Consider the following 109,530-nt stretch of genomic DNA (forward strand, 5'->3'; position numbering starts at 1 on the left):
GTCACGCTCGCACTCGATGGGAAACTCTAGGTATGTAGAGTCGACTTTCTGAACCCTCTAGTCAAATAGAAGATTTACTTAACCACGTATCCTCCATATGATAGGTTGACCACAGTGAGTGTGGTCGTGAACTCAGACACCCCCCACGGTGGTGATTGTCGTTACCCCCACTCAACGACGCCGGACAACCCCCCAACGATTTGTCCGGCCACCATCACACTTGCGTTCATACTACGATTCAAACACTACCAAACAAGAGCATGACCGAATCCAAATACACGATTCTGATTGTCGATGACGAGAGCGACATCGTCGAGCTGTTCTCGATGTGGTTGTCCCCGGACTATACGCTCCGGGTGGCCACGGACGGGAACGACGCGCTCGAAATCCTCGATGAATCCATCGACCTGGTCTTGCTCGACCGACACATGCCGCGGCTTACGGGTGATGCGGTACTCGAAACAATCCGTGAACGCGGCCTTAGCTGTCGGGTGGCAATGGTGACGGCAGTCGAACCCGACCTCGATATTACCGAGATGTCGTTCGACGCCTACCTCTGTAAACCCATCACCAAATCGGCGCTGCGTAGCTTGGTCGAAACCCTGCTCGCACGCGACCGCTACGACACCGAAATCCAAGAACTCGCGATCCTAATGACCAAACGTAGTCTGCTCGAACAACAGCTTACACACAAAGAAATCGAGCAGAGCGAACAGTACGCCGCGTTAGTCAGCCGAATCGATTCGATGACCCGACCGTAATCCGGTCGACGCTTTCTGTACACCACTTCTTTTTGAGCCGTGGCTGTCCCCACAGCGACCATCCAAGCCGAATCCGTTAACCGCCCGAGTGAAAAAGCAGGCGTATGCGCGAGCTTCCGACCGTTGGTCTTGGCACGTACCTGAACGACGACCACGACCAGTGTGCAAAAAGCGTCGAAACCGCTCTGGAACTGGGCTATCGACACGTAGACACCGCCCAAGAGTACGGCAACGAAGCCGCCGTCGGCGAAGGACTTGCAGCGGCCTCCGTCCCCCGCGAGGACGTGTTTCTCGCCTCCAAAGTCGAGACGACGAACCTCGCCTATGAGGACGTGCGTTCGACCACCGAACAGAGCCTCGACCGCCTCGGTGTGGACACCCTTGACCTGCTCTACGTCCACTGGCCACTCGGTGCGTACGACCCAGCAGAGACCCTCCGTGCGTTCGATGAACTCTACGACGAGGGGACGATTCGCCACGTCGGACTGTCGAATTTCACACCGGAGTTACTCGAAGAGGCACTCGACCATCTCGATGCGCCGCTCTATGCCCACCAAGTCGAGATGAATCCCCTGTGGCAGCAACCTGAACTCCGCGAGATTGCACAGCGGGAGGGCCACCACTTCGTCGCCTACTCGCCGCTCGCCCAAGGCGCGGTGTTCGAGATTCCAGAACTGCAAGAAATCGCCGCCGCACACGACGTGAGCGAAGCACAGGTCTCCCTCGCGTGGCTCCGCGAAAAAGGGGCAAAGGTAATTCCGAAAGCGACCAGTCGCGCACACATCGCAGACAATTTCGCCGCGACAGACCTGACGCTCACTCCCGAGGAAATTACGAAAATAGACGCCGTAGACCGCGCAGCGCGCACCGTCGAGTTCGACGCCGCGCCGTGGAATCAGTAGGTCAGGCTTCGTCTTCGAAGGTGAGGCAAATCGAGTTTATGCAGAAGCGTTTCCCCGTCGGATTCGGGCCGTCGTCGAACACGTGTCCGAGGTGACTGCCGCAGTTCGCACAGTGGACTTCGGTGCGAACCATGCCGTGACTCGTGTCGCGTTCGAACTCGACTGCGCCCTCGATGGCGTCGTAGAAACTCGGCCACCCCGACGAGGTGAACTTCGTGTCGGAGGTGAACAGTTTCTGGCCACAGCCCTTGCAGGTGTAGGTTCCCGGGTCGTCCTTGTCGATGAACTCGCCAGTGTACTTCGGTTCGGTTCCCTGCTCGCGGAGCACTTTGTACTCCTCGTCGCTGAGTCGTTCGCGCCACTCGTCATCTGTTTTCGGCATTTCACTGGTGGCTGACTTTTCGCTCATACCGGCCTAGACGGCCGCGAGGCTCTTTTGGTTTTGCCCGCTTCGAAAAACGAAAGAAGTCGGTTATTCGATGACGATGAGCACGTCGCCCATGTTGACGCTCTCGCCTTCGGAGACGCCGACGTGCGTGACCGTGCCGGAGGCGCTTGCGACCACGTCGTTTTCCATCTTCATCGCTTCGAGCACACAGACCACGTCGCCCGAGTTGACCTCGTCGCCTTCTGCGACGTTGACTGCGAGGATGGTCCCCTGCATCTCGGCTGCGACCTGCTCGCCGTCGGTTGGGGCGGCCCCGCCACTGTCGTCAGAGTCGCTCTTCGATGGGCGTGGCGCAGACGGCTTCTTGTTGCCACCAGTTGCAGCGACGGCGGGCGCGCCGTGTTCTTCTAAGTTGACTTCGAAGCGCTTGCCGTTGACCTCAACGACGAACTCGCGTTCGACGGTCTCCTCGTCGCCCGCGGCTCCATCGCTTTCGGTGCCCCACTTTTCTTGGGCATCTTCGATGCGCGAAACGTCGAGTTCTTCGTCCAGATACTTCGTCGTGTGCGTTCCGGCGACGAAGTGGTCGTCGGTGAGCATCAGACGGTGGAACGGGATAACCGTCACGACGCCCTCGATGGCGAACTCCTTGAGCGCGCGCTTCGAGCGGGCGATACACTCATCGCGGTCTTTGCCGTGGACGATGAGTTTGCCAATCATCGAGTCGTAGTCGCCGCCGATTGTGTCACCCTGTCGAAGGGCGTCGTCCATCCGGACGCCAATGCCGCCCGGCGGAGCGTACGTTTCGAGCGTCCCCGTGGCAGGAGCGAACTGCTTTGCGGCGTTCTCGGCATTGATGCGGAACTCCATCGCGTGACCCTCGATTTCCACGTCGTCCTGTGCGAAGTCGAGTGCTTCGCCCATGGCGACCCGAAGCTGCCACTTCACGATGTCGATGCCCGTGATCTCCTCGGTAACACAGTGTTCGACCTGAATCCGCGTGTTCACTTCGAGGAAATAGAAGTTGCCGTCCTCGACGAGGAACTCGACGGTGCCTGCGTTCACGTAATCGGAGGCTTTCACACCCTGGCGGGCGGCCTCGCCGATTTCTGCGCGCAGTTCGTCTGAGAGTGCCGGGCTTGGGCCTTCTTCGATGACCTTCTGGTGGCGGCGCTGGAGCGAACAGTCGCGTTCTCCGAGGTGACGGACGTTGCCGTGTTTGTCAGCGATAATCTGCACCTCGATGTGGCGCGGTGATTCGAGGTACTTTTCGACGTACACAGACGGGTTGTCGAAGTAGGCTTCACCCTCGCGCTGGGCCGACTCGAACTGGTCTTGTGCTTCGTCTGCCGACTCGACGACCTTCATCCCGCGGCCGCCACCGCCACCCTCTGCCTTGATGGCGACGGGGTAGCCGTACTCGTCACCGAACGCTTTGACTTCGTCGCCGGAGTTTACCGGGTCGGTCGTCCCGGGGACGATCGGGACGCCTGCGGCGTCCATCACCTTGCGGGCTTTCGTCTTCTCACCGAGCTGTTCCATCGACTCGGCGTTCGGGCCAATCCACGTGATGCCAGCGTCTGCGACTTTACCCGCGAATTCGGCGTTCTCTGCGAGGAAGCCGTAGCCGGGGTGGATGGCGTCTGCCTCTGCCTTCTCTGCGGCTTCGATGACCGCTTCGTGGTCGAGATAGGACTCTGCAGCGCGCGCCGGGCCGATGTTGTACGCTTCGTCTGCATAGCGGACGTGACCGGCGTTTTTGTCTGCATCGCTGTACACTGCAACGGTGCCAATTCCTAGCTCTTCGCAGGCACGCATGACACGCACTGCGATTTCACCTCGATTGGCGACGAGAACTTTATTGAACATTTGTGAATAAGGGTGTATAATCAGTCGCGTTATCTCATTCTATCGGTTCTACCTGCGGCCGCCCACGCGTCCGTGGGCGCACGCTCTGGAACCCGAACGATGCGTTGCTGGAGGCTGTCCATCCGTCCAGCGAACGTCCAGCGTTTGCCGTCCCACGTTTCTTGCCCGCCTTCTGCGGCGGCGGCGACGGCGAGGTCTTGGAGGTGTGCGCCGATGGCAGCGGCGATGGCGGCGGCTTCGTCTGCATCCGCGTCGTCAATGTCGAGCGCCGCAAGTAGCTCTTCTACGTCCATCTCAGAGCGGGATGTTGCCGTGTTTGCGGTCTGGCTGACTCTTGCGCTTCGTCCGGAGCATCTTGAGGTCGTTGATGAGCCGTGGGCGCGTTTCCTGTGGCTCAATCACGTCGTCAACGTAGCCCTTCTCTGCGGCCTCGTATGGGTTGGCGAAGGCGTCGCGGTACTCATCGATGAGTTCTTGGCGCTTTTCTTCGACGTTCTCTGCGTTTGCGAGTTCCTTGCGGTAGAGGATGTTCACCGCGCCCTGTGGCCCCATCACGGCGAGTTCGGCGGTTGGCCAGGCGTAGTTCACGTCCGCGCCGAGGTGCTTCGAGGCCATCACGTCGTACGCGCCGCCGTAGGCTTTGCGCGTGATGACGGTCAAGAGCGGGACGGTGGCTTCCGAATAGGCGTAGAGGAGTTTCGCACCGTGTTTGATGATGCCGCCGTGTTCTTGGTCGGTTCCCGGCATGAATCCGGGCACGTCCACGAAGGTGACGAGTGGGATGTTGAAGGCGTCACAAAAGCGCACGAATCGGGAGCCTTTGAGGCTGGATTCGATGTCCAACGTCCCGGCGTTGATTTTCGGCTGGTTGGCGACGACGCCGACGGCGTGGCCGTCGAGTCGGGCGAAGCCGATGACGATGTTGCGGGCGTACTTCTCTGCGACCTCGAAAAAGGAGCCCTCGTCCATCACCCGGTCGATGACGTTCACGATGTCGTAGGGCTTCTGTGGCTGGTCGGGAACGACCTCTTTGAGCTCGTCGTCGCGGCGCTCTGGGTCGTCCCACGGCTCGACGCGCGGTGGGTCTTCGACGTTGTTCGACGGCATGTACGAAAGCAGGCGACAGATGTCGTCGAGGGCTTCTTCCTCATCGGCCGTCGAGAACTGGGCGACGCCACTTTTCGTGTTGTGGGTTTTCGCGCCACCGAGTTCCTCCATGGTGATGTCCTCGCCCGTGACGGTCTTGATGACCTCGGGGCCGGTAATCATCATGTGGCTCGTGTCTTCGACCATCAGGATGAAGTCCGTGATAGCAGGGGAGTACACCGCACCGCCCGCACACGGCCCCATGATTGCCGAAATCTGCGGGATGACACCGGAGGCTTGCTGGTTGCGGTGGAAGATGTCCGCGTAGCCCGCGAGCGAGACGACGCCTTCCTGAATCCGGGCGCCTGCGGAGTCGTTCAAGCCGATGATGGGCGCGCCGACTTCCATGGCTTTGTCCATCACTTTCACGACTTTCTCTGCGAACACTTCACCGAGCGAGCCGCCGAAGACGGTGAAGTCGTGGGCGAACACGAAGACGGTGCGTCCGTCGACCTCGCCGTAGCCCGTCACGACGCCGTCGCCGGGAATCTGCTCTTCTTCCATCCCGAAGTTGTGCGACCGGTGGGTGCGAAGCTGGTCAAACTCGGTGAAGGTGTCCTCATCGAGGAAGTAGTCGATGCGCTCGCGCGCCGTCATCTTCCCCTTCTCGTGTTGGGCTTCGATTCGGTCTTCGCCGCCGCCGAGGAGCGCTTCCTCGTGTTTCTCGCGTAACTCAGAGATCTTCTCGTCCATCGTCATGGGGACTCACTCCATACCGCATTCATGCTACATCGATACAGAAGCGCCCCAAAAAGGATTCCGTAAAGAGGCAATTGTCTGTTCGACAGCTGTCGAATCTTACAGCACCGAGGTCGGTCTGCGCAGGCCAACGAAGGCCACGAGACCGATGACGACGCTGAGAAGGAGGGTCATCCACGTCTCGACGGAGCCGGTGAGACTGAGTGCCCCGAAGATGCCGGTCAGGAGCGTGAACACCAAGAACAGCGGCAACACGACGCCTGCGGCGAACAGCCACGGCGTGGCGAGCGATTTGCCGAAGTCGGACGCACCCTTTGCGAACTCGGTTGCGGCGTCGCGCCCGAGCACCCAGCCAACGAACAGCAAGAACGCGAGAATCCCGGCGGTGAGCATCAGGTCAACGAGCGTTCCGGCGATGAAGCCGAACACAGCGGGTCGAAGTGCGTTGACGGCCATGATGGCCGACACGAATACGAGCAGGCCGCCGGTTGCGGTAGAGCGTTCGACACCGAACTCGTCAACGAGGAACGAGACGGGGATTTCGAGCATGCTGATGGAACTCGACAGCGCCGCGAGCGCGACGACGCCGAAAAAGAGCGTCGCAACGAGCGCGCCAATCTCGAAGCCAGCGACTGGCGGGAGGTTGGCGAACGCACCGGCGATGCCGATGAACAGCGCGCCGGGGCCGCTTTGTGCTGCCATTTCAGGGGCGAAGCTGAACAGGAGCGGGAAGACGACGAGGCCAGCGAGAACGCCGACAAAGGTGTTGAGCACCGCAATCGCGGAGCCATCGAACGGGAGCGAGCGGTCTTCACCGAGGTACGAAGCGTAGGTGATCATCGTCCCCGCGCCCACGGAGAGGGTGAACAGCGCCTGTCCGGCGGCGGCGGGGAGAATGCTGAGGAAGTTTTCGCTGAGGTACGTCCAGTCAGCGCCGAGGTAGAAGTCGTAGCCTTCTGCGGCGTTTGGCTGGAAGAACGCCCAGATGGCGAAGGCGATGAGCAGGATGACGATGGCGGGCATCATCACCTTCGTCGCCATTTCGATGCCCTTGCGGATGCCCGCGAAGACGATGAGTGCCGTCAAGACGAGAAACAGCAGGCCAAAGCCGACGGCTCCGGTCGTCCCGAAGGAGATGGACTCGTAGAACGCGCCGGGTGCACCGAAGTACGCGCCGGTCGGACTCGCGACGAGGTAGCGGAGAATCCACCCGCCGACCACGCTGTAAAACGAAAGGAGGACGACGGCGGTGATGACGCTGAAGCCGCCGACAAACTCCCACGCCCGTGAGCCGGAGAGCTCTCGCATTGCGCCAACGGGGTTGCGTTTTGCGCGCCGACCGATGACGAACTCCCCAAGCAGGCCGGGGACGCCCACGGCGAAGACGATACCGAGATAGACGATGAGGAATGCACTGCCGCCGTTTTCCGCGGTTATCCACGGAAATCGCCAGATGTTACCGAGTCCAACGGCGCTGCCGACGGCCGCGAGAATGAACCCAATTTGGGTTGCCCAGGTTTCTCGTGTCATTGCAGCGCACTCACCAAGGCGTACCTAAGTGACTTTCGAGTTTCAATCCGGCAATAAAAGAACAGTACAGCCGCTCAGTCGGCCGATTTGGGCGGAACGTTTGTGAGGGTTCGGGCGGTTAGAGCGGCGGCATGATACCCTCTTCCATCAGCGTCTGGATACCGAAACCGAGGGTCACGATGACGCCGAGGAGAACAACCGTTCGAACCGTCCACAGCCAGGTCGTGCTGAACGTCGTCCGATTTTGCATGCCCTTGAGGAGCTCTCGACTTGCGTCGCCACCGAGAACCCAGCCCACGAAGAACAGGAGCAAGAGGACGCCGAACGGCAGGAGGAACTTGTAGGCAAGCGTGTCGAACCAGCCGAGCCACGCGATGTCGAGCGCGGACGGGATGCCGAGGGCGAAGATGATGCCACCGACGCTGAGCGCGGCAGGCTTGCGGCCAACGTCGTAGTGGTCAACAATGTACGCGACGACCACTTCGAGGAGGCTGATAGCCGAGGAGAGCGCGGCGATGAGCACGACGCCGAAGAAGATGACGCCGACGATTCGGCCGAGTCCACCGAGGTCTGCAAAGGCGCTCGCCACGGCGACGAACAGCGCGCCGGGACCGCTCGTGTTCGGGTCGATACCCTGTGCGAACAGGAGCGGGAACACGACGAGGCCGGCGAGAATACCAACGAGCGAGTTCAAGAAGACAATCATGAGCCCGTCTTTGGCGAGGTTGTCGTCGTTGCCGAGGTACGAGGCATAGGTGATCATTGCGCCCATGCCGAGCGAGAGCGAGAAGAACGCCTGCCCGACGGCGAACGGCACGATTTCCGTGAAGTTGGCGCGGACGACGCTCAAATCCGGGTTGAGGAAGTAGCCGTAAGCGTCCATCGCGGCGCTCGGGTTGTTGACGTACGCGAAGCCAGCGAGGCCGACGAGGATGAGCGCAATCGAGGGAACCATCAGCTTCGTGGCTTTCTCGATACCGCCCTCGATACCGAAGGCGACGATGCCGATGGTGATGGCCATGAACACGGCGTGGAGCGCGAGCGCTTCAGGCCCAGCAGAGATGGCTCCGAAGTACTCACCGGGTGCACCGAAGTACGCGCCCGTGGCGCTGCCGCCGATGTATCGAAGCACCCAGCCGCCGACGACGGAGTAGTATGAAAGAATCCAGAAGCCAGTGAAGAGGCCGAGCGCACCGACGATACGCCAATTTTTGAAGCCGAGTTTCTTGAACGCGCTAATCGTGTTGAGGTTGGTTCGTCGGCCGATGACGAACTCCGCGAGCATCGCCGGGAAGCCGATGGCGATGGCCGCGCCGATGTAGACGACGAGGAACGCAGCCCCGCCGTTGGTCGCCGTCTTGAACGGGAACTGCCAGAGGTTCCCGAGGCCGACGGCACTGCCGACGGCCGCGAGGATAAATCCCATCCGCGTTGCCCATGTCTCTCTGTCACTCATGTGTGAAACCCCCTATCAGGATGGCTCAAATAAATGTCCCGATTTGTCGTGACTTACCAAACACCTGACTGGTATGTTTATCGTGCGGACATATGAGAAATGCACACACGACGCGAGTGTTATAGAATAACAAGAGCCAGCACGTAGGGAAGATGTCTGAGATATTATATAGAAAAATCACCGCATGTGAATCTAGTCGGACACAAATTGGCAGATTGCAAATATTGCACGAACAGGAATATGGCTTCGGATTCGTCTGGGTCGATGCCGAGGCGAGCGTAACATTCACGGAGACTATTTCTGGAAAAATGAAGACGTGTTCGGCGAACCGGGACAGTTGGATTGCGGATTACGACGAAAACGGTGTGCGTCAGGCCTCGCCGTACACCGGCACCGCCGCCCCGCTCGTCACGTCCGCGGCGTCGCTACAGAGGAACATGATGACGCGCGCGATCTCGGCTGGTTTGACCCACGTGTCGTGGTCGGAGTCTGGCATCGCCTCGCGGTTTTGCGGCGTGTCGATGACGCTTGGCATGATGGCGTTTGCTCGCACCACTCCGTTGTTTTCCTCGGCAATCGTCTCGGTGAGCAGGCGAACGCCGGCTTTCGCGGCGCGGTAGGGACCGTCGCCTTTCCCACCTTCAAGCGAGGCGCGGGCGCTCGTGGAGACGATTGCGCCTTTCGTCTCTTTGAGGTGGGGAATGGCGTGCTTGCTCGCGAGGAACATCGTTTTCAGGTTGACGTTGAACAGCATGTCGAAGGTGCCCACCTCGGTTTCGTCGATGGGTGTCCCGCCTTTCCACGTCCCCGCGATGTTCACGAGCGCGTCGAGTTGCCCGTGGTCTGCGACGATTTTCTCGAACGTGGATTCGACTTCTGCTTCGTCCGTGAAATCACCCTCGTAGAAGTGGACGCCCGCGGTGAGCGTGCCAGACTCCGGTTCCACCACGTCCGCCGCGCAGACAGTGGCTCCGGCTTTGGCGAACTCGTTTGCGACGGTGCTTCCGAGCGCGCCGCTCGCGCCAGTCACGACAACCACCTTCCCCGAGAAATCGAACTCGACACTCATGGCTACTGGTTGGCGTGGAAACAGGATAAAGGTGGGGCGAGTAGGTCAGGGCGTGACCACGAGTTTGCCGAGGAAACTCTCTGCGAGAACGGCGTCATGGGCGGCTGCCACCTCATCAAGCGCGTAGGTCTCGTGGACGAGCGGCGTGAGTGCCCCGTCGTCCATCAGCGTGCCGAGTCGTGCGAGGACGGCCCCGATGTCGGGCGTATTGAACATCGAGACGTGGTGTACGGAGAGTGCTTTCGCGCGGGCGGCGGGCACGCTCGGGAAGGTGGCTTCCGGGTCCTCGTTCCCGATGGCGACGATGCGAGCGCCTTTCGCCGCCACCTCACAATCGAGCGGCAGGTACTCATCGAGGCGGTGGTCGAGAATCACGTCTGGTCTGCCTGCGCCTTCGATTGCGTCTTGTAAGTCGTCGCGCGCGTAGTCGAGCACCACGTCCGCGCCCAGTTCCTCGAGCGTGCCGTGGTACTTCGGGGAGGCTGTGGTGACCACCCGTGCGCCCGTGGCGCTGGCGATTTGGACGGCCATGTGGCCAACACCGCCGCTGCCGCCGTGGATGAGCACCGTCTCTGCGGGTTCTAAGCTCGCGGTTGCGATGAGCGACTGCCACGCGGTGACGCCGACGAGCGCGGCCCCGGCGGCTTCCTCGAACGAGACGGATTCGGGGAGCGGTGCGGCCAGCTCGGTGGGCACGGCGACGTACTCGGCACAGGTGCCTTGCACCCAATTGCCGAGGGCGGTGGCGTAGATTTCGTCGCCTGCACTATATTCGGTGACGCCGTCACCGACTGCGGTGACGACGCCCGCCACGTCAGAGCCGGGAACCCACGGGAGCGAGCCGGGCTTGTACGCCCCCTCGCGGAAGTAGGTGTCCACCGGGTTGATGCCGGCGGCGTGGACGGCGACGAGCAGTTCTCCTTTGTCGGGTTCGGGGCGCATGACTTCCTCTGTCTGGAGCACATCCGACCCACCGTGTTCGTGGTAACGTACAGCGCGCATAGGAGAGCGAACGTGAGCGCCGTGGAAAAGCGTGACCCATCAGGAGAATCACCCGGTGTGTTCACTCGACCATGTGGCCTGCACACAGTTCGCGCAGATATTGCCACGCGGCGACGGTAGCGGCAATTCCCGACGGTCGGAATGAAAGGGATTTAAGCGACGTGTTCACACGCTAGTATACGTATGAAGCTGCACGAGTATCAAGCGAAGGATATCTTCGCAAACGCGGGGATTCCAACGCCAGACTCGGCGCTCGCAACCACCGTAGACGAGGTTGTCGAGGCTGCTGAGTCGCTTGGTTATCCCGTAGCGGTGAAGGCCCAAGTTCACGTCGGTGGTCGTGGCAAGGCCGGAGGCATCAAACTCGTTTCCGACGAAGACGAGGCGCGAGAGGCAGCCGACGCAATTCTCGGCATGGACCTCAAAGGCTACACCGTCGAGAGCGTTCTCGTCGAGGAAGCCGTCGACTTCGTCGATGAACTCTACGTCGGCGTGACGATGGACCGCGGCGAGGGCAAGCCCGTGGCCATGGTCTCGACGAAAGGTGGGGTCAACATCGAAGAGGTCGCAGAGGAAACCCCCGAGGCAATTGCCCGGGAACACATCGACCCGGCATTCGGCATGCACCCATACCAGGCCCGTCGCGCCGTCTACGGCGCTGGTGTGGACGCAGACGTCGCCCGTCAGGTCTCCTCGATTCTCCAGACGCTGTTCCAGCTCTGGGACGACAAGGACGCGAGCGACATCGAGGTCAACCCGCTGATGGTCACTTCAGACAACGAGGTCGTCGCGGCAGACGCCGTCATGAACATCGACGACGACGCGCTGTTCCGCCAGCCAGACCTCGCGGAACTCGAAGAGGAAGCCTACGAGGACGACTTAGAGCGCAAAGCCGGCGAGTACGGCTTCGACTACGTCCGTCTCAAGGGCAACGTCGGCATCATCGGCAACGGCGCAGGGCTCGTCATGACGACGCTCGACCTCGTCGACTACTACGGTGGCAAGCCAGCCAACTTCCTCGACATCGGTGGCGGCGCAAAGGCCTCCCGCGTGGCGAACGCGCTGGACATGGTCTTCTCCGACCCGAACGTCGACTCTGTTGTCTTCAACATCTTTGGCGGCATCACCCGCGGTGACGAGGTGGCGAAGGGTATCAACGAAGCGCTCGAAAGCTTCGACGAGATTCCAAAGCCCGTCATCGTCCGTCTCGCAGGGACGAACGCCAAAGAGGGCATGGAGATTCTGAACACCGACCTCGTGCAGGTCGAAGGCACGCTTGAATCGGCCGTTCAAGCGGCTGTTGCACGCGCAGAGGAGGTTCAATAATGAGTGTATTTGTCGATAAGGACACCCGCGTCGTCGTCCAAGGGATTACGGGCGGCGAAGGGAAGTTCCACACCGAACAGATGATGGAGTACGGGACGAACGTCGTCGCCGGTGCCGTTCCGGGCAAGGGCGGTCAAGAAGTGAAGGGCGTCCCCGTCTACGACACCGTCAGTGAAGCCGTCGAGGAAGAGGACGCGGACGCATCCGTTGTCTTCGTCCCACCAGCGTTCGCCGCAGACGCCATCTTCGAGGCACTCGACTCCGACCTTGACCTCGTCGTGGCCATCACCGAAGGCGTCCCAACGCAGGACATGGCGAAGGTGTACAAGCGCCTCTCCGAGGTCGACACCCGCCTCATCGGTCCGAACTGCCCCGGCCTCATCACGCCGGGTGAAGCCAAACTCGGCATCCTGCCGGGCAACATCTTCTCCGACGGCAACGTCGGGCTTGTCTCCCGGTCGGGGACGCTCACCTACCAAGTCGTGGACAGCCTGACTCAGCGCGGGATTGGCCAGACCACGGCAATCGGTATCGGTGGCGACCCAATCATCGGCACGTCGTTCGTCGACGCGCTCGAAGCGTTCGAGAACGACCCAGAGACCGAAGCCGTCGTCATGTGCGGTGAAATCGGTGGCGAGGACGAAGAGGAAGCCGCCGCGTTCATCGCAGAGCACATGGACACGCCGGTCGCTGGCTTCATCGCTGGCCGCACGGCTCCACCAGGAAAGCGCATGGGCCACGCGGGCGCAATCGTCTCCGGCTCGGGGACGGGCACCGCAGAGTCCAAAATCAACGCGCTCAACGACGCGGGCGCACCAGTCGGCGACACCCCAGAGGAAGTCGCAGACTACATCGAAGAGTTCCTCTAAGCAGCCCCGCTGTCACTTTTTATTGCGCTTCGCTCCGTAGCAACTGCTCACAGCGTACGGTCGTCGAAAAAAGCGGTCTTATGCGGGCTTTTCTGCCATCGGTTTCTCGGCGCGTGCGGAGTAGAGCTGGTACGCGAAGTACAGCTCGTAGACGCCCGCGAGGCCAACGAGGAGATAGATGAGGTTCTCAAGCGTCGGAATCGAGCCGAAGATGAGATTCACTACGTTCCAGTTGGCATTGATAAAGCCCCCAATCCCGACGAGACCCCAGTTAAGCGCACCCACGATAACGAGGATGAGCGATGCCCAGTCGAGAACGCTTGCTCTAATTCTGCCTTCATACTGCATGGTTTAACACCGAATTAAAGAACGCACGCTGAGGAGAAAAAGATGTCTCGTAATCATACAAGATTATCCAGTATTATCGTATACACGAGTGTAATGGAATTAATCTAGGTGTGAGGCAGTCACACGACCACTGTCGGTCGGTTTCAGCAGTCATTAACGCGTCAATTTTCAGTATACTCACGGGATGGTGAACAGGAGAAAGTATATCACATAGCAAACCACGAACTCGTGGTTAGTGTGTCAGAATTGAGAACAGTTTGAGCGAATGTGGCAGTTCATGAAAAATAGACTGGCGCTGGCGGACGCCAGTCAGGGTGGCTAACCCATAGTACAGCTTGCACGACCATGTTGGTCTGGTGGTAATCGTTCCGCAGCGGTTCGTTCCTACCGACCACCCCCACCGCAGTTGGAGTTCGTTTCACGCATTACAGCCCAATCGATGTCGATGAGGGTGATAAAGCTTTGCTATAAGGACAATAATAGGTCGTTTTAGTATCGAAGGGACCTAGTAAAATCGGAAAAACACAAACGTCCGTCTAAAAATATCGTCTAAAGAATATTGTGACGTGGTTTTCGAAAGTGTGGTGCTTGCAAACGCTACACTTGAGTGATTTTCACCGTGGGGCAGGCGTTTCGCAGGTCACCAGTCTATCGAATGAGCTAAAATTGGCTAGCTGGCCATTCACTGTGGCGCATGGGTGCTGAAGAGCAAGCACGAGGGTCACCGCCAGCGACGTGGGGTTACCATCCTCGGCATCATCAACGCCATCCGTCGCTTCGCCGAGGAAGACTACCTTGTCTCCCACCGGCGTGAAAGTCGAGCGTCGTCCACGGAAACGAAGAGAGGTGACAGCCAGGTGAACTCCTCAGTGAGCGAATCACACAATCAATCACGGCGGGACGGTAGAACGCGCACACACCCGCCGGGTGGTTTTTAGTCGGTGACGCATTGTCTTGGTGATGAAATCAGAGACGTCCCTCTTCGACAAACTCACTCTCGGGTCGCTCACACTCGACAACCGCGTCGGTCTCGCACCAATGACGAGAACGAGCGCGACCGAGGACGGAACTGCAACCGCGGAGATGGCTCGCTACTACGCGAAGTTCGCCCGTGGCGGCTTTTCGTTCCTCATCACCGAGGGCACCTACACCGACAAAACCCACAGTCAGGGGTATCACAACCAGCCCGGCCTCGCAACCGATGAGCAGGCCGCCTCGTGGGAACGCGTCGTGGACGCGGTACACGACGAAGACAGCGCCATCTTCGCTCAACTGATGCACGCTGGGTCACAGGCACAGGGCAACCGCTTCACGGACGAGACCATCGCGCCCGCCGCCGTCCAGCCAAAAGGCGAACAGAGTCCCCTCTACGGCGGCGAAGGCGAGTTCCCCGTCCCGCGCAAGATGACACACGAAGACATCTCCTCGGTCATTGAGGGCTTCGCCGCCTCCGCAAAACGCGCCGAAGACGCTGGTTTCGACGGCGTGGAGATTCACAGCGCGAACGGGTACCTGCTCCACACGTTCCTCTCTGCTGAGTACAACACGCGCGACGACGAGTACGGTGGCACAGCCGAAAATCGTGTTCGCTTCACCCGCGACATTGTCGAAGCCATCCAAGAAGCCACCGCAGACGACTTCGGCGTCGGCGTCCGCATCTCACAGGCGATGGTGAGCGACGAAGAACACAAATGGGATGGCGGCGAAGACGACGCCGCCGTCTTCTTCGACGCCCTGAGCGAGGCTGGTGCAGACTACATCCACACGACCGACGGCGACGCAACCGCCCCAACGTTCGGTGACGACGGGCCGACGCTCGCCGAAGCCGCCGTTGAACACGGCGACGTCCCCGTCATCGCAAACGGTGGCCTCGGCGACCCCGAGGCGGCTCGTGAGGTCATCGACTCCGGCGCAACGCTGTTCACGCTCGGAACGAGTGCGCTCGCAAACCCGGACTGGCCAACGAAGGTCGCAAACAACGAGGCACTCTCCGACTTCGACTTCGAAAAGACGCTGTTGCCAAAAGCCACCATCAGCGACTTCGAAGTTCCGGCCCCCGCTGACGACTGAACCTACCCTGCGTTCATGTTCCCGTTTCGGAACGGCAATGGCCCGACCAGTGAGCGGCTGCGATGGTCGATTCGACAGTCGCTACTCATGGCTCTCACTGACAGCGATATCGGTGCCGCGTATCTGTGCTGCGCGCGCCCGGAGACGGCCCGGCGAGTGAGACACAGTCTCCGCTCGAAATCGGGTGCAGCAATCGACTTCGTCGACTAACGTCGCGTCGTGGTGAAAAGTGTCCGAATCACCCCAGTCCTACCACGGCGCGAAATCTGAGTCGATGAGTCGGTTTTCTACGTCGAGACCGTCAAGGCGCTCTTTGTCCGCGGTCGTCAGTTCAATGAACTGGCTCTCAAAATTCGCGCGAAGATGCTGCTCGTTGCTCGACTTCGGAATTGCGGTAATCCCGTTCGCCCGGAGCCACGCCAGGCTAATCTGGGCCGGTGTCGCGTCGTAGTTCTCGGCGACGGCTTCGATGTCGGAATTGTTAGCCACCTCGTTTCGCGCAATCGGTGAGTAGGCGACGAGTTCGATGTCGTGGCCTGCGCCGTAGATGCGCAGATTTTGCTGCTGAAGGAGTGGGTGGCATTCGACTTGATGCGCGAAAATCGGCGCGTCGAGGTGCTCTCGCGCCTCGTCGAGCAAGTCAGTCGTGAAATTCGAGACGCCGACGTGTTCGATGCTGCCAGCTTCGTACAACTCGTCGAACGCAGCGAGCGTGGCTTCAGGGTCGTACTCGCCCGCTGGCCAATGAACGTAGAGCAGGTCGAGGGAGTCGAGGCTGAGGCGGTCGAGACTCTCCTGTGCCCCTGAGAGGACGTCGTCGTAGCCGAGCTTGTCTGGCCAGAGTTTCGTCGCGACGAACAGCTCGTCTCGTGGGACAGCCGACTGTGCGATTCCCGCGCCGACGGCGTCCTCGTTATCGTAGTGTTGGGCCGTGTCGATGTGCCGATAGCCAATGTCGAGTGCCGTCTCGACCGCTTGTGTCGCCTCGTCGCCTTTCATCCCGTACGTCCCGAGGCCGAGTCGAGGCATCTCAGGCTGCTGCTCTTCCATGGGTGAAACGGAGTGACGGCGAGCAAAGAGAATTGGGACTGGGTGTGAAACGGCGAGTTCGGCCTAGAAGCCGAGGTCGTCGCGGACGAGCACGAGCGTCGTGCGCCCTTCGGTCGTCTCGTGGCGGTAGATGAGTTGCTTCGCAATCACACTACCAACGCCGTAGGCGTCCTGCGCGCGGGCGTCTTCAAGCGGATACGCGACGTCTTCGAGGCGGTCGAGCGCCGCGGACAAGTCCTCGACAATTTTGTTCGTCCCGGCGACGAGCAGGAGATTCTTCGCCGCGAACGGATACGCCCCGATACGACTCCCGGAGGCGTCTGCGGCCACCAACTCGCCAGATTTCGCGATGGCGTTGACGCTCCCGAGGAAGTAGTCGGCCGTCTGCGCCTCACGCCGGGCGTCGAATCGCGCCTCGTCGTCCTCGATGGCAACGACCTCTGCGTGGAGGTTCTCCCAGTCGTGGTCGCCCTCGTTCAGATAGTCCATGAACCCGATTTCTTCGAGCGTCGTGGAGTGGCCGTCCATCACCGACGCACCGGCTGGAATCTGGCCAATGAGTTCCTCGTTCGCTTCCTCCGCAGAATCAACAACTACGACGTTGAAACCACGAGCCTCTAGGTTCTCGACCGCCGCGTCGAGTTCCGCCTCGCTCGGGCGTTCGTCAAGTGCTTCGTCGTACGATACCTCGTCCTCGTAATCGGCCTTTGTCTGTGACATTGTTGTATGGGCGTGCGCCAGCGCCTTCGCTCAGGGACTGACACACCAGAGTTCCGTACCTTCATTTTGGACTGGGCACACAAAAGCGCTCGCGGACATCGGTGTCAGCAGGTGACGCGAGTGTTAGTGGGGTGAGTTGGCTACAACACTGAAGGCACATCGCCACCGTCACCAACGCATGGGAATCTGTCCATACTGCGAGAACAGCGTCTCAGCCGTCGAAGAAGTCATCCAAGAAGGTCAGGTCCTCGTTTCCCAATGGGTGTGTCCGAGCTGTAATTACATCCTTGGCGTGGCCGCGAGTGAAGGTGGAAGGTAGGTCGGGGTACATGGACAACGCGGACGGGACGTTGTAAGAGGTTCCACGTAGCTCGATATTGTACATGCTACTTCCTTCTGACACGGCCTGACCTGCCAAAGGTTCATCACATCATACCGGGTGTGATAGGTATGGTTGATATTCAATCACTATGGGGGTCAATAAAGGGGGACGTGGTCAGGTTTTTCGATAGCTGGAATATATTGGGTGGAATAGGAGTCGTAATAATAGGCGCAGTTTCGTGGGTCGTAGGCGAATTTTCAACCGAAAGCGTACTGGTCACGGTTACAGGGCTATACGCCTATATCGCTTTTAATCAAATGCGTGAGTCAAGATTGAACCAGCCTGCCAGTCGTCTTGCAGTACGCCCTCACTTTCGTCAACTCGATGATTCGGGAACCTACGACTTCGGACTCAAGAATTTCGGTGACAGTCCAGCACTCAATCTTCGGCTTAAAGCGATTCTTAGAGAAGGAGACGATTCTGTAGACACTCTAATGGTCTCTACAAAGGATTGGCACTTTCACTTGGAAGAAAACCAGTTCATATCATTGACCACAAAGCCATCAGCTAAAGAGTCATTCGGCGACTTAACAGACGCTGATAACCCGGTTTTTGATAACTACGAGCAAAAGTCTATCGAGCTCTACTACACGTTCGAATCGAACAACGGCATCCAGTACCCCCGCGATTGGAACAAACCTTTGGAGATGGAGATCGACGATGTCGTGGAAAAATCGAACAAACCACGAATGGTCGAGTTGGCCGAAATCCGTAAGAAGTGTATTAGCTCCTGAACGGTCTGCTAACCATTTCATCATGGCTCATCGGTCGAATTGGGCGGGAAGCGCGCCAGTCTAAGATATTCACACAGCTCTCGTCGGCAAATTCATCTGTAGGAAGGGAGGATGGGGCGGATTTGAACCTCGCTCCGCTTCGTTCCCTGCTTCAAATCCTACGTGACCATTTCGACGACACGGACGACTCGCTGCGCTCGTCGGTTTTGCGCTGAGATAAGTAGTGGGTCGGGGCGGATTTGAACCCCAGTCGCTCCACTTCGTTTCGCTCCTTGATTCAAACCGCCCGCTCGTCACAACAGCAGTCGCTCGCGGAGTTGCTCGCGACAGAAGTAGTGGGTCGGGGCGGATTTGAACCGCCGACTTCCTCCGTGTGAAGGAGGTATCATAACCAGCCTAGATCACCAACCCTCTGCAGTACCTCGTTTCCGACGGCTGAACTTAAGGGTTACTTTCGGCAGCCGAAAAAAGGCTTAGTCGGACGCTTCTTCGCGGCTCGACCGGTAATCATCGAGGCGTCCGCGGGCGCTGGCGATTGCCTCGCGGGTCTCACCCTCGGCTCGCTCCTGCAGCTTCTTCAGTTCATCTCGCACCTCGTCAACGCGAGAGGGCTCTGGCTCCTCGTCTTCGCGGCCAGTGAGCGTGCGGAACTTCTCCTGGATTGGCGCGAGTTCGTCTGAAACGCCGCGTTTTGCCGTCTCGCCGGCGCGCTTCAGGTAGTACTGCGTATCTTCAAAGTGCTTGTTCATACGTATTATAATACGGCAACACTGAATAAAACCCTTATGCCCACGACAGTACGTGCGTGCTGGATTTTCATCGAGCGAAGCTGATGAAAAAATCTGCGTCGGCATCGATACCACAACACTTTTGGTTGTTTTAGGTAGACCTAAACCTGCAGGCGGTGCACAGTGAATGACCATCCGTCGCAGTCGGCGTCTGTCCCAAAGCCGACGCATGGTTGAGTGCGACGTGGCCGTTTCAGACCGTGGGCATCACCCGGTCGTTTGCACCCGTCCACTCTTTCGACCGTCACAAATTGTTTAGCACAGCGTGTGGAAGTCGTGGCTATGTTCACACGGTTTTCTATCCCGACGCCGTTTCGTGTCGGCGCGGTCAACGCCTACCTCTCCGGCCGAACCGTCGTTGACCCCGGCCCCGACAGCGAGGAGGCGTGGGCCGCCCTCTTAGACGGCTTCGACGAACACGGCATGACGCCTGACGAAGTCGAACAGGTTGTCGTCACCCACCCGCACCCAGACCACTTCGGCCTCGCCGCCCGGCTCCAAGCCGAAGGCGCAACCGTCATCGCCAGCCCCGAAGCCGCCCGCATCATGGCCGACTTCCCCGGCGAACTCGAACACGAACAGACCTTCTTCGCCGACTTCTTCGAGCGCAACGGCATGTCGAACGCGACCGCAAACGCCGTCGTCAACCTCCCCGAGTCGTTCCTCTCCTACGCGCCAAGCGTCGAGACCGACCACGAAGTCAGCGAGGGCGACAAAATCGAAATCAACGGCGAGCCGCTGGTCGCCCACCGCGTCACCGGTCACGCCATTGGCGAACTCATCTTCGAATTCACCGAGGGCGACGAACGCCACGCCATCATCGGCGACAACGTCCTCAACGAGATTACGCCAAACCCGCTGCTTCAGCCTCCAGAACCCGGCGAAGACGAGCGCCCGCGCCCGCTCCCGGCGTTCAACGACTCACTCCGCGCGCTCAAAGCCGAGCACTACGACCGATTCCTCCCCGGTCACCGAACCATCATCGAGAACCCGAGCCAGCGCATCCAAGAGATGCTCGACGCACACGACGACCGAACGGAGACGGTGTACGGTCTCGTAGACGGCCCGACGACGGCCGTCGAAATCATGCACGAACTGTTCGGCGACCTCCCCGTCACCGAGTTCTTCCCCGGCATGAGCGAAGCCGTTGGCCACTTAGACGTCCTCGAAGCCCGCGGCAAGGTGCGCCAACACGAGAACGGCGGCGTCATCGTCTACGAGCGAACATGACTCGCCTCCAAGCCGTTGCTCTTGGAGACGCACCCGCAGACCTCGTTGTCCGCGGCGCACGAGTGCTGTTTCCTGAGACAGGAGCGAAGAAGAAGCGAGCCATCGCCGTCGTGGACGACCAAATCGCGGCGCTCCCCGAAGACCCCGAGCCAATCATCGGCCCCGACACGACCGTCATCGACGCAACCGGGCTCGTCGCCATCCCCGGGCTCATCGACGCCCACACCCACATCGAAGCCCAACACGCCTTCGAATACGCCTACCCACACGTCCTCGAAGCGGGCACCACGAGCGTCATAAGCGAGTCGAACTGCCTCGGCTCGCTCTACGGCGCGACCGCTGTCGAACAGCTGCTGCGCGCAACCGCCCCGCTCGCAGTGAACGTGTTTTTCACCGTCCCTCCACAGCCACTCGTCTCCACATTCACGCCCGCGTGGGGCGATAAAACGGAGAAAGACGCGCTCTGTGACCTCCTCACCCACCCGCGCGTCGTCGGGGTTGGCGAGGTTGACTGGATACACGTCGTCGGGCGCGACCCACCGCTGTTCGACCTCTACGACGAAGCACGAACCCTCGGCACGCCAATCAGCGGCCACGGCGCGGGCTGTAAGGGCGCGAACCTGCAGGCGTTTGCAAGCGTCGTGGACAACGACCACGAAGCCATCACGGGCGAGGAAATGATTTCCCGCCTCGAAAACGGCATCCACGCCATCGGGCGGTCGGGAACGGTCCGCGACGACACACAAGCCGTCGTAGACGCCTACCACGAAGTCGGCCCGGCAGACCTCTCGCTTTCGACCGACAGCGTCTGGCCCGGTGACGTGCGCGAGGGGATCTACATGAACCGCGTCGTCCGCCGCGCAATCGACGCGGGTGTCACTCCCGAAGACGCGATTCGGATGGCGACGCTGAATCCAGCAAGACACTTTGGACTCACAGACCGCGGCACGCTCTCGCCGGGCGCTCGAGCCGACATCGTCCTCCTCTCCGACCTCGAAGCAGTCGAAGTCGAGACGGTCATTTCAGGCGGCGAAGTCGTGGTCGAAAACGGCACCGCGACCGTCGAGCCAGTCCCCTACGAATACCCAGACCACTTCTACGAGAGCGTCCACCTCCCCGAAACGCTCGACCTCACAGTGCCTGAGTCCGTCGCCCGCAACGGCACCGTCCGCGCCATCGAACACGTCACCGGCCTCTTCACCCAAGACACGCTCGCAGAGCCAGCGGTCGAAGCCGGGAATCTCGTTGCTGACCCCGACGCCGACGTGCTGAAAGTCGTCGTCATTGACCGCCATCCCGAAAGCGACGCCGACGCCTTCGTCGGCTTCGTCACCGGCCTCGGCCTCACCTCGGGAGCCGTGGCGACAACCACCGCGTGGGAGGCCGGACTGACCATCGCCGTGGGCGCAGACGACGAGGCAATCCATCGCGCCATCGACCACCTCCACGAGCTAGGCGGTGGCTGGACGGTCGTAGACGACAATGAACTCACCGCGTCACACCCGTGTCGCGTCGGCGGATTTTTGGCAGACATCCCAATCGACGAGGCCGCAGCAAACGTCGAAGCCGTCAGCGCAGCGCTCAGAAACCAAGGCGTCACCGCAGACCACCCCATGCTCGCGGTCGCGACGCTCACCTTCCTCGGCGTCCCGATTCTCAAACTCACCCCGCAGGGTTACGCGAACATCCTGACCAAAGAACTGGTCGGCCTCACGCCCGAATAACGACGAACTCAGTAGGTCGGACTTTCCTCGGGAACGCCCTCTCGCTTGTTGACCGCGCGCGCGAGGACGAACAGCGCATCGGACAACCGATTCAGGTACTTCACGGCCTCTGGATTGGCCTCTTCTTCGTTGATGAGCGCGACCGCCCGGCGCTCGGCGCGACGGCAGACCGCGCGGGCGTGGTGGAGTTTCGCGCCGGGTTCGCTCCCTGAAGGCAGGATGAAGTTTCGAAGCGGCTCCAGTTCTGCGTCGAGTTCGTCCATCCACCCTTCGAGCAGCGCAACGTGTTCTGCCCGAACGACGGGGTCGTCTGCGTCCGGATCGGGGTTCGCAAAGTCCGCCTGCACGATGTGGAGATGGTTTTGAATCGAGCGGAGTTTCTCGTCTATGTCTTCGTGGCCGGTCGGCCTGACGACACCGACGAGCGCGTTCACCTCGTCTACACTCCCGTAGGCTTCGATGCGGTGGCTCGCCTTCGAGACGCGAGACATGTTCGAGAGGTCGGTCTTGCCCTCGTCGCCGCGTTTGGTGTAAATCTTCATGCCCGTATCGAGGGTCGGGAGTAACTTATAGTCGGGCCAGTCAGACGGTGAACAGTTTTCAGGTGGCCCTACGAAGGCGAGGCATGGCCTTCAGTGACACCCTTTGTGAGGAGGGCCGCCCCATCCTCGAATCGATTCTCGACCACCCGATGGTCGTCGGCCTCGGCGACGGCACGCTCGATGAATCGCCGTTTCGCTACTGGGTGAAACAGGACTACGTATACCTCATAGACTACAGCCGGGTGTTCGCTCTCGGCGCGGCGTCCGCCCCCACGCTCACCCAACTCTCGACGTTCGCAACCCTGCTCGACGAGACGGTGAACACCGAAATGGAGCTTCACCGCGCCTACGCTGCCGAGTTCGGCATTAGCGAAGAGGCACTCGAAGCGACGAAGCCCTCGCCGACCACGCAAGCCTACACCGACTTCCTCGTCCGGACGGCAGCCACCGAGCCATTCTCTCACCTCGTCGCTGCCCTCCTGCCGTGCATGTGGGGGTTCAACCAGACTGCCCGCAACCTCGACGTGCGCGGGAAACCCGACCATGAGCAGTACGCAGAATGGATTGCGATGTACGCGAGCGACGAGTTCACCGAGCTCACCGAGTGGTGTCTCGACCTGCTCGACGAGGTCGCCGCCGAAGCAGGCCCCACCGCCCGTGAAGAGATGCGCGAGCGGTTTCTCACCTCGTTTCGCTACGAGTACCGCTTCTGGGACGCCGCGTGGCGCGAGGAACGGTGGACTGTCTGATGGTGGGTGGCGAGCCACGATTCACGGAGCGCCTGCGTTCCCATTCGGAACCGGCCTGGACGAACGCGACGAACCACCAGTTCACCCACGAACTCGCGGCGGGAACTCTCGCAGATGACGCGCTCCGACGCTACCTCATTCAGGATTACGCATTCGTAGAGACCCTCACCGGTCTCGTTGGGAGCGCGGTTGTGACCGCGCCATCCATGGCCGAAAAGCGCCGACTCACCGACTTCCTCGTGACGCTTACCGGCGCCGAGAACGACTACTTCGAACGGTCGTTCGCCGCGCTCTCAGTCGATGAAGCCGCCTGGAAAGATCCCCAGAAACTACCGGTCACACAGGCCCTTGAAGACCTGTTCGTTCGCGCCACCCATCAGGGTGGGTACGCGGAGTCGCTCGCCGTACTCGTGCCAGCCGAGTGGGTATACCTCTCGTGGGCCCGTCCTCACCGAGACGCCGCTCCAGAAAAGTTCTACCACGAGGAGTGGATTGCGATGCACGCGAGCGCCGAGTTCGAAGCGTTCGTTAGCTGGCTCAGAGCCCAGCTAGACGAACAGGGAGCCACGCTCTCCCCCCAGCGAACGGCACGCGTTCGCCGGTTGTTCAGCCGCACCGTGGAACTCGAAGTGGCGTTTTTCGATGCAGCATACGGAATATAAGCCAGTGGTATTACCAATGTTTAACTAGGCCCATAGCCGAATGTGATCCATGTACGAACACTGTGAGGTGGGACGATGGTAACGGCCAGCGTCGCCCTCGGACTGACTGTTCTCACGCTCGTCACCTTCGCGGGCCTCGGCACGTGGTACGCCCGCGGCCGCATCAACTCGGTGGAAGACTACATCACCGCCCGCAACTCGACGGGCAACGGGATGACCACCGCAACGCTCATCGCCTCCGGGATGGGCGCGTGGATTCTCTTTAGCCCGGCAGAGGCAGGCGCGGCATTCGGCGGCCTCACGGCCGTCCTCGGCTACGCAATCGGCAGCGCACTCCCACTGTTCGCGTTCATCGTGATTGGTCCGCGCATCCGGGAACTCATCCCCGAGGGCCACTCCATCACGGAGTACACCCTCGCGCGCTTCGGCCCGGTGATGTACGTCTACGTCCTGCTCGTGAGCATCACCTACATGTTCATCTTCCTCGCCGCGGAGATGACCGGCATCGCGGGCGCACTCTCGCTTGTCGCGGGCGTCCCGACGTGGCAAACCGCCGCACTCGTTGGCCTGTTCGTCCTCGCCTACACCGGCTACGGCGGGTTGAAGGCAAGCATCTTCACCGACACCGTCCAGACGCTCGTCATTCTCCCGATTCTCGCGATTGGCTTTGCGGGCGCACTGCTCGCCCTCGGCGGGACGGGCGAAATCTACCAGACCGTCGCAGAGACGAGTCCGAGCCTGCTTGACCCCGGCTTCCTCCCCGGCATCGAGTTCGGGGCCTACATCGCCGTCGCCGTCCTCGCCGCAGAGATGTTGAATCAGGCGTGGTGGCAGCGCATCTACGCCGCGAAAGACGAACGCACCCTCGCACGCTCCTTCACCATCGCCGCCATCACGGTGATTCCGATGGTGTTCTTGGCCGGACTGTTCGGCCTCGCCGCCTCCGGACTCGGTCTCGTCACGACAGACTTCACGGCGGGCTACAACGCCGATATTTCCTTCTTCCTCGTGCTCGACGCCGCGTTCCCCGAGTGGGTGACGCTCGTGGTCGTCATCCTCGCCATCTTACTCGTCATGAGCACCGCAGACACGCTGTTCAACGCGATTGCGAGCATCGTGACCGCAGACCTCCCGCTCGTCATGGACGACCCGGACCGCTCTACGCTCACGAACGCCGCGCGGGCGCTCACCGTCGTGGTCGCGCTCGCCGCCATCTTCGTCGGCGCACAGGGCTACAGCGTGCTCACCATCTTCCTCATCGCAGACCTGCTCGCGGCGGCGACGTTCATTCCACTGCTGTTCGGCCTCTATTCGACGGAAGCGACTGGATTCGGCGCGCTCGTCTCAAGCATTCTTGGACTGCTCGTCGGCCTCGCCTACTTCCCGACACTCCGCGCTCCGCTCGCCGCGCTTCCAGTCATCGGAGACCTCCTGCCAACGGCGTCGTACTTCAACTCGTTCGTCGGGGCGGCGGTCGTTTCGGGGCTCGCCATCCTGCTCATCTCGCGGGTGACACCCGGGTCGTTCGACCTCGGGTCGCTCTCTCGCACCATCCACCAACTCGATGAGGTACGCCCAGATGGGGGTGAAGAGCGATGAGCGCAATTGGCCAGACGCTGTTCTCCGCGCTGGCGTGGGGGTCGGTCGCGCTCGTCGTCGCCATCTTCGCCTACGAGATTTACGCCGTCGTCACCGATTGGCGCGGGTCGTAACTTTTCTGTCCTGCCTCCGTACGCTGGGCATGGCACTGTTCGCTGCCCTCGCAGAACTCCCGCTCTCGATTTCGTCCGTCTCGTACGAGCTGCACGAAGCAGAAACGTCGAGCGACTTCACCCGACTCTCGACCACGATTTCACTCGATGGTGACGGAGAAACCGGTCGTGGCGAGGACGTGACCTACGAACCAGCCGACCACCGCACGCTGATTGAGGCGGCTCCCACCTTCGACCTCGAAGGCGAATGGACGTTCGCAGAGTTCTCCTCCCGCCTCGCAGACATAGACCTGTTTCACGGCCGCGAGCCCGGCCGTCACGATTTCAGAAACTATCGCCGGTGGGGCTTCGAGAGCGCGGCGCTCGACCTTGCGCTGAAGCAAGCGGACACCAGCCTCGCGGCTCAGTTGGGACTGGAATACCACCCGGTCAGGTTCATCATCTCGACGCGCCTGCCCGACGCCTCCTTTAACCGCATCGAGACGTGGCTTTCCGTAGACGACGCCTACGAGTTCAAACTCGACCCGACGAGCGAGTGGGACGACGACCTCGTTGCAGCCCTCGCAGCCACTGGCGCGGTGCGCGTCTGTGACCTGAAAGGCCACTACGAGGGCACGGACATAGACCAAGCCCCAGATCCCGAGTTGTACAAGCGCATCATTGAGGGGCTTCCGGAGGTCGTCATCGAAGACCCTGCGCTCACCGAAGCGACCCGACCACTCTTTTCCGGCCACGAAGGGCGCGTGTCGTGGGACGCACCCATCCACAGCCTTGACGACATTAAAAATCTCCCGTGGGAACCCGACTGGCTGAACATCAAGCCGTCACGCTTTGGCAGCGTCCAGTCGCTCCTCGAAAGCATCGAATACGCACAGGCGGCGGGGATGCAGTTGTACGGCGGCGGTCAGTTCGAACTCGACGTCGGACGTGAACACATCCACGCGCTCGCTTCGCTGTTCTACCCAGACACTGCAAACGACGTGGCACCCGCCGAGTACAATCAGCCAGAACCCACTGCAGGACTGGCGAAAAGCCCACTGTCGCCACCTGACACACCGCGTGGATTCGAGTGGTAACACATAACATTCTCGGTAACTTTCGATTGGCGACCTGTCCACGCGGCGAGAATCGTCAGACTCCGGTCTGACAGGGCTTAAAGGTAGGCCGAAACAAGAGTATAGTATGGTAGGGCAATTAGGTGGGCGGCAGCAACGCCGCATGAATCAGGGGCGCTCGCCGCTTGCGTCCTCGGAACGGAGAAACAGAGCACAAGCAGAGGCGAAACTCGTCACGCTCAATCAGCTGATGGTGGCGGCTGGCATCTGGCTCCTTTCGGTAGGGATGTTCGTCGCACTGTTCTCACCAGCGCTGTGGCTCACCGGTATCTTCGGACTCACGCTTCCGGCATTGCCGTCTGCGACGCGGTGGGCGGTCACGAGAGCACGGGCACGAAACACGAACGACCGCGGCCGTCGAACGAAGTCATCGCTGCGGCTTCGCATCCACAAATGGCTCCGTGCACGTCTCACGAACTCCTCGGGCCGCGACCGGCTGTGAACTGAACACACGCCTATTTTTCGACACTGACTCTCAACGCTTCGCACGACTGGATATCCCCGTACTCCGCGTTTGTTACGGTATGTCGCTCAACTCCCTCGACTCGATGCGAGTGCGACTAGCTGATTTCCCGCATGTGAGAGCGCACCGTCACACCTATATGTAGTGTCAGCGACGTTTCGAGTGAACGATTGATGACGTACCGGCGTGCGTGTAATCCGGTGTTCAATCCGCTCTCGCCACCCGCTTCGCGGACGGCCCGATAGCCGCAGCACTCGGGTTCGTTTCGCTACAGTTCGTAGCCGTACTTTTTCGACCGAACACACACGCATATGCCGATATTCGCTGAGTTACCGGCACACAGCCGGGGCTTATCTGACCACGTATCGCCCCACAACCACCAGACGTATCGCTCGCATTCACACCAACCATTCGACTCACTTTCACGTTTCATTGGAGGGAGTCTGCGATGACCACAGCCGACGTACCCGAAGCCTCGTCGCTGTGGCGAAATCGGAATTTCCGACGATTTTTCGCTGGGCAGTTCGTGACGAATGCCGGGGACAGCCTCTACACCGTCGCCGTCTTGTGGCTCGTCTACGACCTCAGCGGCTCGACCGTCCTCACGGGACTCGCAAATTCGCTGTTGTTGCTCCCGTGGCTCTTGCAGATTCTCGCCGGGCCGATTGTAGACCGACTCCCACTCAGGCCCGTGCTCGTTGGCTCACAAGTCCTGCAAGGTGTCGTCGTTCTCACACTCCCGCTCGCCGCAGCGACCGGGCGGTTGAGCGTCGGCGTCTTGCTCGCGGTCGTCCCGATACTGACGCTCGCAACACTGGTGATGTCACCGATGCAGGCAACGCTCGTCCCGCGCATCGTCACTGAATCACGGCTTTCGCGGGCGAACTCCGCGCTCGCAACCGTCACGCTCGGCCTCGACATGGTGTTCGACGCGCTCGGTGGTCTGTTCATCGCGGTTTTCGGTGCGACGACACTGTTCCTGTTCGACTCGGTTACCTTCGCCGTTGCCGGCCTGCTGTTCGCCGGTATCGCCGTTCCACCGATGAACGCCGAACACAGAGAACCAGACGGCGGGAGAGAGCCCGTCTTCGACGCGTACCTCAACGACCTGCGGGACGGAATCGACGTGCTCCGGGGAACCGTGTTCGTTGAGTTGATACTCATGACGGCGGTGGCAAACTTCGCGACCGGCGTGACGCTCGCAATCCTCCCGGCGTTTGGCGACGCGCTCGGGGGCCCGGCCGTCTACGGTCTGTTGCTCGGAGCGCTCGGTATCGGTCGGCTCATCGGGTCGCTCCTCGCACCGTCTCTCGAACGTATTCCGTATGGTTGGCTGCTGCTCGTCGGCCACTCGCTTGGCGCGTGCTGCTGGCTCGCAGCGGTGTACGCGCCGTCACCTCTGCTCACCGTCGTCCTGTTTGGGCTCGCGTGGGTGCCCGCGGGTATCAGCGGCGTGCTCACGTCAACGCTGAACCAGACGCTGTTCCCGACGGAACTCCTTGGTCGCGTTTCGACCATCAAGGGAACCACATCGGGGGCCACGCTCCCGCTTGGCTCGCTCGTTGGCGGCCTCGTCGCCTCCGTGCTTGGGATACCGACGACGGTGGGGCTCGCCGCGTTTGGCTTCGGGTTTACGGGACTGTACGTCCTTTTACGCCCGCGGCTTCGACGACTCCCCGCGGTCGCTGACGCCGACCCAGCGGCGTTCGACGTGACGAGAGGACGCGACGGAGAGTGAACCGAATCAACCCCGCCAGTAAGAAGGCGTGAGGAGCACAAGCACGGGGATGATTTCGATTCGGCCGACCCACATGAGGAACGTCATGAGCAGTTTCGTGGTTTCGGGGAACGATTCGTAGCTCGCGAACGGGCCCGCGATGCCGAACGCCGGGCCGACGTTGAAGAAGGTAGATGCGGCGGCGCTCATCGCTTCGAACTCGGTTATCGGTGACGCCACGCGCGAGGAGTTGACGACGACGAAAACCGTCGCGATGATGAAGATGAGGAGACTCGCGAGTGTATAGGCGTAGATGTCGCGGATGGCCTCCTCTGTGACCACGCCCCCGCTCAGTCGAACCGGTCTGACGACGCGCGGATGAGAGGCGATGAACAGGTCGCGGCGAAACGCCTTCAGCACGACCAGCCAGCGCACCGCCTTTATCGAGCAGGTGGTACTCCCTGCCATCCCGCCGATAAACATACACACGAACAGGAGGTGTTTCGCCCCCGACGACCAGAGGTTGAAGTCGGTACTCGCGTAGCCCGTCGTCGTCACGATGGAGACCACCTGAAACAGCGAGTGGCGAACGATCTCTTCGAGGCCGGTGTGTGGGCCGCCGTCAGCGATGAGAATCCCGGCTACGCCGAGGGTGAACACTGCAAGGATGCTCAGGTAGAAGCGAAACTCGTCGCTCTGGCGCAGTCGGTCTGTGTTCCCGTGCACGACGAAGTAGATGAGGATGAAGCTCGTCGCACCGGTTGCCATAAACGGGATGGTCACCCACTGCACGGCCGGTGAAAATGCTGCCAGACTCTCAGCACGTGGGGAGAACCCGCTCGTCGAAATCGTTGTGAACGCGTGGGCGACCGCGTCGTAGAAGGTCATTTCGGAGGCCAATCCGACCACGTGGAGTCCGTAGAGGGTGGCGATGTTCAACCCCGTCAACCCGATATACAGTTGCCAGAGCAATCCCGCAGTCTCCGAGATACGAGGGGTGAGTTTGTTGATGTCTCGCGTTTGGGTTTCCGTCTCCATGAGCTGTGCACCACCAACCGCGAGCTGGGAGAGAACCGCTGTTGCGAGGACGAGAATACCAAGTCCGCCGAGCCACTGGAGGACGGCCCGCCACATGAGAACCGCCCGAGAGTGAATCTCGAAGTCCAAGATGACAGTTGCGCCGGTCGTCGTGATACCGCTCATCGCCTCGAACAGCGCGTTCACCGGCGCGGCGAGCGCACCTTCACTGGCGAGAACGAACGGCACCGCCCCGACGACTGCCATGCTCAACCAGGTCAACGAAACCATCAAGAACCCTTCTCTGGCTCCCAAGTCGCGCTGGTCGGTGAGCTGCTCGAGTCCGATACCGACGACCACAGTCCCGGCCATCGGGAGAACGAACGGAAACACCGTCGTGGCGTCGTAGAGCGCAACTCCGAGCGGGATGAGCAGCGGAACCCACAACCACTTGAGAATCGTTCCGACAAACCGAACGCTGACACGCCAATCGACACGGGGTTTCATGTGTCGGTCATGGCTGACTCAACGAATGCCTTCGAGTTGGCAGAACCCAACCCATCCATCGCGACGATTACAGCCATCGCCGATTCCTCGAATAGATACTCATGCTCAACTGATTGGCTGTGGGGTACTAAAAACCGGTACGCCGACATCGCTCTCGGTCGAATACCCGCCGACGCTTACAGGCAACGAATTAGTATATTCACATACCGTTTATAGAAGGGCAGAATGCCTGAATCAGCGGCAGCTGAGCGGCGTCCCTTCGGAGTCGACGGCGGTGTCTGAATGAGAGCAGGCGACCGACGCCACTCCATACCGCTCGTGGAGAGCACGGGTGGCTGCGAACCAGTACGTTCAATTGGGCGGGCGAGAGTATGAAATGCATGAGCCTTGAACTCGAACACGACTGCCCACACTGTGAGGAATCTAGAATCTTCTACAAGGCAGCCAGCATGACGGTTCACCTCGGAACCAAGACCAAGTGGCGCTGCCCAGAGTGTAACTACGCGTTCATCAAAATCAACGGCATCGACTCGAGCGCCTCCGCGTAAGCTCGAGCGCCTTTTCCAACACCCAGTTTCAGAGTGCCAACAGTGGGCGGCCAACCCCGGGGGTTCGGGCCGTGAAGAGTGGGTATCCCGTATGACTGACTCTGCACGCTCGAGTGCCATCGCTGTCGCGTTGCACGCAGCCACGACGAAAAATGGCGGGATTTGCCCGGAGATCGACCACAGGTGGCAATTTCGAACCGGAAGAGCTGCCCAGACAGCTAACGGATAAACCGTATAGTGAGATATTAAATTGTCGCGGTGCGATAGAGCCGAGGTGTTGAAGCGTATCGACGCCTAGCGGCCGGTGTGACCCGATTTCAGAACACGCGGCAACCAGATTGGGACTGGTGGGGCGAACTCTGGCCCGACCCAGTCGGGTTGTTGGAGAAAGTGGGTGTAGCCAAGCGAGATACGCTCGCAGACGTGGGCTGTGGCAACGGCTACTTTACCATTCCCGCGGCGACGATGCTCGAAGGACAGCTCTTCGCGATCGACCTCGACGAGTCACTCCTCTCACAGTTGCGTGCGGAACTCGACGAGCGAGCCATCGACAACGTCACCTGCGTCTGTTGTGATGCTCGTTCGCTCAGTGACCACATCCCACCCGTGGACGTGGCGTTCATGGCGAACACCTTCCACGGCGTTGAAGACCAGACCGAATTTGCTGCCGAAGTCCGACGAACCCTCACCAGCGAGGGACGGTTTATCGTCGTCAATTGGCACGACTTACCCCAAAGTGAAACCGTCGTCGCTGGGAAGACGCGTGGCCCACCCGAGACGCTTCGGCTGACGCCAGAAGCGACACGCGAACGAGTTGTTCCAGCTGGGTTCGAACTGGTGTCCGAACGCGAACTGCCGCCGTATCACTACGCGCTCGTGTTCGAGCGAACAGAAAAATCCTAGCGAAGCCGGTTCAAGACGGGCAGCTCCCACGGATCTTTCCGCAGGAACTCGAACACTTCGTAGTGGTGGCGAGCGATGTGGACGCTCCCGAGGCCGAGCATCGTTCCGGCGACAACGTCAGTGCCCCAGTGGATGCCGAGATACATCGTCGCCATTACGACGCTCGCGGCGAGGAAGATGCTCGTCGGAAGCCAGTAGGGGTACTCTTTGCGCGTAAACCACGCGAGATACGCCACCGACACCGACAGCGAGGTGTGAAGCGACGGGAAGACGTTCGTGTTCGAGTTGACCTCACCCGTGAGCAGTTGCGACTGCGGGTACATCGAGTACATGAGCGGGTCGACGAGGTCGGGAATCAGGTTTCGTGGCCCATACGAGACGAACAGGATGTAGAACACGAGGCCGAGTGAGTAGTTGAGCGCGAAGGCAACGGCTGTTTGTTTCAGGTGTTTCGTCTCCCGCATCGCGAACGTGAGCACGAACGGGAACACGAGCAAGAACACGTAGCCGTAGAGGTAGATGAAGGAGAAGTACACGGTGAGCTGGTCGGTGGCAATCGACTGGATGAACGCGACGAAATCACCCTCTATCTGGTAGATGTAGCTCGTGATGTTGAGGCCAACCACCCACGAGATTTCCGGGCCGACCTGCCTCGCTACCTTGTTGATGCCGAGGATACCGAGGAGCAAGCCAAGATACGGCCCTGCTTCACGCAAGCGCGTCTGCCACGATTCGCGCAGTAGCGAGAGTTTCGTGGGGCCAATGAGCGTGAGCGACCCAACGGCAATCATTACGCCAACGCCAGCCGCGAGATACGCGAGAATGTCGAGTAGTGCCATTTGCTTATCGCCTCAGAAGTTCGCCGGATTCGTTGTATCGGAAGCCAGCTTCGCGGAATGATTCTTTTGCGAGTTCCACGTCGAGCGTGCCGTCCTCACCCGGGAAGGGAAGTTCAGGGTCTGTATCCGCCCAGACCAGATTCGGTGCGATCTCGGGATACGGGGCAAGCGGCGAGGCAATCGGCTCTGCATAGCCACCGAACACCTCGCTTACGATGTACTGTTTGTCGAGCAGTTGCGCAACCGCCCGGCGAAAGCGCGGGTTGCTGAGCGGCGACTGACGGACGTTAAATCCGACGTGGTAGAACGACGACGGCTTCGAGACGTGCAGTCTGAGCGCATCGGACCGGCCAATCTCGGCGATGACATCAGCGCCGAGTGGCGAGGCCGTCGCATCGACTTCGTCTTCTTCTAACAGCGCAAGCGCCGCCCCATCGGAGGGCACGACGGTGAATTCGAGTGCCGAGGGCTCGAACCCACCTTGATACGGCGCGAGTGGCCCGTCGAACTCGCTCTGGCTGAGGAAGTGTGCCTCGAACGGCGCAAGCGTCAGCGACGCACCGCCTTCTGCGCTCACGAATTTAAGCGGTCCCGAGCCAACAGGCGTTTCGTTGCTCCAGATGAGCGCTTCGGTCACCCCGCCACCGGTGTCGAGACCGGCAATTGTGGCTTGGCCGGTTTTCGTCTCCCAGATGTGCTTTGGGAGCAGGGGAAGCGTGAACGCCGCCGTTGCCACTTCACGGCTGACGGCTTCAAACTCGATGCGGACGGTGCGGTCGCCCGTTTCAATTGCGTCGGCCACGAGCGTCGAGCGGTCCCGGAATCGCGGGGCTGGAACCGGACTTTCCAACTCTCCGACAGACGTGTCGGTTACGAAGTCGTAGGTGAACGATACGTCCTCGCCGGTGATGGGCGTGCCGTCGTGCCATTGGAGATCGTCGCGGAGGGTGAGTTCTGCGGTTGGCCCGGGTCCGGTCGACTCCACCCACTCCCACGAGCGGGCAAGCCACGGGACGAGCTCGCCGTCGATGCGGCGGGCAAGTGGGTCGTACAACAGGTCCGTGATGTCGCCGTCACCGCGAAACTCAACGGCAATCGGGTTGAGATTCCGCGTTGCACGAGCATCCGTAAGCGTCATCCGAAGCGGCGGCTGAGTCGGCTCTTGAGTGGTATCTGTCTCGTTCGCGGTTTGATTCGTCGGTGTCGTCGGTTCTGTTACGTCCACCGTCGAGCGAAGGCGGAGATACCCGAGCGGCGTGTGCATGTCGGCCGCAGACCAGCCAGCGAAGCGGTCGCCTTGGGTCGCCCGTATCTCGTCTGGAATGGCGACTGGCGCGAACGGCTGGTCGCGCGCGACGGCCACTTGGGTCTCGTGGAGGGTTTTGACGCGGGCGTTGCCCGCTTGGCGGCGTTGGCTGTCGAGCAGGTCGTCGACGCCGAGATTTGCGTACCCAAACGGGTTCTGCCAGCCGGGTTCTGCGTCGAATCGTGAGTGGAGCAGCGAGTAGAGGAACGTATCGCCATCGGTCGCCGGATGGCGCATCACGTAGATGTCGAACGACTGGTTCAACAACGTATCGCGTAGGAGTTCCTCCTCGGTCATCGGGACAATCGAGGTTTCGATGCCAACCTCGTTCAGATTCGACGAGAGTTGGCGCGCGATGTGCGTACACCGGGGGTCTGCATCTGCGGGGACGGTCTTTATCGACAGTGAAACCTGCTCTGGAGTATCGCGGTTTGCGAGCGAGCGGAGTTGGCGAATACACCCGCTGGTGGCGAGGAGACCGCCGCTCGCGAGACCCGCGAGCAGGTCGCGGCGACGAAGCGATAGCGAAGGGGCAGACGGAGAGGGAGGGTCAGGGGACATGGTGAAGGTGGCCGAAATGGAAGTCGGCGTCGTTCAATCGGAGTCAGACGCTTTCGTAGTGAAAGCGTTTACTACACAGTTACTACGAGGGGCCTAATGCAGTCTCGTTGACGTGTTCCGTCCTACTGCGTGAATCCTAAAAAAATTATAGATTTCTTACACCCAGCCGAGCAGTGGCCAGACGAGCGAGCACACCCAGAGGACGATGCCGCCGATAAAGTGGCGATTAATCCGTCCGTCGCCAGCCCCGTACCGCGCGCCGCCAGCTGCGATAATCCCAATGGCCACCGAGAGCACAATGCGGTGGAGCATGACGTTCACCGGAATCACCTCGATATCGATGTAGGCGTAGTCTGCGAGAATCCCAAAGCCAAGGCCGAACATGGCGAGGAAGAACGCATCGTCGCGCTCGAGCGGCTTGGCGAGGAGGTACGCCGTGAGCGGAATCCCGCCCGCGATCATCGGGTAGAAGAACGCCGCGATGAGCTTTGGCGACTCCGTGATGCCCCACGACTCGACGGCGACGGCACCGACTCTGACGGCCAGCATGATGGTGACCATCGAGCCGAACAAGAGCACGCTTCGAGGCGGGAGCGGCCATTGCGCACTGCGTTCGCGTACCTCGTCCAGCACGTCGTCCGTGCGCCGAGAGAGTGCGGGAACCAGCGCGAGTCCGAGCAGTGAGGCGAGCGACAGCGCAGTCGAATTCGTGTCGTCCAGTTCGACGCCGCTTCGATACCCTTCATCGAGGTCGATGATGGTTGTCCAGCCGTCCGCGTCGATGGTGCGGCGTGTCGCGTGATACTCTCTCGTGACGTCCGTCACGAACGGCGCGCCGATGAGGTCGCGTTCGACTTCTGTCCGGCCCTTTTCGAGGCTCCCGACGGTGTGACGGAGCCGGAACCAATCCCAGTGTTCGTGGTGGATTTGCATGGCCGTCCACGCAGACTCGCCCGAACCACCCGCGTAGAGGCGGATGTGCGTGCGCGTGCCGAGATACGTGCCGTCGTGAACCTGGTACGTTTCTGGAACCCAGATGCCACCCTGATTCGTGGGGTCTACCCCGGTCACGCCAGTCTGTCCGGCGGGATTGTGAATATAGACATAGCGGTCTGCACCGCGCGTACTCCCCCAGTTGATGCGCGGGCCGGGCTGTTGGCCGACGGGTTTCTCAGGTTGGGCAGGCACCCATTCGTCTCGCGTGACGTTCCACTCCGCGTCCGTCTGCTCCATCAAGATATACCGAACGCGCGTCGCGTTCCCTGTCACAATCATGTTGATAGGGAGCGTCCGCTCGCTGAACGAGTGCGACCGACTCGTGTACGGCCACAGTCTCGCCGTGCTGTTGGCGTCGGCTTCGACGAGATGGACGCCTTCGGGGGTTTGTTGGAGGGAAGAGATCCGAGAGGCGTCTTGAACCGTCGTCGGATTGGCGAAAACCAGCAGCGAAAGGACGACGATTACGGCGGCAGAGAGGATGAGTACTCGCCGTCGGTCGAGTTTGTCAAGCATCCATTTGGGGAGTATGGGCATGCGCTACTTTATTTATTTGGTGGCAAAACAATCGGAATTAACTGACTGTTGGTTATTCGTCAGCGTCGAGCGCGTGCCAGGAGAGCTGTGGGTTGCGGGCAGCCTGTACTTGGTCGATTCTGCGGGCGGCCGTCCGACTTGGTGCGGCTTCGAGTACCTCGGTGTCTTCGCCAACGACGTTGTTGAATGCGGTGGCGAGCTGGTCTAACGTCTCACGGTTCTCGATTTCCGTCGGTTCGGTCATGAGCGCCTGCGAGACGATGTCCGGCCACTTCGTCGTTGGCGGGTGGACGCCGAAGTCAAGCATGCGCTTTGCCACGTCGGCTGCGTCTTGGTCGCCTGCACTGGCGACGAACTCGTGGTGGAACGGGCCGTAAGGCACCTCGTAGTCAATCTGGCTTGCGAGATAGTTCGCATTAAGCACCGCTTTCGCGCTCGCATCCGAGAGGCCCGCGTCGCCAAGCCGGTCGATGTAGGCAAACGCCCGGACGAGGACGAGCCAGTTGCCGTGGAAGCCGTGGACCTTGCCAATCGACTGTTCGGGGTCTGCGAGTTTGTAGCCACCCTTGTGGCGCTTGATATGCGGGCGTGGGAGGAACTCTTTGAGGCGCTCTGTGACCCCGACCGGGCCAGCACCCGGCCCGCCCCCGCCGTGGGGCGTGGCGAACGTCTTGTGGACGTTGTAGTGCATGATGTCGAAGCCCATGTCGCCGGGGCGCGCCCGGCCGAGCAGCGCGTTCAGATTCGCGCCGTCGTAGTAGAGCAAGCCGCCAGCGTCGTGGACGAGTGTGGCGATTTGCTCGATGTCGCGCTCGAACAGGCCAAGCGTGTTCGGGTTCGTGAGCATGAGCGCCGCTGTCTTTTCAGACACCGCAGCTTCAAGGGCGTCTAAGTCAACGCGCCCGTCGTCGTTGCTCGGCAGGGAAACCACGTCGTAGCCCGCGAGCGCCGCAGTTGCGAAGTTGGTTCCGTGTGCCGAATCCGGGACAATGATTTCCGTGCGTTCGTCGTCGCCGTTCGCCTCGTGGAAGGCTTTGGCGATGAGGATGCCCGTGAACTCACCGGCCGCGCCCGCGGGTGGCTGGAGCGTGACGGCGTCCATGCCGCCGATGCGCCCGAGGTAGTCCTGCAGTTTGTAGAGCAGTTCGAGCGTCCCCTGAATCGTCTCGTCCGGGCGTTCGGGGTGGACGGCTCCCGCGGGAATCGTCGAGATATCGTCGGTAAACTTCGGGTTGTACTTCATCGTACAACTGCCAAGCGGGAACGGCCCCGACTCGATGCCATAGTTCATCTGGCTCAGCCGGGTGTAGTGGCGTGCAAGTTCGGGCTCTGAAAGGTCTGGGAGTTCGAGTGAGTCTCGCGTGAGCGAGGCCGGAAGCGGCGAGTTCTCGATTTTCACGTCTTTCGAACTCTTCTCAGAGAGGAGCGGTTCGTACACGTCGCCAGAGTCGTCCGTCCAGCGGGCTTGGTCGTAGAACATCTAGGCGACCTCCGTGAATGCCGCGACGAACTCATCGACGGCGACGGCGTTCGTTTCGGTGACGCACACTTGGACCTCGTGTTCACCGACTTGATGGACGGCGAAGCCTTTCTCTGCGAGGTCTGAAACGATCGCTGCCGCGGGTTGGTCGGTGTGGGCAACGAACTCACGGAAGTGATAGCGGTCGTGTACCGGCGCTTGGACGCCGCTGATGCTGTCAAGTCGTTCTGCGAGTTCTTCCGGGCGCGTCACACAATCTTTTGCGAGGTCAACGAGCCCGTCAGGGCCGAGCATCGAAATGTGCATCGCCGCACGGAGTGCGACCCACGCCTGATTCGAGCAGATGTTCGAGGTGGCGCGCTCGCGGCGGATGTGCTGTTCGCGCGTCTGGAGCGTGAGCGTGTACGCACGCATGCCAGCCGAATCCTCAGAGATGCCAACGAGGCGGCCAGGAACCTGCCGGAGGAACTTCTCGCGGCAGGCGAAGATGCCAAGCCCCATGCCGTAGCTCGTCGGGATGCCGAGCGTGGAGGCGTCGCCGACCACGACGTCCGCGCCAACGTCTGCGGGTTTTTCGAGCAGTGAGAGTGCGACGGGGTCACTGCCGAGGGTGAAAATCGCGTCGTGGTCGTGGGCGAGTTTGCCGAGTTTTGCGAGATTTTCTTCGATTGTCCCGCGGACGGTCGGGTTCTCTGCGTAAATCATGACCACGTCGTCATCGATGATTTCGGCGAGTGCGTCTACGTCCGCGTTGCCGTCACCCATGGGGAACGATTCGACGACCATCTCGGAGCCATCGACGTAGTTTTCGAGCACGTCGCGACGGCCCTCGGAGATGGACTTGGGGACGAGTACGCGGTGACCAGAGGTCTGACGCAGGCGGTGTGCGAGCGTCGCCGCCTCGCCGAGTGCGGTGGCCGCGTCGTACATCGAACAGTTGGCGACTTCGAGGCCTGTGAGTTCGACCAGCATCGACTGGTATTCGAACAGCACTTGCAGGAAGCCTTGGGCGACTTCGGGTTGGTACTGTGTGTATGAAGTCAGAAACTCAGAGCGAATCGAGAGGTTGTCCACGAGCGACGGAATGTAGTGGCTGTAGTGGCCTCGGCCGAGGAACTCGGTGAGCGAGGCGTTGCGATTCAACATCTTTTCTGCGCGTGCGCGGACGTCCTGTTCACTGCGCTGTTTGATGCCGAAGTTGCCGTCGAATTTGATGTCGTCTGGAATGTCGAACAGTTCCTCTTCGCTCGCGACGGAGAGTACGTCGAGCATCGCCTCCGTTTCTGCTGGCGTATGCGGAGCGAACGGACTGCCTGGTGTTGCTGAGTCACTCATAGTTTGCAAAGAAACGCTGTTGTCCGGTTTGTGGCCGCACGATGGTTGGGTGTTACAGACAATGGCATATGATTGCGTCGATTATCACGACGGTGTGTATCGACAGTACGTCAGCGCAGGCGCGATACATGTCTGTGCATTGGGTCACGACACCGGGACACATGAAAAAGAGTCGCGTCGTTACGCGATTTGGTCTGCGTACGCCTCGGGCGTGAGGAGGGAGTCGAGTTCGCTCTCGTCTGCGAGTTCGAGTTCGAGCATCCAACCCTCGCCGTACGGGTCGTCGTTTACGAGTTCTGGCGCGTCGAACACCTGTTCGTTGACCGCCGTGACCGTGCCCGAAACCGGCGCATAGAGGTCGGAGACGGCTTTGATGGATTCGACCACGCCGAACTCTGCGCCTTGACTCACGTCGTCGCCAACGGCGGGCAGTTCAACGAACACGATGTCGCCAAGTTCGTCCTGGGCAAAGTCGGTGATGCCGATTTTTGCGGTTCCGTCTGCCGAGCGTGCCCATTCGTGCGATTCCTGATATTTGCGGTCGTCTGGTATGTCGAATGTCATTGGTTGAAGGGGAGTGATTTGATGACTGCTTTCTTTGGTTTGCCGCGGACGAGGACGTGAATCGTCGTCTCCGGCTCTGCGTAGGAAACGGGAACGTACCCAAGCCCGATGGGTTCGCCCAGCGTTGGGCTCATCGTCCCGCTCGTCACTGTGCCGATATGCTCCTCATCCGTGTTAGTAATATCGTAGCCGTGCCGGGGGACGCCGCGCTCGACGAGTTGGAAGCCAACGAACTTCTCTGCGACGCCCTCTGCCTGTTGGGCTTCGAGCGCGTCGCGGCCGATGAAGTCCGTGTCGAGTTTTACGGTGAAACTGAGGCCCGTTTCGTACGGCGTCCGTGGGTTTTCTTCGGCGTTGAAATCCTGCCCGGAGAGCAGGAACCCCATCTCCATGCGGAGCGTGTCGCGCGCGCCAAGCCCACACGGCTGGGCGTCGAACAGCGACCACACCGCTTCGGCGTCGTCCCACGGTGCGAGGATTTCAAAGCCGTCTTCGCCCGTGTAGCCGGTGCGCGCGACGATGCACTGTGCGCCATCGAACGAAACGGTCGTTGCCGTGAATTTGCGCAGATTCTGGACAAGGGTTGGCTCGTCCGGCGTGTGGTCATCGACGGCCTCGATGAGCAGGTCTTCTGCCTCTGGGCCTTGGAGCGCGAACATCGCCCAATCGGCGGTGACGTTCTCGATTGTGGCGTCGAGGTCCCACTCGTCGCGGTGCTGTTTCCAGCGCCGTTCCATCTGTTCGTCGTGGCCCGCGTTCGGGATGAACAGATAGTCGCCGTCTACGTCCTCCGGCAGCCGGTAGACGACGGTGTCGTCTAAGATGACGCCGTCGTCGTTCGTAATCATCGAATACTGTGCGTCACCCGGAGAGAGCGCCGTCACATCGTTCGAAGTGAGCCGCTGCATGAGCGCCTCGGCGTCGGGGCCGGAGACGGTGATTTCGCCCATGTGACTCACGTCGAAGATACCGGCGGTCTCCCGAACGCTGTCGTGTTCGGTTCGGATTGAGTCGAACTCGACGGGCATATCCCAGCCGCCGAATTCGGTGAACTTCGCACCGCGGGCGTCGTGGACGCCGTGCAGTGGTGGTTGCAGAAGGCCCATATCTGTCCGGTCGCACCCCCGCCAAGTAACGTTTTGGAGTTGCGTGTGCGCACTCATGGCACGACAGCAAAGTGATAAAAATCGTGTACAGTTCACAATGCTGGTGTTTTGAACGGTTAAGCGGGCGATTTCGGCTCCCAGCGAAATTGTATGCGTGAGATGCGCACACACCATTATGCACGGGGTAAGCTTCCGATTTCACGGCCTTACTCGGCCTATAATAATGGGGGTCGTGTTTGTAAGGCGAAACTGACGATGACGAACCGAAACACAACCCGCCGACGCTTCATTCAAGTGTCCGGCGTGGCCGCCCTCGCTGGACTCGCTGGCTGTTCGAGCAGCGGCGATTCCGACTCGACGACAACTGAGGGCACGACCGAGAACGCGACCGGGAATGAAACAACGACCGCAGCGACCACCACCGAGCAGGCGAAGGTGACGGTCGAAACGGACGCCGATGGACGGCTCGCGTTCGACGGTCCGACCAACGAGATGGAGCTTCCAGAAGACTCCAACCCAGAAGATGGCTACCCGCCAGCGTTCGAAATGCAGCTCGAAGACGTCGAAATCGACGACTCTCGCTGGGAGTCAAAGACCATCGACGGAACCGAGATTACGCTCGTCCCGTTCGACGTTGCGTACTACTGGTACGTCCGCGGTGAAGCGCGCTTCCTCGACGCGCGCAGCCAGTCTGAGTACAACGTCTCGCACATCTACGGTGCGGTCGTCAGCCCCGCAAAGAGCGAGATGGAAAACGACCCCGTCGCAAGCTGGCCAAAAGAAGACAAAATCGTCGCCTACTGTGACTGCCCACACCACCTCTCCTCGATTCGCGCTGCGGCGCTGAAAGCAGAGGGATACGAAGAGGTGTACGTCGTCTACGAAGGCTACGGCGCATGGCGCTCTGCGGGCTACCCAATGAAAGGGAGCAGCCCAAAAGAGGCCCCAAAAACGTGGACGGTCAACGGCAACGTAGACGCCGAGTACGCTGGTGAGGCCGCGTGGGCCTACTACGAAGACCAGAAAGAGGCGACCGAAATCGAGGAAGACGGGAGCTACACGCTCAACATCCGGTTCGTCAACGTCTCTGCTGACACCGAAGTGACCATCGAGACGCCCGCCTACGAACTGGAGGCGACGCTCGGTGCGCTCACCGAAGGCTCCGTCTCCACCGACGGAACCGTCGAATAACGCAGTCGCACGCCGACTGCCCCGGCCAGACAGTCTGGCTCTCTCGCAGACCACACGTTTCTGTCATCCACCACGTGTCTGTCATCCCGTCCTCGTGGGACCAAATCCCACGCGGGACACCCAACCCTGTATCCGTCCACGCGCCCGGCGTGGGACATCCCTCACGGGCTGCTCCCGTGAGCAAACCACACTCACACCGTGTCCGCGCAACCCCTTCGCGGGGACACTTCGTTTCACCCAAATTCAACATACCTGACGGGTTTGGCAATCGTCACCACTTTTATTCTACCGGCCGTAGCGGAGGCATGTCCGGTCTTACAGAGGATTCGTTCGGCGACCGCGACGAACCCAAGGTGGGATTGTTCGTTGATGGACCGAACATGCTGCGCGACGAGTTCAGTGTTGACTTAGACGATGTCCGTACGGCAGGAGCGCAAGCAGGATGGCTTGCGACACGACGGCTCTATCTCGACGAGCACGCGACGCCCGCGCTCATACAGGCCGCAGAAGCCCGCGGCTTCGAGGTCATCATCACGAGCGGCGACGTGGACGTGAAACTCGCCGTCGATGCGACCGAGTTCATCGTCACCGAATCCATCGACGTACTCGCGATTGCCTCCCGGGATACGGATTTCAAGCCGCTTCTCGAAATGGCCTCCCGCCACGGCGTGCGCACACTCGCCATCGCGCCGGGCGAACACGGCCGCTCTGACGCATTGCGCAACGCCGCCCACGATTCCATCACCATCGAGTAAGACCTTTTTTCGTGCGTCCCCCGCACTCTGCTATGCCCGACACCCCGATTCTCGACAACCATATGCACCTTGACCCGGTGTACGGTCGGAACGAAGAAGCCGTCAAAGACTTCGCCCGCGCCGGTGGCACGCACCTGCTCGTGGTCAACAAACCCTCGTGGCACCTGCTCGACCGCGAGGTCGAAGGCGCAGCCGACTTTCGTGAGGTGTTCGAGCTGACCGTTGGCGCGGTTGAACAGGCAACTGAGCTTCTCGACGGCCGCGCGTGGGCCGTCCTCGGCGTCCATCCGGCACTCATCTCGCGGCTGGTTGGCGAGCGCGACTTCTCACCCGCGGAGGCGCGCGACCTGATGCAGACCGGGCTCGACGTGGCCGCCGAGTTCGTCGAAGACGGACGGGCGCTTGCGCTCAAGTCCGGGCGACCGCATTACGAGGTGTCAGACGCGGTGTGGGAGGCGTCGAACGACGTGATGAAACACGTCTTCGCACTCGGCGCAGCCCACGACTGTGCGGTACAACTCCACACCGAGACAAGCGAGGATTTGTCCGACGTTGCTGAGTGGGCAGCAGCCCGCGGCCTCCCGCGCCACAAAGTTGTCAAACATTACTCGGTGGGCAAACTCGATGGCCCAACACCGAGTGTGCTAGCAGATACAGACCGTCTTGAAACCGCCCTCGACGAAGACAAACCGTTTTTGATGGAGACAGATTTCATCGACGACCCGGATCGGCCGGGGGCCGTGTTGGGGCCGAAAACGGTTCCGCGGCGGGTGAACTGGTTGCTCGAATCGGGCTACGAGGAGGCTGTTCGGGTCGCACACGTCGAGACACCGAAGGCCGTGTATGACATTGACACGATAGATTACTGAACACAGGGCTTATCACGTATCACCCGTTTCCTCTCGGTATGAGCACGCCCCCTGGAGAGTTCTACACCGAGGACCGGTGGCAGAACTGGTTAGACCGGATTCAACAAGAAGAAATCGACCCAGAAGACGAAGACTCGGCTCGCCTGTTGCTCAATTTACAGGACGACACGGCCATTGCGATTGTGAAGGTCGTCACCAGCCACACCGACGGTGACATCGACACGGAGGCCGCCCAAGAGGAGCTTGCGAAGATCCGAGAAATCGTCCTCGCGGACGTCGAGTTCGAAGACGAAGAGAAGGCCATGCTCGTAGACGGCGTCCAGACCTCGCTGTTGTGTGTGTTCTACGCCGCAGAGCAGTACATCCTCGATGGGGCGGCCGAGGATGCGAGCATCGAGGAGTACATCGTCGCGGCAGGCGACGCGGAAGCAGAAGACGACCTCGACGCTGCGCTTGGCTACTGTGTGCAAGCAGGCACGCGCATCATCGACGGCAACGACTTAGACCTCGCCGTCGCAGAAGAACTCGAATACGGACTCGTCACCGAGTGGGTAAACGGTCTCGACAGCCTCCACAACGCGATGAGCGACCCCGAAGTCGTCGAAGAAGACGACGAATAAGCCGAAACGCGAGATAGTCAGTTGGCAGAGACTTTTTATTGACTCCCTGCTGATATAGCCCATGCGACTGTGGGGCGACAATCGGGGGCAAGCAATCCAGATTGGAGCCGTGCTCCTGTTTGCAACGCTGATTATCGCTTTATCATTGTATCAGGCAACCGTCGTTCCGCAGAACAACAAGGAAGTCGAATTTAACCACAACCTCCAGGTGCAAGACCAGCTGGTGGAGATGCGAAACGCCCTCGTCAGAACCGCAGGCACGGGCACAGCCCAGCCGGTGTCGGTCACACTCGGCACGCAGTACGCAGCGCGCGTGTTCACCGTGAATCCGGGCCGTCCCGGTGGGACGCTCGAAACCGTGCCACTCGGGACGGTTTCGATAGCGAACGCGACTGCCGTCGGGGACTACGAGTACTGGAACGGGACGACGCGCACCTACGAGACGAAGGGCCTCGTCTACCGACCGGGCTACAACGAGTATACGAACGCGCCGAACACCGTGTACGAGAACTCGGTACTCTACAACACGTTTGAAGGAACCGAGAACAACACGGTGCTCGCAGACCAGAGCGTACTCAACGGGCGACAAATCACGCTCGTACTCGTAAACGGGAGCTATCAGGAATCTTCGACGGGGAGTGCTACGCTGAATACGAAGCCGGTGAGCGTTTCGACCAACACCGTAGCGCTCACGAACAACGGCACCGACCCTCTCAAACTCACGCTCCCGACGCGGATGAGTTGGGAAGCGTGGAACGAAACCCTCGACGGCCAGAGTGCCTTTTTAGAGCAAACGACGTACACGACGGGTGACCCGAACACGATTACGCTCTGGCTCAAAGGCGGTGAAACCTACACGCTCCGGATGGCGAAGGTGGGGCTTGGAACCCAGATTCAAGACGAGCAAGCGACCTACCTCACGTCGGTTTCTGACACCAATCTGAGCGTCGAACCGGGCGAGTCGGTGACGTTCACCGCAGAGGTTCGTGACGCGCTCAACAATCCCGTGAGCGGAGTCGTCGTAAACGAGAGCCACAGCCGGGTAACACCGGTAACGACAGCGACCGACGAAAGTGGCCATCAGACGTTCCGCTACGACGCGCCGGACGTCGAGCTAGCAGATACAGACCCAGTGGCGCTATCTATCAGCGATGGCAGCAAGTCGTTCCAAACGGTCACCTACAACATCGACGTGTCTACGGGCGGTGGAACTAGCGAGCCGAATGAGTACACCGTCGAGTGGGCAGACCAATCCGACGGCGACATCGCGGACGAACAGGGCGTCATCTCGTGTGCCGAGAGCGTCTGTACCTACCGTCTGTCCGACGACCCGAACAGCAAACTCACGCTCACGGCCGACATCCTCGGGTCGACCTTCGCGAACGTCGATTTCACGGTCAACAACAGCAGCGTCATCTCGAATCTGAACCCGACGCTCGACGTTTCACAGGACCCAGACGGAGATGGTGACAGTTCGGTTTCCACCGAAGCGACCATCGCCCAACCCGGCGTCGTCTCCGTTGTCGCCTCCACGACGGAGGACACAGACCGGTTTACGTTGATAGTCGAGCAGGGCGAAGAACCGTCGCTTACGTACAACGGCGACGCCGTGGCGACCGACCAGTCCGGCGATGGCACGGAGTCAGGCGTCTTCTTCAGCGTCAACAACGGCAACACCGACGCGGTCACGATTACCGACGTGCGCGTCGAACCGGACGACACTAACATCGACGAACTGAGCGACCCGTCTGGAAATCAAGGACAGTGGCAGAGCGAGTTGCACATCGACGCCGACAGCCGAGACGGGACGTTCGACATCAACAACGGTGACGACCTGCCGATGTGGGTCAACCAATCGGGCGAGGGCTACAATGAACAACAGTCTGCCATCCTCTCGGGTGGCGCTGACGCCACGTTCTACCTGTACGAGTTCCTCGACAACAACAATCCACAAGACATGGCCGACGAACCGGTCGAAATCACCGTCGAGTACGAGTATCAAGGAGTTACGTACACGGAGACGTTCACCATCACGCCGGAATCAGAGGCTGGGCCGGGTGGGCCGGGACAGAGCGTTGCGTATCCAACCAGCTTCAACGACGACGAGAGCCCAGAGCCTGAAACGGACGAAGACGAGAGCATCCCCCCAAGTGGGACGATTGGAGACATCGAAAACTTCGACAATCTGCAGGCTGAGAACGGAAACTCCGCCGTGTTCACCGAAGCCCCAACGTCGGGGAGCGGTTCGACGAAGTATGGCCTCGACACCGGCCTCGCCGTCACGAACATCGCAGACAGCACGGGATACGACCTCACGATTCGCCACTGGGTGCTCGGCAGTGGAAACGAGGACTTCAGTGTTCGGGTAGTCGATGCAGACGGCAATAATCTCGGGACGACCGAAACGATTCCGGACAGCACTGAATACATCACAACGTCCGTTCCACTCTCGCAGGACGCCGTAGATTACATCAACGACAACGGCGAGGTGTATCTCATCATTGAAGATACGAGCAGAAATGGTGACAACACCGAACACGAGATTCGCGTCGATTACGTTCGCATCGAAGCAGCATAACCCAGAACTATAGACTAGTTTATTATTACCAATATTTGTAAATATAAGAAGTCCGTGAATTTATGTAATGAAGCGCGGTGGGTGGATTAGCGACGAACGAGCAATCTCGCCAGTAATCGGTGTCGTGATGCTCATGGGCATCGTCGTGGCCTTATTTTCGGTGGTTGGCGTGATGGCGTTGAGCTTCGAGCAGGAGCTTGGCGAGCCGGTTCCGATGGGCGTTTCGAGCGGGGCGATTGACGTCTCCGTCGTGGAGAATGACACAGCGCATTCACTTGATATCGTGCTCGAAAGCGGGCAATCGATTCCGAGCGACTCACTCTCTATTGTCCTCTCTGGGTCGGGTTCCCAGTCGCGTCAGTCGCTTCCGAACACCGGCACCCTCGCAGACGGTCAGTGGTCGCCCGGAGAACACCTCACACTCGACCTCACGACCGAAACGGTGTGTTCGAGCAGCAGTTCGGAAGTCGATATGTCGCTCATCTACGAGAGCGACGACGGACGCTCGTCGTCTATCATCAGCACCCAGGAGGTACCGGTAAAGCGCGGCCATTTCGAGACCGAAAACGGCCGAATCGTCGTCTACGACGATTACGAGGCGGAAGTGACGGTGCTCGGGACTGGCTTCACCTACGGCGCGGACGGCCCAAACATCCCCATCTCGCTTGCGTTGACCGCAGGTGGCGACAGTGCAACGCCGTGGAGTGACGTGAACGACGACGGCAACCCACGAACCTACACCTTCGAAGACCGCGAGAAGGGTGACGCAATTTCCGTCATCGCAACCGCGTCGTCGTACAGTTACTTCGACGGGAGTACGCGCTCGTCGGTGGCCGACGATGGTATCTACGTCTACACCCTACGAGACGGCGATTCGGTGCCGAACTTCGAGGGATTCGGCGGTCAAGACAGCGTTGACACCTACATGCAGGCGTATATTGACGATGGGGCGGTAACCTTAGACGAAAATCAGGCGATTTTCCTGTTCGAACTCGGAGACAGCGAAACCGGCAGTTCGGCTGACTTCCAAGACGTGGTCGTCCTTGTCTCGCTCGAAACGACCGCAGAGAAAGCGATTGTCGAGCAAAACAGCGACGGAGAGAACATCATCTACTGTCCGGTCACCTAACCACCCCAACCAGTCAGGGCGCGACGCCATGCTATTGCGTGACGTAATTTTCGACACCTGTCGATAGCCCAGACGACAAACACATATAGTTGGTCTACACAGGATACAGCCATGACAAAAGTCGGAATTGACGCCGTTGAGATTCATACAGGGAAGCTCAAAATGGACCTCGCAGAGGTGTTCGCCCCGGAGATGGGCGACGACCCAGAGAAGTATACGAAAGGGCTCGGCCTCCACGCGAGCTCCTTCCCGGACGTGTACGAAGACATCGTGACGATGGGCGCGAACGCCGCCTACAAGCTGATGGAGCGAAAGGGCCTCACGCCCGACGACATCGGCCGCATCGACGTGGCCACCGAGAGCGCGTTCGACAACTCAAAGCCCGTCTCGACGTACATCGCTGGGTGTCTCGAACAGGTGTTCGACGGCGACTTCCACCACGCGAACAAAGGTGAGCGTAAGTTCGCCTGTGTCGCTGGCACGCAGTCTATCGACGACGCCTACAACTGGATTCGTGCCGGACGGCATCGTGGTCGCTCGGCAATCGTAATTGCAACGGACACCGCCCTCTACGCCCGCGGCGACCCCGGTGAGGCGACCCAAGGGGCCGGTGCGGTTGCCATGCTCATCAGCGAAGACCCATCGCTCGTCAGCCTCAGCACCGAACAGGGCTTTGGCAGCGCAGACGAGACGGACTTCCTCAAACCAAATCAGCAGTTCCCAAGCGTTGACGGCAAGCGCTCGGTGCAGGTGTATCTCGCCCGCATGCGCGAAGCGCTCGAAGACTACGAATCGGTCGCAGGGAAAGTCGAACTCGACGACGTGAACCTCGCGCCGTTCCACACGCCGTTCCCCGGCATGGTTCGCAAGGCCGCCCTTCTTGGGTTCCGCCACATCATCCGCGATACCGACGTGGAGGATGAACTCGAACCGGAGATTGGCCGCCAGCCACGCGAAGCCGACTTCGACTCAGAGGAGAACTACACCGAGGCCATCCGGGCCTACATGGACGACCTCAAACGCACCGACGCCTACCAAGAGTGGTACGCGAACACGGTCGACCCAACGCTCTACCTCGCGCGCCACGTCGGCAACTGGTACACCGGCTCCGTCCACGTCGCCCGCGTCAGCGGCCTCATCAAGGCCTACGAGGCAGGCGAGGACATGACCGGCGAGCAACTCCTCGTTGGCTCCTACGGCAGTGGCGCACAGGCGGAAGTTCACTCAGAAATCGTCCAAGAGGGCTGGGCGGAGGAGATTGAGGCCATCGACATCCTCGACCGCCTCGACGACCGCTACGAGATTAGCTTCGACGACTACGAGCACATCCACGACGTGCACAACCACGCAAAAGACGTAGACGTAGAGGAGTTCACGACCCCACAAAACGAGTTCGTCTTCGACGGCTGGGGCCGCATGGACGAACGGAAATATCGGTTCGTCGAATAAGGTCCCTTCCGACTTTTCTGCTGTTTTTTGGGCGCGAGCGGTCGGTTGTGGTCTCTCACACTGAGAATCGTCCGGATAGTTAACTATCTTGCTCCGCGTAGATACACGTGTGACGGGCGGTCTGCAAGGCCAGCACCGTCAACTGAGGGTACCTACGATGAACAAACACGTCAAAATCGGTGGGAAGGATTTCGTAACGGTCAGAAAAGACACATTAGTCGCGCGAGTCGAGGAACTGATGGACCAGTTCGATGTCGACCAAGCGATGGTCATGGAGGGTGACGACGCTATCGGGACGATCACCTACGAAACAATTGTGAACGCACCCGACCATCCCGACGAGACGGCGATGACGAGCCACGAACTCATCGCAGAGGACGTGATGGTCGCAATCGAGGAGATAAGCGAGGAGATGCAACGGCTCATCGACCAGGGGATGGACGCCGCGCCGTAATTAGGGGAGCTGTCGAAGCGCGTCTAGCATCTCTTCTAAGTCTTTGTTCGTCACCGCGAGCGAGAAGCCATCAATGCGAGCGAGCGCCGGGGCGTGTTCCCAGAGGTCATCTTCGGTGAGGCCGTGCAACACCACCGCGTTCGGGGTGGGCGTGACGACGCGCATGGCAACGAGCGGCGATTCGCCACGGGTGACGTGGGTGAACACGAGCGCGCGGTTCGTACTCTGGCCGTAGAGGCGATAAAACTCCTCGCTCGACAGGCGCGTGATGGCTTCGATGCTGTTTACGACGGTGTGGCCAGCGATGGTTGACTGGTTCCCGGAAGCGACTTCGGTGGCGTCGATAGCGTTGTAGAATCGGGTGAGCGGGATGGTTGTTGGATACTCGCGCAGGTCTTGGACGATGTCGCTTTCGAAGCCCGCAGAGAGGACGCGGGCGTACTGGCGAATGCGCCCGCCGCCGCGGTGTTCGTCGATGTCGAGCAAGGCTTCGACGATGCGTCTGATGACGCCGATGCCCGGACTTTTGCGTCGCCCACTTTCGTAATCTGAGATGACAGACGAAGAGACGTCGAGTTGCGTTGCGAGGTCGGTCTGTGAGATGTCGAAGTCGGTGCGCCACTTTCTGAGCGTCGCCCCGGGGTCTGTGCTGAGCGTGATCTCGCCAGCGATTTTCTCGGCGAGGTCACGACGTGCGCCGCGGTCGGTCATTGGCGAAGGGTTCGTCGTTCATCGTAAAACGGTTTCGACGTTTTCCCGAAATGCTCAGGGCGACCCGCGTGGTAGATTGTGCCATGCCCTCAACCGTTGTCCACCTCGCGCTTGCCGGGCTGCTCGCCGCGGGGCTGCTGGGTGACGCCTTCGACAAGCGGTCGCTCGCCGTCATCCTCGGGGTGACCATCCTCCCCGACCTCGATGTGTTCGCTGGCTTTTTCATCGCTGGCGGCCACCGCTCGGTGTTACATACGTTTCTCATCCCGCTCGTCGCTGCGGGCGTGGTGTACGCAGACTCCCGACGAGAGCCCTCGTGGCTCCGTGAACGATGGGGCGCACGCGGGCTCAGAGTTGCGTGGGTGAGCATTCTCGCCTTCGCCGTCGCAGGCATCGGCCTCGACCTTTTTACGGCGGGCGCAAACGTGTTCTATCCCGTCCATGACCAGTTCTACCGCGTTTCGGGCGAACTCATCTATTCTACGAATCGCGGCATCGTCCAAACGTTCGTTGACTTTTCGACCAGCAATCCAGATCCCATCGCGATTGGTTCCTCACAGGAGGTGCACATCAACAGCGGCATCGACCCGAATCCCGGGAGAGAGCCACCGGAAGTGGACAGAGTCTTCCCTGTCGCCCAATCTGGCTGGCAGCTCCTGCTCATCGTGACGAGCCTCATCGTCATCTGGGGACGGCTGCGAGAGACGCGCAAGGTTTGACTTCCCGGGTGTGAAAGCACACGCATGATTCGACCGTACGACCCAGAGACAGACCGCGAGGGCCTGTGGGCGCTCAAAACGCAATTTGAATTAGGTCTCGGCAGCGAGACTGGCGGCGACGAAAAGCAGGAGAAGTATGAGGCGAAACTCACCGACGATTACCGCGAGCGGTATCTGGCGTGGGTGTCGCGGTGTTGTGACTCAGACGAACGCTGTCTGACTGTCGCGGTGGACGACGGCGAACTGGTCGGCTACGTGTTCGTGCTGCCAGAAACCATGTCGATGATTTGGGATGCAGCCGTCCTCAACGAGATTTTCGTCGCGGCAGCGTATCGTGGAACCGGCGTCGCAGACGAGTTGATGGCGGGTGCGCTCTCCCTCGCCCGCGACCAGAACCTCCCGCTCGACCGCATCGTTCTCGACGTGGACGGCGACAATGCACGCGCGAAGGCGTTCTACGACCGCCACGAGTTCGCTCACTGGGGCGAGCTCGTCTGTCGAGAACTGTAGAACGAGACGAGCGACCCACCGAGCGCGCCGAACAGGAGTGGGTAGAGCAAGCCCGCGACGAGAAGTGCCGTGACGAAGTCGGGGCCAGCCGTCGAGTTCTCGAGTTCGAGGCGGAACAGTTGTGCGCCGACGAGTGCTGGAAGGACGTAGCCAATTACGACGCTCGCTCCGGCTTTCGCGTGCTGGGACGTCCCCGTACCCGACTGGCCACGGGCGGCGATTGCTCCGGCGACCACGAGCAAAATGACGGGGAGAAAGAACAGCAGCGTTGCGCTGCCGTCGTCGCTTTCTGCAAGAAAGTTCACCATGTCAGAGCCCGCGAGGCGTGGGACGATTGTGGAGACGAAATGCTCGTTGTAGAACAACCATCCGGTGAGCTTCCAGACCGGATTTTCGCCCGTGAAGAACTCGAACGCTTGCACCGCAAACAGGTCATCGAGCCGCGGGGCGGCCAGAAGGTAGGTGACGAGATAGCCGAACAGGTACGCAGCGACTCCAGCGAGCGCGCCGCGAACGACGGGAATCGTGTTTTTCTGGGCCATATGCACCTCGAAGCAAGGTAGGGGATATGAATATTCTGGCTATTTGACTAGCCGAATCGTCTCGCGCGCTCCGTCGGTGACGTTCTCGCGCCATTGGGCCTGGGAGATGCTGTACGTGTCTAAATCGCGCGGCCCACCAGCATCACCGGGTGGCAGCCAGTTTCTGAGCGTGGCGTCCTGCTGGCCGCCGTATGCCTCGACGTACTTCCTGATTGCGCGTTTCGACTGTTCATTGTCGGGTTCGTGGCCGACGTTCACGTAGTCGAGGTTGAGGTGGTCAAAGGCGATGGCGAGCATCACACCAGCGCGTTCGCCGGAATAGCCACGGCCCCAGAACGGCTCTCGAATCCACGTCCCGAACGACGTCACGCGTTTCTCCCACTCCATCCACAGTTCGGCGACGCCGACGAACTCGTCGTCCTCACGTCGCGTGATGGCGTAGGTCGCCCGCGACCCGGACTCCCACCCCTTTTTCGCCGCTTCGACCTCGTCCATCGACTTCTTTGGCGTGGCGTGGGGTTTCTCGCCGAGCGGTTGCATCACAGCGTCCAGCTCGCCGGTTCGGTGGTATTCGTACAGGTCGAGCGCAGCTACAACCTCGTAGAGCGGTTCGTAGCGCAGCCGCTCACTTTCGACGAGTTCGGGGAACAGACTACTCGGCATGGTCGATGACCTCTGTATACTCGGCCTTCTTTCTGCCCTCCACGGCCTCGCGCCACTGCGACTGGCTCACCGAGTAGTACACTTGGTCTGAGACGTGGTCTTCGTAGGGCAACCAGTTTCTGAGCGTGGCGTCTCGCCTGCCGCCGTGGGCCTCAACGTACTTCTCGACGGCGCGCTTCGATTTGTCGTTCTCGGTGTGGTGGGTGACTTTGACGTACGCCAAATCAAGTCTGTCAAAGGCGAGTTGCATGAGCGCGGCGGCGCGCTCTCCCGAGTAGCCCCGCCCCCAGTAGTCCTTTCTGAGCCACGTTCCGAGGCCGCCAACGCGGCGTTCCCAGTCACAGTGGAGCGTGGCAGTGCCCGCAAATTGGCCCGCGCCATCTTCACCCTCTCGTGGGAGGATGAAGTACGCGGCTTCCTCGCCGTCGTTCCACAGCTTCTCACGGCGTGCCATGAACTCGCGGGTCGGTTTCATCGTCGCGTGTGGCTTCCACGGCATGTACTTCGTGACCGCCTCCATCTCGGGTGACGGCTTGCAGATGTCGTAGAACTCGCGCACGGAGAGATTGTCCATCGAGAGTCGCCGGAGGACGAGCCGTTCGGTCTCGATTTGTTCGGGAAAGAGATGGCTCATTTACTCGACTCCCACTCGTCCTGTGAGATGGTGTAGCGAAGCGCGTCGTGTGGCTCGTCGTCTAAGACGATGTGGTTGCGGATGATGCCGTCGAGGCGGCCACCGTGGGCCTCGACGTACTTCTCGATGGCACGTTTCGACTGCTCGTTTTCGACGGCGTGTTCGACGGCGACGAGTTCCAAGTCAAGTCGCTCGAAGGCGAGTTCCATGAGTTTGGCCGCCCGTTCGCCCGAATAGCCCCGGCCCCAGAACTTCTTTCTGAGCCAGATGCCAAAGCGGGCGGTGTGCTTGTCCCAATCGCAGTGCAGGCCGGTCGTACCCGCGAACTCGCCTGCGCCCTGCTCACCGTCTTTCGGGTAGATGGCATAGACTGCGCCGTTTCCGGCTTCGGCTGATTCACCGACTTGCTTGACGAAATTCCACGTGTCTTTGAGCGTCTGGTGGGGACGCCACGACATGTACTGCGTTGCCTCCTCGATACCGTCCTCAGACGAGTGATAGGGATAGACTGAGAGAGGGTCGAGCGTGTCGAGTGAGACCTGCTCGTAGCGCAGGCGGTCGGTCTCGAATTCCTCGGGGAACATATGCTGAGAGGCGCGGGGTAGTGCGAAAAAGGTGTTGTTGAGTCCACTCACCCGAACTTACAATTCCTCGGTGTCGAGTTCGAATCGCGGCGGCTGGCTTCCATCGGTATCCGTAAAGTCGTACTCGCGGGCGAGGTCGCCAACCGCGAAGATGCCACCCGTTTTCTCAAACACGTCTTCGTCTGCCGCAAGCGCCACGACCGCGCGGCCGACGTACTCGGGCGAATGAGTTTCCTCGGGCGGCTCCTCGCCCATCTCCTCAAACGCCTGTACCACACGCTCGGTTCGGGTGAAACCGGGGTAGAGGATGAGCGATGAAATTTCATCAGCGCGAAGTTCGTGAGCCATGGCCTTCCCGAGCCTATCGACCGCAGTTTTCGCCACGTCATATGGCGTACTGCCACGGAACTTCTCGCCGTCGCCGGACGAGATGCCGACGATGAGGCCGTGGCCCTGGTCTCGCACTATCGGTGCGGCGAGGCGACTGGCCGAGAAATGAGCGCGAGCGCCCACGTCGAACATTCTGTCCCAGCGGTCGAGTGACTGCTCCCAGAACGGGGCGTCGAAGGTGTCTCCGTACTGCTCGTACCCGCCCCAGACGTTGTTCACGAGCAGGTCAAGGCGGCCGTGGTCGCGTTCGATTTGTGCGAACAGCGCTTCGACATCCGCATCGGCCGCGTGGTCACAACGAACCGCGATGCCGGTGCCGCCCGCTTCGTCCACGAGCGTGGCCGTCTCCGTCACGGTTCCGGGCAGGTCTTCGGTCGCATCTCCCACGACGCTTCGTCCGGTAACGTAGACGGTCGCGCCCGCCGCGCCGAGTTCGCGGGCGATACCGCGGCCAACGCCCCGACTTGCGCCAGTGACGAGGGCGACGGTGTCTGTGAGGTCAGGCATAGAGAGCGCTACGAAGGGCGCACAGAAAGTCCCACGTATCACGACGGCTCCGCAACCACTAAACACCGCTCGCGCCTACCGTGTGCCAATGGATTGGACGGAGAAGTACCGCCCGACGACGCTGGCGGAGGTACGCGGCAACGACAAGGCCCGCACCGCCCTCAAAGAGTGGGCGCAGGGCTGGGATTCACACCGGAAAGCCGCCATCGTCCACGGCAGTCCCGGCGTCGGCAAAACGTCCGCCGTCCACGCGCTGGCGAACGATTTTGGCTGGAATACTATCGAACTCAACGCCTCAGACCAGCGCACGGCGAGCGTCATCGAGCGGGTGGCTGGCGAGGCGGCCAAAAGCGGCACGCTCACGCAAACGGGCGCGGCGGAGCGACGGCTCATCATCTTAGACGAGGCGGACAATATCCACGGCAACGCAGACCGCGGCGGCTCGCGGGCGCTCACACGGCTCGTGAAGGAAGCGAGCCAGCCGATGGTGCTCATCGCAAACGAGTTCTACGACATGTCGAACTCGCTGCGAAATGCGTGTGAGGCAATCGAGTTCCGCGACGTGCGGATGCGCTCTATCGTCCCCGTGCTCCGCGACCTCTGCCGGAAGGAGGGCGTCGAGTACGAAGAGGATGCCTTAGAGAAAATCGCGGAGGCCAACAAGGGCGACCTTCGCGGCGCGGTCAACGACTTACAGGCACTCGCCGAGTCGACCGACCGGTTGACCGCGGACAAGATCATCACGGGCGAGCGCGACCGCTCGACGGGCATCTTCGACTACCTCGATGACGTCATCAAGAAGTTGGGCGCAGAGGAGGCGCTCAAACAATCCTACGACGTAGACGAGACGCCCGACGACCTCATCAACTGGATCGAGGACAACATGCCCAAAGACTTCGTGGGCGAAGAGTTGGCAGACGCCTACGACCATCTCGGGAAGGCAGACATCTGGCTCGGCCGGGTGCGCAAAACCCAGAACTACTCCTACTGGCGGTATGCGGGCGACAACATGACCGCGGGTGTCGCCGCCTCTCGCAACGGTACGAAGGGCGGGTGGACGCGCTACGGGCCGCCGAGCTACTGGTCGAAACTCGGCCGCTCGAAGTCTACGCGGAACAAGCGCGATTACATCGCTCAGAAAATCGCCGAGTCGAGCGGTGTGTCGATGGGAACCGCCCGCCGCGACATCTTGCCGTATCTCGCCGGGATGACCTATCATTGCAAGAATCGCGACCTGACGGTGGCCGTGGCCGCGCGCTACGACCTAGACGCAGACCATCTCTCGTTTCTCACGGGTAGCGGCAAGGACACGAACAAGGTACAGGGCATCGTCGAAGATGCAGACGAGTTGAAAGAAAAAGCGGCCGTCGAGCACTCTGGCGGCGCGTTCGAGGGTGCACACCGCACGTCGATGGAGGGTGACGACGAGGCTGACGAGTCAGAAACGAGCGACGACGAAGAAGAAGCTGAGCCGGAAGAAGAGACGGAAAGCGGCGATTCCCAGTCGGGACTCGGCGACTTCATGTAGCGCGGTTTGCTGAGGTTCGAAAAAAGTGGACCGTCAGTGAGTTCTGCCAGTTACGTGTCCGAGACCGGGGATGGCGACGGCCTGTTCGACGCGGTTCATGAGCTTCGACGCGGAGAGCACGAGCGCCAGATAGATGAGCGCGGCGAGGGTGTACACCACGGTTATCTGATAGCCCACTGTGGCGAGTTCCTGCGAGGTGAAAAACAGTTCGGGGACGGTGATGAACGCCGCGAGCGAGGAGTACTTGATGAGGTAGACGAACTCGTTCGACCAGCCGGGAATCGCATAGCGCAGTCCCTGTGGGAGCACGACGTAACGAATCGCCTCAAGCTTCGAGAGACCCACGGCGCGCGCGGCGGTGAGCTGTCCATCTTCGACGGACAACAACGCAGAGCGGATGTACTCTGCCTGATACGCCGCGCTGTTGATGGTGAAGCCGATGATGGCCACCCAGACGAACTGGTCTGGGATGATACTCTGGCCAACGCCGGGGAACTCGCGGATGAACGAGGAGAGTCCCGTCCCGAAGTGCAACACGAACAGTTGGGCGAGCAATGGCGTCCCGCGGATGAGTTCGATATAGCCAAGCGCGATGCTCCGCGAAGCCGTGCCACCGTACACCCGCGCGACCGAGAGCGGGATGGCGATGATGAGGCCAAGCCCGAGGCCGAGCACGGTGAGGACGATGGTGAGCCAGACGGCTCCCGCGAGCTGTGGAAGCCCCTCCGGCGTCTGTGCGGCGTAGAGGAACAGCTCGCCGAGCAGATTTACCGGCCCGCCGAGCGGCCCGAGGAGGGACGCGGTTGCGGTGAGTGACTCGGCGATGCCGCCAAAGAGCGTCGGAGAAACGAACGGCTCGTTCGGCCCAATGCCGGTCACACCCGAAAGTAGCCATGCGTTCACCCACCGGACGATGAGCCAGCCCCAGAAGAGCACGCCAACAAAAAGGCCAGCAGCGGTGCCAACTCGCCTGAGAAGCGCCCGTCTGTCTCGACTGGGAGCGTCGCTCATCCGTGATTCTCCGTGGTCGAAAGGCGGCTCAAGAACTGTCGCGTCCGGTCGTGTTGTGGGTTCTGGAACAGTTGTTCAGGCGGGCCGCGTTCGACGAGCGACCCGTCTGCGAGAAACGAGATGCCGGAGGCGACTTCTCGGGCGAAGCTCATCTCGTGGGTGACGACCAGCATCGTCATGCCATCGTCTGCGAGTTTGCGCATCACGGAAAGCACTTCGCCGATGAGTTCAGGGTCGAGCGCGCTCGTCGGCTCGTCGAACAGCATGAGCTTCGGGTCCATCGCAAGCGCGCGGGCGATGCCAACGCGCTGTTTTTGCCCGCCTGACAGCTCTGCGGGGTAGGAGTCTGCTTGGTCTGCGAGGCCGACCTGTTCTAAGTGTTCCATCGCTCGCTCGTTCGCCTCGGCTTTGTCCATGCCACGAACCTTTCGCAATCCGAGCGTGATGTTCTCGCGGGCTTTGAGGTGGGCAAACAGGTTGAAGTCCTGAAACACCATGCCGACCTCGCGTCGCAGGTCGTTTACGTCGTAGCTTGGGGCCGTGACGTTCTCGCCATCGAGGTAGATGGCACCTGCATCGATTTCGGTGAGGCGGTTCACGCAACGAAGCATCGTCGACTTCCCGCTGCCAGAGGGGCCGATGAGTACCTCTACGTCACCGGGTTCCATCTCGAAACTGATGTCGTGGAGCACCTCTTCTGCGCCGTAGGATTTTGCGACGTTCTCGACGCGGAGCAGCGGGTCAGTCATGTGTCATTTCCTCCGGGAATAGCATAGTAATCGTTGAGTAAGTCGAGGCTGCGGTTGGTCACGAATGTGAGCACGAAGTAGATGGCGCTGATGAGCAAGAACACTTCGAGGACGGCAGACCCGCCCCGTGGCTGTAAGTAGAGGTCGTTCCCTCTCGTGAGCAACTCAGAGAGGCCGACGACGAGCGCCACACTCGTGTCTTTCAGCACAATGGTGAACTCGTTTTGAAACCCCGGCACACTGCGTCGAAGCGCCTGTGGCACGCTCACGTGGCGAATCGCCTGCAATCGCGTGAGGCCAATCGCGCGGGCGGCTTCCATCTGCCCGCTCGAGACGCTCTGGAAGGCGCCACGGAACACCTGTGATTGGTATGCGCCACCACGAAGCCCGAGGCCGAGCGTTGCCGCCCAGAACGGGTCGTTGGTCACCGAGAGTACGAAGGCAATGTACACGAGAATGACGACGATTGGGATGCCGCGGATGACGACCCCCGTCGTCTCGACGGCCCACTTTACGGGGCCGCGTCCGTACACTTCGATTGCGCCTGCTGGAAATCCAAGGAGGAAGCCGAGCAGGATGCTCGCGAGCGTGAGTTTAATCGTGACCCACAGCCCGGCTACGAGAAATTCGGCGTTCTCTGCGATGAACGCCCAGTCACTCGCCTGTAAGATTGGGGCTGAGAGGGTCATTTATGCGCTTATTCTTGGCCGAACCACTTGTTAACGATTTCCTCGTACGTGCCGTCTTCTTGGACGGCGGCGAGGCCCTCGTTGAGCGCGTCTATGAACTCAGAGTCCTGGCGGACACCGAGGCCGTACTGTTCGCCGGTCTCTTCGATGAACGCGACTTCGACGGCGTTCTGTGAGGCGAAGTTTTCGGCGACCGGCTTGTCGAGCACGACGGCATCGACGTTGCCGTTCTCAAGGTCGCGCACGGCGAGGACGTAGTTGTCGTAGGCGCGGTAGGTCGCGTCCGGAACCTGCTCTTGGACGATGGACTCGCCCGTCGTCCCTTTCTGTGCCCCGACCGGGTGGCCGTTCAGGTCGTCGAGCGAACCCGGCGCAAACTCGCCGTCTGCGCGGACGAGCACGGACTGGTCTGCCTCGTAGTAGGGGTCAGAAAACGAGATGGTCTGCTTGCGTTCGTCGTTAATCGTCATCGCCGCGGCGATGAGGTCGATGTTCTCGCTCGTGAGCGCCGGAATGAGCGAGGAGAACTCGAACTCCTTCCACTCGCCGAGTTCGTAGCCGTCCATGTTCTCGACGACTGCCGTAGTCAGGTCGATGTCGAAGCCGACGAGTTCGTCGCCCTCTTTGAACTCGAACGGCGCGAAGCCGGGCGCGGTACCGGGGACGATTTCGGTGACTTCCATGTCGCCGTTGCCACCGTCTTCAGTTTCGGTGTCGTCGCCTTCGGTCGTGGTCGTTTCGCCTTCACCGCCGTCGCCGCCACCGAGGCAGCCTGCGGTTCCCATCATTCCGACTGCGCCACCGGCTCCGACGAGCTTCAGGTAGGAGCGGCGGTCTATGTCACTGCTGAATGTGCGATCCATGCGATAAAAAGGATTCGTCAACCGTAATAACGTTTCGTCATGTGTTAGTCGTCCGCAGGCGTGGAACTGTGAGACAGGGACGTCGCCGTCTCACGCTGCGCGGCCGAATACGCCCACGCCGTCGTGGCAACCGTTGCCGCGAAGATAATCATGGCCGTCGCGTGGTGGGCAAGCACGACGAGGTGCTGGATGCTCCCGAACCAGATGTACCCCTTCACGGTGACCGCACCGAGCAGAATCTGGGTTGGGAGGAACACGGCAGCGATTGCCGTGGCCTTCTTCAGGCGTGGGTCTCGGTCGTGTTTCCACGCGCCGTAGGTCGTTCCGAGAATGAAGAAGCCGGTTATCATCGCAACGAGGCGGTGGGTCCACTCAATCCAGCCAGCCGCCGTCTGCGGGAGGAAGCCTCCAGAACAGAGCGGCCACTCTAAGTTGCACGATGCTCCTGCGCCCATCAGGCTCGTGTACACACCGAGCAGGATGAGGATGTACGTCAGCCCCGCGGTTACGGCGGCGAGGTGCCGGTAACGGAGGTTCATTGGTCGGAACTCGGGCCCGATGGTATTTAGATGTGTCCGAGTTGGGTTGTTCCCGTCTGAGAGGGTACCTTCTTACCCGTGGCCGTCGCATGTTCTAGTTGACATGTCGTGGTATGCTATTGATGACATCGAGGATGCGTTGACCGCGACGCGGCAATTCCTCCTTCCGTTCGACCTCCGTAAGTGGCTGAAACTCGCCATCATCGTCTTTTTCATCGGCGGTGTCGGCGGTGGCGGCGGTGGGGCCAACTTCTCGGTGCCGTCGGGCGACACGCCGAGCGACTTTCCGCCCATTCAAGAGCCAGCAAATCTCGCTGCGCTTATACTCATCGTGGTCGCCGTCTTGCTCCTCATCGGACTGCTGTTCGCCATCGTGAGCGCCGTCTTCCAGTTCGTGTTCGTAGACGCAGTGCGCAGCGAGGAAGTACACATTCGTGCGCCGTTCGGCCGGTGGTTCGGTAAGGGGGTGCGCCTGTTCGTGTTCAGTTTCCTCCTGTTCTTGCTTATCCTCGCGCCAATTTTCGGCGTCGTCGCCGTCTTCGTCTTCGCGTTCACGCCACTGCTGTTGCTCCTCTTGTTGCCCTTCCTGTTCATCGTCGCACTCTTACTCAGCATCACACTCAGCCTGACCACCGACTTCGTCGTGCCCGTGATGATGCGCGAAGATCTCGGCGTCCTCGCTGGCTGGCGTCGTTTCTGGCCGATTCTCCGCGAGCAGTGGCGACAGTACGGCCTCTACGTCGTGCTTCGCTGGTTGCTTGGTCTCGCCGCAGGCATTCTCGTGGCGATTGCCCTCGCGGTCGTATTCGTGCCAATCCTCGGTATCGGGTTCCTACTGGGCGTTGCGCTGTCCGCTGGCGCGGGCGGGTTGACGACCGCCGTCATCGCCTTCCTCGTCGTACTCGCCATCCCGATTGGCCTGCTCTTGCTCATCTACGCGCTGTTCGTGCAAGTCCCGGTGGCGACGTTCTTCCGCTACTACGCGCTGTTCGTCCTCGGTGACTCGGCCCCAGACTTTGACCTCATTCCCGACCAACGCCGGGCGGTGCGCGCAGATGGCGAAGGCGAGGATGAGATGGGCAGCGAACTGCGCGAAGACTCGGATGAAGACACAGATGAATCGGTAGACGACGGCCGGTAATAGTTGCCGGAGAATTGCGGATTTTCGACGCGTGTCGAATTGTGACTTCGCATATCTTTTTACGGAACCCTGTGGGAGTACACCCATGGGACTTGATGAAGATTCTCTCGCATACCACAAGCGCGACCCGCCCGGTAAAATCGAAATTTCGACGACAAAACCAACGAACACCCAGCGCGACCTGAGTCTGGCGTACTCGCCGGGGGTGGCCGCGCCGTGTCTCGAAATCGAGAAAAATCCGGACGACGCCTACACCTACACCGCGAAAGGCAACATGGTCGGCGTCATCTCGAACGGCTCTGCGGTGCTCGGCCTCGGCGATATCGGCGCACAGGCCTCGAAACCCGTCATGGAAGGAAAAGGCGTCCTGTTCAAACGTTTCGCCGACATCGACGTGTTCGACATCGAACTCGACTTAGACGACCCAGAAGCCATCATCGCCTCGGTGAAGGCCATGGAGCCGACGTTCGGGGGCATCAACTTAGAGGACATCAAGGCGCCCGAGTGTTTCACCATCGAAGAGCGACTTCGAGAGGAGATGAATATCCCCGTGTTCCACGACGACCAACACGGCACCGCCATCATCTCCGGGGCCGCCCTCCTCAACGCGTCAGACGTCGTTGACAAGGACTTAGACTCGCTCAACATCGTGTTCTCGGGTGCTGGGGCAAGCGCCATCGCAACCGCCCGATTCTACGTCTCGCTCGGCGCGAAAAAGGAGAACATCACGATGTGTGACTCCTCGGGCATCATCACGAAACAGCGCGCGGAGGAAGGCGACGTAAACGAGTACAAACAGCAGTTCGCCCGCGACGTGCCGGAAGGCGGCCTCGCAGACGCGATGGAAGGCGCAGACGTCTTTGCGGGCCTCTCTATCGGCGGTATCGTGAACCAAGAGATGGTCAAGTCGATGGCATCAGACCCCATCATCTTCGCGATGGCGAACCCCGACCCCGAAATCACCTACGAGGACGCCAAAGCCGCCCGCGACGACATGGTCATCATGGCAACCGGGCGCTCTGACTACCCGAATCAGGTGAACAACGTCCTCGGCTTCCCGTTCATCTTCCGTGGCGCGCTCGACGTGCGCGCAAGCGAGATCAACGAAGAGATGAAGATTGCCGCCGCGAAGGCGCTTGCCCGCCTCGCCCGCCAAGACGTGCCGGACGCCGTCGTGAAAGCCTACGGTGATCAGCCGATTCAGTTCGGCCCTGATTACATCATTCCGAAGCCAGTCGACCCGCGTGTGTTGTTCGAGGTCGCCCCCGCCGTTGCGAAGGCGGCCATCGACTCGGACGCCTCGCGCATCGAACTCGACATCGACCACTACGTCGAAAAGCTCGAAGCGCGCCTCGGGAAATCCCGCGAGATGATGCGTGTCGTCCTCAACAAAGCAAAGCTCGACCCAAAGCGCGTCGTGCTCGCAGAAGGCGACGACGAGAAGATGGTGCGCGCAGCCTACCAACTCGTCGAACAGGGCATCGCAGAGCCAATTCTCATCGGCGACCGCGACCGCATCTGGGAGACCTCCCAGCGTCTCGGCCTCGAATTCGAGCCGGAAATCGTGGACCCAGACCAGAGCAACTTAGACGCCTACGCAGACCGCCTCTACGAACTTCGGCGGCGCAAAGGCGTCACCCGCCGCGAGGCTGACGAACTCATCACCGACGGCAACTACCTCGGCAGCGTCCTCGTGGAGATGGGCGATGCAGACGCGATGCTCACCGGCCTGACCCACCACTATCCCTCGGCCCTGCGCCCGCCGCTGCAGGTCATCGGGACGGCAGAAGACGCAAACTACGCCGCGGGGGTGTACATGCTCACCTTCAAAAACCGCGTCATCTTCTGCGTGGACACGACGGTCAATCTCGACCCGACCGAAGAAGTGCTCGCAGAGATTACGAAACATACCGCGACGCTCGCCCGTCGGTTCAACGTCGAGCCACGCGCCGCGTTGCTCTCCTACTCGAACTTTGGCTCCGTGGACAACGAAGGAACCGCGAAAGTTCGGCGCGCCGCCCGCACGCTGCGGGCTGACCCGGCCGTAGACTTCCCGGTCGATGGTGAAATGCAGGCAGACACCGCCGTCGTCAAGAGCATTCTCGATGGCACCTACGAGTTCTCTGACCTGAAGAAATCGGCGAACGTGCTCGTGTTCCCGAATCTGGAGGCGGGGAACATCGCGTACAAACTCCTTCAGCGCCTCGGCGGCGCAGAGGCAATCGGGCCAATGCTCGTGGGCATGGACAAACCCGTCCACGTCCTCCAGCGCGGCGACGAAGTCAAGGACATCGTGAACCTTGCGTCCGTTGCAGTCGTGGACGCCCAAGAGAACAACTAATTCGGTTCGTAGCTCTTTTCGCCGGCGTTCACCGCCACTTGCAACCAGTTTTCACCCGGCGGTAACGGACACTCGTACGCCTCGGAGTATGCGCAGTACGGGTTGTACGCGAAGTTGAAATCGAGAATCCACTCGTCGCCGTCGCGGTCTTCGCCTTCTAAGTCGAGATAGCGACCCGCCCCGTACGTCTCGTTGCCGCTCGTCCGGTCGCGAAACGGGATGAACAGCCGTGATTCGTGTTCGTCGGTTCGGTAGGCCTGAATCACGACGTCCTCGTCGTCGATTTCGACGCGGAACTCGCCCCACCGGAGATACTGGCGAACGCCCTCGGTGCTCGTATCGAGGAGGAGTTCTGCTTTCTCCTCGTGTTCGTGGAGGGGCACGACGAACCGCAAGCCGGGGTTCGGTTCGTAGTAGATGAGCCCCCGAAAGCCCTCGCGCTGGTCGTACGGAATCGGCGAGTGTGGATGATTCTTGAAAAATTCGTCTTTGCGAGTGCGCTCTGCTTCGAGGTCGGCTGTGTAGTTCATCCGTCAGTCTCCCGCGTGACGGTCTGCGCGCGACGGCGGCGGCACACCCGTCTCGTTCGGTGACTGTGGCACGTCGAACGGTTGGGGGAGCACACAGCGCGCCCGCTCGCGGTTGACGTGACTGTACTGGTCTGGTGCGTTCGCAAGCGAATGAGCGGGGTTCTCTCCAGAGGAAATCTGTGCAGCCCGAAGCTCCGCAAACCCACAAATACGGGCGCGAATCCCGCGCCAGTGATGTTCTGCGCTGGCGGGAATCGTGAACTGATGGTGGGGCAGCCAGTCTGTGTCCTGGGCCAGAATGGTCGCCGTGTTCACGTTTGCCGCGAGGTTCTCATGATCGATGAGGACGCCAACGCGCGCGGTTCGCGGCGCGCGTGCGGCGAGTACGTCGAGCCCGAGATGTAACGCCCGGTACTCTGCGACGTTGTTATCGGGTGGCGAATCCGGCACTGAAAGCCGGGCCACGCGTTCACCGTCGTGCGTTTCAATGACGACGCCCAACCCGCCACCGGACTCCCGGTACGACCCATCCGTCGCTACGTAAAAATGGCGATGGTGAGTGCGAGGGGGGTGTGCGATGTGCGGCGTGGGCGAATCGTCGAACAGGTTACGAAGGGTGCGTCGGCCGTACACGGCCATGTAACCCGGTATGTTCCCAGATGATTTAAATGTGTGTCTCAGTATAGCAAACTGGTACGTCAGGGCACCGTAATCACTACCCTCTCAGGCGACGTGTGGTCACGTATGGCACCCCTCGCGCGCGACATCATGACCACGCCCGTCGAAACCGTCTCACCTGACGACGAGGTGAGCGACGTGCTCACCCGATTGGCACAGGCGGGGTTCAACGGTTTTCCCGTCGTAGACGACGAGAACCACGTCGTGGGCATCGTCACCCAAGGCGACCTCGTCCACATCTTCCAGCCCTCGAATCGGACGCTCTGGATTCCGATTGGTCTGCCGCCATTTCTCGAAAGCCAGACCTACGGCTTTGACCTCTCGTGGAAGGACGTAGACGTGAACATCGACCTCGCAAAGAACGCGCGAAAGCCCATCAAAGACGTGATGACCAAAGACGTGGTGACGGTCACCCCGGACGACGACTTGGCCACCATCCTCGACCTCGTGACCAACGACGAGCGGGATATCAACCGCTTGCCCGTCGTCGAAAACGACGTGCTCGTTGGCATTATCACGCGCGACGACATCCTCGACGCACTTCGCGGCGAGCGCGTTGCCTAACGAAAGGTTGAGGCTCGCTGACACGCCATCACCGTTGTGCGCTATCGGAATCTACTCCTGTTCGTGTTCCTCGCCGCCATCTGGGGGTCTGCGTTTATGGCCATCAAGGCGGGCCTCGAGTTCTTCCCGCCCGTGCTGTTCGCCGCCCTCCGCTACGACATCGCGGCGGTGTTCATGCTCGCCTATGCCGTCTACGTGACCGACCACTGGCTGCCCCGGACGAGAGCCGAATGGTGGCTCGTCGTGGTCGGTTCCGTCTTGCTGATCGCTGGCTACCACATCTTCCTGTTCGTCGGTGAGACGCAGACGACGAGCGCGGCGGCCGCCGTGATCATCAGCCTCTCGCCAATCTTGACCACGACGTTCGCCCGCGCGCTCTTGCCCAGCCAGCGACTCACCGCCGCAGGCGTTGCGGGCATGGTCATCGCGCTTCTCGGTGTCGCCATCCTCGCTCGCCCCGACCCCGCGAACCTCCTCACCGAGGACGTGGTCGCAAAGGGACTCGTGTTCCTCGCCGCGGTCTCGTTTTCGTTCGGGAGCGTGCTCACCCGCCGCATCGACGCCCGACTCCCAATCGAAACCATGGAAGCGTGGTCGATGCTCGGCGGTGCAATCCTCATGCACGCCGTGAGTCTCGCCCTCCCGAACGAGTCGCTCGGCGACATCGTCTGGACGAACGAGGGGCTGCTCGCGCTTGCCTACCTCTCGCTCGTGGCGAGTGCGATTGGCTTTCTCATCTACTTTGACCTGTTAGAACGCCTCGGCCCCGTCGAAATCAACCTCGTCTCGTACGTCGCACCCATCTTCGCCGCGCTCAGTGGGTTTCTGTTCTTACAGGAAGGGCTCGACCGCTACACCGTCGCCGGGTTCCTCGTCATCTTCACCGGCTTTCTCCTGCTCAAAGGCCGGGATATTCGCACAGAGTTGCTGGGTACTACCCAACGCGACGGCTCGACTGACTAACTGCGCTTTCTGCGTGCGAGCCCGAGCAGAAGGCCAATGACAACCCCGAAAAAGAGACCTCGGATGGCGCGTTTTCGGTCGTTGAATCGAATGAATCGCGTGTCCGTATCCGTGATTTCGACAACGCCGACGGGCAACGCCGCGACGCCACCGCCACCACCCGCACCCTCGCCCTCGTCTCCCTCGGCGTTCTCACCCACGCCGTCGCTCGACCCGTAGCCACCGCCAAAGCCGTAGGCGATACGGGCGACTGGAATCACCGTCTTGTCCGCGTGTTCGACCGGTTCGCCGTACACTGACGACACACTTGCAGCCGAGCGCAGTTGCTCGACCAGTGGCTGAATCATTGTTGTGTCCATCGTCCCCTAAAACGTTGGATGGGGAACCGGATAACCGTTATTTCGCGTTCGCTAGTCGCTCGAACTGGTCGCGCGACAGCGCAAGGTCGGTCGCGGCGAGGTTCTCTTCTAGCTGCTCGACGGTGCGCGCACCGATAATCGGAGCCGTCACCGAATCATGGTGGAGCAACCACGAGAGGCTCACTGCAGCGGGCGACACGCCGACCTCACGGGCAATCTCCTCTACTTCCTCCATCACGTCGAAGTTCGCACTCGTGAGGTAGGTGTCTGCGAACTGTGAATCAGTCGCCCCGCGCGTTCCCTCCGGTGGTTCCTCGGTGCGGGTGTATTTGCCCGAAAGGAAGCCACCGGCGAGCGGACTCCACGGCACGACAGCGAGGTCGTAGTGGCTCGCCATCTCCAGATAGTTCCCCTCGATTTCGCGGTTGACGAGGTTGTAGCGCGGCTGAGCGACGGTAAAGGGTTCGTAGCCACGGCGGTCTGCAATCTCGTTTGCCCGCGCAACCTTCCACGCGTTCGGCTCGAACGTCGAGGTGCCGAGGTGGTTCACCTTCCCGGCCTCAACGAGGCCGTTCAGGGTTCGCATGAACTGCTCCGGTGGCGTGTCGTCGTCCCAGCGGTGGATGTAGAGGATGTCAACAAAACTGGTTCCGAGTCGTTCTAAGATGCGGTCGATTTCCTTCCGGAGGTGTTTGCGATTCAGTCCGCGGCCGTTCGGGTCGGCGCGCGTTGGCCAGTACACCTTCGAGGCGATGACGAACTCTTCGCGGTCGCGCCCGGCGAGCCAGTCGCCGATGTACTCCTCTGCGCGGCCGTCACCGTAGATGTCTGCGGTGTCGATGAAGCGGCCGCCGTTCGCTTCGTAGGCGTCTAAGAGTTCGTGAGCGCGGTCTGCGTCAACTTCGATGTCGCCCTGGTCGTTCTCGCGGCCGAACCGCCAGGTGCCAAAGGCGAGTTCAGAGACTTGGAGACCAGTACGGCCAAGGGGGACGAAATCGAGAGCCATATTCGAGATAGCTCCCGAACCAGAATAAATCCTCAGCGTTCGCTTTCGTGGTGGGAGTGACCCACGACGAGCGCGAGGACGTTGAGTGTGAGCAGTGAGACGAACGCGACTTGTTCTGCCGTCGTGTTGAGGCCAGCGAGGAGCAATGGCACGTGGAGGAAGGGCAGTGCGATTGCAGACCAAAAGGCAGCGGCTTCAAACGAGCGGACGAGCTCGTCTCGGTAGTTCCCGGCGACGGTTGTGAGCGATGCAGTCGGGTCTCCGGAGTCGCCCGCGTCGTGGCGGGCGGCGAGAGAGGACCTGTTTTCATTCATGGCGGATTCGTTCATAGCGGACACCCCATTTACCTCACACATCTCTACGACAGGAGATAGCATATAATGGGTGGAGCGTTTGGACAGTTTTCGCCCATTTCACGATTCGGAAACAGTCTGAAAACGTTTCATGAGAGGCTAAAATCTGCTTTTATTCTTCAAAGCCCGCGGAAAAGTCGTTATTTCGAAAGTCCAGAATCGTTTCCAAGAACTTTCACATCGACCGTGTGCTGGCCGTGCCTACCAGCGAGCGTGACTGTCTTGCTGAGCCGACTCAAGACAGCCTCGCGCCACGCACTGACCGCTGAGCGGTGGCGCTCATAGTGCGCTTCGACCGTGTACTGTGTGTCACTTTCCGCCCGAATCGCCGCTTCGGTGTCTTCTGCGTGTGGGTACGGCGGAGCCGCGTCGATGAAGGCTTCCGGGTCGATATGAAGTGGCGCTGGAACAGGTGGCTGGTAGGCATCGCCTTCCCGGACGAGATGCAGTCTCGCACGCATCCGGCCGTTGAACGGTGGCGTGAGCCGAATCACCGCTCGCTGGTCGCGGCGCGACTGGTTTGCCTCGTAGGCCATCACGACATCGCTCGCGGTCACCGCAATCGACCGAACGACACGATAATCGTCAGAGTGCGAGGGCATGAGCGAGGGTAGGGCAAGGAGACTAAAGAGCGTGCCGTGCTTTCGAGGGGCTTAGGTTAGTCACCCCCTATTGAGCACTATGAGCTGGGCCGAAAGCACACCCATTGGCGACAAACGCGAATGGCGACGCGACGACGACTACGCGACTATCAGCCTGCGCCAGACGAACGACGGAACCTGGGCCGTCTCGTTCGACCGCCTGATTCAGGCTCCTGAGGGCGAGGCGTACAAACACGAACTCGTCGAAACGGAGCAGGCGGCGCTCGAACTCGTCGGTCAGTGGCAGGAACGGTTCGACGCACAAGAATGAACGCGGGAGAAGGGGGAAGGGTTGTTAGTGGGGAAGTACAACAAGTGAATCTCCCGCGCCAAGTTTCTAGTCAACACAGATTGTAATAACTATAGTCAGAGATGTAATTTCATCGTCGTATTTTCCACTGCCGCCCTGTGGTGATTGATGTCGAAATAGTACCGCTAGTGTACATGTTTTGACTGTGCCACAGCGACGCACCGAATTGAGTAGCAGGACCCGACTTACGGCGCAAGCACGCTTGCCAGTTCGTCAGCAGCAAGCTGGTCGAGCGAGCGCGGTGGTTCCGGAGCCTCGCTCGGTTCGCCGAGGCGGAGCTTCCACCACTCCACGTCGTTCCACCGACCGTGTTTGTACCCCGCCTCCGTGATAACGCCGACCCGCTCAAAGCCGAACGCCTCGTGGAGCGCGACGCTCGGTTCGTTCGGGACGGTGATGATGGCGAACGCAGAGACGAATCCCTGCAAACGGAGGACGGCAAACAGCGCCTCGTAGAGCCTTCGGCCAAGCCCCTGTCCACGAACGTCTTCGTGGATGTAGACAGAGACGTTCACCGTCCACTGGTAGGCCTCGCGGTAGTTGTGCGCTCCCGCGTAGGCATACCCAAGAATCGAGCCATCGTCGCCTTCGCAGACGAGCCACGGACGACGCGGCAGTGTCTCCTCGATTCGGTCGCGGAGTTCTGCTTCGGTTGGTGGCTCCGTCTCGAACGAGACCGTCGTCTCGCGCACCATCGGCGCGTAGATGGCGCGAATCCCCGGCGCGTCGTCCGGCGTGGCGAGGCGTATGTGCATGCTCTCACGGATACGCGCGAGGTAGAAAAATCGCGGGTTCAGGCAGGTGTTTCTCAGAATCTTGCTCAGGAAACACGGGTTCAAAGGTTTTTCAGTTAGATACATCATGTGAAGTGTAAATAGCAATAGTTTTATGTAAAATTAGTTAGTAGAACTACTCATGTTGGCTTTTATTATCTTCGGTTGGAGTACGAGATTCAAGGAATACGGAGCAACCTATCCTGCCGCCTGCCCTCACTGCTCCAATGATAATTACTTCCATCTTCTCAAATCTCGACGATGGTTCAAGCTCTATTTTATCCCGCTAATCCCACTCTCTCGGGCTGCGTATGATCTAGTCTGTCCAACCTGCAACGCAAGCATTCGTCTTGACAGCCGAGCAGAAGCGACGCAGGCCAAACACCTCAACACCGCCACAACGGCATATCACAATGAGGAGTTAGATGTTGAGGACTACTCACGGGAGATGAAAGCGTTTGAAACCGATGTTTTCGAGAACCCTAACGGCCAATCTAAAGACTATTCAGAAAATTATCAAGGAGCTTCTGGACCTCCGATGTTTCGCTATTTGATGGCTTTGATGTTCGTGATTGCATTAGGTTCGGCTTCTATAGGAGTGTACCAACTCGAACCGTTTGCGATCGTACCTGCACTATTCATGCTTCCATATCTGGCGATTCGGTACCGTGACCCTGACAGTACGACCATTCCGTTGGCGAGTTATGTGAGCCGCTGAGGATCGCTTCTTGACTATAAATGCTGTTTCTGGTGATGGTCATGACGGTGCTGGTTGTCGTGTATGTGACGTGTGTGACCAACATTGGCTCAGGGGTCTTGCTACTGGTGACGGTTTGAGTCTGGGCATGAACAGAAACGTGGCAATGCCCGGGGAGGGCTCCGAACCCTCGATCTCCGCATGTCCCAGGTTAGAGGCTCGGCAAAGCCTCCGGAACATGTCGGGAGCTTCCAAGGCTCCGCACCGAATCTCGTAACCCTATGAGTGCGGCGCTATGTCCAGCTAAGCCACCCGGGCTCACTTTTTCGTAGCAGGAGGGACTTCTTTAAGCTTCTCATCTTCACCCGAGTCATCATGCGGTTTTATACTTGTTCCGTGGAATGAAGTACCATGAATCTGCCAGACCTCGTCAACCAGCACCTCGGGGACGAGCAGGCCGCGGCCAGCGTTCACCTCGGCGGTGACGACCGCGTCTACATCACCCCGACCCGGACGCTCGTCTACCGCGCGGAGGGGCTGTTGAGCGACGAAGCGGTCGAGGAGTTCAGCCACAACGTCGAACGACTCTCGATTGCGAGCGGGCGGCGCAAAGACAAGTTCGAACTGGAGTACGTCGATGGCAAAGAGACGTTCACCGTCCCGGGCAAGCGCACGGACAACATCCTCCAATCGCTCATGGCAGGCATCCTCTCGGTGTCGGGGGTCATGGACGGCGACGAGACGCTCGCAGCGGTGTATCGCTTCAGCGAACTCACCTTCGTCGTCACGAGCAAGCGCGTGGTCAAGCACATCGGGCAGGCCGTCTGGGACGCCGATTTCGAGGAGTACCCCTTTGCCGACATCACCGGTCTCTCGTTCGAGGACGGTAGCGTGGCGACCTCCATCGTCATCGAACGAAGCGGGCGTCCAGAGCGCATCAAGTGTCCGAACGAGCAAGCGCGCGTGGTCCGCCAGACGCTCGAGAAAGAGCTGTTCGACTTCTACGACGTGGCTTCGCTTGCAGAGTTCAACACCGTCGTCGCCCCCGACGAAGACGAGGACGCGGAGACAGAAAGTGCGGACACCAACTTCGAACAGAGCGGCCTGAAACCGCTCGGAAGTGGGAGCGCGAGTCAGTCAGCGCCGGACCCAACCCCTGACCCAACGCCCGAGGAGTCACAGGCGACGAACGCGACGAGCGGTGCAACGGCCACCTCAATGTTCGAGGAGACGGAGGCAGACCCGATTCAGAAACCAGCCGCCGCACCCACGGACGTGGCGAGCACAGAGAGCGCGGACGTACAGGCACAACTCGCAGACCTGACAGCCGTCGTCGAGCAGCAAAGCGCGCTGTTAGAACAACAGCAGGTGCTCTTAGAACAGCTCATCGACGAACTCAGTCGCGGCCGGTAACCTTCCGGATACACGAGGAGCCAAACGGCCCCAGTTCACCAGATTCCATTTTGATAAAGTAGCCCGTCGTAATTGCCGCGTTACAGCGCCGACAGGTGAACTCGCCTTCTTTCGTGATGACTTCGCTCTCGAATTTGATGTAGGTGCCACGCTGTGGTTTCAAGAGCGTCCCGTCGCGCTCGATGACACCGCGTTTCTCTGCCACGTCGAGGATCTCCCGGGTCGTCGCCGGGTTCGTCGTGATGGTTTCGATGCGGTCGATTGCCTCGGCGAGCGTCAGCTCCTCGAATTCGAGTTTCGAGAGGAGTTCGACGCCGAGTTCGACCGAATCGCGTTCTGTCACAGTTTGTGTTCGACGGAGAGGCTCAAAAAGAAAACGGTGAGCCGCAACTGGTTTACGCGACTCTGGCGGAGAACGGCACATGGAGCGGGCGACGCGACGACAACTGGTGGGTCTCGCCCTCGTGGGGAGCTTTTTCCTCGGCGCGTCGCTCGTGATTTCACCGCGCGAGGTGTTCACCCGTTTCCAGCACCTCGCCGCAGACCCGGTCGCCTTCGCGGGCGTTCTCGCGCTTGTCTACCTGCTCCGGCCGCTCGTCGCGTGGCCGGTCACGCCCATCTCCGTCGTCGTTGGCTACGTCTACGGTATCGAAATTGGTCTTCCAATCGCGCTCGTCGGCATTGTCGTGACGGCGATTCCGCCCTTCCTGCTCGCCCGCCACTTCCCCGACAGCGGGCTGTTCGGAAAAGCCCGTGACGTGGGGTCGCGCTTTTTCACCGCCACCGGCCAGACGCGCGGCGTCATTGCCTCACGGCTGATTCCCATCCCAACCGACGTTATCTCCTACAGCGCCGGGCTGTCGGGCGTTCGCCTCTGGCCGTTCGCCGCCGGAACCCTCATCGGGGAGCTCCCGTGGACGATTGCGGGCGTCATCGCGGGGAGTTCGATGGAGTCACTCGCCACAGAGGGCATCTCAGGCATCGGTCTCCCCTTACTTCTCGGTGCGCTCGCGGTCGCCGCGGCGCTCCTTGCGGGGCCGCTGTATCGTCAGTTCGTCACAGAACAGTAGAAAAGCAGTCACCAGAAGGTGTCCGCACAGTCGTAGATGACGCCATGGTTCGGGCAGACGTACTTACAGTGGCGATGGTACATCGGCTCCTCACAGAGTGGACACGGTCTGCCACCGACGGTTTCCATACACGCTGTCGTGCTGCCAGTCGCTTGAGCGTTATGCCACGAACCTTGGCCCAATTCTAGAATAACTTTGTCCGGAGTTTGAAAAATTGGTATTTTACCCCGAGGACTTTGCTTACCTGAATCATGCGAAAACCCGTAGCTTCAGTGGCGGTCGTCCTAGTTGCCCTCGCGCTTGCAATCGGCGCGGGTGCGGCGGCCCCGGACGCTGGCTTCGCCCAAGAAGACAACATGACCGACGACAACATGACCGACGACGACGGCATGGACGATGGAATGGACGACGACAACATGTCCGATGACAGCATGACCGACGACTCAATGTCAGATGACAATATGTCCGACGATAATATGTCCAATGATGACATGTCTGAAGACAACATGAGCGACGACCAGATGGCAGATGACGAAATGACTGACGAGGAGATGGCAGACGACACTTCGGGTGACGACATGGGCGAGGAGTCCGGCGCACTTGGTGGCCTGCTCTCGCCAACGGCGGCAATCGGCGTCGCCATCGTCGCCGTCATCGGCGTGGCACTGGTCATCGCTCGGGTCCGGAGCTAAGCGATGAACCTGCTCCCACAATCACAGCGCGTTCGCGTCGGTGCTGTCAGAGCGGTACTCGCAGGCGTCGCAGCCGTCGCTGGCTCCTACGCCGCCGCCGGGTTCACGACTGGATTCGTGGGAGCGCCCCTCGAAGCGATGCTCTCACGGGCGGCCCCCGCGTCGCTTGTGACGTTCGCCATCGTCGTCCTCGGTGACATCGGCCAGAAACTGAACCTGCTCGCCGCCATAACCCTCGCAGTCCTCCTCATTGCGTGCCTCGCAGCCGCTGCACTGGCGACTGGGTGGCGACAGCGAAGCGGGCTCGTTTCGGTGACGGTGGCACTTGGGCTGACGTGGGCCGCCGTGACGCTCCTCACTGGCTCGCCCGTCTTGGCCCTCGCCGCGGCGCTTCCCGCGAGCGCCGTCATCGCCCTCACCATCCCCGGCATCCGACCGAGTGACGTGGACGCCACCGCGCGCCGTCGCCTGCTCACCGCGGTCGCTGGCGTCGCGGGCTTCTCGGTGCTCTCGTACGTCGTTGGCGGCGTGCGTAGCAGAGACGAGACAGAAGACCTTCCGCTCGGCCTCACCGCAGCGCAACACCAAGAAATTGACACCCTCCTCGCGGAGGCGGAGTCGAAATCGCTCTCCGTGTCGGGGCTCGAACCACTCGTCAGCACAAATTTCTACGAAGTGGACATCGCCGCGGTGAACCCGAACACCGCCCCCGAAAACTGGACACTCTCGCTTACAGGAGCCGTCTCCGAGGACGCGACGTTCACCTACGACGACATCCGTGCGCTCCCGGTCGAACAACGCTTCATCACGCTCCGGTGTGTCGGTGATTCGCTCAACGGCACGAAGATGGACAACGCACTCTGGACGGGGACGCCCCTCGCGCCATTGCTCGACGAAGTCACTACCGAGTCGGGGTGTGAGTGTGCCATGCTCCGGGCTGGCGACGGCTACTACGTCCAGTTCCCCATAGCGGCACTCAAACGCGGCTTCCTCGCCTACGGCATGAACGGTCGGCCGCTGCCGCGCTCACACGGCGCACCCGTCCGCGTGCTCATTCCGGGCCACTGGGGCGAAATCAACGTCAAGTGGCTCACGGAAATCGAATTCCTCGATGAGGCAGTCGATGGCTACTGGGAAGAGCGCGGCTGGCACGGCACCGGCCCCGTCAACATCGTCGCAAAGCTCTGGGTCGATACCCTGAACGACGACGATACGGTGACGGTCGCTGGCCACGCCTATGCCGGACTCATGGACGTCTCGGCGGTCGAAGTCAACACCGGCGACGGCTGGCAGAAAGCCACGCTCTCTGAGCCGTTGCCGGGCGAGGACGTGTGGCGACAGTGGTCGTACACCTACCCGCATCCCGGCTCCCAACACCGGGTGCGAGTGCGCGCCATCACGGGCGACGGGACGGTGCAGGCAAACGAAGAGTTGCCTGCGTTCCCGAACGGGCCAAGTGGATGGGTTTCGAGAACCGTCCAATGAGAGAGACTTTTGCCGTTGACAACAAGTGAACACGTTGTAGACAACCGATGGAAAAGGTGCTGTGGTACTTGTTCGTGGGCATGCGAGGGGGCGCAAACCGCGTCCGCATCATCAGAGCCCTTGCTGAACGCCCGCACAATGCAAACCAGCTCTCGACGGAACTCGACGTGGACTACAACACCGTTCGCCATCACCTCGACATGCTCATCGAACACGGCATCGTCGAGCCGGGCGGCGAAGGCTACGGTGCGCTGTACTTCCTCACCGACCAATTCGAACACCACTGGGATGCGTTCGAGCGCATCACCGACCAAATGGAGTGACTCACAATGGCAATGGGAACTGAACTACTGATCGCAAGCACCCTCGCGGGACTGAACATCGTCCTGCTCGGGGCGCTCACCTTCGTCTGGGCGCGCAACTACCGAACCTTCCGGACGAACACCATCCTCGGCCTCATCGCCTTCGGCGCGGTAATGGCTGTAGAGAACGCTGTCGCGCTCTATTTCTTCTTCACCATGCAGATGTTCTACGGCTCAGACCCGACCGTCCAGGGCGCGGTGGCCGTCTTGCGCGCCCTCCAGTTCGTCGCGCTCGTCTTCCTCACGTGGGTCACGGTGAAGTGAGTCACTCCCGCGTTCGCAACTCCCAGAGGTCGGTGAACGTTATCGCCTCAACGTTGGGCGTTTCTGTGATGTGCTGGAGCAGCTTTTCGTATTCTTCGACGCCCATCGTGTGAGTTTTCTCGAAATGGTGGAAGTTCAGAATCGTACACTGGCGGTGTCGCGCGGCAAGCCTCACCGCCCGCTTTGCGATGTCGAGATCGTGGCCAATCGTACGCGGTAACACGAGCGGGTCGAAACCGCGAACACCGGTCGTATTGACGCTCCCAGACTGATTCATCCCGCCCATGTAATGGTATTTTGAGACGGTGTCGAGAGCGGCGCGATCGAAGTCGTTCGCGGGATACACAATGAACGCCGTCCCGTCGAAGTCGTGGTCGAGGAGCCACCGTTTGTTCTTCTGAAGCTTTTCTTCGAGTCGGTCGGGGCTAACGTTCGAAAATCGCTCGTTGATGCTCGCGTGGGAGATGATTTCGTCACCCGCGTCCTGCCGCTCGCGCAGTTGGGCTTCCGTCATGAACGAGATACCCGGCGAGGCCTCTGCGAACGGCGGATACGCGATGACGGCGGGCAGGTCGTACTCGTCGTGGAGGGGCGCACCGTGATCGTAAAAGTTCTGAAAACCATCGTCCCAACTCAACACGACGTAGCCAGTGTCGGCTTTTTCGTGAATACGAAGATCGTCTATCCACGAAGTGGTTTCGCGCTCTGCGGTGTTCCGCACCGTGAGGCGAACGCGCGTGATTACCGACAGATTTGGCTCGTCTTCGCTCGTTGCGAACACGCCGGGAGACGTGCGAAACCAGCCGATGTCCGGGGGGCGGTAGGTCACGTCTCTAAGTTCTAACACCCCCCAGTTGTCGGCCGAATCGTAGAGGTAGACCAACAGCGCGACCGACTCGGGATGTTCGGTTCTGAACGCAAGCGACAGGTCGTTTTCGGCAAGGTTGAGCGGCGTGTCGAAGGTGCGGTCGACGGTCACCTTCTCGCCGGGTTGACCCACGAGCTGCAAGCTCTGGGAATCAGTAAACTGGACATCGGTATCGGCTCGGTGCTCGCCAACGATTGACTCCCACTCGGTGAGCGTCTCAAAGCCGTCGAGCGAGGAGCCAGACGACTGGAATCGCTCGCGGCTGTTGTACGCCGTCCGCAACGGCGCGTCGAGCGAGGCATGTGGTGTCGTCGAGTTGGTTGGACGGTCTGTCGATGACGGCTGGGGCGTCTCCGTCGCTGTCTCTGATGGGCGACGGTTGAAACACCCCGCGAGCGAGGCGGTAAGCGTGTACCCCGCGTACTGGAGAAGCCGACGGCGGGAGCTATCGGACGGCGAGCTATCAGGGGAGGGCACACGCAAAACATCACTGAGACACCATAAAAACATGTTGGTATCCTAACCAATTATGTCAAGAAGGCGCCCACTCCTCAGAAAAAGACCGGACGGAGACTCATTTTCGAGAGACTCTAGAACAACTCGGTGTGAATCTTGAAAAATCGCTATCCCTCCGTTCTGCGTCGAGTCGTAGTGAGGTGATGAAATGACTACACAGACACCGCTACCGACTGTGACCCGCAGACGCATCCTCAGAACGACGGCCCTCCTCAGCGCTGGGCTCGCCGTTGGCGCGGGAAGCGCGACAGCCAACCCCGGGAAGCCGAACTTCGGCCCGTCGCTCTACGGCGACGGCAAGACGTGGGGGACGAAAGGCGCAGCCGCGATTCCCGGCCCGAACGGGAAAAACGACCACTCCTTCGACAAGCTGTTCGCCTTCACGAACGGCGCGACCGGCCAGCTTCCGGTCGCGGAAGCCGCACCCGGCAACCCTGCGTTCAACGGCGGGCGCTGGTACACCCACACCGCCACGTGGACGGCTGCCGGACTGGCCGCACATAACCCGCTGCCGGTGTTGACATCCTACGACGACGTTCACGCCGAGTACGAAGCTGGACACCTGTCCATCACGCCCGGCTCGCCGAACCCGGGTGACCCGCCGAACTTCTTCGAGTGCCCGCTCTTGCCAGTCAAGCAGTGAGCACAGAAAAAATCGAAACTCGCTATTTTTCGCTTAGCTGCACTCAGACCAGCCACAGGACTCGCAGGTCTTGCAGCCTTCTGAGAAGTAGAGCGTCATCGACCCACAGTCGGGACACTCTGGACTCTCGCCCGCGTCGATGAGCGACTGGGTGGCGTCGTCGTCGCTTTCGGCTTCCACATCGTCTGCGTCCTCGACGGGTGCGCTCTCCTCTGCAATCTCCGCGAGGTTGCGCTGTTGTGGGTAGGCCTTGTCGATTTCGCCGTCGAGATACCGGCGCATTGCGGTGCCGATGGCGTCCGGGATGGACTGAATCTGCTCGCCCTTGTCCCACGCAATCTTCGGTGAACGAATGCCTTTCAGTTCGCCCGCAATCTCCTCTGGGTCGACGCCCGAGCGGAGTGCGGTCGAGACGGTCTTTGCGAGCGACTCGGTGAAGCTCGCGGTGAAACCACCGGAGTTGCCGATGTTTGCGAACAGTTCGAACGGACGGCCCTGCTCGTCTTCGTTGATGTTGACGTACAGCTTGCCGTAGCCCGTCGAGATGCGCTGGGTGACGCCGTAGAGGACGTCCGGTCGGGCGCGTTTCTCGGCGTAGAGGTTGCCGTTCGCGGCTGCCGTGGCGATGGAGTCGAGTTGCGCGTTGAGCGCCGCCTTGACTTCCTCGTGTTCTAAGAACTCGTCCATCGAGCCGAACACGTCGGTAATCTGGTCGACGATGGCTTCGGCGGCCTCGTCGTCGTCGGCGAAGTCTGCGTTCTTCGCGCGCGTCGTGAGCACCTGTTTGCTGCGTGTGCCGTCGCGGTAGACGGTGACGCCCTTCCCGCCGTGGTCGTAGATGTAGCGGTACACCTCGTCCATGTCTGCCTTACTCGCGGAGTTCGGGAAGTTGCAGGTCTTCGAGATGGCGGAGTCCACGCCCGCCTGTGCGGCACACTGGACGCCTGCGTGGTCGAGCCCAGCGAGGTCTGCGGTGACAACGAACAGTTCGCCAATCGCGTCAGGCACCGTCGAGAGCGACGTGACGCCATCGAAGGTGTTGGACTGCATCTGCTCAACTGCTTCTGCCTGCACGGCGTCTACGTCGATGCCGTTGTCCTCCAGCACGCGGAGGAAGTAGTCGTCGAACTCGACGAGCATCTCGTCGCCCTGCACGTCGTCGGAGACGTTCTTGAAGTAGGCGACGTTGTAGATTGGCTCGATGCCACCCGTGGTGTTGCCGACCATTGAGGTCGTTCCCGTTGGCGCAACGGTCGTCGTGTTGTGGTTACGAATCGAGAAGCCGTCTGCCCACTCGTCGGCCGAGAGGCCGGTGTGGTGTTCGAACCAGTCACGGTACTCGACGGGGTCTGCGTACTTCGAATCGCCCCAGTCGTTGAACGAGCCACGGTCTTCTGCGAGGTCGTGAGACGCCCACTTCGAACCGTGGTTGATGTGCATCATGAGCTGTCGAACGAGTTCGTTGCCCTCTTCAGAGCCGTAGCGGATGCCGAGCTGGATGTACAGTTGGGCAAGCCCCATGACGCCGAGGCCGATTTTGCGCATGTTGCGGACTTTCTCCTCGATTTTCGGCACCGGGAAGTCCGACATGGTGACGACGTTTTCGAGGAAACGCGTCCCCCACTCGATGCGGTGGTCGAACTCGTCCCAGTCGATGGCGTCTGCGAGGAACGCATCCATGGCTTCCTCGGTCGAGTCGTAGTTCTCGCCGTTTGCTTCGTGCCAGACGCGCCAGTCGGGGGCGTCGAACTCGGCGATCGTAGAGAGGTTGATGTGGCCGAGGTTACACGCCTCGTACTCCTCGAGTGGCTGTTCGCCACACGGGTTGGTGGCGAGAATCTGGTGGTCTGGGTGCTTTTCGACGTCGAAGGAGTGCTCCTTGTTGACGCGCTCTAAGTAGATGACGCCGGGTTCGCCGTTCTCCCACGAGCCGTCGATGATGTGGTCCCAGATTTCGACAGCCGGGATTTTGAGGACTTCGCCGGGGGTGACGTAGTGACCGAGGTCGTACCGGTCGTACATCTCCTTTGTCTCCTCGGTGGCGATGTGTGGCTCTTCGGTGCGCGGGTTCGTGAAGACGAACTCCTCTTCGTTGTAGAGGGCTTCCATGAAGCCGTCCGTGACGCCCACGGAGATGTTGAAATTAGAGAGATGGCCCTCGACGGCGTTGCGGAGGTGCTTTGGCACGCGCCCTTCCTCGTCGATGAGTTCGCGGGCTTCGGCGAGTGCCTCGTTGAAGCTCGTGTACGTGTAGTCGTCTGGGTCGTTCAGCCGGAGCGTGACGGCGAGCGAGACGTCCTTGTTCTTTGCGTGGAGGAACTCGATGACGTCGGGGTGGCTGACGCGCATGACGCCCATCTGGGCCCCGCGGCGAGTGCCACCTTGGGCGATGGTCTCGCACATCTGGTCGAACGTGCGCATGAAGGTGATTGGCCCGGAGGCGATACCGCCTGTGGAGCCAACGGCGTCACCGTACGGACGAAGCTGCCAGAAGGCGTAGCCCATGCCACCGCCGGACTGGAAGACCTCTGCGGCCTCCATGGCGGTTTTGTGGATGTCGGTGAGGTCGTCTGCGGGCGAGTCAACGAAACACGCAGAGAGCTGTTGGAGTTCGTCGCCCGCGTTCATGAGCGTCGGGGAGTTCGGGATGAAGCTGAGTTGCTCCATCAGGTCTTGGAACTCGGCGCGTACCGACTCTACTTTCTCCTGTACCTCGGACGGAAGTTCGGGGACGACGGTGTCGTAGTCGAACTTGTTGACGTTGAACTCGGTGAGTTGCGTCTCGACGTCGTTGTCCGCGGTGGTTCCCTCGCCAAACACTTCCGCAGCGAGTTCGTCGCGGCGTGGGTGGCGTGGTTTCAGTTGCTCGGGGCGTACCGTCAGTTCGAGGCCGAGGTTCTCTGCCTCGTAGACGGCTTCTGCGAGCGCGATGTTCTTCGCAACGCGGACGAACAGGTCTTCTTGAGTCTCGATAAGCTCCCCGTTCGAGTCTTTGCGGAGGTATCGGGCCGGAAGAATGTTGTTATACGCATTTGAGGTCATCCGGTCTGCGAGTGTTTCTCCATCAGTGCGCTTGATGGGCAGGGTAATCTCGTCGGCGGAGAGGTTCGCGCGGCTCATAGTTCCCCTCGACAGCCGACAGATGGGCTCTGCCGGGCGATACGACTTTCAGAGTGTGGCGTCATACACGACATTTGTAACGGCGATTTTGTACTGAGTCCACCCAAATAACCCTTTGGCATTCGCGATTTTCAGGCCACCTGGAAAGTTGTAACTCAGCTGTTTAGTTTACATCCCCAGCAAGGGTGATGTTGCTGATTCTGCTTCCGATTACAGGTAAGCGAGAGAGCGTAATAATGCTGCGTAGACCGGAGTGAAAGTAGACGGTTTGCTGTAAAACCGGCCGAGTGAAGCGGTGGTTCAGGAGAAACAATGGGGGGTTCAAACGCCCTGTTGAAAGCTGTCACAGTGAGCCAAGGCAACACCGCCGAACCCGGAATGGACGCCCAACACGATTAACCGTCGCTATCTCATAATTCACGTTATGCAACCGTTCCTCGTCGAAGGACTCACCTCGCCGCCAACCGTCCTGTTGACGCTTGTCTTACTCGCGGCAATCGTTCTCGTCGGGCGTATCTTGCTCCACGTCGCGTGGAAACTCATCCTCATCGCCATCGCCATCATTGGCGCACTCTGGATTGTCGGTATTTTCCTCTAAATCGCCGCGAGGAAGTTCTTGATGACGTCGTGGCCGTGTTCGGTGAGCACGCTCTCCGGGTGGAACTGGACGCATTCGAGCGGATACGCTTCGTGGCGCACGCCCATCACCAAGTCGTCTTCAGAGCGCGCGGTCACCGTCAGGCAGTCAGGCACAGCCGTCGCCACGAGCGAGTGGTAGCGTCCGGCACGAAACGCCTGTGGCAGTCCTGTGAACACACCTTTCTCGTCGTGGGTGATGGCAGAGGCCTTGCCGTGGACGGGGAACGGCGCGCGCCCAATCTCGCCGCCGTACTCGTACACCGCGGCTTCGAGACCGAGACAGACCCCAAGCGTCGGAATCTCTGGACTGAGCTCCTGAAGCACGTCGCGGGTCACGCCCACGTCGCGGTCGTTTTTCGGATGGCCCGGCCCCGGGCTCAGGACAATCGCGTCCGGGTCTGCGGCGCGAATCTCAGCGAGCGAGGCAGTGTTTTTCACGACGGTGGTGTTCGCGTTCGTGCTCACGTACTCGACCAAATTGTAGGTAAACGAGTCGAAGTTATCGACGAACAGCACGTCGGTCATGGCCGCACCTCCGCGGGTTCGAGTCGTTCAATCGCGGCGAGCACGCCGCCCATCTTCTTTTCGGTCTCTTCGTACTCGCTTGCGGGATCTGAGTCGGCGACGATGCCCGCACCGGCTTGAATCGTCAGGCGGTCTGGGTCGCCGTGTTCGATGGTCGCGGTGCGGATGACGATGGCGAAGTCGGTGTCGCCCGTCCACGAGTAGTAGCCGACGCCGCCGCCGTAGAGGCCGCGTGGCCCGGCTTCTAACTCGTGAATAATCTCCATCGCTCGCACCTTTGGCGCACCAGAGAGCGTCCCAGCGGGGAACGAGGCTCGCGTCGCGTCGAAGGCGTCGTACTCGGGCGCGAGCGTCCCCGTGACCGTGCTCTCGATGTGCTGGACGTGCGAGTACTTGAGGACGTTCATGAACTCTTCGACGCGTACCGAACCGGCTTGTGCCACGCGGCGAACGTCGTTGCGCGCCAAGTCGACGAGCATCGTGTGCTCAGCGCGTTCCTTGTCATCTGCGAGCATCTCACCGGCGAGACGGCGGTCTTCACCGGGACTCCCCCCGCGTCCGCACGTCCCCGCGATGGGGTTGCTCACGACGGTGTCGCCACTCACAGAGACGAGGGTTTCTGGACTCGCGCCGACGATGCTCAGGTCGTCTACGCGCAGGAGGTACATGTACGGCGACGGGTTAACCTCCCGCAACGAGGCGTAGAGCGTCTTCGGGTCGAAGTCGCCTTCGAGTTCGCGCTTGCGCGAGATGACGCCTTGGTAGATGTCGCCGTCTAAGACGCGCTCTTTTGCTGTTCTCACGGCGGCCTCGTACTCGTCGCGCGGGCCAGCATGCGCTGCAGTACAAGCGAACGTCCCGGGTTCGACTGGCGTGGCGTCTTGCAGACGCGTTTCGACTGCATCTGCTTCGGCGGTAAGCGCGTCGTAGAGGTCACCGGCGTCGGTGTCGGGGGTGACGACGGGCGTGAACACGAGCGACACCGACTCGTCTGCGTGGTCGAACACGACCGTTTTCGTCGTCAAGACGAACTGTGCGTCGGGAAGCGAACTCTCCGGGCGGGAGACGCCGACCTCGTCCAACCAGAGGTCATACACCGCATCGTACGATAGGAAACCGACGAGTCCGCCCTGTAGGTGTTGGCGGCCCGCTTTCGGGAAGCCCTTGAGCGGGAGGTTTGGAAGCGTCTCGCGCAGCGAGTCGAGGACGTCGCCCTCACCGGGGTCTGCGAGGGTTGCGAGCGCGTTTTCGAACTGTTCAACCTCCGCTCCGTCCGGGCCAATCGACACGACGCCGTCGGGGTCGTAGCCGACGAACGAATAGCGCGCGTGGCGGTCGCTCGTCTCCGGGGAGAACGCCCCGGCTGGGTCGCTTGAGGCGACCTTTTCTGCGCTTTCGAGCAGGAACGAATGCGAACCGTCTGCGAGTTCCGTGTAGGCCGCGAGCGGGTCGAGCGAACAATCGAGTGAAACAGCCAGCCGAAGAACTGCCGGGCGGTCGTCTGCGGCGAGCGCGACGAACTCCTCGCGGGTGAGCGAGTGTGACGTCATTGAACGGTCACCTCCCGTTGGGTCGCGCGGACGAACGCATGCAGCTTCTCGTGGTCTTTCACGCCGCCTGTTTTCTCGACGCCGCTCGCCACATCGACGGCGAAGGGGTGAACCTCGTCGATTGCGCGGGCAACGTTGTCGGGCGAGAGGCCACCAGCGAGGATGACCGGCGCGTCGATGTCCGCAACGAGTTCGCTCGTCCGACTCCAGTCTACGGTGGTTCCTGTACCGCCAGCGCCAGCGGCATCGACCGAATCGACGAGGAGGGCGTCTGCAACGGCGGCGTACTCTGGCACGCGCGCGTCGTCTGCTTCGACGCGCTGGATGACCGTGACGTTGGTCTGGTCGCGGATTTCGCAGACAGCGCTTGGCGAGAGCATGGTATGAAGTTGTACTGCGTCGGGTTCGACACGCTCTATGAGCGTACAGACTCGTTCGACGGAGTCAGCCATGGTGACGAGCACGCTCGTAACGAACGGTGGCGTGGCGGCCGCGAGTTCACGGGCTTCAGTGGTCGAAACTTCGCGCGGCGTTTCGACCGGCACGTCGGAGATGAAGCCAACGGCGTCTGCGCCAACCGCGACGGCGGCGCGGAGGTCGGCTTCGTTCGTGAGCCCGCAGATTTTCACCCGCGTCATGCCACCACGGTCTGTCGCAGTACGTTCAGTTTTTCGAGCGCGGCACCCGAGTCGATGGACTCACGGGCGAGGGCCACGCCGTCTTTGAGGGTTTCTGCTGCGCCAGCGATGTAGATGGCAGCGCCGGCGTTTGCGAGAATGATGTCGCGTTTCGCGCCAGTGAGCTCGCCAGAGACGATGGCTTCGAAGTCCTCTGCGTTTGCTTCGGGGGTGCCCCCTGCGACGGCTTCAATTGGATGGGAGTCAAGGCCGAGGGCTGCGGGCGTGAGCGTGTACTCCTCGATGTCCGTGCCCGTGACTTCGGCGACGACGGTTTCGCCGTGGATGGCGATTTCGTCGAGGCCGGAGCCGTGGACGACGAGAGCGCGTTCGACGTTCATGCGCGAGAGGGCGCGCGCGATGACGGGAACGAGATCGGGGTCGTAGACGCCGATGACCTGTGCGTCAGCCCCGGCGGGGTTGGTGAGCGGGCCGAGCACGTTGAAGATGGTGCGCATCCCGAGTTCCCGGCGCGGGCCGATGACGGCCTTCATCGCCGGGTGGAACACCGGCGCGAGCATGAAGCCAATTCCGTTTTCTTCGATGGCTTTCTCGACATCCGCCGGTTCCGCTTCGACGTTCACGCCAAGAGTTTCGAGCACGTCTGCACTCCCCGACGACGAGGAGACCGAGTAGTTGCCGTGCTTTGCGATGGCGACACCAGCGCCCGAGGCCACGACCGCGCTCGTCGTGGAGACGTTGATGGTGTTGTAGTCGTCGCCGCCAGTGCCGCAGGTGTCAACGAGCGGCTTGCCGTTTCGCGCGGGGTCGATGGTCAACGCGGCGTCTCGCATCCCCTGTGCGAAGCCCGCGATTTCGTCTTCGGTCTCGCCCTTGGCTCGGAGCGCGGCAAGCAGTGCGCCCATCTGCGCCTCCGTCGCGTCGGTAAAGATGGCCGTCGCCGCCGCTCTCGCCTGTTCGATGGTCAAATCCTCGCCCTCCGTCACACGCTCGATAAATTCCCTCATTATATCACCAATGTACTTCTTTGTCTTGCAATGTACAAATTCGTACATCCACTTAACAGTGTCGCCGTTTTCGAGCGAGCGGGTTGCATGCAAGTGATTGGAGAAGCGCCCCGTCGAGGCGGCCAAAACCCGTTGGTTCACCGTGTGGGAGAAAAACGCACTCCGGCGGCGGTGTATTCGCTCCCGATTCGAAACCTTCAATTACCCCGGCGGGTTACGAAGGAATGCAGACAGAAGCACACCAGCAAGGGTTCGTGGTCTAGGCTGGTTATGACACCTCCTTGACATGGAGGAGATCGGCAGTTCAAATCTGCCCGAACCCACTACTTCCTGTCGCGAACAAATTCGTGAGCGACAGGTGTTCTGACGTGAGGGAGATTTGAACTCGGGAGCGACTGGAAGGAGCGACCAACGTTCAAATCAGCCCAGCCAAAGAACAGACAGGAAACGAATTTTACGCAGGACGAGCGGTTGTTGTTGCAGAGTTATCCTCGGCATCGCTGTGGGTGGCAGTGACGACGGTTGGGAGTTGTGACTGCATCGTAATCAGAAGTTCATAGGTGTCTGTCCCAGTCGAATCAGGACAGGTAGAACGCACCCGCGTGACGCCAACTCGAGTGGTCAGCGCATCGGCTTGCGTGTCGTACTCGATTGAGCGGAGGCGAGTTTCATAACAGGAGTTCCCGCCCCACAGCGTTCCGGTGATTCGTATTTGCTGCTCCGTGGGGACGAACACAATCGTTGGAAAAACTGGCTCGTCTGCGCCTTCTGCGACGATGGTAAAGTCAACAGATTCGACCTGTGCTGGGAGTGCTATCGAAGACGGCGACTCGGTGAGGGTCGCAACACACCCTGCGCTTCCCACCACCCAAACACTGGTTAACCCGAGAAACGCTCGGCGGTTCACACAGAACAGTCAGTGAACAGTAATCAAAACTGTTTGCTAAATTCAAAGACGTATTTGAGTCATACCCAGTCAAACGGGAGCACCCGTCAGGGACTCCCAGTAACCAAGAAAAACTAACAGCCCACGCTCAGCCCTCGCTCTGTCCACCGGGCATCAACTGACGAAACAGCGGAAGGAACACCGGAAAGAGCAGCGTTCCAACCCCAATAAACACGAAAACGGCCACGTCGCTCGGCACGCCAAGCTCGTGGAGAACCACCGTAATGGCGAGCACCACGGCGACGTACCCCCAGAACGCGATGGCAACACGGCCAAACCCAAACGTTGGGGAGGGAACATCGAACATCTTGGTAGCGGAATTGACACGATGGGTGAAGTGTTTTTGGGTGGCTTCGAGACGGCCGAAATCACCACCCGCGAATTTCACTTTCACTCCGCTCTAGGCGCACGAATAACCCCGTCTCTCGCGTACCAGATAGGTGGAGGAAAACGTACCATGAGCAAGACCCAAGCGAGCCACATTTCAGCACTCACCCACGTCTCGTTAGTCGTCGAAGACCAGCAAGCCGCCCTCGACTTTTACACCGAGAAACTCGGCTTCGAGAAGCAGATGGACATGCCGATGGAAGAAGGCAGCGACGACCGGTGGATTACCATTGGCGTCCCCGGTCAAGACGTCGAAATCGCGCTGCAAGCCGTTGGCTGGTTCGACGGCCGTGACGAAGAAAAACTCCGCCCGCTCGTTGGCAACAACGCGATGCTGGCGTTCGCGGTCGATGACTGCCACGCGGCCTATGAAGCCCTGAAAGACCGCGGTGTCGAGTTCGTCTCAGAGCCAAACGAGCAAGACTACGGCACGGAAGCCATCGCCAGCGACATGGAGGGCAACGAACTGTTGTTCCTCCAGCCGTCCGCAGACGGTAGCATGTAAGCGCCCGGAAATGCAGCCAGAACACACTGCAGTCTCGACAAGAAAGCCACCTTAATGATTCACGAACACGTTTTTGTCGCCCTTGAAATCGAACGAAACAGACTGGCCGATGCGGACAGTATCGAAGTCGAAAGCACCGACGCGATAGACGCACAGACCCGCTAAAACGTTCGGGAAAAGGTATTTACCCACAACAGGTATTATCAATATATTAAAATCTATGGAGGGGAATTCGCACTCGCGAGAAGGGGCACCAGCGAACATCCTTGGCCGAATTTCTGACGGCGTTTTCGGAGTGGATACCAAGTGGCGAGTAACCTACGCGAACGACCGAGGGCGAGAGATACTCAGCGAGGTAGTCGGTGGTTCGCTGTCGACAGCGGAGCTCATCGGAACGAACGTTTGGGAGGAGATCCCGGACGCGGAAGAACGCACGTTTTACGAGGAGTACCAACACGCCATGGAGCTCCAGGAACCAGTCACCTTCCAAGGCTACTTTGGCCCGCTCCAACAGTGGTTCAGAGTGCGGGTTTACCCCTCTGAGACGGGTGTGACGGTGACGTTCCAAGAGCTTACCCAAGACCCGCAAACGGACGAGACGCTCGAAACGCGCGAGGAAGTGCTCCGTGAGATGTACGACTCGATAGTTAACCAGGAGCTCTCGTTCGAAGAGCGGGTCGATGAGCTGTTGCGCATCGGGCAGTCTGTTATCGGAACGTCGTTTGGAACGCTTTCGCGGATTTACGGCGACGAGTACCTGTTTGAGGTGGTGCGAGCGCCGGACGAGGCGATTCAAGTCGGCGACGTGGTCGACCTAGAGGCGACAAACTGTGAGTATGCGGTCGTGTCAAAACAGACGCTTTCGTTGGGAGACGTCGCCGAAGAATCGCCAGAGTTCACCGAGCGAGCCGGCTACACCGAATGGGGGATTCAGTGTTATCTCGGCACGCCCATCATCGTCGATGGAGAAACGTACGGCACATTCTGTTTCTACGACACCGAACCGCGCGCTGAGCCGTTTACCAACTGGGAGGTGACGCTCGTCGAACTGATGGGAAAGTGGGTCGAGACTGCGTTGGAGCAACAACTGGCCAACGAACGATTGGAGCAGCACAACGAGCGGCTTGAGCAGTTCGCGTCCATCGTCTCACACGACCTCAAGAATCCACTGATGGTCGCCACTGCGTGGACGAAGATGGCGAGAACAGAGCACGACTTCGAGCGCCTTGATAAAGTCGAAAAAGCCCACGAACGGATGGAGACGCTTATCTCTGACATCCTGTCGCTGACTCGCGCAGGCCAGCAGATGGACACCCTCGCCTTGTGTGACGTAGAGCGTCTCAGCCGCCAGGCGTGGGCGCTCGTACCAACCGCGGACGCCGAACTCACCATCGAAGACGAGTTCACTATTCCAGCAGCCGAAACCCGGCTACAACAGCTGCTAGAGAACCTGTTTCGGAACGCGGTGACTCACGGCGGCGGTGCGGTTACCATCCGAGTCGGAGAGCTGCCGGACGGGTTTTTCGTCGAGGACACCGGCTCAGGTATCGACCCTGCTGAACTCGACTCGGTGTTCGAGTTTGGCTACTCAACGTCAGCAGAGGGAACCGGGCAGGGGTTGAATATCGTCGAACGAGTTGCCGAGGCGCACGGCTGGGCTGTGGCGGTAACGACTGGAACAGACGGCGGAGCACGCTTCGAGTTTGGGAACGTCCAGTAAGACGGTTTTCGGTGGCTGAATAGACAAAATGGACCGCGGCGACAAGCGGACACGAACGCGTGTCCGAACCCGTTTGCTTACATCTCGTGGTGGACTGGGAACGCAATCTCCACGGTTGCCTTGTAGTTCACAATCTCCCCATTTTCGACGGTGGCCGTCCAGTCTTCGACCTCGACGCCGTGGATGTCATCGACCGACGCAGCGGCCTGTTTGACGGCTTCTTTGACGGCGGCTTCCCACGATTCGCTCGATGTGCCGAGCACTTTGATGATTTTTACAGCGGTCATCGCCCGTTCTAGTTCGACCGAAACGGAGATAAAATGTGTTACGAACAATTGATAAATCGGGCGTCAGTACGGTCGTCGCAGTCTCAGAAAGTGAGATTCAACAACAAGCGTTCATCAGTCGATGACCTATTTTATAGTATGAACGCACGACAATCGACCTCGACACGCCGACGCTACCTTAAAGCGGCCGGTGCGGTCGTCACTGTTGGCCTCGCAGGTTGCGTTTCGACACCCGGCGAAAGCGGAGAAACCACGACCACGGATGCAACCGGCGACGATCCCGGCGATGACCACATGGACGACGACCACATGGGTGATGAGCACATGGACGACGACCATATGGATGGCGAAGGCGACGAGGATACGCACGCCCACGACGACTTCCAGATTGGTGAGCCAATAGCGAGTGCAACCGTCGAAATGGTTCAAGACAACGGCTATCACTTCCTTCCGCACGTCGTCCACATCGTCTCCGGTGGAACGGTGACGTGGGAGCAGGTCAACAACGTTCACGACACGGTGGCGTACCATCCGGACAACGGCAAGCCAGCGCGAATCCCGGAGGGGGCTGCTCCGTGGCGAAGCCCACTCATGAGCGAGCGCGGTGACACGTTCGAAGTGACCTTCGAGCAAGAAGGCGTCTACGACTACTTCTGCTCACCGCACGAAGTGTTCGGAATGGTTGGGCGTGTCGTCGTAGGCATGCCCGACCTCGACGCTGAGCCGGCGATGGAACCGCCACAGGACGAACTTCCGGCAGCCGCCCGCGAGGAGTTCGAACGCTACAACGAACTGACCCGCGAGGCGTTCGACCAGCACGAATAACGCACACCACTCTTACGCGATGGTGTAGCGGTCGAAGCGACGAACCGCGCTTTTGTACCCAAAGGCGGCGAGCATCGAGATCGCGAGAAGCGTGCCAGCATAGCCGCCCGACTGTATCGCAATGAGCGACGTTGCGTCGATTGCGCGAGAGGGCATTTGCGATACAACACCGTAATACAGGCATCCACTTGACAGTATTTAGTGAGCTATCAACTTCACTACACCCTTATACCCGACTCGCACAACTCACGTAGGTGTATGAGTCGAGACCACCCGCTCGCCACGGTTGAAGCCCTGTCGCTCATCGCGCTCGGTGGGTTCGCCGGGGCAACCCTTCGCTACGCGACGAGTACGGTGCTCCCGGGGCTTTCGGGAACCCTCGTCGTGAACGTCGTGGGGAGTCTGTTGCTCGGTTTTTTCGTCTACGAACAGCGGTTTCTCGGTGTCTTTTCTGGGCCGATGCGCCTCGCTATCACGACCGGGTTTCTCTCCTCGCTCACGACGTACTCGACGTTCGCAGTGCAGACGGCGCTATCGCCCGAACTCGCGCTCCTAAACGTCGTGGCAAACTACGCGCTTGGCTTTACCGCGGTGTTCGTCGGACGACTGCTCGCAAAATCACTGCCCGGCGCGAGTGTCGGGACGCCGGAGGTCGAGTCGTGAACCCGGCCTACCTCGTCGGGATTGGCGGCGCGCTCGGGGCGATGGCGCGCTATCTCGTTTCTGGGCGCGTTCCCGAGGGCCGACTTCCCTACGGTACGCTCACGGTGAACGTCATCGGGAGCTTCGTCCTCGGGGCGCTCACGTTTCTCGGCGTTTCTGACGACGTGATGCTTCTCGTCGGAACCGGCGCGTGTGGCGCGTTTACGACGTTTTCCTCGTTCTCGGTCGAAACCAGTCTGCTCTGGGAGCGTGGTCACCGGACGCGGGCAGCGCTGAACGCGGGCGGAAATCTGCTCGCCTGTCTCGCGGCGATTGGGCTTGGCTGGCTCGTCGTCTCACTTCTCTGAGCCGCCGTCGAAGCGTTTTTTGAGCGATTCGTGCGCCCCGATAACCATCGCGGGGACGACGAACATGAAGATATGTTCTTCTATCGGGATGCCGAGCAGGTCAATGCCCGTTCTGAGCGGAATCGAGAAAACGCCCACAGTGAGCGTATACCAGTCCCAGACGTACGCAAACGGGTAGAGCACGACGATGGTTCGCGCGGCGGCGCGCCACGCATTCGAGTACCAGAGGAGTGTAAGTGCGACGGCACCCCAGAGCAGTTCTGTGAGAAGATATGTGTACGGTCCGAACACCCCAATGTTCGGCATCATCCGGTGTGATAGGTACTCGCATGATAAAGGTCTTGTCGCCGGATTAGCCCTAGTTTTCATTAGGGCTGCGCCCCTCTACCATACTGGGGACAATTGATGGATATTGCTGACATTGCCACTAACGATTTTGTCGAAGTCGACGTCGACCAGCGACTGAGTAAAGTGCGGTCAATTTTCGAACGGGAGAACCCCAAGGGTATCATCGTCACGGACGGCGACGAATACGCCGGCCTTGTGACCCAGCGCGAGCTCCTCCAGTCACACGTCGAAGACTCGGCGAAAGTGGCCGCGCTGATGAAATCTGCCCCGAAAGTCGAACGAACAACCAACATCCGTGAAGTTGCGCGGATGTTAGTCGAAGGCGGGACGAAAGTCGCCCCCGTCTTTGAAGACGACGCCCTCTGGGGCATCGTCACCGCAGATGCGATCTTAGAAGCCGTCCTGGAAAATCTGGACGTGCTTACTGTTGACCAGATTTACACCGACGATACCGTCACCGTCCACGAGTCAGACCGTGTCGGGCAGGCCATCAACCTCCTGCGCGAACACGGCGTCTCGCGTCTCCCCGTGGTCGATGACGACGGTCAGCTCTCTGGGATGGTGACGACCCACGACATCGTCGATTTCGTCGTCCGCGACATGAACAAAGCTACCCTCGGCGAGCGTTCGGGTGACATAGAGCGCATGCTCGACCTCCCCGTCTACGACATCATGAACAGCCCCGTGCGGACGATTACGCTCGGTGCCTCGGTTCGTGATGCCGTCTCTGGAATGCTCGAAAACAGCTACGCAGGCCTCGTGGTCACGCCAGAGGAGAACGACCGCCTCATCGCTGGCGTGCTGACCAAAACCGACGTGCTCCGCGCACTCTCCTACACGGAGGAGGAACACCTAGACGTCCAAATCACCAACATCAACCTGCTCGAAACGCTGAGCCGCGACGAGATTCGCGAAAGCATCGAAGCTGTCGTCCAGAAGTACCAGCGGATGAGCGTCCATCACGCCCACGTTCGCTTCCACGAGCACAAAGAGAAACTCCGCGGCACGCCGCTCATCCAGTGTCAGATTCGGATTCGGTCAGATCGCGGCCAAGTCGCTGGCTCCGGCGAAGGCTACGGTGCAGAGAACGCCTTCTACGTCGCCCTTGACAAGCTCGAACGCAACGTCATCGAGATGAAAGACATGCGTTCTGACGAAATCTACAAGGGGCAGTTGCTCCGGAAGCTCGGCGAACTCTAACCTCGCACCTTTTTCCGCTTCGGGTTCGCCAAAGGCGAACCGCTCAGCGGAAAAACGCGCCCGAAAAAAGCCGGTCACTCGCTTCGCTTGTGACCGGTACAATAACTGGACCACAGAACAACCTGGGCATTTCTTCCGTTTTACAACTCGTCTACGCCGACGAGGCCGTCCTGCGTGATTTGGAAGCGCGCCGTCTCACCGGTCGGTTTTGCCCGGTGTTTCTCGATGGTGGCACGGCGATTCCCGCCGCGGAAACGGTCGAGGCGGAGCACGGTGCCCGTCCAGTGGGCAAGCGTGTGGCCACCGAGTGGGCGCGCAGAGTCGCCGTCAGGGTCGGTGAACACCTGATTCGTGATGACGACGGCGAGGTCGTGTTTGCGGGCGAGCGAGAGCAGGTGGGTCATCTGGCGGGCGACCTTTCTCAGCGACTCACCTTCCTCTTCGGTCGTTCGCTCTAGCCGATAAAATCCGGTCGCGCTGTCGAGAACGATGAGGTCTGCCCGCGAGGCGAGGTCGGCTGCGTCCTTGACGGCGGCTTCCTGCTCGCCGAAATCGTGGGCCTCCGAGATGATGATGCGCGAGGCGAGGTCTGAGACGTCTTCGCCCTTGGCTTGCGCAAGCTGTTGGAAGCGGTCGATGGAGAGGCCTTCCGTATCGATATAAAGCACCGTCCGTCCTGCAGCGGCTGTTTCGACGGCCGCAGCAAGCGCCAGATTGGTCTTCCCGGCGGCGGGCGGGCCATAGAGTTGCGTGACGGTGCCGCGCTCGAAGCCGCCGCCGAGGAGGGCATCGACGGGGCCACAGCCAGTCGGAACGGGCGCGTTTGACACACCTCTCCTTTCGCCGTCTTCGGCAAAAAGGGTCCGGTCTGCCGAAGGATTTAGCCACCTGCGGCGCGGAGAAGAAGGGAGTGATAGTCGTCGCCACAACGGACTTCAAAGTGTATCACGAGGCAGTCGCAGAACTGCGCGAGCGCGGGGTGCAGTTCACCACCATCGAACCCGGCGACAACCTCCCCGAGAATACGGCCGTCGTCATCACGGGCGCGGACGACGAAATCGAGACGACCGTGACCGTCGTCCGAGCAAAACCAGACGAATGTCGCCACGCCGTCGAAGAAGCCCTCGCACTCATGCGAAGCGGCGGCGGGAGAACGATAGTCGGCGTAGACCCCGGCGAGCGCCCCGGTATCGCGGTGTTGAACGGCGAGATGGTCATCGCCACGTTCCACGTCCCGCTCGCCCAGGCGGCGGCGATTATTTTAGGAGAACTTGAGGGAGCAGTAGACCCGCTCGTCAGAATCGGTGACGGCGCTCGGCTCCAGGGCGCACGGCTCATCGACGACCTCGATGGCACCCCCATCGAACTCGTCGACGAGACCGGAACGACACCATATCTCGGGACGGGTGCGCGCGGAATGGGCGACGTTATCGCCGCCATCAACATCGCCCATCTCTCGGGAGAGCGCATCAGTGAGCGAACCATCGAGCCAACGGCTGGCGAGTTGCAAGTCATCAAGACGCGCTCACGAGAGCAGTCACCCGAGAATCGAGCGATAGGCGAGGAACTCGCCAGACGAGTTGCGGCCGGTGAACTGACTATCGAAGAAGCGCTTGCGGAACACCGCGAACAGCTGAACGGCCGGGATTAATCGTCTCTGACCGCGGCCTCTGCCCGGCGCATGACTTCGCGGATTGGGAGGCCTGTTTCGTTTGCCACGGCGGCCGCATCGTCGTACTCCGCACTCACGTCGTAGAGCGTGTCGTCTGCATCGCTTGCGAGTTTGACGGAGACGTCGTAGGTGGTTCCCTCAATATCGAGGGTGGTGGTTTCGAAGCGTCGCTTGGCCGTCCAACGGTGGCGAGCGACCATCTCGCGGATGCCGAGCGTCCCCGTCTCTTCTGCGAGTTTCTGGGCCACGCGAGCGGCGTCTTCCGCCCGGACGATGACCTTCACGAGGTGGCCGGGTCGCGCCTTTTTCATCGTGACGGGGACGATACTCACGTCGCGTGCACCGACGGCTTTGAGCGTCTCTTGCAGGCCGCCAAGCACTTCTGGCGGCGCGTCGTCGAGGTTTGTTTCGAGGACGGTGATGGCTTCGGGGACAAGCCCACCGCGCGCCGCACCGACGAGCGCGCGCAGGACGTTCGGCCGCTCGGGGAACGTCCACCCACCCGCGCCGTAGCCCGACTGTTCGAGGGTCATCGCGGGCAGGGCGTCGATTCCGCGCGCGAAGTGGGCGAGAATCGCCGCGCCCGTAGGCGTGAGCAGTTCGGCATCGACGGGGCCTCCCTGCAGTTCCCAGTCGGCTTTCGCGGCGATTTCGACCACGGCGGGCGTCGGAATGGGGTAGGTGCCGTGGGCCATCTCCGCTTCGCCGCCGCCAACGGAGAGTGGCGTCGTCAGCACTTGGTCGGGCGCGAGGTCGGCAAAGAGGAGGCACGCGCCGACCACGTCCGCGATGGCGTCGTCAGCCCCGACTTCGTGGAAGTGGGTGTCTTCGAGCGGAGCGTTGTGGACCGTCGCTTCGGCTTCACCGAGAATGCGGAAGACGGCCTTCGCGTCCACTTCGACGTCCTCGGGGAGGCCCATGGCTTCGACGATGTCGATGACCTCTGCGTAGGTTCGATTTGGACCGGCACCTTCTGCGTGCGTGTGGTCGTGGGTGTGTGAGTGGTCGTGCGGGTGCGCGTGGTCGTGCTCGTGAGACTGCTCGTGGTCGTAGCCCTCTGCGTCCTCGTGGGCGTGGTGTGACGCCGCTGTGTCGGCTGTATCGCTCGTGAGCAGCACGTTCGCCTTCGTCGCCGAGATACCGTTTTTGTCCACGGTGTCGATATCGTAGCGGATGTCGAGTGCCGCTTCGACCGGCGCGAGCACAGCCTCGTCTGCGCCCGCGGCGAGCAACGCACCGAGGAGCATGTCGCCGCTCGCACCCATTCGTCCGTCGAACGCAACTGTTCGCATATGCGAGCGGACGAAGGGCACGGAGAAAAACATCCGGTCTCGGGCCGATGTCAGACGTGTGTCAGACTCGGCGGACATCCCTGCGACATCAGGCGAAAACGTGATACACCGTGAGTGCTGGGAGCAAAAAGCATATCGCCATCCACGACAGAGTATATGCATCTCCCTGAACGTGAAAATAATATGAATGAAGTTCAACTTGAGGTCGCGAAAGCGTACCCAAATGACTCCGGCCGGGGCATCGCCCGCCTCGATCCGGACACGCTGTTGCATCTAAAGCTCAGCCCGGGCGACATCATCCAGATAGAGGGTGGCGACGTGACGGCGGCGAAGGTGTGGCGGGCAGACCGGCAGGACTGGAACACCGACACGGTTCGCATCGACGGGTTCACCCGGCAGAACGCAGACGTGGGGATTGGCGAACGGGTAACCATCCGCAAAGCCGAGGCGAAAAAGGCAGAAAAACTCGTGCTCGCCCCGCCTGAGGACGCGAGCGTCCAGTTCGGCTCCGATGCCGCGGGCATGGTCAAGCGCCAGATTCTGAAGCGCCCGGTCGTCGAACGCGACATCGTGCCGGTTATGTCGAGCACGAACCACCCGTTCATGCGCTCACCCGGCCAAGCAATCCCGCTCATCGCCGTCGAGACGGAGCCTGAGGGCGTCGTCCTCATCACCGAGGACACGGAGGTTGAACTCCGCGAGGAGCCAATCAGCGGCTTCGAGAAGACCGGCGGTGGCATCACCTACGAGGACATCGGTGGCCTCCAACAGGAGATTCAGCGCGTCCGCGAGATGGTCGAGCTGCCGATGAAACACCCCCAGATTTTCAAGAAGCTGGGCATCGAGCCACCACAGGGTGTCCTCCTCCACGGCCCACCCGGCACGGGGAAAACCCTGCTCGCAAAAGCCGTCGCAAACGAGACCAGCGCCAGTTTCTTCTCTATTGCTGGTCCCGAGATTATCTCGAAGTACTACGGCGAATCCGAGCAACAACTGCGCGAAATCTTCGAAGATGCGTCCGAAGAGTCGCCATCTATCATCTTCATCGACGAACTCGACTCCATCGCGCCAAAGCGCGAGGACGTGACCGGCGAAGTCGAACGCCGCGTCGTCGCCCAGTTGCTCACCATGATGGACGGCTTAGAGGCGCGCGGCAACGTCATCGTCATCGCCGCGACCAATCGTGTTGACTCCGTTGACCCTGCCCTTCGCCGTCCCGGCCGCTTCGACCGCGAAATCGAGATTGGCGTCCCAGACGAGGAAGGCCGCAAGGAGATTCTGCAGGTCCACACCCGCGGCATGCCGCTCGCAGACGACGTGAGCCTCGACGACCTCGCAGAGGAGACCCACGGCTTCGTCGGCGCGGACATCGAATCGCTCACCAAAGAGTCGGCGATGAAAGCCCTCCGGCGCTACCTGCCGGAAATCGACCTTGATGAAGAGGACATCCCGCCGTCACTCATCGACCGCATGATCATCAAGCGGTCTGACTTCCGCGGCGCGCTCGCAGAGGTAGACCCCTCCGCGATGCGCGAAGTCCTCGTCGAGTTACCGAAAGTCTCGTGGGAGGATGTTGGCGGCTTGGAGGACGCAAAGCAGAACGTTCAGGAATCGGTCGAGTGGCCAATGAACTCCCCCGAGAAGTTCACCCGCATGGGCATTGACCCGCCTGCGGGCGTGCTCCTCTACGGCCCGCCCGGCACGGGCAAGACGCTCATCGCCAAAGCCGTCGCAAATCAGACGAAGGCGAACTTCATCTCGGTGCGCGGCCCACAACTGCTCTCGAAGTGGGTCGGTGAGTCGGAGAAAGCCATCCGTCAGACCTTCCGCAAGGCGCGGCAGGTCGCCCCGACGGTCATCTTCTTCGACGAACTCGACAGCCTCGCGCCAAGCCGTGGCCGCGACACGGGCTCGAACGTCTCAGAGCGCGTCGTCAACCAGTTGCTCACGGAACTCGACGGTCTCGAAGACCGCGGCAACGTCATGGTCATCGCCGCGACCAACCGCCCGGACATGATCGACCCGGCGCTCATCCGCTCGGGTCGCTTCGACCGCCTCGTGCTCATCGGCGAGCCAAGCGAGGACGGCCGCGAAGAGATCTTAGAGATTCACACGAAGAACATGCCACTCGCCGCCGACGTGAGCTTAAAAGAGATTGCGGAGATTACCGAGGGCTACGTCGGCTCTGACCTCGAATCCATCGCGCGCGAAGCCGCCATTCAGGCGCTGCGCGAGGATTCGGACGCAGACGTGGTGGAGATGCGCCACTTCCGCAAGGCGATGGAGAACGTCCGTCCGACCATCACCGACGACATGATGGAGTACTTCGAGCGCATCAAAGACGAGTTCAAGGGCGGTGCGACGGAGCCAACGGCTGGACGGCATTCGAGAATCGGCTTCCAATAAAGCACCTTTTTGCTCGGCGGGTTCGCCTTCGGCGAACCGCTTCTCGCAAAAACGCGCCCGAAAAAGGCTGCTCCGACGCTTCGCGTCTCCGCGGTAGAACTGCTTGCTGTTGATTTTGGTTCGGTTTTCCAACAGAGAAGATAATTCTCCTCAGCACAAAATATTTGTCAACTAGTTAGCTATTTGAGGCATGGAACAGCCCTCTCGACGTGCGCTTCTCTCTACGATTGTTGTCGGACTCGCGCCGATTGGAAGCGGGTGCGTGGATGGGCAGTCACCCGGCACGCCAACCGATTCTGAAACGACGCAGTCTACACCACCTCCAACAGCGTCGCCCACAGAACGGAAGACCACGCTCTCACTTGGTGAAACGGCTACGAGCAGTGACGGTGTGACCGTGACAATTTCTGAACCACAGGTGCGCAAAATCATCTACACACCAGATGTTGGCGGCGGCACCCACAAACGTCCGGCAGGGGAAACGAACGCACAGTTTCTTGGATTCGATGTCGAGACTGCCGAGACAGAGATTTCGTCATTGGAATTCACACCTGTTCTCGATGGAACCCGTACCGAGAGCAAGGTGTATCGCACCGACTTCGTGCCGGGACAATCGACTCGACTGAGCCTGCTCGTTCCCGTGCAGGCAGTTGAAAGTGGGGCGATTGAGTGGACGGTTTCAGCAGACGAGCAGTATCGCTGGACGCTCCCTGATGCAGTGCTCACGAAGCTTGCAAAATCACCAGAGTTTGAAACCGAGTTTTCCGTCCCCGAGTCGATCCCGCGAGGTGATTCATTCACGGCGAGCATCGACGTGACCAATACCGGAGATCGAGACGGCAGATTTCTTGCAGTTGTGTTAGACCAAGGTGCAGGTAGCCTCCCACTTGTCCCGAAATTCACGTTTCCCGTTTCCATCGGCGAAACCGTATCGCGTGAACTCTCTGGAGAGGCAGTCCGAACTGACTCCTCAGAGATGACCGCAATATTTGATTGGGGGCTCGAACGACAGACCGCGTCGTTTGCGGTCACTGACTGAAGCGGTCGCTGTCCAGTTATTCTACCGCGAGTGAACAAAGTGAACGAGCGGCCTTTTTCATGCAAGTTTTTGCAAGCGGGGGTCGCTCCGCGACCCCCCGCAGTAAAAAGTTGCTAGTAGATGAGGGTGTCGTCGTTCTCGACCATATACAGGGTCCGAGCCGAGATGTTGACAGCGTGGTCGCCAACGCGCTCTAAGTCGCGGATGGTGAGCAGCAGGCGCGAGACGTCCTGCATGAGCTGCTCGACTTCTTTTTCGCTCGTCGTGTCGTCGATTTCGGTCTCGATGAGGTCGCGCACGACGAGGCTGGAGGCGCGCTCACAGAGTTTGTCGAGGTCGTCGTCGCGCTCTGAGAGTTCGAAGGTGGCCTCGGCGTTGTTCTCTGCGTAGGCGTCCATTGCGTCTTCGACCATGTCGAGGGTGAACGAGCCGATTTCTTGGATGTCCACTTCTGGGAACATGTCCCGCGAGGCGGTGAGCGTGTAGTCTCCGAGGTTGGTTGCGAGGTCGGCGATGCGTTCTAAGTCGGTGATAATCTTGAACGAAGAGGCGATAAAGCGCAGGTCTGAGGCGACTGGTTGCTGGAGGGCAATCAGGTCGATGCAGTCCTGCTCTAAGTCGAGATAAAGCTGGTTGACTTCGTCGTCGCCGTTGATGACTTCGTGGGCGAGATCGTGGTCTTTCTGCTCCAGGGCGTCTAACCCCATACGGAGTCGTTCGAGGACGACTTCACTCATGTAGAGGACGTCCTCGCGCAGTGCACCCATCTGTTCTTGAAACGTTTCCCGTGCCATGTTTTTTATCCGAATTTGCCAGTAATGTAATCTTCGACCCGCTGGCTGTCGGGGTTCTCGAAGATTTTGTTCGTGTCGTCAAACTCGACGAGTTCGCCACCGGTGAGGAACACCGCGGTTTTGTCCGAGATGCGGGCGGCCTGCTGCATGTTGTGGGTGACGATGATGACCGTGTACTTCTCTGAGAGCTCTTCGATGAGGTCTTCGATTTGCGAGGTTGCGACGGGGTCGAGTGCGCTTGCAGGCTCGTCCATCAGGATGACTTCGGGGTCGACCGCGATGGCGCGAGCGATACAGAGGCGCTGTTGTTGCCCGCCCGAAAGTTCGAGGCCGGACTCATCGAGGCGGTCTTTGACCTCGTCCCAGAGCGCGGCGGCTTTGAGGGCGTTTTCGACTTTCTCGTCCATGTTGTCGGTTTTGCCCTGAATCTTCAGCCCGTAGGCGACGTTGTCGTAGATGCTCTTTGGGAACGGGTTCGGGTGCTGGAACACCATCCCGACGCGGCGGCGCAGTGCGACGGGGTCGACGTCGTCGTCGTAGACGTTCTTGCCGTCGAGCAACAGCTCGCCTTCGACGCGCGCGGCGTCGATGAGGTCGTTCATGCGGTTGATACAGCGCAGGAAGGTGGACTTCCCACAGCCGGAGGGGCCGATGAGCGCCGTGACCTTCTTTTCGGGGATGGCGAGGTCGATGTTCTGGAGCGCCTGGTCGTCGTTGTAGAACACGTTCACGTCACGTGCTTCGACGACGGCGCGGGCCGTGCCCGACGACGACGAGCCGGAAAGACCGGCGGTGACGTCGGTCTCGAGCAGCATCTCGTCGTTAGTCGGGTCGTCTGTCTCTACCTCTTCGTTCGAAGTCATATTCTCTTGTGACATGGTTAGTTCTCGCTCTGATACCTGTTGCGGAGGACAATCGCGATGGAGTTCATCGTCAGGAGGACGATGAGCACCGTCACGACGCCAGCCGCGAGCACACCGTACTGGAACTCAGGCTGTGGGCGGTCTGCCCAGTTGAAGATCATGAGCGGCATCGCACTGGCCGCATCAGAGAGTTTCGCCGGAACCGAGTAGGTCACCGTCGGAGCCGCAATCATGATCAGCGGTGCCGTCTCACCGAGGGCACGACCGATGGCGAGAATCGTCCCGGTCAAGATGCCCGGAATCGACCGAGGGAGGACGACTTCGCGGATGGTCTGCCACTTCGTCGCGCCCATCCCATAGGACGCCTGCCGGAGCGAATCCGGAACCGCGCGAATCGCTTCCTGTGAAGAGATGATGACGATAGGCAAAATGAGCAACGAGAGGGTAATCCCGCCAACGAGCACCGAGCCGATACCCATGTTCAGGTAGTTGATGAACAAGCCAAGTCCGAGCAGGCCGTACACGACCGATGGAACGCCCGCGAGGTTCGCGATGTTGAGCTGGATGAACCGGGTGTAGCGGTTGTCGGGAGCGTACTCTTCTAAGTACACCGCGGCGCCGACGCCGATTGGGAACGCGAGTACCACGACGACGGCCATCAGCATCACGGAGCCGACGAGTGCCGGGTAAATCCCCGCCTGCGTTGCTTCTGGGTGCGGGAGACTCGTGAGGAACTGCCAATCAATCCACGCCGTTGGGCCGGCGAAGCCAAGCAGGCCGACGACCGTCTCGACGAGGAGGAGGCCGCCGAGGATGACGACGGGGATGAGCAGACCCGACCGCGAACCGACGGATTCGGGGTCACTGTAGAGGTGTTCGACGTAGAGGGCCGTCGGGACACCGATGGTGAGCGCGAAGATGGTGCCGATGCTCGGGTCAAGACCGGCGAACATGAACGCGAAGGTGCTCACGAGCGACGCACCGAACACGAGCGCCCCGGCGACGAGTCCCGTTCGGCTGTTCTCGTGCTTTCGCGCGATGTACCGTCCCGTGAGAATTGCCGCCCCGACGCTGAACGTCGTGAGCAGTGAGAACCACCGAACGGGCTCAAACGGCGAAAAGCGGAGCAGAATCTCCGGGACGCTGTAGAACATTCCCGGAATGCCAACCATCACGTAGCCGAAAACGACGAGTCCCACGAGCACGCGCTCGTAGGCGTTCGCCGACGAGCGAAGCTTTCTGTGTGCGTAGACGAGCGCTCCAGCGAGGACGAACCCGACCATGTGATAGAACCACACGTCGTCGTCGAGTACGTCCACGAAGATGACGAGAATCGCCGCGCCGAGCATGACGCCAGCGACGGGCAGCCCAGTCGTGGAAAAGCCGACACGGAGCCCGTCTCTGTTCCGAAGCGAGAAGTACCCGACCGTCGCGAGCGAGACGAACACGAACAGGAGGTACGTGATGGTCCACTCCGTACTCGCGGTCTCTGGCTGCACGGCGTCGAGGGTGACGTACACGAGCAGCGTTGCGAGCGAGACAATACCGATGAGGGCCGAGGCGAGGAGCGCGTTTTTGAAGATGATACCCTTTGTGCGACTTACCTGCCCGAAGCCCGCTTCCTGTTGGGTGCCAGTTTCTGTCGCCATTATTCGTAGCTCTCCCGGTAGTGTTGTGCGATAAGGTTACTGACGAAGTTCATAGCGAGGGTAATAACGAACAGCGTGAGGCCGATTGCGAACAAACTACGGTAGGCAGGCCCCTGTGCAGCGATGTCACCGACGCCGAGTTGAATCATCGCCGCGGTCATGGTCTGCACCGATTCGAGATACGCGGACGGTAACAGCGGGTTCACGAGTTTCGGCGTCGCACCGGCGGCCACGACGACAATCATCGTTTCCCCGATTGCGCGCGAGAGCGCAAGGATGAACGAGGAGGCGATGCCGGAAACCGCCGCCGGAATGACGATGCCAGTTGAGACGTCGAACTTCGTTGCACCGAGTCCGTAGCCAGCCTGCCGGAGTGAGTCTGGTACCGCGCTCATCGCATCTTCACTAATCGATGAAACCATCGGGATAATCATGATACCGACCATGAGCGATGCAGAAAGCGCGTTGAACGTCCCGAGCTGGGGGATGAACGTCTTGAGAGCAGGAGTGATGTAGATGAGCGCGAAAATCCCGTACACGACGGTTGGGACACCGGCGAGAACTTCGAGGATTGGTTTGAGCACCGAGCGAACGGACGGGCTTGCGTACTCGCTCAGGTAAATCGCCGTTGCGAGGCCGAGGGGGAGGGCGACGATTGCAGACCCTACCATTACGGTGAGCGTCCCGGCGATGAGCGGCAGGACGCCAAACTGAATCGGCGTGATCGCCGGAGCCCACGTATCGCCGAGGAAGAACTGCGCGAAGGTTACGGTTTGTTCCGGGGCGATTCCCATCAGCGACGTGCCCGTAATTCGGAAGAACCTCGCCGCGTCGCCCACGAGCGCGAGGATGATTCCGAGTGTCGTCAACACCGATACGGCCGCACACGCGAAGAAGAACCACCGAATCAGCCGCTCTCTCGGCGAATTAGCAACGCGCGTAGTCATATCGGATGTTTGCTGGTCTGTGCTCATTTACTTGGAAGTATTTTTTTGGGTTTGAAAAAAAGCGCTTCGTTTCGAACGGGTGCGCTTAGCCTTGGACTTCGTCGATTGCGGCCGTCAGTTTGTCTAACTGCTCTTGCATGTCCTCTTCGGTGTTCGGGACGTAGCCAACCTGGTCTGCGACGATTGCCTGGTCTGCGCTCTTCTTGACGAAGAATTTCGCGAACTCCGCGACGTGTGGCTCTTTGAGCGCGCTCTTTTTCGGGTAGGTGAACAGCGGGCGGGCGAGTGGCGTGTAGTCGCCACCCTTTGCCGTTTCGAGCGATGGCTCGATACAACCGTTGCCGTTGTCAATCTTGACGGCCTTCACGGAGTCGGGGTTGTTGTAGTAGTACGAGAAGCCGAAGTAGCCCATCGCGTACTGGCTGCCGGAGACACCCTGGACGATAGAGCGGTCTTTCTCGGTCGCCGTGTAGTCTTGGCGGTGGGCACCCTCTTCTTCGATGATAGCCTCGGTGAAGTAGTCGAAGGTGCCGGAGGTGGATGCTGCGCCGTAGAGTTCGAACTCCTCGTCTGGCCACTCAGAGCGGATGTCGCTCCACATGGTCGCGCCGTTTGGCTCCCAGATCTGCTTGAGTTCTTCGACGGTCATGCAGTCGACCCAGTCTGCGTCGTTGTGGACGACGACGGTGAGTGCGTCGGTTGCGACGTTCATCTCGAGCCATTCGACGCCAGCGTCTTCACAGAGTTCCTTCTCGCTGTCTTTCATCGGACGCGAGGCGTTGTTGAAGTGCGTCTTGTCCTGGCAGAAAAAGTCGCTGAAGCCGCCACCAGAACCGGTCGAGCGGATGTTGAACTCGACGTTGGGGTGCTCTTTGCGGAACTCGACGGAGACTGCCTCTGCGAGTGGGAACACGGTGGAAGACCCTGCGATTTCGACGGTTCCAGAGAGTTCTTCCATGCCACCTTCGCCGCCCTCGGTGTTGGTTCCGTCGCCGCCTTCGCCGCCCGAGCCACTCTCACTGACACAGCCCGCAATGCCCAGTGCGGACGCCCCTGCAGCGGCAGTGATGAATTTGCGACGCGAAACGAAGTCAGGTTTGTCTGTCATCACTTGTGGAAATCGGTGAGAGGGGTAAATAACCTCCTATGATAACTATATAGCACTCCTTATGGGACAAGTGGACAAAGAAGATGTTTGGACAGAGTGTCTGAACAAACAACAAGAATACCCCCTTACAGTGGCGGGTTTCGAGAGGTTCGTACCGTGGGCGACAGCGGGACAGCGCCATCCAGAGCGCCAAATTTCCACATGATTTGAGGTGGAAATAGCATCGGAATAGTACCGTATTTGTTGAATAACGTAGATGAGTGGTGAAGTATGTAGATATGGAGTAGTTTATTGTGGATGAGGGGCGACGGGGAGTGTATGGAAACGCGGAAGGTCCAAATCACGGGTGGCTCGACGTTCACCGTCTCCCTCCCGAAAACCTGGGCGACCGACAACGGAATCAAAGCCGGGAGCGAGGTTGCGTTTTTCAAAGAAGACGACTCGCTCGTTCTCACACCGAACGATGAATCGACGCACGTAGAGGGAACGCTCGACATCGTCGGGCTCAAAGGCGACGAGTTGATGCGCGCCATCGTCACGATGTACGTAAGCGGCTTCGACATCATCACGCTCGAAACCTCGCGCGTCACCGCAGAACAGCGCCGGGCAATTCGCAAAGCCACACAAGGACTCGTCGGCCTCGAAGTCATCGAAGAAACGTCTGACCACGTCGTGCTGCAGGACCTGCTCGACTCGGCCGAACTCTCCGTCTTGAACGCCATCACGCGCATGCGCCTCGTCGCACTCTCGATGCTCAAAGACGCGGTTGTCGCCCTCGCAGAAAACGACGACGACCTCGCGCGCGACGTGATGGAGCGCGACGACGACGTAGACCGCCTCTGGTTCATGATTTCGCGCGTCTTCCGCTCTGCACTGCGAAATCCGACTGCAGCGACCGAAGTTGGTCTCCCGCGCGAGACCACGTTCGACTACCATTCGAGCGCCCGCCAGCTCGAACGCATCGCAGACCACGCGACCAAGATTGCGAACATCACGCTCGAACTCGGGGCAATCCCCGACGACGCATCGACGGCAATCGAGGAACTACACACCGACGCTGCGACCATCGTCGAGATGGCGATGGACGCGCTGTTAGAAGACGACCCCGAGCGCGCAACCCGCCTCGCAAACGACGCGAGCGAGAAGATTGCAGCCATCGACAAACAGACGCGAAACGTAGACAACCTCATCCGCGACCTGAACCCACAGCGCGCCCAACTGCTCGGCCTCATCGTGGACTCACTCTCACGGAGCGCCGACTATGGTGGGAACATCGCGGAGACGGCGCTCCAGAAGGCTGCGCCCCGCCCGTAGAGCCGGTTCGCCCACTTCTCACGCAATTTTGGCGTCGAACGAGGGGAGTTCTTCGTTGTCGTTCACGTAGGACATGCTATGGTCGACACCGAACTCAACCGTGGCTTAGAAGGAATCACCGTCGCGGAGACACGGCTGAGTCACATCGACGGGGAGGCTGGAAGGCTCATCATCGGCGGGTTTCCAGTCTCCGAACTGGCGGCCAACGCAACGTTCGAAGAGAGCGTCTTCCTCCTGTTGAACGACCGGCTGCCAACCGCAGACGAACTCGTGGCGTTCCGCACGTCCCTCGCGAGCAACCGTGAACTCACAGCCGAGACGCGAGCCGTGCTCAAACGCGCCGCAGCGGAGGGTGTCGACCCGATGGACGCCCTTCGGATGGGTGTCGCGGCTGCGAATCTCGGGGCGGAAACGGCGACCGCCCAACAGGCAGTCGAGCGAACTATCGCCGTGTTTCCGACGGTTGTGGCCGCCTACTGGCGCTACCGGCAGGGCGACGACCCGCTTTCACCACGAGCAGACCTGCGACACGCCGCGAACTACCTGTACATGCTAACTGGGACGGAACCGAGCGACGCCGCGACAACGGGGCTCGAAACCTACTTGAATACAGTCATCGACCACGGGTTGAACGCGTCTACGTTCACCGCCCGCGTCGTCGTCTCCACCGAGTCGGATGTCGTGTCGGCGGCGACGGCGGCGGTGGGGTCGCTCAAAGGGCCACTCCACGGCGGCGCTCCCGGTCCCGTCCTCGAAATGCTCATGGAGGTACACGAGTCGGGCGATGCAGAGGGATACGTTCGCCAGAAACTCGCAGCGGGCGAGCGTCTGATGGGATTCGGCCACCGGGTGTACCGGGTTCGCGACCCACGCGCTGCGGTGTTGTCGGCGGCCGCCGAACGATTCTACGAAGACGGTGGTGACGCCGACTTCTTTGAAACCGTGAGCGCGTTCGAAGAGACGGCAGTGGAACTGCTCGCGGCGCACAAGCCAGACCGCCGACTCGATACGAACGTCGAGTACTACACAGCGGCCCTGCTCTTTGGCGTCGGCATTCCTCGTGAACTCTTCACGACGACGTTCGCCGTGGCGCGCGTCGGTGGATGGATGGCCCACTGCCTCGAACAGGCCGCCAATAACCGAATCATCCGCCCGCGCAGTCGCTACGTCGGCGCAACCGGCAGGACGTGGACACCCATCGACGACCGATAGGTGTCCAGTTCACTCAACCGAAAAAAGCGGTGGACTGCCACCGCGCGGCGAGACTGGTTATTCGACGAGAACGCCGTTGACCTGTCCGTCCTGACCAGGCCGGGAGGTCACGCGGACGACACCCTCGTTCGTGGTGAGGAGCGCGCCCTTCGTGATGATGTTACGACGGGCGTAGTTTGGGTTCGAGTTGTTCTCTTTTACTCCCTGAATCGTGGCTGCGACCGACGTGCCGTCGCCCTGTGCGATGGTCACGGAGTCCGTGGCGATGGCACGGAGCTTTTTGGTGTTGCCGCGGCCTTCGACGACGCGGAACTTTGCGTCACCGACGTGCGTTTCGGTCGGCTGACGGCCGAGTTCGTGCTTCTTCTTGTTGCGAATTGGACGGCGTCGCCCACCGGTACGTTTGCGCGTGGAGCGTCCCTGGTCTTTCATACCCCATCAAAGGCAAACGGACTACTTGAATCGCACGACTCGTACCGCTCTCTCTGTCCACCGACCCCCACAGCCCTGAAACACGGAGACACCGGCACACTTACACCGGCACAGAAAATCAGTTGAGACGATGAGTATCCGGGTCGCCGCCGCCGCACCGTTTCGCACGAAAGGCAAGCGAAAACTCGCAGAAAGCGAGTTCGTCGTCTCCCTCTCGCTCGACCGCGACTGGTTCTCCCCCGACCAGGCGAAACGACTCGTGGATATCGCCGTGAGCCAAGGCCTGCTCCGGCGCGAAGACGACGCGCTCCACTGCGCGTTCGACCCGGATGACGTGACCATCCCCGACGACTTTTCACCCGATGCGAGCCTGCTCCAAGCGCGCTCAACGTTCGAGAAAATCTTAGACCGCCTCATCGCAAACGGTCATAGCAAACAGGAGGCCGTCGCAGCCGTAAACGAACTCCAGCGCGACCTTGGCGTGACCATCGAGACGGCCGCCGTGCTCTACGCCCATCGACGGGGCGTTTCTGTGGGCGAAGAAGCCAACGCAGCGCTGGCCGAACTCTGAAGCGATAAACCGCTGCGAACCAATTCACTGGTATGGTCAAAAAACGCGAGACAGACGGCGTCCGCCTCGCGCAGCTGCTCGCCTCCGAACTCGACGGTTACAAAGACGGGCCACTTGGCCCGCTTTCGGTGTCGAATGCGGCCGACGCGGACGGTTTGCGCCCGGTCGAAGACGTCGCGAGAGCGTACGATGTCGCACACGACGGCGAGCGCATCGCTCGCGTGTTCGTCCACCCTGACCGCGCGTACGTCGAGTTCGAGGCGGGCATCGACAAAGTCGTGAAAACGGCAGAACAAAAGGGCCTGCGAACGCGCCCAAAGGCGACCAACCCACCGAAAGCGCTCGTGTTCATCGAAGACGGCGCGCAAGTAAAGCGGATTCTCGACGTGTTCGTCGCCGCGGTGTCGAATTAGAGGGTTTTCAGCACGTCCGGAAGCCGGGTGACCAGTTCGTCGCGTTTGAGTACCACGTCCGCGATGGGTGAAGGGTCGTCTCCGGGGCCGACGACGTGGATGGCGTGCATGTTCATGTCCTTTGCACCCCGAATGTCGAGGTCTGCGTGGTCGCCGATGTAGACCGCTTCCTCTGGAACGGTATCGAGTTCGGCGAGCAGCGACCGGAAGGCCCGGTGGTCGGGTTTGCCTGCCGGAAGCGACCCGCTGATGAGGACGGTGTCGAAGAGGTCTTGCCAACCAAGGCGTTCGAGTTTCGCCCGCTGGGCTTCGATGGGGCCGTCGGTGAGCAGGCCCACGCGGTACTCTTTGCGGAGGTCAGTGACGAGGCGTGCTGCCCCGTCGATAGCGATGAGGGAGTTGTTGATGGCGTTTTGGTACGCTTCTGAGAGTTCTGCAGGCGAGACAGGCGTTTCGTGGTCTTTGAGGAGGTCTTCGAAGATGGGTTCGCGCGTCTCGTTCGAGAGGTTGCGGCGGTGGGCGTCGAGGTAGGCCTGTCGGTCGAACAGCGGTGCATCGACAGACTCTGATGCCTCGTGCAACAGCGTTTGACGGTCGCGTTCTGGGACGACGAGTGTGTAGTCGAGGTCAAACCCGACCGCTCGTATCATGGTAGCAAAAATGAGAGCCACCTAATTGAATCTGCCGTGCGGAGGGGCGAAATACCGACAGACGTGGCGGTTTGCCGACCTGATTGCTCACTGGCCACATCCGACAGAATAGTTAGGATACCCCAGAGAGTGACACGTATGCCAGCAGAGTTCTTCGACTGGGTCGCCCGCAATATCGAATCGAAAGAGAGCGTTGTCTGCGTCGGTCTCGACGCGGACGCAGACCGAATCCCTGCGCACTTACAGGACTACGACCTCCCACGCTGGGCGTTCAACCGCCGTATCATCGACGCCACCCACGAACACGCCGTCGCGTACAAGCCAAACGCCGCGTTTTACGAAGACCGCGACGGCTGGCTCGCACTCAAAGAGACCATCGCGTACGC

118 protein-coding genes and 3 tRNA genes (2 of these 121 cut by a window edge) are annotated in these 109,530 nt (G+C 60.5%); 58 read left to right on the top strand and 63 right to left on the bottom strand.

Annotated elements, in window-relative coordinates; genetic code table 11:
- The 3 genes from V5N47_RS03070 to V5N47_RS03080 all read left to right on the top strand — a co-directional run.
- A protein-coding gene (locus V5N47_RS03070) for a bacterio-opsin activator domain-containing protein (RefSeq protein ID WP_338729381.1) crosses the window boundary here: on the top strand, nt 1-30 show its end. Its footprint begins 1,641 nt before the window's first position; only the last 30 of its 1,671 coding nucleotides appear in the window; its start codon lies beyond the left edge, outside the window; it ends in the stop codon at nt 28-30.
- Between the two features lie 230 nt (nt 31-260).
- Entirely contained in the window at nt 261-761 is a 501-nt protein-coding gene (locus tag V5N47_RS03075; protein ID WP_338729382.1) for a response regulator, read from the top strand.
- A gap of 104 nt (nt 762-865) precedes the next feature.
- Complete coding sequence (locus V5N47_RS03080) at nt 866-1,663, top strand: aldo/keto reductase (RefSeq protein WP_338729383.1); 798 nt, start codon at nt 866-868, stop codon at nt 1,661-1,663.
- 1 nt (nt 1,664) lies between these two features.
- Here the strand turns inward: V5N47_RS03080 and msrB are convergent, their stop codons facing one another.
- From msrB to V5N47_RS03120, 8 genes are all read right to left on the bottom strand, one after another.
- On the bottom strand, nt 1,665-2,072 hold the full coding sequence (gene msrB / locus V5N47_RS03085; RefSeq protein WP_338729384.1) for a peptide-methionine (R)-S-oxide reductase MsrB: 408 nt from the start codon (nt 2,070-2,072) through the stop codon (nt 1,665-1,667).
- A 63-nt stretch (nt 2,073-2,135) separates the two neighbouring features.
- Nucleotides 2,136-3,920: an acetyl-CoA carboxylase biotin carboxylase subunit gene (locus V5N47_RS03090; RefSeq protein ID WP_338729385.1), complete on the bottom strand. Its 1,785-nt coding sequence runs from the start codon at nt 3,918-3,920 to the stop codon at nt 2,136-2,138.
- 29 nt (nt 3,921-3,949) lie between these two features.
- The gene (locus V5N47_RS03095) at nt 3,950-4,213 is read right to left on the bottom strand and encodes an acc operon protein (protein WP_338729386.1); all 264 of its coding nucleotides are present in this window, start codon (nt 4,211-4,213) and stop codon (nt 3,950-3,952) included.
- A gap of 1 nt (nt 4,214) precedes the next feature.
- Nucleotides 4,215-5,765 carry an acyl-CoA carboxylase subunit beta gene (locus V5N47_RS03100; protein ID WP_338729387.1) on the bottom strand — a complete coding sequence of 517 codons (1,551 nt, stop codon included), beginning with the start codon at nt 5,763-5,765 and terminating at the stop codon, nt 4,215-4,217.
- Nucleotides 5,766-5,864: 99 nt separating this feature from the next.
- Nucleotides 5,865-7,295: a sodium-dependent transporter gene (locus V5N47_RS03105; RefSeq protein WP_338729388.1), complete on the bottom strand. Its 1,431-nt coding sequence runs from the start codon at nt 7,293-7,295 to the stop codon at nt 5,865-5,867.
- Between the two features lie 118 nt (nt 7,296-7,413).
- Nucleotides 7,414-8,751 carry a sodium-dependent transporter gene (locus V5N47_RS03110; RefSeq protein WP_338729389.1) on the bottom strand — a complete coding sequence of 446 codons (1,338 nt, stop codon included), beginning with the start codon at nt 8,749-8,751 and terminating at the stop codon, nt 7,414-7,416.
- A gap of 370 nt (nt 8,752-9,121) precedes the next feature.
- Nucleotides 9,122-9,820: an SDR family oxidoreductase gene (locus tag V5N47_RS03115; RefSeq protein ID WP_338729390.1), complete on the bottom strand. Its 699-nt coding sequence runs from the start codon at nt 9,818-9,820 to the stop codon at nt 9,122-9,124.
- Nucleotides 9,821-9,865: 45 nt separating this feature from the next.
- A complete protein-coding gene (locus V5N47_RS03120) occupies nt 9,866-10,822 on the bottom strand; it encodes an NADPH:quinone reductase (protein WP_338729391.1) in 957 nt (318 codons plus the stop codon).
- A 183-nt stretch (nt 10,823-11,005) separates the two neighbouring features.
- Between V5N47_RS03120 and sucC the strand changes: the two genes are divergently transcribed.
- Both sucC and sucD read left to right on the top strand, forming a co-directional pair.
- The gene (gene sucC / locus V5N47_RS03125) at nt 11,006-12,148 is read left to right on the top strand and encodes an ADP-forming succinate--CoA ligase subunit beta (RefSeq protein WP_338729392.1); all 1,143 of its coding nucleotides are present in this window, start codon (nt 11,006-11,008) and stop codon (nt 12,146-12,148) included.
- A complete protein-coding gene (sucD, locus tag V5N47_RS03130) occupies nt 12,148-13,017 on the top strand; it encodes a succinate--CoA ligase subunit alpha (protein WP_338729393.1) in 870 nt (289 codons plus the stop codon). The genes sucC and sucD overlap by 1 nt, the downstream gene beginning before the upstream one ends.
- 78 nt (nt 13,018-13,095) lie before the next feature.
- Here the strand turns inward: sucD and V5N47_RS03135 are convergent, their stop codons facing one another.
- The gene (locus V5N47_RS03135; protein ID WP_338729394.1) at nt 13,096-13,365 is read right to left on the bottom strand and encodes a DUF378 domain-containing protein; all 270 of its coding nucleotides are present in this window, start codon (nt 13,363-13,365) and stop codon (nt 13,096-13,098) included.
- A gap of 960 nt (nt 13,366-14,325) precedes the next feature.
- On the opposite strand from V5N47_RS03135, the gene V5N47_RS03140 reads away from it, so the two are divergent.
- A complete protein-coding gene (locus V5N47_RS03140; protein ID WP_338729395.1) occupies nt 14,326-15,435 on the top strand; it encodes an NADH:flavin oxidoreductase in 1,110 nt (369 codons plus the stop codon).
- Between the two features lie 249 nt (nt 15,436-15,684).
- On the opposite strand, the gene V5N47_RS03145 is transcribed toward V5N47_RS03140, so the two are convergent.
- Both V5N47_RS03145 and V5N47_RS03150 read right to left on the bottom strand, forming a co-directional pair.
- A complete protein-coding gene (locus V5N47_RS03145; protein ID WP_338730341.1) occupies nt 15,685-16,464 on the bottom strand; it encodes an aldo/keto reductase in 780 nt (259 codons plus the stop codon).
- Between the two features lie 84 nt (nt 16,465-16,548).
- Nucleotides 16,549-17,205, bottom strand: a complete 657-nt coding sequence (locus V5N47_RS03150) for a lactate utilization protein (RefSeq protein ID WP_338729397.1) — start codon at nt 17,203-17,205, stop codon at nt 16,549-16,551.
- A 178-nt stretch (nt 17,206-17,383) separates the two neighbouring features.
- Here V5N47_RS03150 and V5N47_RS03155 point away from each other — a divergent pair, with 178 nt between their 5' ends.
- Complete coding sequence (locus tag V5N47_RS03155) at nt 17,384-17,524, top strand: hypothetical protein (protein ID WP_338729398.1); 141 nt, start codon at nt 17,384-17,386, stop codon at nt 17,522-17,524.
- 131 nt (nt 17,525-17,655) lie between these two features.
- Nucleotides 17,656-18,321, top strand: coding sequence for a hypothetical protein (locus tag V5N47_RS03160; RefSeq protein WP_338729399.1), 666 nt, complete (start codon nt 17,656-17,658; stop codon nt 18,319-18,321).
- 336 nt (nt 18,322-18,657) lie between these two features.
- Here the strand turns inward: V5N47_RS03160 and V5N47_RS03165 are convergent.
- Nucleotides 18,658-18,732, bottom strand: a tRNA-Val gene (locus V5N47_RS03165).
- Nucleotides 18,733-18,794: 62 nt separating this feature from the next.
- Nucleotides 18,795-19,070, bottom strand: coding sequence for a hypothetical protein (locus V5N47_RS03170; protein WP_338729400.1), 276 nt, complete (start codon nt 19,068-19,070; stop codon nt 18,795-18,797).
- Between the two features lie 321 nt (nt 19,071-19,391).
- On the opposite strand from V5N47_RS03170, the gene V5N47_RS03175 reads away from it, so the two are divergent.
- Entirely contained in the window at nt 19,392-20,339 is a 948-nt protein-coding gene (locus V5N47_RS03175; protein ID WP_338729401.1) for an MBL fold metallo-hydrolase, read from the top strand.
- Nucleotides 20,336-22,063, top strand: coding sequence for an adenine deaminase C-terminal domain-containing protein (locus V5N47_RS03180; RefSeq protein ID WP_338729402.1), 1,728 nt, complete (start codon nt 20,336-20,338; stop codon nt 22,061-22,063). The genes V5N47_RS03175 and V5N47_RS03180 overlap by 4 nt, the downstream gene beginning before the upstream one ends.
- Before the next feature lie 8 nt (nt 22,064-22,071).
- Here V5N47_RS03180 and V5N47_RS03185 read toward each other — a convergent pair whose 3' ends face one another.
- Nucleotides 22,072-22,605: a cob(I)yrinic acid a,c-diamide adenosyltransferase gene (locus V5N47_RS03185; protein ID WP_338729403.1), complete on the bottom strand. Its 534-nt coding sequence runs from the start codon at nt 22,603-22,605 to the stop codon at nt 22,072-22,074.
- 83 nt (nt 22,606-22,688) lie between these two features.
- On the opposite strand from V5N47_RS03185, the gene tenA reads away from it, so the two are divergent.
- From tenA to V5N47_RS03215, 6 genes are all read left to right on the top strand, one after another.
- Nucleotides 22,689-23,354: a thiaminase II gene (gene tenA / locus V5N47_RS03190; RefSeq protein WP_338729404.1), complete on the top strand. Its 666-nt coding sequence runs from the start codon at nt 22,689-22,691 to the stop codon at nt 23,352-23,354.
- A complete protein-coding gene (locus V5N47_RS03195; protein ID WP_338729405.1) occupies nt 23,354-24,016 on the top strand; it encodes a TenA family protein in 663 nt (220 codons plus the stop codon). Before tenA ends, V5N47_RS03195 begins: the two co-directional genes overlap by 1 nt.
- A gap of 75 nt (nt 24,017-24,091) precedes the next feature.
- Nucleotides 24,092-25,615 (top strand): sodium:proline symporter, encoded by a 1,524-nt coding sequence (locus V5N47_RS03200; RefSeq protein WP_338729406.1) that lies wholly within the window; start codon nt 24,092-24,094, stop codon nt 25,613-25,615.
- A 142-nt stretch (nt 25,616-25,757) separates the two neighbouring features.
- Nucleotides 25,758-26,804, top strand: a complete 1,047-nt coding sequence (locus V5N47_RS03205; protein ID WP_338729407.1) for a hypothetical protein — start codon at nt 25,758-25,760, stop codon at nt 26,802-26,804.
- 106 nt (nt 26,805-26,910) lie between these two features.
- Nucleotides 26,911-27,285, top strand: coding sequence for a hypothetical protein (locus tag V5N47_RS03210; RefSeq protein ID WP_338729408.1), 375 nt, complete (start codon nt 26,911-26,913; stop codon nt 27,283-27,285).
- Nucleotides 27,286-27,754: 469 nt separating this feature from the next.
- Complete coding sequence (locus V5N47_RS03215; protein WP_338729409.1) at nt 27,755-29,044, top strand: MFS transporter; 1,290 nt, start codon at nt 27,755-27,757, stop codon at nt 29,042-29,044.
- A gap of 6 nt (nt 29,045-29,050) precedes the next feature.
- Here V5N47_RS03215 and V5N47_RS03220 read toward each other — a convergent pair whose 3' ends face one another.
- Nucleotides 29,051-30,547, bottom strand: a complete 1,497-nt coding sequence (locus V5N47_RS03220; RefSeq protein ID WP_338729410.1) for a TrkH family potassium uptake protein — start codon at nt 30,545-30,547, stop codon at nt 29,051-29,053.
- A 380-nt stretch (nt 30,548-30,927) separates the two neighbouring features.
- On the opposite strand from V5N47_RS03220, the gene V5N47_RS03225 reads away from it, so the two are divergent.
- Both V5N47_RS03225 and V5N47_RS03230 read left to right on the top strand, forming a co-directional pair.
- A complete protein-coding gene (locus V5N47_RS03225) occupies nt 30,928-31,095 on the top strand; it encodes a hypothetical protein (RefSeq protein ID WP_338729411.1) in 168 nt (55 codons plus the stop codon).
- A gap of 306 nt (nt 31,096-31,401) precedes the next feature.
- Nucleotides 31,402-31,998, top strand: coding sequence for a class I SAM-dependent methyltransferase (locus V5N47_RS03230; RefSeq protein ID WP_338729412.1), 597 nt, complete (start codon nt 31,402-31,404; stop codon nt 31,996-31,998).
- On the opposite strand, the gene V5N47_RS03235 is transcribed toward V5N47_RS03230, so the two are convergent.
- From V5N47_RS03235 to gcvT, 7 genes are all read right to left on the bottom strand, one after another.
- The gene (locus V5N47_RS03235; RefSeq protein WP_338729413.1) at nt 31,995-32,837 is read right to left on the bottom strand and encodes a phosphatase PAP2 family protein; all 843 of its coding nucleotides are present in this window, start codon (nt 32,835-32,837) and stop codon (nt 31,995-31,997) included. The genes V5N47_RS03230 and V5N47_RS03235 overlap by 4 nt on opposite strands.
- A 4-nt stretch (nt 32,838-32,841) precedes the next feature.
- On the bottom strand, nt 32,842-34,704 hold the full coding sequence (locus V5N47_RS03240; protein ID WP_338729414.1) for an ABC transporter substrate-binding protein: 1,863 nt from the start codon (nt 34,702-34,704) through the stop codon (nt 32,842-32,844).
- A 156-nt stretch (nt 34,705-34,860) separates the two neighbouring features.
- On the bottom strand, nt 34,861-36,237 hold the full coding sequence (locus V5N47_RS03245) for a hypothetical protein (RefSeq protein ID WP_338729415.1): 1,377 nt from the start codon (nt 36,235-36,237) through the stop codon (nt 34,861-34,863).
- A 52-nt stretch (nt 36,238-36,289) separates the two neighbouring features.
- Nucleotides 36,290-37,717, bottom strand: coding sequence for an aminomethyl-transferring glycine dehydrogenase subunit GcvPB (gene gcvPB, locus V5N47_RS03250; RefSeq protein ID WP_338729416.1), 1,428 nt, complete (start codon nt 37,715-37,717; stop codon nt 36,290-36,292).
- Entirely contained in the window at nt 37,718-39,052 is a 1,335-nt protein-coding gene (gene gcvPA / locus V5N47_RS03255) for an aminomethyl-transferring glycine dehydrogenase subunit GcvPA (protein WP_338729417.1), read from the bottom strand.
- A gap of 180 nt (nt 39,053-39,232) precedes the next feature.
- Nucleotides 39,233-39,616: a glycine cleavage system protein GcvH gene (gcvH, locus tag V5N47_RS03260; protein ID WP_338729418.1), complete on the bottom strand. Its 384-nt coding sequence runs from the start codon at nt 39,614-39,616 to the stop codon at nt 39,233-39,235.
- A complete protein-coding gene (gene gcvT, locus V5N47_RS03265) occupies nt 39,613-40,722 on the bottom strand; it encodes a glycine cleavage system aminomethyltransferase GcvT (protein WP_338729419.1) in 1,110 nt (369 codons plus the stop codon). Before gcvT ends, gcvH begins: the two co-directional genes overlap by 4 nt.
- A 255-nt stretch (nt 40,723-40,977) precedes the next feature.
- Between gcvT and V5N47_RS03270 the strand changes: the two genes are divergently transcribed.
- The 8 genes from V5N47_RS03270 to V5N47_RS03305 all read left to right on the top strand — a co-directional run bounded on the left by V5N47_RS03270 (nt 40,978) and on the right by V5N47_RS03305 (nt 49,767).
- A complete protein-coding gene (locus V5N47_RS03270) occupies nt 40,978-41,913 on the top strand; it encodes a rhodanese-like domain-containing protein (RefSeq protein ID WP_338729420.1) in 936 nt (311 codons plus the stop codon).
- Nucleotides 41,914-42,218: 305 nt separating this feature from the next.
- Nucleotides 42,219-42,668, top strand: a complete 450-nt coding sequence (locus V5N47_RS03275) for an NYN domain-containing protein (RefSeq protein WP_338729421.1) — start codon at nt 42,219-42,221, stop codon at nt 42,666-42,668.
- 32 nt (nt 42,669-42,700) lie between these two features.
- Nucleotides 42,701-43,537: a TatD family hydrolase gene (locus V5N47_RS03280; RefSeq protein WP_338729422.1), complete on the top strand. Its 837-nt coding sequence runs from the start codon at nt 42,701-42,703 to the stop codon at nt 43,535-43,537.
- Between the two features lie 38 nt (nt 43,538-43,575).
- Nucleotides 43,576-44,157, top strand: a complete 582-nt coding sequence (locus V5N47_RS03285) for a DUF2150 family protein (RefSeq protein WP_338729423.1) — start codon at nt 43,576-43,578, stop codon at nt 44,155-44,157.
- 61 nt (nt 44,158-44,218) lie between these two features.
- A complete protein-coding gene (locus tag V5N47_RS03290; protein WP_338729424.1) occupies nt 44,219-46,735 on the top strand; it encodes a hypothetical protein in 2,517 nt (838 codons plus the stop codon).
- Nucleotides 46,736-46,802: 67 nt separating this feature from the next.
- Nucleotides 46,803-47,864 (top strand): type IV pilin N-terminal domain-containing protein, encoded by a 1,062-nt coding sequence (locus V5N47_RS03295; RefSeq protein ID WP_338729425.1) that lies wholly within the window; start codon nt 46,803-46,805, stop codon nt 47,862-47,864.
- Between the two features lie 111 nt (nt 47,865-47,975).
- On the top strand, nt 47,976-49,313 hold the full coding sequence (gene hmgB / locus V5N47_RS03300; protein WP_338729426.1) for a hydroxymethylglutaryl-CoA synthase: 1,338 nt from the start codon (nt 47,976-47,978) through the stop codon (nt 49,311-49,313).
- A 238-nt stretch (nt 49,314-49,551) separates the two neighbouring features.
- Nucleotides 49,552-49,767 carry a hypothetical protein gene (locus V5N47_RS03305; protein ID WP_338729427.1) on the top strand — a complete coding sequence of 72 codons (216 nt, stop codon included), beginning with the start codon at nt 49,552-49,554 and terminating at the stop codon, nt 49,765-49,767.
- On the opposite strand, the gene V5N47_RS03310 is transcribed toward V5N47_RS03305, so the two are convergent.
- Nucleotides 49,768-50,478 carry a helix-turn-helix domain-containing protein gene (locus tag V5N47_RS03310; protein WP_338729428.1) on the bottom strand — a complete coding sequence of 237 codons (711 nt, stop codon included), beginning with the start codon at nt 50,476-50,478 and terminating at the stop codon, nt 49,768-49,770. It lies immediately after the preceding gene.
- Nucleotides 50,479-50,561: 83 nt separating this feature from the next.
- On the opposite strand from V5N47_RS03310, the gene V5N47_RS03315 reads away from it, so the two are divergent.
- Both V5N47_RS03315 and V5N47_RS03320 read left to right on the top strand, forming a co-directional pair.
- Nucleotides 50,562-51,197 (top strand): metal-dependent hydrolase, encoded by a 636-nt coding sequence (locus tag V5N47_RS03315; RefSeq protein ID WP_338729429.1) that lies wholly within the window; start codon nt 50,562-50,564, stop codon nt 51,195-51,197.
- Between the two features lie 24 nt (nt 51,198-51,221).
- Nucleotides 51,222-51,707 (top strand): GNAT family N-acetyltransferase, encoded by a 486-nt coding sequence (locus V5N47_RS03320; RefSeq protein WP_338729430.1) that lies wholly within the window; start codon nt 51,222-51,224, stop codon nt 51,705-51,707.
- Here the strand turns inward: V5N47_RS03320 and V5N47_RS03325 are convergent.
- The 5 genes from V5N47_RS03325 to V5N47_RS03345 are packed head-to-tail and all read right to left on the bottom strand — an operon-like array spanning nt 51,674 to nt 55,027.
- A complete protein-coding gene (locus V5N47_RS03325) occupies nt 51,674-52,249 on the bottom strand; it encodes a hypothetical protein (RefSeq protein WP_338729431.1) in 576 nt (191 codons plus the stop codon). The genes V5N47_RS03320 and V5N47_RS03325 overlap by 34 nt on opposite strands.
- A gap of 39 nt (nt 52,250-52,288) precedes the next feature.
- On the bottom strand, nt 52,289-52,912 hold the full coding sequence (locus V5N47_RS03330; RefSeq protein WP_338729432.1) for a GNAT family protein: 624 nt from the start codon (nt 52,910-52,912) through the stop codon (nt 52,289-52,291).
- Nucleotides 52,902-53,546 (bottom strand): GNAT family protein, encoded by a 645-nt coding sequence (locus tag V5N47_RS03335; RefSeq protein ID WP_338729433.1) that lies wholly within the window; start codon nt 53,544-53,546, stop codon nt 52,902-52,904. The genes V5N47_RS03330 and V5N47_RS03335 overlap by 11 nt, the downstream gene beginning before the upstream one ends.
- Complete coding sequence (locus tag V5N47_RS03340; RefSeq protein WP_338729434.1) at nt 53,543-54,130, bottom strand: GNAT family protein; 588 nt, start codon at nt 54,128-54,130, stop codon at nt 53,543-53,545. Before V5N47_RS03340 ends, V5N47_RS03335 begins: the two co-directional genes overlap by 4 nt.
- Nucleotides 54,131-54,187: 57 nt before the next feature.
- Nucleotides 54,188-55,027 carry an SDR family NAD(P)-dependent oxidoreductase gene (locus V5N47_RS03345; protein WP_338729435.1) on the bottom strand — a complete coding sequence of 280 codons (840 nt, stop codon included), beginning with the start codon at nt 55,025-55,027 and terminating at the stop codon, nt 54,188-54,190.
- A gap of 88 nt (nt 55,028-55,115) precedes the next feature.
- On the opposite strand from V5N47_RS03345, the gene V5N47_RS03350 reads away from it, so the two are divergent.
- Nucleotides 55,116-56,555 carry a replication factor C large subunit gene (locus V5N47_RS03350; RefSeq protein WP_338729436.1) on the top strand — a complete coding sequence of 480 codons (1,440 nt, stop codon included), beginning with the start codon at nt 55,116-55,118 and terminating at the stop codon, nt 56,553-56,555.
- A gap of 33 nt (nt 56,556-56,588) precedes the next feature.
- Here the strand turns inward: V5N47_RS03350 and V5N47_RS03355 are convergent, their stop codons facing one another.
- The 5 genes from V5N47_RS03355 to V5N47_RS03375 are packed head-to-tail and all read right to left on the bottom strand — an operon-like array spanning nt 56,589 to nt 60,406.
- Complete coding sequence (locus tag V5N47_RS03355) at nt 56,589-57,566, bottom strand: amino acid ABC transporter permease (protein WP_338729437.1); 978 nt, start codon at nt 57,564-57,566, stop codon at nt 56,589-56,591.
- Nucleotides 57,563-58,315 (bottom strand): amino acid ABC transporter ATP-binding protein, encoded by a 753-nt coding sequence (locus tag V5N47_RS03360; protein ID WP_338729438.1) that lies wholly within the window; start codon nt 58,313-58,315, stop codon nt 57,563-57,565. Before V5N47_RS03360 ends, V5N47_RS03355 begins: the two co-directional genes overlap by 4 nt.
- Nucleotides 58,312-59,004, bottom strand: a complete 693-nt coding sequence (locus tag V5N47_RS03365; RefSeq protein WP_338729439.1) for an amino acid ABC transporter permease — start codon at nt 59,002-59,004, stop codon at nt 58,312-58,314. The genes V5N47_RS03360 and V5N47_RS03365 overlap by 4 nt, the downstream gene beginning before the upstream one ends.
- An 8-nt stretch (nt 59,005-59,012) precedes the next feature.
- Nucleotides 59,013-59,867, bottom strand: coding sequence for a basic amino acid ABC transporter substrate-binding protein (locus V5N47_RS03370; protein ID WP_338729440.1), 855 nt, complete (start codon nt 59,865-59,867; stop codon nt 59,013-59,015).
- Nucleotides 59,868-59,911: 44 nt separating this feature from the next.
- The gene (locus tag V5N47_RS03375) at nt 59,912-60,406 is read right to left on the bottom strand and encodes a COX15/CtaA family protein (RefSeq protein ID WP_338729441.1); all 495 of its coding nucleotides are present in this window, start codon (nt 60,404-60,406) and stop codon (nt 59,912-59,914) included.
- Between the two features lie 103 nt (nt 60,407-60,509).
- On the opposite strand from V5N47_RS03375, the gene V5N47_RS03380 reads away from it, so the two are divergent.
- Nucleotides 60,510-61,547, top strand: a complete 1,038-nt coding sequence (locus V5N47_RS03380; RefSeq protein WP_338729442.1) for a hypothetical protein — start codon at nt 60,510-60,512, stop codon at nt 61,545-61,547.
- Nucleotides 61,548-61,632: 85 nt separating this feature from the next.
- Nucleotides 61,633-63,888 (top strand): NADP-dependent malic enzyme, encoded by a 2,256-nt coding sequence (locus tag V5N47_RS03385; RefSeq protein ID WP_338729443.1) that lies wholly within the window; start codon nt 61,633-61,635, stop codon nt 63,886-63,888.
- Here V5N47_RS03385 and V5N47_RS03390 read toward each other — a convergent pair.
- Both V5N47_RS03390 and V5N47_RS03395 read right to left on the bottom strand, forming a co-directional pair.
- Entirely contained in the window at nt 63,885-64,418 is a 534-nt protein-coding gene (locus V5N47_RS03390; protein ID WP_338729444.1) for a DUF1684 domain-containing protein, read from the bottom strand. The genes V5N47_RS03385 and V5N47_RS03390 overlap by 4 nt on opposite strands.
- Nucleotides 64,419-64,421: 3 nt before the next feature.
- Nucleotides 64,422-65,057 (bottom strand): ribonuclease H, encoded by a 636-nt coding sequence (locus tag V5N47_RS03395; RefSeq protein ID WP_338729445.1) that lies wholly within the window; start codon nt 65,055-65,057, stop codon nt 64,422-64,424.
- 105 nt (nt 65,058-65,162) lie between these two features.
- Here V5N47_RS03395 and V5N47_RS03400 point away from each other — a divergent pair, with 105 nt between their 5' ends.
- Both V5N47_RS03400 and V5N47_RS03405 read left to right on the top strand, forming a co-directional pair.
- Nucleotides 65,163-65,660, top strand: coding sequence for a CBS domain-containing protein (locus V5N47_RS03400; RefSeq protein ID WP_338729446.1), 498 nt, complete (start codon nt 65,163-65,165; stop codon nt 65,658-65,660).
- A gap of 36 nt (nt 65,661-65,696) precedes the next feature.
- Entirely contained in the window at nt 65,697-66,623 is a 927-nt protein-coding gene (locus V5N47_RS03405; protein ID WP_338729447.1) for an EamA family transporter, read from the top strand.
- Here the strand turns inward: V5N47_RS03405 and V5N47_RS03410 are convergent.
- The 4 genes from V5N47_RS03410 to V5N47_RS03425 all read right to left on the bottom strand — a co-directional run bounded on the left by V5N47_RS03410 (nt 66,620) and on the right by V5N47_RS03425 (nt 68,943).
- The gene (locus tag V5N47_RS03410; RefSeq protein WP_338729448.1) at nt 66,620-66,982 is read right to left on the bottom strand and encodes a spore germination protein GerW family protein; all 363 of its coding nucleotides are present in this window, start codon (nt 66,980-66,982) and stop codon (nt 66,620-66,622) included. The two genes, V5N47_RS03405 and V5N47_RS03410, sit on opposite strands and share 4 nt — an antisense overlap.
- Nucleotides 66,983-67,019: 37 nt before the next feature.
- On the bottom strand, nt 67,020-67,988 hold the full coding sequence (locus V5N47_RS03415) for an aldo/keto reductase (protein ID WP_338729449.1): 969 nt from the start codon (nt 67,986-67,988) through the stop codon (nt 67,020-67,022).
- 32 nt (nt 67,989-68,020) lie between these two features.
- Nucleotides 68,021-68,302, bottom strand: coding sequence for a hypothetical protein (locus tag V5N47_RS03420; protein ID WP_338729450.1), 282 nt, complete (start codon nt 68,300-68,302; stop codon nt 68,021-68,023).
- A 179-nt stretch (nt 68,303-68,481) separates the two neighbouring features.
- Nucleotides 68,482-68,943, bottom strand: coding sequence for a hypothetical protein (locus tag V5N47_RS03425; protein WP_338729451.1), 462 nt, complete (start codon nt 68,941-68,943; stop codon nt 68,482-68,484).
- A 79-nt stretch (nt 68,944-69,022) separates the two neighbouring features.
- Between V5N47_RS03425 and V5N47_RS03430 the strand changes: the two genes are divergently transcribed.
- Nucleotides 69,023-69,253 carry a hypothetical protein gene (locus tag V5N47_RS03430; protein WP_338729452.1) on the top strand — a complete coding sequence of 77 codons (231 nt, stop codon included), beginning with the start codon at nt 69,023-69,025 and terminating at the stop codon, nt 69,251-69,253.
- Between the two features lie 224 nt (nt 69,254-69,477).
- On the opposite strand, the gene V5N47_RS03435 is transcribed toward V5N47_RS03430, so the two are convergent.
- On the bottom strand, nt 69,478-70,047 hold the full coding sequence (locus V5N47_RS03435; protein ID WP_338729453.1) for an arsinothricin resistance N-acetyltransferase ArsN1 family B: 570 nt from the start codon (nt 70,045-70,047) through the stop codon (nt 69,478-69,480).
- A 160-nt stretch (nt 70,048-70,207) separates the two neighbouring features.
- Between V5N47_RS03435 and V5N47_RS03440 the strand changes: the two genes are divergently transcribed.
- Nucleotides 70,208-70,783, top strand: a complete 576-nt coding sequence (locus tag V5N47_RS03440) for a zinc ribbon domain-containing protein (protein ID WP_338729454.1) — start codon at nt 70,208-70,210, stop codon at nt 70,781-70,783.
- Nucleotides 70,784-70,929: 146 nt separating this feature from the next.
- Here V5N47_RS03440 and V5N47_RS03445 read toward each other — a convergent pair.
- Nucleotides 70,930-71,080 (bottom strand) — tRNA-Met (locus tag V5N47_RS03445).
- A 93-nt stretch (nt 71,081-71,173) separates the two neighbouring features.
- On the opposite strand from V5N47_RS03445, the gene V5N47_RS03450 reads away from it, so the two are divergent.
- Nucleotides 71,174-72,175, top strand: coding sequence for a hypothetical protein (locus tag V5N47_RS03450; RefSeq protein WP_338729455.1), 1,002 nt, complete (start codon nt 71,174-71,176; stop codon nt 72,173-72,175).
- Here V5N47_RS03450 and V5N47_RS03455 read toward each other — a convergent pair.
- Nucleotides 72,159-72,518, bottom strand: a complete 360-nt coding sequence (locus V5N47_RS03455) for a DUF5830 family protein (RefSeq protein WP_338729456.1) — start codon at nt 72,516-72,518, stop codon at nt 72,159-72,161. The genes V5N47_RS03450 and V5N47_RS03455 overlap by 17 nt on opposite strands.
- 79 nt (nt 72,519-72,597) lie before the next feature.
- Between V5N47_RS03455 and V5N47_RS03460 the strand changes: the two genes are divergently transcribed.
- Nucleotides 72,598-73,245: a VTT domain-containing protein gene (locus V5N47_RS03460; protein ID WP_338729457.1), complete on the top strand. Its 648-nt coding sequence runs from the start codon at nt 72,598-72,600 to the stop codon at nt 73,243-73,245.
- 8 nt (nt 73,246-73,253) lie between these two features.
- Here V5N47_RS03460 and V5N47_RS03465 read toward each other — a convergent pair whose 3' ends face one another.
- Nucleotides 73,254-73,373: an HVO_2523 family zinc finger protein gene (locus V5N47_RS03465; RefSeq protein ID WP_338729458.1), complete on the bottom strand. Its 120-nt coding sequence runs from the start codon at nt 73,371-73,373 to the stop codon at nt 73,254-73,256.
- 123 nt (nt 73,374-73,496) lie between these two features.
- Here V5N47_RS03465 and V5N47_RS03470 point away from each other — a divergent pair, with 123 nt between their 5' ends.
- From V5N47_RS03470 to V5N47_RS03485, 4 genes are read left to right on the top strand one after another with little or no spacing between them, the layout of a single operon-like run.
- Complete coding sequence (locus V5N47_RS03470; protein ID WP_338729459.1) at nt 73,497-73,937, top strand: pentapeptide MXKDX repeat protein; 441 nt, start codon at nt 73,497-73,499, stop codon at nt 73,935-73,937.
- A gap of 3 nt (nt 73,938-73,940) precedes the next feature.
- Nucleotides 73,941-75,422 carry a molybdopterin-dependent oxidoreductase gene (locus V5N47_RS03475; RefSeq protein WP_338729460.1) on the top strand — a complete coding sequence of 494 codons (1,482 nt, stop codon included), beginning with the start codon at nt 73,941-73,943 and terminating at the stop codon, nt 75,420-75,422.
- A gap of 47 nt (nt 75,423-75,469) precedes the next feature.
- Nucleotides 75,470-75,745, top strand: a complete 276-nt coding sequence (locus tag V5N47_RS03480) for a winged helix-turn-helix domain-containing protein (protein ID WP_338729461.1) — start codon at nt 75,470-75,472, stop codon at nt 75,743-75,745.
- A gap of 6 nt (nt 75,746-75,751) precedes the next feature.
- Complete coding sequence (locus tag V5N47_RS03485; RefSeq protein ID WP_338729462.1) at nt 75,752-76,048, top strand: hypothetical protein; 297 nt, start codon at nt 75,752-75,754, stop codon at nt 76,046-76,048.
- Between the two features lies 1 nt (nt 76,049).
- On the opposite strand, the gene V5N47_RS03490 is transcribed toward V5N47_RS03485, so the two are convergent.
- Nucleotides 76,050-77,393 (bottom strand): polysaccharide deacetylase family protein, encoded by a 1,344-nt coding sequence (locus tag V5N47_RS03490; protein WP_338729463.1) that lies wholly within the window; start codon nt 77,391-77,393, stop codon nt 76,050-76,052.
- A gap of 187 nt (nt 77,394-77,580) precedes the next feature.
- Here V5N47_RS03490 and V5N47_RS03495 point away from each other — a divergent pair, with 187 nt between their 5' ends.
- A complete protein-coding gene (locus V5N47_RS03495; protein ID WP_338729464.1) occupies nt 77,581-78,075 on the top strand; it encodes a hypothetical protein in 495 nt (164 codons plus the stop codon).
- Nucleotides 78,076-78,108: 33 nt separating this feature from the next.
- Here V5N47_RS03495 and V5N47_RS03500 read toward each other — a convergent pair whose 3' ends face one another.
- A complete protein-coding gene (locus V5N47_RS03500; protein ID WP_338729465.1) occupies nt 78,109-81,195 on the bottom strand; it encodes an adenosylcobalamin-dependent ribonucleoside-diphosphate reductase in 3,087 nt (1,028 codons plus the stop codon).
- A 424-nt stretch (nt 81,196-81,619) separates the two neighbouring features.
- Here V5N47_RS03500 and V5N47_RS03505 point away from each other — a divergent pair, with 424 nt between their 5' ends.
- Nucleotides 81,620-81,793: a hypothetical protein gene (locus V5N47_RS03505; RefSeq protein ID WP_338729466.1), complete on the top strand. Its 174-nt coding sequence runs from the start codon at nt 81,620-81,622 to the stop codon at nt 81,791-81,793.
- Here V5N47_RS03505 and trpG read toward each other — a convergent pair.
- Genes trpG through trpD form a run of 4 tightly spaced genes read right to left on the bottom strand, consistent with a single transcriptional unit; the run spans nt 81,790 to nt 85,554 of the window.
- The gene (gene trpG, locus V5N47_RS03510) at nt 81,790-82,359 is read right to left on the bottom strand and encodes an anthranilate synthase component II (RefSeq protein ID WP_338729467.1); all 570 of its coding nucleotides are present in this window, start codon (nt 82,357-82,359) and stop codon (nt 81,790-81,792) included. The genes V5N47_RS03505 and trpG overlap by 4 nt on opposite strands.
- Complete coding sequence (trpE, locus tag V5N47_RS03515) at nt 82,356-83,909, bottom strand: anthranilate synthase component I (RefSeq protein WP_338729468.1); 1,554 nt, start codon at nt 83,907-83,909, stop codon at nt 82,356-82,358. The genes trpG and trpE overlap by 4 nt, the downstream gene beginning before the upstream one ends.
- Complete coding sequence (locus V5N47_RS03520; protein ID WP_338729469.1) at nt 83,906-84,547, bottom strand: phosphoribosylanthranilate isomerase; 642 nt, start codon at nt 84,545-84,547, stop codon at nt 83,906-83,908. Before V5N47_RS03520 ends, trpE begins: the two co-directional genes overlap by 4 nt.
- On the bottom strand, nt 84,544-85,554 hold the full coding sequence (gene trpD, locus V5N47_RS03525) for an anthranilate phosphoribosyltransferase (RefSeq protein WP_338729470.1): 1,011 nt from the start codon (nt 85,552-85,554) through the stop codon (nt 84,544-84,546). Before trpD ends, V5N47_RS03520 begins: the two co-directional genes overlap by 4 nt.
- A gap of 248 nt (nt 85,555-85,802) precedes the next feature.
- Between trpD and V5N47_RS03530 the strand changes: the two genes are divergently transcribed.
- Nucleotides 85,803-85,877 (top strand) — tRNA-Val (locus tag V5N47_RS03530).
- Between the two features lie 131 nt (nt 85,878-86,008).
- On the opposite strand, the gene V5N47_RS03535 is transcribed toward V5N47_RS03530, so the two are convergent.
- Both V5N47_RS03535 and V5N47_RS03540 read right to left on the bottom strand, forming a co-directional pair.
- A complete protein-coding gene (locus V5N47_RS03535) occupies nt 86,009-86,419 on the bottom strand; it encodes a hypothetical protein (RefSeq protein ID WP_338729471.1) in 411 nt (136 codons plus the stop codon).
- A gap of 169 nt (nt 86,420-86,588) precedes the next feature.
- A complete protein-coding gene (locus V5N47_RS03540; protein WP_338729472.1) occupies nt 86,589-86,807 on the bottom strand; it encodes a hypothetical protein in 219 nt (72 codons plus the stop codon).
- 150 nt (nt 86,808-86,957) lie between these two features.
- Between V5N47_RS03540 and V5N47_RS03545 the strand changes: the two genes are divergently transcribed.
- A complete protein-coding gene (locus tag V5N47_RS03545) occupies nt 86,958-87,392 on the top strand; it encodes a VOC family protein (RefSeq protein ID WP_338729473.1) in 435 nt (144 codons plus the stop codon).
- Between the two features lie 295 nt (nt 87,393-87,687).
- The gene (locus tag V5N47_RS03550) at nt 87,688-89,112 is read left to right on the top strand and encodes an ATP-binding protein (protein WP_338729474.1); all 1,425 of its coding nucleotides are present in this window, start codon (nt 87,688-87,690) and stop codon (nt 89,110-89,112) included.
- Nucleotides 89,113-89,189: 77 nt separating this feature from the next.
- Here V5N47_RS03550 and V5N47_RS03555 read toward each other — a convergent pair whose 3' ends face one another.
- On the bottom strand, nt 89,190-89,399 hold the full coding sequence (locus V5N47_RS03555; RefSeq protein ID WP_338729475.1) for a dodecin family protein: 210 nt from the start codon (nt 89,397-89,399) through the stop codon (nt 89,190-89,192).
- 138 nt (nt 89,400-89,537) lie between these two features.
- Here V5N47_RS03555 and V5N47_RS03560 point away from each other — a divergent pair, with 138 nt between their 5' ends.
- A complete protein-coding gene (locus V5N47_RS03560) occupies nt 89,538-90,224 on the top strand; it encodes a plastocyanin/azurin family copper-binding protein (RefSeq protein ID WP_338729476.1) in 687 nt (228 codons plus the stop codon).
- A 12-nt stretch (nt 90,225-90,236) separates the two neighbouring features.
- Here the strand turns inward: V5N47_RS03560 and V5N47_RS03565 are convergent, their stop codons facing one another.
- Nucleotides 90,237-90,380 (bottom strand): hypothetical protein, encoded by a 144-nt coding sequence (locus tag V5N47_RS03565; RefSeq protein WP_338729477.1) that lies wholly within the window; start codon nt 90,378-90,380, stop codon nt 90,237-90,239.
- Nucleotides 90,381-90,482: 102 nt separating this feature from the next.
- Here V5N47_RS03565 and crcB (V5N47_RS03570) point away from each other — a divergent pair, with 102 nt between their 5' ends.
- Nucleotides 90,483-90,887 (top strand): fluoride efflux transporter CrcB, encoded by a 405-nt coding sequence (gene crcB / locus V5N47_RS03570; RefSeq protein ID WP_338729478.1) that lies wholly within the window; start codon nt 90,483-90,485, stop codon nt 90,885-90,887.
- Nucleotides 90,884-91,234 carry a fluoride efflux transporter CrcB gene (gene crcB, locus V5N47_RS03575; protein WP_338729479.1) on the top strand — a complete coding sequence of 117 codons (351 nt, stop codon included), beginning with the start codon at nt 90,884-90,886 and terminating at the stop codon, nt 91,232-91,234. The genes crcB (V5N47_RS03570) and crcB (V5N47_RS03575) overlap by 4 nt, the downstream gene beginning before the upstream one ends.
- On the opposite strand, the gene V5N47_RS03580 is transcribed toward crcB (V5N47_RS03575), so the two are convergent.
- Nucleotides 91,223-91,543, bottom strand: a complete 321-nt coding sequence (locus tag V5N47_RS03580) for a lycopene cyclase domain-containing protein (protein ID WP_338729480.1) — start codon at nt 91,541-91,543, stop codon at nt 91,223-91,225. The two genes, crcB (V5N47_RS03575) and V5N47_RS03580, sit on opposite strands and share 12 nt — an antisense overlap.
- Before the next feature lie 96 nt (nt 91,544-91,639).
- Between V5N47_RS03580 and V5N47_RS03585 the strand changes: the two genes are divergently transcribed.
- Nucleotides 91,640-92,782: a CBS domain-containing protein gene (locus tag V5N47_RS03585; RefSeq protein ID WP_338729481.1), complete on the top strand. Its 1,143-nt coding sequence runs from the start codon at nt 91,640-91,642 to the stop codon at nt 92,780-92,782.
- Nucleotides 92,783-92,922: 140 nt separating this feature from the next.
- On the opposite strand, the gene radB is transcribed toward V5N47_RS03585, so the two are convergent.
- Complete coding sequence (gene radB, locus V5N47_RS03590; RefSeq protein WP_338729482.1) at nt 92,923-93,612, bottom strand: DNA repair and recombination protein RadB; 690 nt, start codon at nt 93,610-93,612, stop codon at nt 92,923-92,925.
- Nucleotides 93,613-93,692: 80 nt separating this feature from the next.
- Here radB and V5N47_RS03595 point away from each other — a divergent pair, with 80 nt between their 5' ends.
- A complete protein-coding gene (locus tag V5N47_RS03595) occupies nt 93,693-94,433 on the top strand; it encodes a hypothetical protein (protein WP_338729483.1) in 741 nt (246 codons plus the stop codon).
- On the opposite strand, the gene larC is transcribed toward V5N47_RS03595, so the two are convergent.
- The gene (larC, locus tag V5N47_RS03600) at nt 94,430-95,746 is read right to left on the bottom strand and encodes a nickel pincer cofactor biosynthesis protein LarC (protein WP_338729484.1); all 1,317 of its coding nucleotides are present in this window, start codon (nt 95,744-95,746) and stop codon (nt 94,430-94,432) included. The two genes, V5N47_RS03595 and larC, sit on opposite strands and share 4 nt — an antisense overlap.
- A gap of 183 nt (nt 95,747-95,929) precedes the next feature.
- Here larC and V5N47_RS03605 point away from each other — a divergent pair, with 183 nt between their 5' ends.
- Nucleotides 95,930-98,152, top strand: a complete 2,223-nt coding sequence (locus tag V5N47_RS03605; protein WP_338729486.1) for a CDC48 family AAA ATPase — start codon at nt 95,930-95,932, stop codon at nt 98,150-98,152.
- Between the two features lie 190 nt (nt 98,153-98,342).
- Nucleotides 98,343-99,191, top strand: a complete 849-nt coding sequence (locus V5N47_RS03610; RefSeq protein WP_338729487.1) for a hypothetical protein — start codon at nt 98,343-98,345, stop codon at nt 99,189-99,191.
- A 113-nt stretch (nt 99,192-99,304) separates the two neighbouring features.
- Here V5N47_RS03610 and phoU read toward each other — a convergent pair whose 3' ends face one another.
- From phoU to V5N47_RS03635, 5 genes are all read right to left on the bottom strand, one after another.
- Nucleotides 99,305-99,985, bottom strand: coding sequence for a phosphate signaling complex protein PhoU (gene phoU, locus V5N47_RS03615; protein ID WP_338729488.1), 681 nt, complete (start codon nt 99,983-99,985; stop codon nt 99,305-99,307).
- A 5-nt stretch (nt 99,986-99,990) separates the two neighbouring features.
- On the bottom strand, nt 99,991-100,848 hold the full coding sequence (gene pstB, locus V5N47_RS03620) for a phosphate ABC transporter ATP-binding protein PstB (RefSeq protein WP_338730343.1): 858 nt from the start codon (nt 100,846-100,848) through the stop codon (nt 99,991-99,993).
- 17 nt (nt 100,849-100,865) lie between these two features.
- Nucleotides 100,866-102,497 carry a phosphate ABC transporter permease PstA gene (gene pstA / locus V5N47_RS03625; RefSeq protein ID WP_338729489.1) on the bottom strand — a complete coding sequence of 544 codons (1,632 nt, stop codon included), beginning with the start codon at nt 102,495-102,497 and terminating at the stop codon, nt 100,866-100,868.
- A complete protein-coding gene (gene pstC / locus V5N47_RS03630) occupies nt 102,497-103,444 on the bottom strand; it encodes a phosphate ABC transporter permease subunit PstC (RefSeq protein WP_338729490.1) in 948 nt (315 codons plus the stop codon). The genes pstA and pstC overlap by 1 nt, the downstream gene beginning before the upstream one ends.
- Before the next feature lie 85 nt (nt 103,445-103,529).
- On the bottom strand, nt 103,530-104,552 hold the full coding sequence (locus V5N47_RS03635) for a PstS family phosphate ABC transporter substrate-binding protein (protein ID WP_338729491.1): 1,023 nt from the start codon (nt 104,550-104,552) through the stop codon (nt 103,530-103,532).
- Nucleotides 104,553-104,870: 318 nt separating this feature from the next.
- Here V5N47_RS03635 and V5N47_RS03640 point away from each other — a divergent pair, with 318 nt between their 5' ends.
- Both V5N47_RS03640 and V5N47_RS03645 read left to right on the top strand, forming a co-directional pair.
- Complete coding sequence (locus V5N47_RS03640) at nt 104,871-105,866, top strand: PhoU domain-containing protein (RefSeq protein ID WP_338729492.1); 996 nt, start codon at nt 104,871-104,873, stop codon at nt 105,864-105,866.
- Between the two features lie 78 nt (nt 105,867-105,944).
- Nucleotides 105,945-107,078: a citrate synthase/methylcitrate synthase gene (locus V5N47_RS03645; RefSeq protein ID WP_338729493.1), complete on the top strand. Its 1,134-nt coding sequence runs from the start codon at nt 105,945-105,947 to the stop codon at nt 107,076-107,078.
- A gap of 57 nt (nt 107,079-107,135) precedes the next feature.
- On the opposite strand, the gene V5N47_RS03650 is transcribed toward V5N47_RS03645, so the two are convergent.
- Complete coding sequence (locus V5N47_RS03650; RefSeq protein WP_338729494.1) at nt 107,136-107,510, bottom strand: 30S ribosomal protein S8e; 375 nt, start codon at nt 107,508-107,510, stop codon at nt 107,136-107,138.
- A 130-nt stretch (nt 107,511-107,640) separates the two neighbouring features.
- Between V5N47_RS03650 and V5N47_RS03655 the strand changes: the two genes are divergently transcribed.
- Nucleotides 107,641-108,081 (top strand): DUF2240 family protein, encoded by a 441-nt coding sequence (locus tag V5N47_RS03655; RefSeq protein WP_338729495.1) that lies wholly within the window; start codon nt 107,641-107,643, stop codon nt 108,079-108,081.
- 32 nt (nt 108,082-108,113) lie between these two features.
- A complete protein-coding gene (locus tag V5N47_RS03660; RefSeq protein WP_338729496.1) occupies nt 108,114-108,494 on the top strand; it encodes a hypothetical protein in 381 nt (126 codons plus the stop codon).
- Here the strand turns inward: V5N47_RS03660 and V5N47_RS03665 are convergent.
- Nucleotides 108,491-109,144, bottom strand: a complete 654-nt coding sequence (locus V5N47_RS03665) for an HAD family hydrolase (RefSeq protein WP_338729497.1) — start codon at nt 109,142-109,144, stop codon at nt 108,491-108,493. The genes V5N47_RS03660 and V5N47_RS03665 overlap by 4 nt on opposite strands.
- Nucleotides 109,145-109,282: 138 nt before the next feature.
- Here V5N47_RS03665 and pyrF point away from each other — a divergent pair, with 138 nt between their 5' ends.
- Nucleotides 109,283-109,530, top strand: partial view of an orotidine-5'-phosphate decarboxylase gene (gene pyrF, locus V5N47_RS03670; RefSeq protein ID WP_338729498.1) — the 5' portion only. The gene runs 553 nt beyond the window's last position; 248 of the gene's 801 nt are visible here — the first part of the coding sequence; the start codon lies at nt 109,283-109,285; its stop codon lies off the right edge, out of view.

The organism is Haladaptatus sp. DJG-WS-42 (assembly GCF_037198285.1).
Lineage (GTDB): Archaea > Halobacteriota > Halobacteria > Halobacteriales > Halococcaceae > QDMS2.

Excerpts from the sequence above, each read along its gene's own strand:
- gcvH (WP_338729418.1), bottom strand. The coding sequence starts at position 39,616 with ATGACATTCGACATACCAGACGACCGCAAATATCAGGAATCGCACGAA.
- V5N47_RS03565 (WP_338729477.1), bottom strand. The coding sequence starts at position 90,380 with ATGCCCTCTCGCGCAATCGACGCAACGTCGCTCATTGCGATACAGTCG.
- V5N47_RS03400 (WP_338729446.1), top strand. The coding sequence starts at position 65,163 with ATGGCACCCCTCGCGCGCGACATCATGACCACGCCCGTCGAAACCGTC.
- V5N47_RS03645 (WP_338729493.1), top strand. The coding sequence starts at position 105,945 with ATGGTCGACACCGAACTCAACCGTGGCTTAGAAGGAATCACCGTCGCG.
- V5N47_RS03375 (WP_338729441.1), bottom strand. The coding sequence starts at position 60,406 with ATGAACCTCCGTTACCGGCACCTCGCCGCCGTAACCGCGGGGCTGACG.
- gcvT (WP_338729419.1), bottom strand. The coding sequence starts at position 40,722 with ATGGGCCTTCTGCAACCACCACTGCACGGCGTCCACGACGCCCGCGGT.
- V5N47_RS03180 (WP_338729402.1), top strand. The coding sequence starts at position 20,336 with ATGACTCGCCTCCAAGCCGTTGCTCTTGGAGACGCACCCGCAGACCTC.
- V5N47_RS03275 (WP_338729421.1), top strand. The coding sequence starts at position 42,219 with ATGTCCGGTCTTACAGAGGATTCGTTCGGCGACCGCGACGAACCCAAG.
- V5N47_RS03150 (WP_338729397.1), bottom strand. The coding sequence starts at position 17,205 with ATGTCACAGACAAAGGCCGATTACGAGGACGAGGTATCGTACGACGAA.
- gcvPB (WP_338729416.1), bottom strand. The coding sequence starts at position 37,717 with ATGTTCTACGACCAAGCCCGCTGGACGGACGACTCTGGCGACGTGTAC.
- V5N47_RS03235 (WP_338729413.1), bottom strand. The coding sequence starts at position 32,837 with ATGGCACTACTCGACATTCTCGCGTATCTCGCGGCTGGCGTTGGCGTA.
- V5N47_RS03450 (WP_338729455.1), top strand. The coding sequence starts at position 71,174 with ATGAATCTGCCAGACCTCGTCAACCAGCACCTCGGGGACGAGCAGGCC.
- V5N47_RS03335 (WP_338729433.1), bottom strand. The coding sequence starts at position 53,546 with ATGAGCCATCTCTTTCCCGAACAAATCGAGACCGAACGGCTCGTCCTC.
- V5N47_RS03460 (WP_338729457.1), top strand. The coding sequence starts at position 72,598 with ATGGAGCGGGCGACGCGACGACAACTGGTGGGTCTCGCCCTCGTGGGG.
- V5N47_RS03110 (WP_338729389.1), bottom strand. The coding sequence starts at position 8,751 with ATGAGTGACAGAGAGACATGGGCAACGCGGATGGGATTTATCCTCGCG.
- msrB (WP_338729384.1), bottom strand. The coding sequence starts at position 2,072 with ATGAGCGAAAAGTCAGCCACCAGTGAAATGCCGAAAACAGATGACGAG.
- V5N47_RS03285 (WP_338729423.1), top strand. The coding sequence starts at position 43,576 with ATGAGCACGCCCCCTGGAGAGTTCTACACCGAGGACCGGTGGCAGAAC.
- V5N47_RS03210 (WP_338729408.1), top strand. The coding sequence starts at position 26,911 with ATGGTAGGGCAATTAGGTGGGCGGCAGCAACGCCGCATGAATCAGGGG.
- sucD (WP_338729393.1), top strand. The coding sequence starts at position 12,148 with ATGAGTGTATTTGTCGATAAGGACACCCGCGTCGTCGTCCAAGGGATT.
- V5N47_RS03155 (WP_338729398.1), top strand. The coding sequence starts at position 17,384 with ATGGGAATCTGTCCATACTGCGAGAACAGCGTCTCAGCCGTCGAAGAA.
- V5N47_RS03370 (WP_338729440.1), bottom strand. The coding sequence starts at position 59,867 with ATGGATCGCACATTCAGCAGTGACATAGACCGCCGCTCCTACCTGAAG.
- V5N47_RS03355 (WP_338729437.1), bottom strand. The coding sequence starts at position 57,566 with ATGAGCGACGCTCCCAGTCGAGACAGACGGGCGCTTCTCAGGCGAGTT.
- V5N47_RS03480 (WP_338729461.1), top strand. The coding sequence starts at position 75,470 with ATGGAAAAGGTGCTGTGGTACTTGTTCGTGGGCATGCGAGGGGGCGCA.
- V5N47_RS03270 (WP_338729420.1), top strand. The coding sequence starts at position 40,978 with ATGACGAACCGAAACACAACCCGCCGACGCTTCATTCAAGTGTCCGGC.
- V5N47_RS03435 (WP_338729453.1), bottom strand. The coding sequence starts at position 70,047 with ATGCACATACGCCTCGCCACGCCGGACGACGCGCCGGGGATTCGCGCC.
- V5N47_RS03465 (WP_338729458.1), bottom strand. The coding sequence starts at position 73,373 with ATGGAAACCGTCGGTGGCAGACCGTGTCCACTCTGTGAGGAGCCGATG.
- V5N47_RS03495 (WP_338729464.1), top strand. The coding sequence starts at position 77,581 with ATGACTACACAGACACCGCTACCGACTGTGACCCGCAGACGCATCCTC.
- V5N47_RS03290 (WP_338729424.1), top strand. The coding sequence starts at position 44,219 with ATGCGACTGTGGGGCGACAATCGGGGGCAAGCAATCCAGATTGGAGCC.
- V5N47_RS03660 (WP_338729496.1), top strand. The coding sequence starts at position 108,114 with ATGGTCAAAAAACGCGAGACAGACGGCGTCCGCCTCGCGCAGCTGCTC.
- V5N47_RS03205 (WP_338729407.1), top strand. The coding sequence starts at position 25,758 with ATGGCACTGTTCGCTGCCCTCGCAGAACTCCCGCTCTCGATTTCGTCC.
- V5N47_RS03325 (WP_338729431.1), bottom strand. The coding sequence starts at position 52,249 with ATGGCCCAGAAAAACACGATTCCCGTCGTTCGCGGCGCGCTCGCTGGA.
- larC (WP_338729484.1), bottom strand. The coding sequence starts at position 95,746 with ATGCGAACAGTTGCGTTCGACGGACGAATGGGTGCGAGCGGCGACATG.
- V5N47_RS03605 (WP_338729486.1), top strand. The coding sequence starts at position 95,930 with ATGAATGAAGTTCAACTTGAGGTCGCGAAAGCGTACCCAAATGACTCC.
- V5N47_RS03380 (WP_338729442.1), top strand. The coding sequence starts at position 60,510 with ATGTCGTGGTATGCTATTGATGACATCGAGGATGCGTTGACCGCGACG.
- V5N47_RS03095 (WP_338729386.1), bottom strand. The coding sequence starts at position 4,213 with ATGGACGTAGAAGAGCTACTTGCGGCGCTCGACATTGACGACGCGGAT.
- V5N47_RS03395 (WP_338729445.1), bottom strand. The coding sequence starts at position 65,057 with ATGGCCGTGTACGGCCGACGCACCCTTCGTAACCTGTTCGACGATTCG.
- pstC (WP_338729490.1), bottom strand. The coding sequence starts at position 103,444 with ATGACTACGCGCGTTGCTAATTCGCCGAGAGAGCGGCTGATTCGGTGG.
- V5N47_RS03360 (WP_338729438.1), bottom strand. The coding sequence starts at position 58,315 with ATGACTGACCCGCTGCTCCGCGTCGAGAACGTCGCAAAATCCTACGGC.
- V5N47_RS03655 (WP_338729495.1), top strand. The coding sequence starts at position 107,641 with ATGAGTATCCGGGTCGCCGCCGCCGCACCGTTTCGCACGAAAGGCAAG.
- V5N47_RS03440 (WP_338729454.1), top strand. The coding sequence starts at position 70,208 with ATGTTGGCTTTTATTATCTTCGGTTGGAGTACGAGATTCAAGGAATAC.
- V5N47_RS03585 (WP_338729481.1), top strand. The coding sequence starts at position 91,640 with ATGGATATTGCTGACATTGCCACTAACGATTTTGTCGAAGTCGACGTC.
- V5N47_RS03090 (WP_338729385.1), bottom strand. The coding sequence starts at position 3,920 with ATGTTCAATAAAGTTCTCGTCGCCAATCGAGGTGAAATCGCAGTGCGT.
- pstB (WP_338730343.1), bottom strand. The coding sequence starts at position 100,848 with ATGACTTCGAACGAAGAGGTAGAGACAGACGACCCGACTAACGACGAG.
- V5N47_RS03485 (WP_338729462.1), top strand. The coding sequence starts at position 75,752 with ATGGCAATGGGAACTGAACTACTGATCGCAAGCACCCTCGCGGGACTG.
- V5N47_RS03415 (WP_338729449.1), bottom strand. The coding sequence starts at position 67,988 with ATGGCTCTCGATTTCGTCCCCCTTGGCCGTACTGGTCTCCAAGTCTCT.
- V5N47_RS03345 (WP_338729435.1), bottom strand. The coding sequence starts at position 55,027 with ATGCCTGACCTCACAGACACCGTCGCCCTCGTCACTGGCGCAAGTCGG.
- V5N47_RS03330 (WP_338729432.1), bottom strand. The coding sequence starts at position 52,912 with ATGCCGAGTAGTCTGTTCCCCGAACTCGTCGAAAGTGAGCGGCTGCGC.
- crcB (WP_338729478.1), top strand. The coding sequence starts at position 90,483 with ATGAGTCGAGACCACCCGCTCGCCACGGTTGAAGCCCTGTCGCTCATC.
- V5N47_RS03665 (WP_338729497.1), bottom strand. The coding sequence starts at position 109,144 with ATGATACGAGCGGTCGGGTTTGACCTCGACTACACACTCGTCGTCCCA.
- trpG (WP_338729467.1), bottom strand. The coding sequence starts at position 82,359 with ATGACCGACGTGCTGTTCGTCGATAACTTCGACTCGTTTACCTACAAT.
- tenA (WP_338729404.1), top strand. The coding sequence starts at position 22,689 with ATGGCCTTCAGTGACACCCTTTGTGAGGAGGGCCGCCCCATCCTCGAA.
- V5N47_RS03170 (WP_338729400.1), bottom strand. The coding sequence starts at position 19,070 with ATGAACAAGCACTTTGAAGATACGCAGTACTACCTGAAGCGCGCCGGC.
- V5N47_RS03350 (WP_338729436.1), top strand. The coding sequence starts at position 55,116 with ATGGATTGGACGGAGAAGTACCGCCCGACGACGCTGGCGGAGGTACGC.
- V5N47_RS03315 (WP_338729429.1), top strand. The coding sequence starts at position 50,562 with ATGCCCTCAACCGTTGTCCACCTCGCGCTTGCCGGGCTGCTCGCCGCG.
- hmgB (WP_338729426.1), top strand. The coding sequence starts at position 47,976 with ATGACAAAAGTCGGAATTGACGCCGTTGAGATTCATACAGGGAAGCTC.
- V5N47_RS03430 (WP_338729452.1), top strand. The coding sequence starts at position 69,023 with ATGAGCTGGGCCGAAAGCACACCCATTGGCGACAAACGCGAATGGCGA.
- V5N47_RS03610 (WP_338729487.1), top strand. The coding sequence starts at position 98,343 with ATGGAACAGCCCTCTCGACGTGCGCTTCTCTCTACGATTGTTGTCGGA.
- V5N47_RS03305 (WP_338729427.1), top strand. The coding sequence starts at position 49,552 with ATGGACCAGTTCGATGTCGACCAAGCGATGGTCATGGAGGGTGACGAC.
- V5N47_RS03470 (WP_338729459.1), top strand. The coding sequence starts at position 73,497 with ATGCGAAAACCCGTAGCTTCAGTGGCGGTCGTCCTAGTTGCCCTCGCG.
- V5N47_RS03545 (WP_338729473.1), top strand. The coding sequence starts at position 86,958 with ATGAGCAAGACCCAAGCGAGCCACATTTCAGCACTCACCCACGTCTCG.
- V5N47_RS03135 (WP_338729394.1), bottom strand. The coding sequence starts at position 13,365 with ATGCAGTATGAAGGCAGAATTAGAGCAAGCGTTCTCGACTGGGCATCG.
- V5N47_RS03145 (WP_338730341.1), bottom strand. The coding sequence starts at position 16,464 with ATGCCTCGACTCGGCCTCGGGACGTACGGGATGAAAGGCGACGAGGCG.
- V5N47_RS03105 (WP_338729388.1), bottom strand. The coding sequence starts at position 7,295 with ATGACACGAGAAACCTGGGCAACCCAAATTGGGTTCATTCTCGCGGCC.
- V5N47_RS03115 (WP_338729390.1), bottom strand. The coding sequence starts at position 9,820 with ATGAGTGTCGAGTTCGATTTCTCGGGGAAGGTGGTTGTCGTGACTGGC.
- V5N47_RS03175 (WP_338729401.1), top strand. The coding sequence starts at position 19,392 with ATGTTCACACGGTTTTCTATCCCGACGCCGTTTCGTGTCGGCGCGGTC.
- V5N47_RS03220 (WP_338729410.1), bottom strand. The coding sequence starts at position 30,547 with ATGAAACCCCGTGTCGATTGGCGTGTCAGCGTTCGGTTTGTCGGAACG.
- V5N47_RS03340 (WP_338729434.1), bottom strand. The coding sequence starts at position 54,130 with ATGTTCCCCGAGGAATTCGAGACCGACCGCCTGCGCTACGAGCAGGTC.
- V5N47_RS03650 (WP_338729494.1), bottom strand. The coding sequence starts at position 107,510 with ATGAAAGACCAGGGACGCTCCACGCGCAAACGTACCGGTGGGCGACGC.
- V5N47_RS03385 (WP_338729443.1), top strand. The coding sequence starts at position 61,633 with ATGGGACTTGATGAAGATTCTCTCGCATACCACAAGCGCGACCCGCCC.
- trpD (WP_338729470.1), bottom strand. The coding sequence starts at position 85,554 with ATGAGGGAATTTATCGAGCGTGTGACGGAGGGCGAGGATTTGACCATC.
- V5N47_RS03580 (WP_338729480.1), bottom strand. The coding sequence starts at position 91,543 with ATGATGCCGAACATTGGGGTGTTCGGACCGTACACATATCTTCTCACA.
- V5N47_RS03540 (WP_338729472.1), bottom strand. The coding sequence starts at position 86,807 with ATGTTCGATGTTCCCTCCCCAACGTTTGGGTTTGGCCGTGTTGCCATC.
- V5N47_RS03195 (WP_338729405.1), top strand. The coding sequence starts at position 23,354 with ATGGTGGGTGGCGAGCCACGATTCACGGAGCGCCTGCGTTCCCATTCG.
- V5N47_RS03310 (WP_338729428.1), bottom strand. The coding sequence starts at position 50,478 with ATGACCGACCGCGGCGCACGTCGTGACCTCGCCGAGAAAATCGCTGGC.
- V5N47_RS03140 (WP_338729395.1), top strand. The coding sequence starts at position 14,326 with ATGAAATCAGAGACGTCCCTCTTCGACAAACTCACTCTCGGGTCGCTC.
- V5N47_RS03500 (WP_338729465.1), bottom strand. The coding sequence starts at position 81,195 with ATGAGCCGCGCGAACCTCTCCGCCGACGAGATTACCCTGCCCATCAAG.
- V5N47_RS03560 (WP_338729476.1), top strand. The coding sequence starts at position 89,538 with ATGAACGCACGACAATCGACCTCGACACGCCGACGCTACCTTAAAGCG.
- V5N47_RS03075 (WP_338729382.1), top strand. The coding sequence starts at position 261 with ATGACCGAATCCAAATACACGATTCTGATTGTCGATGACGAGAGCGAC.
- gcvPA (WP_338729417.1), bottom strand. The coding sequence starts at position 39,052 with ATGAGTGACTCAGCAACACCAGGCAGTCCGTTCGCTCCGCATACGCCA.
- V5N47_RS03120 (WP_338729391.1), bottom strand. The coding sequence starts at position 10,822 with ATGCGCGCTGTACGTTACCACGAACACGGTGGGTCGGATGTGCTCCAG.
- V5N47_RS03245 (WP_338729415.1), bottom strand. The coding sequence starts at position 36,237 with ATGCCCATACTCCCCAAATGGATGCTTGACAAACTCGACCGACGGCGA.
- V5N47_RS03555 (WP_338729475.1), bottom strand. The coding sequence starts at position 89,399 with ATGACCGCTGTAAAAATCATCAAAGTGCTCGGCACATCGAGCGAATCG.
- V5N47_RS03295 (WP_338729425.1), top strand. The coding sequence starts at position 46,803 with ATGAAGCGCGGTGGGTGGATTAGCGACGAACGAGCAATCTCGCCAGTA.
- V5N47_RS03225 (WP_338729411.1), top strand. The coding sequence starts at position 30,928 with ATGAGCCTTGAACTCGAACACGACTGCCCACACTGTGAGGAATCTAGA.
- V5N47_RS03100 (WP_338729387.1), bottom strand. The coding sequence starts at position 5,765 with ATGACGATGGACGAGAAGATCTCTGAGTTACGCGAGAAACACGAGGAA.
- trpE (WP_338729468.1), bottom strand. The coding sequence starts at position 83,909 with ATGACGTCACACTCGCTCACCCGCGAGGAGTTCGTCGCGCTCGCCGCA.
- V5N47_RS03080 (WP_338729383.1), top strand. The coding sequence starts at position 866 with ATGCGCGAGCTTCCGACCGTTGGTCTTGGCACGTACCTGAACGACGAC.
- V5N47_RS03475 (WP_338729460.1), top strand. The coding sequence starts at position 73,941 with ATGAACCTGCTCCCACAATCACAGCGCGTTCGCGTCGGTGCTGTCAGA.
- V5N47_RS03640 (WP_338729492.1), top strand. The coding sequence starts at position 104,871 with ATGGAAACGCGGAAGGTCCAAATCACGGGTGGCTCGACGTTCACCGTC.
- V5N47_RS03390 (WP_338729444.1), bottom strand. The coding sequence starts at position 64,418 with ATGAACTACACAGCCGACCTCGAAGCAGAGCGCACTCGCAAAGACGAA.
- phoU (WP_338729488.1), bottom strand. The coding sequence starts at position 99,985 with ATGGCACGGGAAACGTTTCAAGAACAGATGGGTGCACTGCGCGAGGAC.
- pstA (WP_338729489.1), bottom strand. The coding sequence starts at position 102,497 with ATGGCGACAGAAACTGGCACCCAACAGGAAGCGGGCTTCGGGCAGGTA.
- V5N47_RS03520 (WP_338729469.1), bottom strand. The coding sequence starts at position 84,547 with ATGACGCGGGTGAAAATCTGCGGGCTCACGAACGAAGCCGACCTCCGC.
- sucC (WP_338729392.1), top strand. The coding sequence starts at position 11,006 with ATGAAGCTGCACGAGTATCAAGCGAAGGATATCTTCGCAAACGCGGGG.
- V5N47_RS03505 (WP_338729466.1), top strand. The coding sequence starts at position 81,620 with ATGCAACCGTTCCTCGTCGAAGGACTCACCTCGCCGCCAACCGTCCTG.
- V5N47_RS03215 (WP_338729409.1), top strand. The coding sequence starts at position 27,755 with ATGACCACAGCCGACGTACCCGAAGCCTCGTCGCTGTGGCGAAATCGG.
- V5N47_RS03635 (WP_338729491.1), bottom strand. The coding sequence starts at position 104,552 with ATGACAGACAAACCTGACTTCGTTTCGCGTCGCAAATTCATCACTGCC.
- V5N47_RS03410 (WP_338729448.1), bottom strand. The coding sequence starts at position 66,982 with ATGGACACAACAATGATTCAGCCACTGGTCGAGCAACTGCGCTCGGCT.
- V5N47_RS03200 (WP_338729406.1), top strand. The coding sequence starts at position 24,092 with ATGGTAACGGCCAGCGTCGCCCTCGGACTGACTGTTCTCACGCTCGTC.
- V5N47_RS03425 (WP_338729451.1), bottom strand. The coding sequence starts at position 68,943 with ATGCCCTCGCACTCTGACGATTATCGTGTCGTTCGGTCGATTGCGGTG.
- V5N47_RS03365 (WP_338729439.1), bottom strand. The coding sequence starts at position 59,004 with ATGACCCTCTCAGCCCCAATCTTACAGGCGAGTGACTGGGCGTTCATC.
- V5N47_RS03240 (WP_338729414.1), bottom strand. The coding sequence starts at position 34,704 with ATGTCCCCTGACCCTCCCTCTCCGTCTGCCCCTTCGCTATCGCTTCGT.
- V5N47_RS03280 (WP_338729422.1), top strand. The coding sequence starts at position 42,701 with ATGCCCGACACCCCGATTCTCGACAACCATATGCACCTTGACCCGGTG.
- V5N47_RS03160 (WP_338729399.1), top strand. The coding sequence starts at position 17,656 with ATGGTTGATATTCAATCACTATGGGGGTCAATAAAGGGGGACGTGGTC.
- V5N47_RS03185 (WP_338729403.1), bottom strand. The coding sequence starts at position 22,605 with ATGAAGATTTACACCAAACGCGGCGACGAGGGCAAGACCGACCTCTCG.
- V5N47_RS03320 (WP_338729430.1), top strand. The coding sequence starts at position 51,222 with ATGATTCGACCGTACGACCCAGAGACAGACCGCGAGGGCCTGTGGGCG.
- V5N47_RS03420 (WP_338729450.1), bottom strand. The coding sequence starts at position 68,302 with ATGAATGAAAACAGGTCCTCTCTCGCCGCCCGCCACGACGCGGGCGAC.